The organism is Pseudomonas fluorescens (assembly GCF_902497775.2).
Lineage (GTDB): Bacteria > Pseudomonadota > Gammaproteobacteria > Pseudomonadales > Pseudomonadaceae > Aquipseudomonas > Aquipseudomonas putida_F.
In genome coordinates this window covers 5316629-5429235 of the sequence record NZ_OZ024668.1, presented here as the reverse complement: position 1 = coordinate 5429235, position 112607 = coordinate 5316629, and the positions used below count along the sequence as shown (strand labels likewise).

114 protein-coding genes (1 of these 114 cut by a window edge) are annotated in these 112607 nt (G+C 60.8%); 47 read left to right on the top strand and 67 right to left on the bottom strand.

Annotation, left to right across the window (positions count from 1 at the left end; translation table 11 throughout):
* The first annotated feature begins 249 nt into the window (after positions 1–249).
* Positions 250–735 carry an acyl-CoA thioesterase gene (locus F8N82_RS24970; protein ID WP_010222782.1) on the top strand — a complete coding sequence of 162 codons (486 nt, stop codon included), beginning with the start codon at positions 250–252 and terminating at the stop codon, positions 733–735.
* On the opposite strand, the gene pdxY is transcribed toward F8N82_RS24970, so the two are convergent.
* On the bottom strand, positions 732–1604 hold the full coding sequence (gene pdxY, locus F8N82_RS24965; protein ID WP_038997953.1) for a pyridoxal kinase PdxY: 873 nt from the start codon (positions 1602–1604) through the stop codon (positions 732–734). The genes F8N82_RS24970 and pdxY overlap by 4 nt on opposite strands.
* A 119-nt stretch (positions 1605–1723) precedes the next feature.
* Here pdxY and F8N82_RS24960 point away from each other — a divergent pair, with 119 nt between their 5' ends.
* Positions 1724–2116 (top strand): DUF3301 domain-containing protein, encoded by a 393-nt coding sequence (locus tag F8N82_RS24960; protein WP_038997952.1) that lies wholly within the window; start codon positions 1724–1726, stop codon positions 2114–2116.
* Here F8N82_RS24960 and F8N82_RS24955 read toward each other — a convergent pair.
* The 3 genes from F8N82_RS24955 to zigA are packed head-to-tail and all read right to left on the bottom strand — an operon-like array spanning position 2113 to position 4943.
* Positions 2113–3084 carry a CobW family GTP-binding protein gene (locus F8N82_RS24955; protein WP_038997951.1) on the bottom strand — a complete coding sequence of 324 codons (972 nt, stop codon included), beginning with the start codon at positions 3082–3084 and terminating at the stop codon, positions 2113–2115. The two genes, F8N82_RS24960 and F8N82_RS24955, sit on opposite strands and share 4 nt — an antisense overlap.
* 42 nt (positions 3085–3126) lie before the next feature.
* Entirely contained in the window at positions 3127–3735 is a 609-nt protein-coding gene (locus F8N82_RS24950) for a DUF1826 domain-containing protein (protein WP_038997950.1), read from the bottom strand.
* Positions 3735–4943, bottom strand: coding sequence for a zinc metallochaperone GTPase ZigA (gene zigA / locus F8N82_RS24945; protein ID WP_038997949.1), 1209 nt, complete (start codon positions 4941–4943; stop codon positions 3735–3737). Before zigA ends, F8N82_RS24950 begins: the two co-directional genes overlap by 1 nt.
* 119 nt (positions 4944–5062) lie before the next feature.
* Here zigA and F8N82_RS24940 point away from each other — a divergent pair, with 119 nt between their 5' ends.
* Positions 5063–5449 (top strand): glutamine synthetase, encoded by a 387-nt coding sequence (locus F8N82_RS24940; protein ID WP_095162518.1) that lies wholly within the window; start codon positions 5063–5065, stop codon positions 5447–5449.
* Between the two features lie 24 nt (positions 5450–5473).
* A complete protein-coding gene (gene folE2 / locus F8N82_RS24935; RefSeq protein ID WP_038997948.1) occupies positions 5474–6361 on the top strand; it encodes a GTP cyclohydrolase FolE2 in 888 nt (295 codons plus the stop codon).
* A 6-nt stretch (positions 6362–6367) separates the two neighbouring features.
* Here folE2 and F8N82_RS24930 read toward each other — a convergent pair whose 3' ends face one another.
* Entirely contained in the window at positions 6368–6895 is a 528-nt protein-coding gene (locus F8N82_RS24930) for a DUF3617 domain-containing protein (RefSeq protein ID WP_038997947.1), read from the bottom strand.
* Between the two features lie 127 nt (positions 6896–7022).
* On the opposite strand from F8N82_RS24930, the gene cls reads away from it, so the two are divergent.
* The gene (gene cls / locus F8N82_RS24925; RefSeq protein WP_038997946.1) at positions 7023–8462 is read left to right on the top strand and encodes a cardiolipin synthase; all 1440 of its coding nucleotides are present in this window, start codon (positions 7023–7025) and stop codon (positions 8460–8462) included.
* Positions 8463–8468: 6 nt separating this feature from the next.
* On the opposite strand, the gene cfaB is transcribed toward cls, so the two are convergent.
* Positions 8469–9653 (bottom strand): C17 cyclopropane fatty acid synthase CfaB, encoded by a 1185-nt coding sequence (gene cfaB / locus F8N82_RS24920; protein WP_038997945.1) that lies wholly within the window; start codon positions 9651–9653, stop codon positions 8469–8471.
* A gap of 209 nt (positions 9654–9862) precedes the next feature.
* Here cfaB and lpdA point away from each other — a divergent pair, with 209 nt between their 5' ends.
* Positions 9863–11263: a dihydrolipoyl dehydrogenase gene (lpdA, locus tag F8N82_RS24915; RefSeq protein ID WP_038997944.1), complete on the top strand. Its 1401-nt coding sequence runs from the start codon at positions 9863–9865 to the stop codon at positions 11261–11263.
* Positions 11264–11365: 102 nt separating this feature from the next.
* On the opposite strand, the gene hcnC is transcribed toward lpdA, so the two are convergent.
* The 6 genes from hcnC to F8N82_RS24885 form a co-directional block, all read right to left on the bottom strand.
* Positions 11366–12622, bottom strand: coding sequence for a cyanide-forming glycine dehydrogenase subunit HcnC (hcnC, locus tag F8N82_RS24910; RefSeq protein ID WP_095162517.1), 1257 nt, complete (start codon positions 12620–12622; stop codon positions 11366–11368).
* A gap of 3 nt (positions 12623–12625) precedes the next feature.
* Entirely contained in the window at positions 12626–14020 is a 1395-nt protein-coding gene (gene hcnB / locus F8N82_RS24905) for a cyanide-forming glycine dehydrogenase subunit HcnB (RefSeq protein WP_038997942.1), read from the bottom strand.
* Positions 14017–14331: a cyanide-forming glycine dehydrogenase subunit HcnA gene (hcnA, locus tag F8N82_RS24900; RefSeq protein WP_038997941.1), complete on the bottom strand. Its 315-nt coding sequence runs from the start codon at positions 14329–14331 to the stop codon at positions 14017–14019. The genes hcnB and hcnA overlap by 4 nt, the downstream gene beginning before the upstream one ends.
* Before the next feature lie 485 nt (positions 14332–14816).
* Positions 14817–16826 carry an FUSC family protein gene (locus tag F8N82_RS24895; protein WP_038997940.1) on the bottom strand — a complete coding sequence of 670 codons (2010 nt, stop codon included), beginning with the start codon at positions 16824–16826 and terminating at the stop codon, positions 14817–14819.
* On the bottom strand, positions 16826–17737 hold the full coding sequence (locus F8N82_RS24890) for an efflux RND transporter periplasmic adaptor subunit (protein ID WP_038997939.1): 912 nt from the start codon (positions 17735–17737) through the stop codon (positions 16826–16828). The genes F8N82_RS24895 and F8N82_RS24890 overlap by 1 nt, the downstream gene beginning before the upstream one ends.
* Before the next feature lie 10 nt (positions 17738–17747).
* Positions 17748–17936, bottom strand: coding sequence for a DUF1656 domain-containing protein (locus tag F8N82_RS24885; protein WP_038997937.1), 189 nt, complete (start codon positions 17934–17936; stop codon positions 17748–17750).
* Positions 17937–18045: 109 nt separating this feature from the next.
* Between F8N82_RS24885 and F8N82_RS24880 the strand changes: the two genes are divergently transcribed.
* Entirely contained in the window at positions 18046–18849 is an 804-nt protein-coding gene (locus F8N82_RS24880) for an AraC family transcriptional regulator (RefSeq protein WP_038997936.1), read from the top strand.
* A gap of 266 nt (positions 18850–19115) precedes the next feature.
* Here F8N82_RS24880 and glmS read toward each other — a convergent pair whose 3' ends face one another.
* The 21 genes from glmS to rpmH all read right to left on the bottom strand — a co-directional run bounded on the left by glmS (position 19116) and on the right by rpmH (position 39347).
* Positions 19116–20951 carry a glutamine--fructose-6-phosphate transaminase (isomerizing) gene (gene glmS / locus F8N82_RS24875; RefSeq protein WP_038997921.1) on the bottom strand — a complete coding sequence of 612 codons (1836 nt, stop codon included), beginning with the start codon at positions 20949–20951 and terminating at the stop codon, positions 19116–19118.
* A complete protein-coding gene (locus F8N82_RS24870; RefSeq protein ID WP_038997920.1) occupies positions 20951–21730 on the bottom strand; it encodes a DeoR/GlpR family DNA-binding transcription regulator in 780 nt (259 codons plus the stop codon). Before F8N82_RS24870 ends, glmS begins: the two co-directional genes overlap by 1 nt.
* A 188-nt stretch (positions 21731–21918) precedes the next feature.
* Complete coding sequence (glmU, locus tag F8N82_RS24865; RefSeq protein WP_038997918.1) at positions 21919–23286, bottom strand: bifunctional UDP-N-acetylglucosamine diphosphorylase/glucosamine-1-phosphate N-acetyltransferase GlmU; 1368 nt, start codon at positions 23284–23286, stop codon at positions 21919–21921.
* Positions 23287–23409: 123 nt separating this feature from the next.
* Positions 23410–23829 carry a F0F1 ATP synthase subunit epsilon gene (locus F8N82_RS24860; protein ID WP_038997917.1) on the bottom strand — a complete coding sequence of 140 codons (420 nt, stop codon included), beginning with the start codon at positions 23827–23829 and terminating at the stop codon, positions 23410–23412.
* A 44-nt stretch (positions 23830–23873) separates the two neighbouring features.
* Positions 23874–25250, bottom strand: a complete 1377-nt coding sequence (atpD, locus tag F8N82_RS24855; RefSeq protein ID WP_038997916.1) for a F0F1 ATP synthase subunit beta — start codon at positions 25248–25250, stop codon at positions 23874–23876.
* Positions 25251–25277: 27 nt separating this feature from the next.
* Positions 25278–26138: a F0F1 ATP synthase subunit gamma gene (atpG, locus tag F8N82_RS24850; protein ID WP_038997915.1), complete on the bottom strand. Its 861-nt coding sequence runs from the start codon at positions 26136–26138 to the stop codon at positions 25278–25280.
* A gap of 50 nt (positions 26139–26188) precedes the next feature.
* Positions 26189–27733 (bottom strand): F0F1 ATP synthase subunit alpha, encoded by a 1545-nt coding sequence (gene atpA / locus F8N82_RS24845; protein WP_038997914.1) that lies wholly within the window; start codon positions 27731–27733, stop codon positions 26189–26191.
* 21 nt (positions 27734–27754) lie between these two features.
* Complete coding sequence (locus tag F8N82_RS24840) at positions 27755–28291, bottom strand: F0F1 ATP synthase subunit delta (protein ID WP_038997913.1); 537 nt, start codon at positions 28289–28291, stop codon at positions 27755–27757.
* Positions 28292–28303: 12 nt separating this feature from the next.
* On the bottom strand, positions 28304–28774 hold the full coding sequence (locus F8N82_RS24835) for a F0F1 ATP synthase subunit B (protein ID WP_010222733.1): 471 nt from the start codon (positions 28772–28774) through the stop codon (positions 28304–28306).
* 57 nt (positions 28775–28831) lie between these two features.
* Positions 28832–29089: a F0F1 ATP synthase subunit C gene (atpE, locus tag F8N82_RS24830; RefSeq protein ID WP_003097235.1), complete on the bottom strand. Its 258-nt coding sequence runs from the start codon at positions 29087–29089 to the stop codon at positions 28832–28834.
* Between the two features lie 143 nt (positions 29090–29232).
* On the bottom strand, positions 29233–30102 hold the full coding sequence (atpB, locus tag F8N82_RS24825; RefSeq protein ID WP_010222723.1) for a F0F1 ATP synthase subunit A: 870 nt from the start codon (positions 30100–30102) through the stop codon (positions 29233–29235).
* A gap of 16 nt (positions 30103–30118) precedes the next feature.
* Complete coding sequence (locus tag F8N82_RS24820) at positions 30119–30526, bottom strand: F0F1 ATP synthase subunit I (protein WP_010222722.1); 408 nt, start codon at positions 30524–30526, stop codon at positions 30119–30121.
* A gap of 149 nt (positions 30527–30675) precedes the next feature.
* Positions 30676–31548, bottom strand: coding sequence for a ParB/RepB/Spo0J family partition protein (locus tag F8N82_RS24815; RefSeq protein ID WP_038997906.1), 873 nt, complete (start codon positions 31546–31548; stop codon positions 30676–30678).
* Positions 31549–31557: 9 nt separating this feature from the next.
* A complete protein-coding gene (locus tag F8N82_RS24810) occupies positions 31558–32349 on the bottom strand; it encodes a ParA family protein (protein WP_010222720.1) in 792 nt (263 codons plus the stop codon).
* Positions 32350–32367: 18 nt separating this feature from the next.
* Positions 32368–33012 (bottom strand): 16S rRNA (guanine(527)-N(7))-methyltransferase RsmG, encoded by a 645-nt coding sequence (gene rsmG, locus F8N82_RS24805; protein WP_038997905.1) that lies wholly within the window; start codon positions 33010–33012, stop codon positions 32368–32370.
* Positions 33009–34901: a tRNA uridine-5-carboxymethylaminomethyl(34) synthesis enzyme MnmG gene (mnmG, locus tag F8N82_RS24800; protein ID WP_038997903.1), complete on the bottom strand. Its 1893-nt coding sequence runs from the start codon at positions 34899–34901 to the stop codon at positions 33009–33011. Before mnmG ends, rsmG begins: the two co-directional genes overlap by 4 nt.
* Positions 34902–35417: 516 nt before the next feature.
* Positions 35418–36788, bottom strand: coding sequence for a tRNA uridine-5-carboxymethylaminomethyl(34) synthesis GTPase MnmE (mnmE, locus tag F8N82_RS24795; protein WP_038997901.1), 1371 nt, complete (start codon positions 36786–36788; stop codon positions 35418–35420).
* An 83-nt stretch (positions 36789–36871) separates the two neighbouring features.
* Positions 36872–38554, bottom strand: a complete 1683-nt coding sequence (gene yidC / locus F8N82_RS24790) for a membrane protein insertase YidC (RefSeq protein WP_038997899.1) — start codon at positions 38552–38554, stop codon at positions 36872–36874.
* A 2-nt stretch (positions 38555–38556) separates the two neighbouring features.
* Positions 38557–38802, bottom strand: a complete 246-nt coding sequence (yidD, locus tag F8N82_RS24785) for a membrane protein insertion efficiency factor YidD (RefSeq protein ID WP_080764817.1) — start codon at positions 38800–38802, stop codon at positions 38557–38559.
* Positions 38795–39199 carry a ribonuclease P protein component gene (rnpA, locus tag F8N82_RS24780; protein WP_010222710.1) on the bottom strand — a complete coding sequence of 135 codons (405 nt, stop codon included), beginning with the start codon at positions 39197–39199 and terminating at the stop codon, positions 38795–38797. Before rnpA ends, yidD begins: the two co-directional genes overlap by 8 nt.
* Positions 39200–39212: 13 nt before the next feature.
* A complete protein-coding gene (rpmH, locus tag F8N82_RS24775) occupies positions 39213–39347 on the bottom strand; it encodes a 50S ribosomal protein L34 (protein WP_002551315.1) in 135 nt (44 codons plus the stop codon).
* Between the two features lie 592 nt (positions 39348–39939).
* Here rpmH and dnaA point away from each other — a divergent pair.
* Genes dnaA through gyrB form a run of 4 tightly spaced genes read left to right on the top strand, consistent with a single transcriptional unit; the run spans position 39940 to position 46146 of the window.
* Positions 39940–41457, top strand: a complete 1518-nt coding sequence (dnaA, locus tag F8N82_RS24770; protein ID WP_038997898.1) for a chromosomal replication initiator protein DnaA — start codon at positions 39940–39942, stop codon at positions 41455–41457.
* A 40-nt stretch (positions 41458–41497) separates the two neighbouring features.
* Positions 41498–42601 (top strand): DNA polymerase III subunit beta, encoded by a 1104-nt coding sequence (gene dnaN, locus F8N82_RS24765; RefSeq protein WP_038997897.1) that lies wholly within the window; start codon positions 41498–41500, stop codon positions 42599–42601.
* Positions 42602–42620: 19 nt separating this feature from the next.
* The gene (gene recF, locus F8N82_RS24760) at positions 42621–43724 is read left to right on the top strand and encodes a DNA replication/repair protein RecF (protein WP_010222707.1); all 1104 of its coding nucleotides are present in this window, start codon (positions 42621–42623) and stop codon (positions 43722–43724) included.
* A 4-nt stretch (positions 43725–43728) separates the two neighbouring features.
* A complete protein-coding gene (gene gyrB, locus F8N82_RS24755) occupies positions 43729–46146 on the top strand; it encodes a DNA topoisomerase (ATP-hydrolyzing) subunit B (RefSeq protein WP_038997895.1) in 2418 nt (805 codons plus the stop codon).
* Between the two features lie 66 nt (positions 46147–46212).
* On the opposite strand, the gene F8N82_RS24750 is transcribed toward gyrB, so the two are convergent.
* Positions 46213–47526, bottom strand: coding sequence for a sigma-54 interaction domain-containing protein (locus F8N82_RS24750; protein WP_038997894.1), 1314 nt, complete (start codon positions 47524–47526; stop codon positions 46213–46215).
* A gap of 239 nt (positions 47527–47765) precedes the next feature.
* Between F8N82_RS24750 and F8N82_RS24745 the strand changes: the two genes are divergently transcribed.
* From F8N82_RS24745 to F8N82_RS24735, 3 genes are read left to right on the top strand one after another with little or no spacing between them, the layout of a single operon-like run.
* Positions 47766–48650: an MBL fold metallo-hydrolase gene (locus tag F8N82_RS24745; RefSeq protein ID WP_038997892.1), complete on the top strand. Its 885-nt coding sequence runs from the start codon at positions 47766–47768 to the stop codon at positions 48648–48650.
* A 36-nt stretch (positions 48651–48686) separates the two neighbouring features.
* Positions 48687–49964, top strand: coding sequence for an NAD(P)/FAD-dependent oxidoreductase (locus F8N82_RS24740; protein WP_038997891.1), 1278 nt, complete (start codon positions 48687–48689; stop codon positions 49962–49964).
* On the top strand, positions 49961–50779 hold the full coding sequence (locus F8N82_RS24735) for a sulfite exporter TauE/SafE family protein (RefSeq protein ID WP_038997890.1): 819 nt from the start codon (positions 49961–49963) through the stop codon (positions 50777–50779). The genes F8N82_RS24740 and F8N82_RS24735 overlap by 4 nt, the downstream gene beginning before the upstream one ends.
* A gap of 4 nt (positions 50780–50783) precedes the next feature.
* On the opposite strand, the gene F8N82_RS24730 is transcribed toward F8N82_RS24735, so the two are convergent.
* A complete protein-coding gene (locus F8N82_RS24730; protein ID WP_038997889.1) occupies positions 50784–51671 on the bottom strand; it encodes a LysR family transcriptional regulator in 888 nt (295 codons plus the stop codon).
* Between the two features lie 137 nt (positions 51672–51808).
* Here F8N82_RS24730 and F8N82_RS24725 point away from each other — a divergent pair, with 137 nt between their 5' ends.
* The gene (locus F8N82_RS24725) at positions 51809–53458 is read left to right on the top strand and encodes a GMC family oxidoreductase (protein ID WP_038997888.1); all 1650 of its coding nucleotides are present in this window, start codon (positions 51809–51811) and stop codon (positions 53456–53458) included.
* A gap of 101 nt (positions 53459–53559) precedes the next feature.
* Positions 53560–55182: an MFS transporter gene (locus F8N82_RS24720; protein ID WP_038997887.1), complete on the top strand. Its 1623-nt coding sequence runs from the start codon at positions 53560–53562 to the stop codon at positions 55180–55182.
* A 173-nt stretch (positions 55183–55355) separates the two neighbouring features.
* Here the strand turns inward: F8N82_RS24720 and F8N82_RS24715 are convergent, their stop codons facing one another.
* The 4 genes from F8N82_RS24715 to glyQ form a co-directional block, all read right to left on the bottom strand.
* Entirely contained in the window at positions 55356–56126 is a 771-nt protein-coding gene (locus tag F8N82_RS24715; RefSeq protein ID WP_038997886.1) for a lysophospholipid acyltransferase family protein, read from the bottom strand.
* A 61-nt stretch (positions 56127–56187) separates the two neighbouring features.
* Positions 56188–56721 carry a D-glycero-beta-D-manno-heptose 1,7-bisphosphate 7-phosphatase gene (gene gmhB, locus F8N82_RS24710; protein ID WP_038997885.1) on the bottom strand — a complete coding sequence of 178 codons (534 nt, stop codon included), beginning with the start codon at positions 56719–56721 and terminating at the stop codon, positions 56188–56190.
* Positions 56722–56724: 3 nt separating this feature from the next.
* Positions 56725–58779: a glycine--tRNA ligase subunit beta gene (gene glyS, locus F8N82_RS24705; RefSeq protein ID WP_150776975.1), complete on the bottom strand. Its 2055-nt coding sequence runs from the start codon at positions 58777–58779 to the stop codon at positions 56725–56727.
* Positions 58776–59723 (bottom strand): glycine--tRNA ligase subunit alpha, encoded by a 948-nt coding sequence (gene glyQ, locus F8N82_RS24700; RefSeq protein WP_038997882.1) that lies wholly within the window; start codon positions 59721–59723, stop codon positions 58776–58778. Before glyQ ends, glyS begins: the two co-directional genes overlap by 4 nt.
* An 82-nt stretch (positions 59724–59805) precedes the next feature.
* On the opposite strand from glyQ, the gene F8N82_RS24695 reads away from it, so the two are divergent.
* Together F8N82_RS24695 and F8N82_RS24690 are read left to right on the top strand one after the other, a co-directional pair.
* Positions 59806–60357 carry a DNA-3-methyladenine glycosylase I gene (locus F8N82_RS24695; RefSeq protein ID WP_038997881.1) on the top strand — a complete coding sequence of 184 codons (552 nt, stop codon included), beginning with the start codon at positions 59806–59808 and terminating at the stop codon, positions 60355–60357.
* Positions 60358–60396: 39 nt separating this feature from the next.
* On the top strand, positions 60397–61284 hold the full coding sequence (locus F8N82_RS24690) for a lysophospholipid acyltransferase (RefSeq protein ID WP_038997880.1): 888 nt from the start codon (positions 60397–60399) through the stop codon (positions 61282–61284).
* Positions 61285–61361: 77 nt separating this feature from the next.
* Here the strand turns inward: F8N82_RS24690 and F8N82_RS24685 are convergent, their stop codons facing one another.
* The 5 genes from F8N82_RS24685 to def are packed head-to-tail and all read right to left on the bottom strand — an operon-like array spanning position 61362 to position 65882.
* Positions 61362–61673, bottom strand: coding sequence for a tetratricopeptide repeat protein (locus F8N82_RS24685; RefSeq protein WP_038997879.1), 312 nt, complete (start codon positions 61671–61673; stop codon positions 61362–61364).
* 12 nt (positions 61674–61685) lie between these two features.
* The gene (gene trkA / locus F8N82_RS24680) at positions 61686–63059 is read right to left on the bottom strand and encodes a Trk system potassium transporter TrkA (protein ID WP_038997877.1); all 1374 of its coding nucleotides are present in this window, start codon (positions 63057–63059) and stop codon (positions 61686–61688) included.
* A gap of 19 nt (positions 63060–63078) precedes the next feature.
* Entirely contained in the window at positions 63079–64389 is a 1311-nt protein-coding gene (gene rsmB / locus F8N82_RS24675) for a 16S rRNA (cytosine(967)-C(5))-methyltransferase RsmB (protein WP_038997874.1), read from the bottom strand.
* A complete protein-coding gene (gene fmt, locus F8N82_RS24670; RefSeq protein ID WP_038997873.1) occupies positions 64386–65318 on the bottom strand; it encodes a methionyl-tRNA formyltransferase in 933 nt (310 codons plus the stop codon). The genes rsmB and fmt overlap by 4 nt, the downstream gene beginning before the upstream one ends.
* Before the next feature lie 57 nt (positions 65319–65375).
* Positions 65376–65882 (bottom strand): peptide deformylase, encoded by a 507-nt coding sequence (def, locus tag F8N82_RS24665; RefSeq protein WP_038605133.1) that lies wholly within the window; start codon positions 65880–65882, stop codon positions 65376–65378.
* Positions 65883–66123: 241 nt separating this feature from the next.
* Between def and dprA the strand changes: the two genes are divergently transcribed.
* Together dprA and F8N82_RS24655 are read left to right on the top strand one after the other, a co-directional pair.
* Positions 66124–67224 carry a DNA-processing protein DprA gene (dprA, locus tag F8N82_RS24660; RefSeq protein WP_038997872.1) on the top strand — a complete coding sequence of 367 codons (1101 nt, stop codon included), beginning with the start codon at positions 66124–66126 and terminating at the stop codon, positions 67222–67224.
* Between the two features lie 37 nt (positions 67225–67261).
* The gene (locus tag F8N82_RS24655) at positions 67262–67819 is read left to right on the top strand and encodes an L-threonylcarbamoyladenylate synthase (protein ID WP_038997871.1); all 558 of its coding nucleotides are present in this window, start codon (positions 67262–67264) and stop codon (positions 67817–67819) included.
* 70 nt (positions 67820–67889) lie between these two features.
* On the opposite strand, the gene F8N82_RS24650 is transcribed toward F8N82_RS24655, so the two are convergent.
* Positions 67890–68867, bottom strand: coding sequence for an NADPH:quinone reductase (locus F8N82_RS24650; protein ID WP_038997870.1), 978 nt, complete (start codon positions 68865–68867; stop codon positions 67890–67892).
* Between the two features lie 130 nt (positions 68868–68997).
* On the opposite strand from F8N82_RS24650, the gene hemF reads away from it, so the two are divergent.
* Positions 68998–69918, top strand: coding sequence for an oxygen-dependent coproporphyrinogen oxidase (gene hemF, locus F8N82_RS24645; RefSeq protein WP_038997869.1), 921 nt, complete (start codon positions 68998–69000; stop codon positions 69916–69918).
* Between the two features lie 54 nt (positions 69919–69972).
* The gene (aroE, locus tag F8N82_RS24640; protein WP_038997868.1) at positions 69973–70797 is read left to right on the top strand and encodes a shikimate dehydrogenase; all 825 of its coding nucleotides are present in this window, start codon (positions 69973–69975) and stop codon (positions 70795–70797) included.
* Here aroE and F8N82_RS24635 read toward each other — a convergent pair.
* Complete coding sequence (locus F8N82_RS24635) at positions 70794–72365, bottom strand: SulP family inorganic anion transporter (protein ID WP_038997867.1); 1572 nt, start codon at positions 72363–72365, stop codon at positions 70794–70796. The two genes, aroE and F8N82_RS24635, sit on opposite strands and share 4 nt — an antisense overlap.
* A gap of 66 nt (positions 72366–72431) precedes the next feature.
* A complete protein-coding gene (locus tag F8N82_RS24630) occupies positions 72432–73049 on the bottom strand; it encodes an NAD(P)-dependent oxidoreductase (protein ID WP_038997866.1) in 618 nt (205 codons plus the stop codon).
* A gap of 77 nt (positions 73050–73126) precedes the next feature.
* On the opposite strand from F8N82_RS24630, the gene F8N82_RS24625 reads away from it, so the two are divergent.
* Entirely contained in the window at positions 73127–73456 is a 330-nt protein-coding gene (locus F8N82_RS24625; protein WP_038997865.1) for a DOPA 4,5-dioxygenase family protein, read from the top strand.
* Between the two features lie 90 nt (positions 73457–73546).
* Here F8N82_RS24625 and trpA read toward each other — a convergent pair whose 3' ends face one another.
* Complete coding sequence (trpA, locus tag F8N82_RS24620) at positions 73547–74359, bottom strand: tryptophan synthase subunit alpha (RefSeq protein WP_038997864.1); 813 nt, start codon at positions 74357–74359, stop codon at positions 73547–73549.
* Positions 74356–75573 (bottom strand): tryptophan synthase subunit beta, encoded by a 1218-nt coding sequence (trpB, locus tag F8N82_RS24615; RefSeq protein WP_038997863.1) that lies wholly within the window; start codon positions 75571–75573, stop codon positions 74356–74358. The genes trpA and trpB overlap by 4 nt, the downstream gene beginning before the upstream one ends.
* A 109-nt stretch (positions 75574–75682) precedes the next feature.
* On the opposite strand from trpB, the gene F8N82_RS24610 reads away from it, so the two are divergent.
* Positions 75683–76579 carry a LysR family transcriptional regulator gene (locus F8N82_RS24610; protein ID WP_038997862.1) on the top strand — a complete coding sequence of 299 codons (897 nt, stop codon included), beginning with the start codon at positions 75683–75685 and terminating at the stop codon, positions 76577–76579.
* Here the strand turns inward: F8N82_RS24610 and F8N82_RS24605 are convergent.
* The gene (locus tag F8N82_RS24605) at positions 76576–76902 is read right to left on the bottom strand and encodes a DUF883 family protein (protein WP_038997861.1); all 327 of its coding nucleotides are present in this window, start codon (positions 76900–76902) and stop codon (positions 76576–76578) included. The two genes, F8N82_RS24610 and F8N82_RS24605, sit on opposite strands and share 4 nt — an antisense overlap.
* A gap of 153 nt (positions 76903–77055) precedes the next feature.
* Between F8N82_RS24605 and F8N82_RS24600 the strand changes: the two genes are divergently transcribed.
* Positions 77056–77271, top strand: a complete 216-nt coding sequence (locus tag F8N82_RS24600) for a dodecin (protein WP_010222667.1) — start codon at positions 77056–77058, stop codon at positions 77269–77271.
* Between the two features lie 104 nt (positions 77272–77375).
* Positions 77376–77600, top strand: a complete 225-nt coding sequence (locus tag F8N82_RS24595; protein WP_038997860.1) for a DUF1161 domain-containing protein — start codon at positions 77376–77378, stop codon at positions 77598–77600.
* A gap of 103 nt (positions 77601–77703) precedes the next feature.
* Here the strand turns inward: F8N82_RS24595 and F8N82_RS24590 are convergent, their stop codons facing one another.
* Positions 77704–78708, bottom strand: coding sequence for an LLM class flavin-dependent oxidoreductase (locus F8N82_RS24590; protein WP_038997859.1), 1005 nt, complete (start codon positions 78706–78708; stop codon positions 77704–77706).
* A 185-nt stretch (positions 78709–78893) separates the two neighbouring features.
* Between F8N82_RS24590 and F8N82_RS24585 the strand changes: the two genes are divergently transcribed.
* Together F8N82_RS24585 and F8N82_RS24580 are read left to right on the top strand one after the other, a co-directional pair.
* Entirely contained in the window at positions 78894–79319 is a 426-nt protein-coding gene (locus F8N82_RS24585; RefSeq protein ID WP_038997858.1) for an OsmC family protein, read from the top strand.
* Positions 79320–79393: 74 nt separating this feature from the next.
* Positions 79394–79627 (top strand): DUF1161 domain-containing protein, encoded by a 234-nt coding sequence (locus F8N82_RS24580; RefSeq protein ID WP_038997857.1) that lies wholly within the window; start codon positions 79394–79396, stop codon positions 79625–79627.
* Positions 79628–79630: 3 nt separating this feature from the next.
* On the opposite strand, the gene F8N82_RS24575 is transcribed toward F8N82_RS24580, so the two are convergent.
* Both F8N82_RS24575 and F8N82_RS24570 read right to left on the bottom strand, forming a co-directional pair.
* On the bottom strand, positions 79631–80044 hold the full coding sequence (locus tag F8N82_RS24575; protein ID WP_038997856.1) for a lipoprotein: 414 nt from the start codon (positions 80042–80044) through the stop codon (positions 79631–79633).
* 53 nt (positions 80045–80097) lie between these two features.
* A complete protein-coding gene (locus F8N82_RS24570; RefSeq protein ID WP_038997855.1) occupies positions 80098–80511 on the bottom strand; it encodes a hypothetical protein in 414 nt (137 codons plus the stop codon).
* 85 nt (positions 80512–80596) lie between these two features.
* Between F8N82_RS24570 and F8N82_RS24565 the strand changes: the two genes are divergently transcribed.
* Positions 80597–81685, top strand: a complete 1089-nt coding sequence (locus tag F8N82_RS24565; protein WP_038997854.1) for an aminopeptidase — start codon at positions 80597–80599, stop codon at positions 81683–81685.
* Positions 81686–81696: 11 nt separating this feature from the next.
* On the opposite strand, the gene F8N82_RS24560 is transcribed toward F8N82_RS24565, so the two are convergent.
* Positions 81697–82347: an HAD family hydrolase gene (locus F8N82_RS24560; protein ID WP_038997853.1), complete on the bottom strand. Its 651-nt coding sequence runs from the start codon at positions 82345–82347 to the stop codon at positions 81697–81699.
* Between the two features lie 29 nt (positions 82348–82376).
* Entirely contained in the window at positions 82377–82925 is a 549-nt protein-coding gene (locus F8N82_RS24555) for a gamma carbonic anhydrase family protein (RefSeq protein ID WP_038997852.1), read from the bottom strand.
* Positions 82926–83016: 91 nt separating this feature from the next.
* Here F8N82_RS24555 and prlC point away from each other — a divergent pair, with 91 nt between their 5' ends.
* The 6 genes from prlC to F8N82_RS24525 all read left to right on the top strand — a co-directional run bounded on the left by prlC (position 83017) and on the right by F8N82_RS24525 (position 91274).
* Positions 83017–85068: an oligopeptidase A gene (gene prlC, locus F8N82_RS24550; RefSeq protein ID WP_038997851.1), complete on the top strand. Its 2052-nt coding sequence runs from the start codon at positions 83017–83019 to the stop codon at positions 85066–85068.
* The gene (locus tag F8N82_RS24545) at positions 85065–85349 is read left to right on the top strand and encodes a YheV family putative zinc ribbon protein (protein ID WP_038997850.1); all 285 of its coding nucleotides are present in this window, start codon (positions 85065–85067) and stop codon (positions 85347–85349) included. The genes prlC and F8N82_RS24545 overlap by 4 nt, the downstream gene beginning before the upstream one ends.
* Before the next feature lie 116 nt (positions 85350–85465).
* A complete protein-coding gene (locus F8N82_RS24540; protein WP_052251602.1) occupies positions 85466–87439 on the top strand; it encodes a M3 family metallopeptidase in 1974 nt (657 codons plus the stop codon).
* A gap of 92 nt (positions 87440–87531) precedes the next feature.
* Positions 87532–88593, top strand: a complete 1062-nt coding sequence (locus tag F8N82_RS24535; RefSeq protein ID WP_038997849.1) for a PA0069 family radical SAM protein — start codon at positions 87532–87534, stop codon at positions 88591–88593.
* A gap of 245 nt (positions 88594–88838) precedes the next feature.
* The gene (locus F8N82_RS24530) at positions 88839–89558 is read left to right on the top strand and encodes a carbonic anhydrase (RefSeq protein ID WP_038997848.1); all 720 of its coding nucleotides are present in this window, start codon (positions 88839–88841) and stop codon (positions 89556–89558) included.
* Positions 89559–89720: 162 nt separating this feature from the next.
* Positions 89721–91274, top strand: coding sequence for a SulP family inorganic anion transporter (locus F8N82_RS24525; RefSeq protein ID WP_162195916.1), 1554 nt, complete (start codon positions 89721–89723; stop codon positions 91272–91274).
* Positions 91275–91276: 2 nt separating this feature from the next.
* Here the strand turns inward: F8N82_RS24525 and F8N82_RS24520 are convergent, their stop codons facing one another.
* On the bottom strand, positions 91277–92359 hold the full coding sequence (locus tag F8N82_RS24520) for a hypothetical protein (protein ID WP_038999666.1): 1083 nt from the start codon (positions 92357–92359) through the stop codon (positions 91277–91279).
* A gap of 114 nt (positions 92360–92473) precedes the next feature.
* Positions 92474–93118, bottom strand: a complete 645-nt coding sequence (locus F8N82_RS24515) for a hypothetical protein (protein ID WP_038997845.1) — start codon at positions 93116–93118, stop codon at positions 92474–92476.
* Between the two features lie 368 nt (positions 93119–93486).
* Between F8N82_RS24515 and coxB the strand changes: the two genes are divergently transcribed.
* From coxB to F8N82_RS24495, 4 genes are read left to right on the top strand one after another with little or no spacing between them, the layout of a single operon-like run.
* On the top strand, positions 93487–94614 hold the full coding sequence (gene coxB / locus F8N82_RS24510; protein ID WP_038997844.1) for a cytochrome c oxidase subunit II: 1128 nt from the start codon (positions 93487–93489) through the stop codon (positions 94612–94614).
* 52 nt (positions 94615–94666) lie between these two features.
* On the top strand, positions 94667–96256 hold the full coding sequence (gene ctaD / locus F8N82_RS24505; RefSeq protein WP_038997843.1) for a cytochrome c oxidase subunit I: 1590 nt from the start codon (positions 94667–94669) through the stop codon (positions 96254–96256).
* Between the two features lie 24 nt (positions 96257–96280).
* Positions 96281–96850: a cytochrome c oxidase assembly protein gene (locus tag F8N82_RS24500; RefSeq protein WP_038997842.1), complete on the top strand. Its 570-nt coding sequence runs from the start codon at positions 96281–96283 to the stop codon at positions 96848–96850.
* Positions 96851–96863: 13 nt separating this feature from the next.
* Positions 96864–97751 carry a cytochrome c oxidase subunit 3 gene (locus tag F8N82_RS24495; RefSeq protein ID WP_038997841.1) on the top strand — a complete coding sequence of 296 codons (888 nt, stop codon included), beginning with the start codon at positions 96864–96866 and terminating at the stop codon, positions 97749–97751.
* A gap of 6 nt (positions 97752–97757) precedes the next feature.
* Here the strand turns inward: F8N82_RS24495 and F8N82_RS24490 are convergent, their stop codons facing one another.
* On the bottom strand, positions 97758–97961 hold the full coding sequence (locus tag F8N82_RS24490; protein WP_010222642.1) for a twin transmembrane helix small protein: 204 nt from the start codon (positions 97959–97961) through the stop codon (positions 97758–97760).
* A 63-nt stretch (positions 97962–98024) separates the two neighbouring features.
* On the opposite strand from F8N82_RS24490, the gene F8N82_RS24485 reads away from it, so the two are divergent.
* From F8N82_RS24485 to F8N82_RS24465, 5 genes are read left to right on the top strand one after another with little or no spacing between them, the layout of a single operon-like run.
* Complete coding sequence (locus F8N82_RS24485) at positions 98025–98765, top strand: SURF1 family protein (RefSeq protein WP_038997840.1); 741 nt, start codon at positions 98025–98027, stop codon at positions 98763–98765.
* Positions 98731–99324, top strand: coding sequence for a hypothetical protein (locus F8N82_RS24480; RefSeq protein WP_038997838.1), 594 nt, complete (start codon positions 98731–98733; stop codon positions 99322–99324). The genes F8N82_RS24485 and F8N82_RS24480 overlap by 35 nt, the downstream gene beginning before the upstream one ends.
* 9 nt (positions 99325–99333) lie before the next feature.
* The gene (locus tag F8N82_RS24475) at positions 99334–100416 is read left to right on the top strand and encodes a COX15/CtaA family protein (protein ID WP_038997837.1); all 1083 of its coding nucleotides are present in this window, start codon (positions 99334–99336) and stop codon (positions 100414–100416) included.
* Complete coding sequence (gene cyoE / locus F8N82_RS24470) at positions 100401–101300, top strand: heme o synthase (protein WP_038997835.1); 900 nt, start codon at positions 100401–100403, stop codon at positions 101298–101300. Before F8N82_RS24475 ends, cyoE begins: the two co-directional genes overlap by 16 nt.
* Positions 101297–101929 carry an SCO family protein gene (locus F8N82_RS24465; protein WP_038997833.1) on the top strand — a complete coding sequence of 211 codons (633 nt, stop codon included), beginning with the start codon at positions 101297–101299 and terminating at the stop codon, positions 101927–101929. Before cyoE ends, F8N82_RS24465 begins: the two co-directional genes overlap by 4 nt.
* 70 nt (positions 101930–101999) lie before the next feature.
* On the opposite strand, the gene F8N82_RS24460 is transcribed toward F8N82_RS24465, so the two are convergent.
* The 3 genes from F8N82_RS24460 to F8N82_RS24450 all read right to left on the bottom strand — a co-directional run bounded on the left by F8N82_RS24460 (position 102000) and on the right by F8N82_RS24450 (position 104511).
* Positions 102000–102770, bottom strand: a complete 771-nt coding sequence (locus F8N82_RS24460) for a MetQ/NlpA family ABC transporter substrate-binding protein (RefSeq protein WP_038997832.1) — start codon at positions 102768–102770, stop codon at positions 102000–102002.
* 62 nt (positions 102771–102832) lie between these two features.
* Positions 102833–103504 (bottom strand): methionine ABC transporter permease, encoded by a 672-nt coding sequence (locus F8N82_RS24455; protein WP_010222633.1) that lies wholly within the window; start codon positions 103502–103504, stop codon positions 102833–102835.
* Entirely contained in the window at positions 103504–104511 is a 1008-nt protein-coding gene (locus F8N82_RS24450; protein ID WP_038997831.1) for a methionine ABC transporter ATP-binding protein, read from the bottom strand. The genes F8N82_RS24455 and F8N82_RS24450 overlap by 1 nt, the downstream gene beginning before the upstream one ends.
* Before the next feature lie 231 nt (positions 104512–104742).
* Between F8N82_RS24450 and katE the strand changes: the two genes are divergently transcribed.
* The gene (gene katE, locus F8N82_RS24445) at positions 104743–106881 is read left to right on the top strand and encodes a catalase HPII (RefSeq protein WP_150777008.1); all 2139 of its coding nucleotides are present in this window, start codon (positions 104743–104745) and stop codon (positions 106879–106881) included.
* A 36-nt stretch (positions 106882–106917) separates the two neighbouring features.
* On the opposite strand, the gene F8N82_RS24440 is transcribed toward katE, so the two are convergent.
* From F8N82_RS24440 to zur, 4 genes are all read right to left on the bottom strand, one after another.
* A complete protein-coding gene (locus tag F8N82_RS24440; protein WP_038997828.1) occupies positions 106918–107631 on the bottom strand; it encodes a PA5502 family lipoprotein in 714 nt (237 codons plus the stop codon).
* A gap of 132 nt (positions 107632–107763) precedes the next feature.
* Positions 107764–108546: a zinc ABC transporter permease subunit ZnuB gene (gene znuB / locus F8N82_RS24435; protein ID WP_038997827.1), complete on the bottom strand. Its 783-nt coding sequence runs from the start codon at positions 108544–108546 to the stop codon at positions 107764–107766.
* Complete coding sequence (znuC, locus tag F8N82_RS24430; RefSeq protein WP_038997826.1) at positions 108539–109318, bottom strand: zinc ABC transporter ATP-binding protein ZnuC; 780 nt, start codon at positions 109316–109318, stop codon at positions 108539–108541. Before znuC ends, znuB begins: the two co-directional genes overlap by 8 nt.
* Complete coding sequence (gene zur, locus F8N82_RS24425; protein ID WP_038997824.1) at positions 109318–109800, bottom strand: zinc uptake transcriptional repressor Zur; 483 nt, start codon at positions 109798–109800, stop codon at positions 109318–109320. The genes znuC and zur overlap by 1 nt, the downstream gene beginning before the upstream one ends.
* 66 nt (positions 109801–109866) lie before the next feature.
* Here zur and F8N82_RS24420 point away from each other — a divergent pair, with 66 nt between their 5' ends.
* Positions 109867–110784, top strand: coding sequence for a zinc ABC transporter substrate-binding protein (locus tag F8N82_RS24420; protein WP_038999665.1), 918 nt, complete (start codon positions 109867–109869; stop codon positions 110782–110784).
* A gap of 14 nt (positions 110785–110798) precedes the next feature.
* Here the strand turns inward: F8N82_RS24420 and F8N82_RS24415 are convergent, their stop codons facing one another.
* Together F8N82_RS24415 and F8N82_RS24410 are read right to left on the bottom strand one after the other, a co-directional pair.
* A complete protein-coding gene (locus F8N82_RS24415) occupies positions 110799–111749 on the bottom strand; it encodes a homoserine kinase (RefSeq protein WP_038997823.1) in 951 nt (316 codons plus the stop codon).
* Between the two features lie 64 nt (positions 111750–111813).
* The gene (locus tag F8N82_RS24410; protein ID WP_038997822.1) at positions 111814–112101 is read right to left on the bottom strand and encodes a DUF2782 domain-containing protein; all 288 of its coding nucleotides are present in this window, start codon (positions 112099–112101) and stop codon (positions 111814–111816) included.
* 74 nt (positions 112102–112175) lie between these two features.
* Here F8N82_RS24410 and polA point away from each other — a divergent pair, with 74 nt between their 5' ends.
* Positions 112176–112607 carry the 5' portion of a DNA polymerase I gene (gene polA / locus F8N82_RS24405; protein WP_038997821.1) on the top strand. Its footprint extends 2331 nt past the window's final position, so the window shows 432 of its 2763 coding nt (coding positions 1–432); its start codon is at positions 112176–112178; the stop codon falls past the right edge of the window.

Here is a 112607-nt window from a genome sequence, read left to right as displayed (position 1 = left end):
ACATAGCGTTTTAAATGTAGGAAGCCCACCTTGCATGGGCCTTCTCAGGTTAACACCGCCGCTTGTCGCTCATAGCCGGTGCAATATGAAGAAACAGATCGACCAAAGCATCGCCGTAAATGGCACAAACAGCGTGACGGCAAGGCCGCTGTCAGCGTCCCGTCTACTTAGATGGGAATCGTATTGGGGGAAAGAAGCGTGAATAGCAATCGCCACCCCGCCTCAGCGCAACCTTACCGTGAGCACACTATGGAACCTGGAAACGCCCAGCTGTCGATGACCGTCCTGATGACCCCGGACATGGCCAACTTTTCTGGCAACGTCCACGGCGGCACCCTGCTCAAATACCTCGACGAAGTAGCCTATGCCTGCGCCAGCCGCTATGCCGGTCGTTATGTGGTGACCCTGTCGGTCGACCAGGTGGTCTTTCGCGAGCCGGTGCATGTCGGCGAGCTGGTGACCTTCCTCGCCTCGGTCAACTACACCGGCAACACCTCGATGGAAGTCGGCATCAAGGTGGTCACCGAAAACATTCGCGAACGCTCGGTGCGCCACAGCAATAGCTGCTTCTTCACCATGGTCGCCGTCGACGATGACCGCAAGCCGGTGGCGGTGCCGCCGCGCCAGCCTGAAACCAGCGAGGAAAAGCGCCGTTTCCTGCAAGGCAAACAGCGCCGCCTGATCCGTCAGGAGCTGGAAAAGCGCTACCAGGAGCTCAAGGGCGACGCCCTTTAACAGGCCAGAGGCTGCGCTGCAAAGCGCAGCCGCGGGTGCACGATGCGGTCTTGGGCCCGCACCAGCTCCAGCTCGTAGCTGGCGCAGGCCTGGGTTTCCAGCAGCACTTCGTGTACTGCCGCAGCGGTGAATTCAAACGCCGCCACCCAGTCATCGCCCAGTAGCAAGCGCGCCAGGAACAAGCCTGAAGTCAGGTCGCCAACGCCTACCGGCTGACGAGCGAATGCCAGCAGCGGGCGGCGGATATGCCAGTTGCCTTCGGCAGTCACCAGCAGCATTTCAAAGTCTTCGGCGCCACGCCCAGGATAAGCCAGGTGCTTGACCAGCACCGCTTTCGGGCCCCGTGCCAGCAGGCTGCGGGCCATATCGACACAGTCTTGCAGCGACTCGGCACGGCGCCCGCAGAAGCTGTCCAGCTCCAGCTGGTTGGGGCACAGCACATCCGCGCTGGTCAGCGCTTCTTCGACTAGAAACTCGCTGACCTCGGCCGGGACGATACAACCCTTCTCGGGATGGCCCATCACCGGATCGCACAGGTACAAGGCACGCGGGTTGGCCGCCTTGATCCGGGCCACGCCGCTGAGGATCGCCCGCCCCTGTTCGGCACTGCCCAGGTAGCCAGACAACACCGCATCGCAATTGCCCAGCTCACCGATCGTCGCAATCCCTTCTACCAACGCAGGTATTTGCGCTGGAGCAAGCACTTCTCCGGTCCACTGGCCATACTGAGTATGGTTGGAGAACTGCACGGTATTGAGCGGCCAGACCTTCACCCCGACCCGCTGCATGGGAAACACTGCGGCGCTATTGCCGGCATGGCCGAAAACCACGTGGGACTGGATGGCGAGCAGATGCGGAGTACGTTTCATGCAGGTCTTCCGAAAGCGTAGGAATGATAAACAAGGCGCGCAGTATGGCGCTAAATGCCACCTGTACGACAGACCGGGGAGGCAGTTAAGCTGGGCATACTTCGTTGGAGCATATGTAAATGTTGACCCTGGGAAATCTCTGCGTGCTGATGCTGCTGGCCACGGCAGGCGCTTGGTTGTGGCATAACCACGGCTTGCGTGAAAAGGCTCTGGAACGGGTCAAGCAGCACTGCGCCAAGCTCGACCTGGAACTGCTCGATGGCAATGTCGCGCTCAAGCGCATCGGTTTTGTTCGCGATGCCAACGGCCACAAACGCCTGGCCCGGGTGTATAACTTCGAATTCACCGTGACGGGCGAACAGCGCCACCCCGGCACCGTCACCCAGTTCGGCGCCCACACCATGCAGATCGAACTGGCGCCCTACCCGTTCGAAATCAAGACGCCGCAACACCATGACAACGTCGTCGAAATGAACCAGTGGCGCCAGGATCACAACCGCTGGCGCAACTAGACGCGGCAGGCCAGCATGGCCTGTTTTAGCGGTTCAGGGTCCTGCGGCTCGGCGAAGATCAGCTCCAGCCGCGAGTCGCGACGCCATTCACTGCTGCTCCACAGTAATGAAGGCTGCCCAGCCAGGGCGTTAAGCGACTGCCAGCCGCCCGGGCTGTGGATAACTGCCTTGGCCCGGCGCCAGCCCAGCCCCTTCAGAAAAAGCTCCAGCCGGGCTTGATCAAACACCTGACTCGGGTGCCAGCGCCACCCTATGCTCCAACCTTCCGCCGCCTGCTGAGTGCTGCAAATCGGCTGCTGAGGAGTTGTCCACAGGCTGCTGACAACCCCGTAATCATTGGCCATCGCAAGTTTATCCACAGCGCAGGGAAGTACTGTTGAAGCACTTTCCACAGGCACATTGGACAAGGGGAGTTGCCCGAAATCGGTCCAGTACAGGCGAGAATTCGCCAGCCGAGAAGTTATCCACAAGCGCTGTTGCGCGTTCAACCCGGCAGATTTGTTCAGCACCAACAGCCCGGCGCTGGCCAGTGTCGATTGCTGTGCTTCAGGCAGGGCAACACCTGCAGCCAGTTGCTCGGCATCCAGCACCAGCACCGCCGGTTGGACCGCCAACACGCCCTGCCAAGGCGGCAAACGCAGTTGCTCCAGCAACTGCAATGGATGGCCCAACCCGGACGGTTCGATGAACAGCCGATGTGGCCTGGCCTTGCGCAGCAGACGACCCAGGCCAACCTGGAACGGCATGCCGTTGACGCAACACAGGCAACCACCGGCCACTTCACCCAGGGCAATCCCATCGTCATCGCTAGCCAGCAGCGCTGCATCCAGGCCGATCTGGCCGAACTCGTTGATCAGCACCGCCCAACGCTCATCGGCGGGCCGCTGCGCCAGCAACTGGCGAATCAGGCTGGTCTTGCCGGCACCGAGCGGGCCGGCAATCATGTAGGTAGGAATGTTCTGCAACATGAGACGGAGAGTGCCTGAAATTTTCACCACTATGCCGTTATATCAGGCCATCCAGTCAAGGCTCAGGATCAGACGACGCTCGCCGTTCGCCAGTGCCGGCGAGCGATGGACCAGTCCGGCGCCCTGATTGCCGAGCCATTTTTCGCCCTTGAGCAAGGCCACCTCACCCATAGCCAGCTGGCGGATTGCACTGGCGTGCGGTTGCTCCCGGGCGAGCTGCGAGCGGTCGATTGCGCCTTCTTCCAGCCATTCACTGCCCGGGCCGGCGTAAGTGCTCAACAAACGCAGGGGGACGTGATCGACATGAAACCGCGGGCACATAGCGTTACCCAGTGCCTGCAGACGCAGGCCAACACGCCGGGCATCGAGCAGGCAAGCATAGGCGGCCACCAGCCAGGCAACGTCGGTAGCAAACGCCACGTGGCCTTCCAGGTCGGCATAACCGCCCAGCAAGCCACTCAGATCCGGTAGCTGTTGCTGCTCATCCAGCTCGATAACCTGGCTCTCACCCAACGGTTGGTTCAGCGACAACACCAACTGGGCAAAATCGTCGATCTGCACCGGCAGGCGCCGCTGCCACACCGCGAGGTTGACGCCATCCTGCAACGCCTCGGTAAGTACCTGAGGGGTTTCGCCGAAAGCCTGGCGCATCACGCCGCGTCCTCATCGAACCAGGGGCCAAACGGGTCGGGCAGGTGCCGCCAGCTGTTAGCGCCCGCGGCCATTTCTGCATCATTGAGCAGGCAAGCCGAGAGTTCGGCATCCAGCCGGGCGAAGTCGATGTTCTGCCCGATAAACACCAGCTCCTGGCGGCAATCGCCACATTCGGCGCTCCAGTTCTTGAAGATGGCTGCGCTGCTCTGTTCATCCTGTGGCCAGTGCTCGCGTGGCACAAAGCGCCACCAGTGCCCGGCAAAGCCATGGCGCATCATGCCGCCGGCCTGCGACCAACTGCCGGCATCCTGGTGCTTGCTGGCCAGCCAGAAGAACCCTTTGGAACGCAGCAGCCGGCCGTTGTCCCAGGGCTTGTGGATAAAGTCGAAAAAGCGCTGCGGATGCAGGGGTCGACGCGCTTGCCAGGTGGTCGCGGCAATCCCGTATTCCTCGGTTTCCGGCACGTGCTCCCCACGCAATTCCTGCAACCAGCCGGGCGCCTGGGCGGCGCGCTCGAAGTCGAACAGGCCGGTATTGAGGATCTGCTGCAGAGGTACCTGACCCATGACCATCGGTACGATTTGCGCCTGGCCGTTAAGGCTGCGCAGGATCGCGCAGAGTTCTTCGCGCTCGGCACTGCTGATCAGGTCGATCTTGCTCAGCAGAATCACATCGGCGAACTCCACCTGTTCGATCAGCAGGTCACTGATCGAACGCTCATCTTCGTCACCAAGGGTTTCGCCGCGGCTGGCCAGGCTTTCGGCGGCCTGATAATCAGGCAGAAAGTTCAAGCCATCGACCACGGTGACCATGGTGTCCAGGCGCGCCTGATCGGCCAGGCTGCGGCCTTGTTCATCACGAAAGGTAAAGGTCTCGGCGACCGGCAGCGGCTCGGAGATGCCGGTGGATTCAATCAGCAGGTAATCGAAACGCCCCTCGCGGGCCAAGCGTGCGACCTCTTCGAGCAGGTCCTCACGCAAGGTGCAGCAGATGCAGCCGTTGCTCATCTCCACCAGTTTCTCTTCAGCGCGGTTGAGGCTGACGTTGCGCTGGACCTCACTGGCATCAATGTTGATTTCACTCATATCGTTGACGATGACCGCGACCCGCAGGTTGTCGCGATTTTTCAGCACGTGATTGAGCAGCGTGCTTTTGCCGGCACCCAAAAAGCCGGAGAGCACGGTGACGGGAAGACGGTTGGGCATGGGGGCAATCCTCATCGGGGCGAGTGCATTCGAACGATGCATTGCGCAATGTTATATTATAACAATACAATCTCGCCAACCCACTTCGCTCAGAACATGACCAAAGGCCGACCTCAAAGATGAAATCGCGTTGCTTGTTTGCCTTCGCTACGTTGCTGCTGTGTGAGTGCGCCGGCGCGAACGGTGCGCCCCTGAGCAACGGCCTGGCGCTCTGCTCCCGCAGCGCAACCCTGCTTGCCTGTAGCGATGCGCAAGGCAATTACTACAGCGTGCAAACCCAGGGCAGCACGACCTATCTGCGCGGCTTTGAAATGGAAGGTCGCAGGCTGTGGGCGCAAACCAACAGCCGCTATGGTCAGCTGACCTTCTACACAGGCGTGGCGAGCAACGGCGAAACCTGGGTCGGTTACAGCCGGCGTGTGGGCTGGACCACCTTGAACAGTGTGTCCAGCTCCACTGGGCAGCGTTTCAATCTGCGCTGCAATCGCCTGAGCGGCTGCCAATAGTCTTCCTTGAAAAGTGAACCACTGATGAGCGCTTTCACCCTTCCTGACATTGCTGCCCAAGCCACCAACTCCCAGTTGCCATTGGATTGGGTAGGCATGTGTGACATTGCCCTGCCGCTACAGATCGACGGGCAGATTTTGTGTGCAAGGGCCGACGCCGGTGTCAGCCTTGATGACGGCGCATCCCGGGGCATTCACATGTCACGCTTGTATTTGGCGCTGGAAGCGCTGGAACACCAAGGGCTGAGTCCTGCGTTAGTGCATAGCGTCCTGGAGCATTTTCTCAACAGTCACGTCGGCCTTTCCGCCAGCGCCTTCTTGACCCTGCGATTCGAACTGATGCTAAAACGCCCTGCCCTGATCAGTCCGTTGGCAGGTTGGAAAGCCTACCCGGTGACCTTGAACGCGCAGATAAAAGACGGAGTGTTCCACGTGGAACTATTTGTCGATGTGGAGTATTCCTCCACCTGTCCCTGCTCAGCAGCCTTGGCCCGGCAGCTGATTCAGCAGCAATTCATTACCGACTTTGGCAATCGCAGCTTGAGCCATGAAGCTGTCTTGAGTTGGCTGGGCAGTGCCCAGGGTATTGTCGCCACGCCTCACAGTCAGCGCAGTGTGGCAAAGCTGCAGGTTCGTCTGCGTCCAGGTGTTGACGAACTGCCGATAGCAGCGCTGATCAACCAGGCCGAAAAATCCTTGGGCACTGCGGTGCAAACTGCGGTGAAGCGCGCTGATGAACAGGCTTTTGCCTTGGCCAATGGGCAAAATCTGATGTTCTGTGAGGATGCCGCGCGACGCTTGAATATGGCCTTGAAGAACCTGCCTTGGCTCGGCGGTTTCAACCTGCGCGTGGAACATGCCGAAAGCTTGCATGCCCACGACGCAGTCGCCCATAGCCAATGGCGGTGGTGAGGCGCGTCAGGTTCGCGGTTTGACCGTACCGCAATCATTGCCCAGCCACACCGCACGGGTGTTCATGCTGCCCTGCTGCTGTACACCGGAGGCATTGAAGGTGCCGTTGACCTTGGTCAGAAACTCGCGGTCGCTGAGGAAGGTGGCTTCACCGTTGCCTTGGGCTTTCGGGCAACTGAAGGTGAACTTCCAGACATTGCCGTTACGCTCGGTAATCTTCTGGCCACACCCGGACTTGGGATCCTGCAGCGGGATGTCGTTGGTTTTCACCTGCTCAGGCGTCAGGCAGGAACGTACCCCCTGACCGGCCACGCTGATACCCTGCTTGGCCAGGCCACCCTCAATCATTGCCCGTTGTTCCGGCGGCAGGTTTTTCAGCTGGCCGAGCATGAAGCCCATATCCGGAAGCGGCTTGCCATCGACCTGCATGTTGCTGGTGGTCAACTCCCACAGGCCAGGTTGCAACATCTGCGCTTGCACCAACGGGCTTGCCAGACCCAGCATCAGTGCCAGCAGCGGCAGACGATTTTTCATGTAATGACTCCTCGAAACTCCAGCCCCAAGCTGGAACACAGCTTAGACGTCAATTTGTGCTTTCGGTTGCAAGTGCTGGCATGAACATGCTCTGTTAGGGGCAGAGCCTTCGGACAGCAGGATGCGTATGGATTACCACAGCCCCTACTTCTTCGGTTACCTCATTGGTGTGATTCACCTGCTGGGTGCAATCGCCGCCTTGCACGCGGTGTTCACCGTGCGCACGGCCCAGGGGGCAATTGCCTGGGCATTGTCGTTGCTGTTCATCCCCTACTTCACCCTCATCCCTTACCTGGTGTTCGGCAGTCGCACCTTCGATGCGTACATCCAGGCGCGGCGCCAGGCCAACCGCGAGATGCACGTGGCCATGGCCGATCTCAACTGGCGGCCCTGGGTCGAAGAAGCTCTGGCTGCACGTAACTCGGAATCCTATGGTGCACTGCGGGCGATGCCCAAGCTGGGGCGCATGCCGTGCCTGGCCAACAACCAGGTGCGCTTGCTGATCGACGGCAAGGCCACCTTCGATGCGATCTTCCGCGCCATCGCCAGCGCACGCGACACGGTGCTGGTGCAGTTCTTCATCATTCATGACGATGACCTGGGCCGGCAACTGCAAACCCTGCTGCTGAAAAAAGCCGCTGAAGGCGTGAAGGTCTACGTGCTCTATGACAGAGTCGGCAGTCACGCCCTACCTTCGGCCTACAGCCAGAAGCTGCGCGAAGGCGGCGTCAACATCCGCGCCTTCGCCACTCGCCGTGGCTGGTTCAACCGCTTCCAGGTCAACTTCCGCAACCACCGCAAAATCGTCGTGGTCGATGGCCTGTTGGGGTTTCTTGGCGGGCATAACGTTGGCGATGAGTACCTGGGCGGCAATCCCAAACTGTCGCCTTGGCGCGATACGCACGTCCAGGTCAGCGGACCGGTGCTGGCCTGCCTGCAGGAGTCGTTCGCTGAAGACTGGTTCTGGGCGTCGAGAAAACTGCCGCCGTTGATCCTGCCAGACACCTACCCGGAAGACGGCGTACTCTGCCAGGTACTGGCCAGCGGACCGGCCGACCCGCAGGAAACCTGTTCGCTGTTCTTCGTCGAAGCCATCCACTCGGCACGTGAACGCCTGTGGATTACCAGCCCCTACTTCATCCCCGACGAAGCCGTGTTCGCAGCCCTGCGCCTGGCGGTATTGCGCGGGGTGGATGTGCGCATCCTGATTCCTTCACGCCCGGACCATCGCATCGTCTACGCCGCCTCCAGCCTGTTTGCCTTCGAGGCGGTACGCGCCGGGGTGCGGATGTTTCGTTTCGAGCCGGGGTTCCTGCATCAGAAGGTAGTACTGATCGATAACGAGATCAGCGCCATCGGCAGCGCCAACCTCGACAACCGTTCGTTCCGCCTCAACTTCGAGATCATGCTGCTGACCGTCGACCGCGAATTTGCCGATCAGGTCGAAGCGATGCTCAGTCATGACTTCGACCGGGCGCGGGAAATCACCACCGAAGACACCCGCGATACGCATCGCCTGCAGCAGCTGGGGATGCGTATCGCCCGGCTGATTTCGCCGATTCTGTAAACGGTCTTAGCGGTAGAAGTCTTCGCGGGTCAGCGGCAGGTCATGGCTACCATCGGCGAAAGGCTTCACCGCCAGGATCTGGTGCAGGTTGATCCAGCCCTTGGCAAAGGCATAGGAGCAGCCGGCCAGGTACAAGCGCCAGATGCGCAGGGCCTTCTCCGGCACCAGCGTGCCTGCCTTGTCCAATTGCGCTTCGAGACGGTTGCTCCAGTGCTCGAGGGTGCGCGCGTAATGCAGGCGCAGGCTTTCGACGTCGACGATTTCCAGGCCCGCTTCACTGATCCGCGCACTGATCATCGACAGGTGCGGCAGCTCGCCATGGGGGAACACGTAGCGCTCGATGAAACTGCCCGCACCCCGCCCGACGGGTCGCCCGTCGGTATGTTTGGCGGTAATACCGTGGTTCATCACCAGGCCACCTTCGCGTACCGCCCCGAACAGGCGCTGGCAATATAGCGCCAGGTTGGCGTGGCCGACGTGCTCGAACATACCGACACTCACGACCTTGTCAAAGCGGCCGTCCTGGGGCAGGTCACGGTAATCGAGAATCTGCAGCTCCACCTGCCCTTGCAGGCCATCGGCCTTGATCCGTTCACGGCCCAACTTGAGCTGCTCTTTACTCAGAGTGATGCCGAACACCTTCGCGCCGAACTCTCTGGCCGCATAGCGCGCCAGCCCGCCCCAACCACAACCGACATCGAGCAGGTAGTCACCCTTCTTCAGGCGCAACTTGCGGCACAGGTGCTCGAACTTGTTCTGCTGGGCTTGCTCGAGGGTATTGGTCGGCGATTTGAAATAGGCGCAGGAGTAAGCCATGTCGCTATCCAGCCACAGCTGGTAGAAGGCGTTGGACAGGTCGTAATGGTAGGAGATCGCTGCCGCGTCGGTCGCCTTGTCATGCTCGGTACGCAGCGGCTGATCGTCTTCTTCATCCTTGAGCAAGGCCACGCTGAGCTCATCACAGACGCGGATCACCTCGCTGATGGAGCCCTCCAGTTCCAGCTTGCCTTCGACGAACGCCGCACCCAGTTCATCCAGGCTTGGATGGGTCAACTGAGTGATCAGCTGCGGGTCCTTGACCAGGATGGTCACCTGCGGCTTGGGCCCCAGGTCGAACGCATGCCCATCCCAGAGCTTCAACCGCAGTGGCAGTCGCAGGCTTTGCAGAACAGGTGGAAGTTGCGCAAGCATGAAATGAGCCTCCTTTTTTCATCGGACGTCTGCCAAAAAGGGTAGTTCATCTACGGAAAGTTTCAGCTAATGCAGACCATAGTCTGAGCCTATCTCCCCCGTTCCAGACCTCGCGACGCCCGCTGGAAGCGGCGATTCATTGTATACAATCAAGTGTTTTGCAGATTAGTCTTGGCGCCATTGTCGATTCTTCATCCTGGAGTACAACAATGAAAACCTATGATGTAGTGATCATCGGCGGTGGGCCCGGCGGCTACAACGCAGCTATTCGTGCCGGCCAACTTGGCTTGAGCGTGGCCTGCGTTGAAGGCCGCTCGACCCTCGGCGGCACCTGCCTGAACGTTGGTTGCATGCCGTCCAAGGCCTTGCTGCATGCCTCCGAGCTTTACGAGGCGGCGGTTGGCAGCGAGTTCGCCAGCCTCGGCATTGAAGTCGAACCCACCCTCAACCTTGCGCAGATGATGAAGCAGAAGGATGAGAGCGTCAGCGGCCTGACCAAGGGCATCGAGTTCCTGTTTCGCAAGAACAAGGTCGACTGGATCAAGGGTTGGGGCAAACTAGATGGCCTCGGCCGGGTCAAGGTCACCGACGACCAGGGCACCGTTACTGAGCTGCAAGCCAAGGACATTGTCATCGCTACCGGCTCCGAGCCGACCCCGCTGCCAGGCGTGACCATCGACAACCAACGCATCATCGACTCCACCGGCGCCCTGGCCCTGAGTGAAGTACCCAAGCACCTGGTGGTGATCGGTGCCGGGGTCATCGGCCTGGAGCTGGGCTCGGTGTGGCGCCGCCTGGGCAGCCAGGTGACCGTGGTCGAGTACCTTGATCGCATCTGCCCCGGTACTGATGAAGAAGCGGCGAAAACCCTGCAACGCTCCCTGGCCAAGCAAGGCATGAAGTTCAAGCTGGGCAGCAAGGTCACCCAGGCCAGCGCCTCGGCGCAAGGGGTGAGCCTGAGCCTGGAGCCTGCCGCAGGCGGCAGCGCCGAAACCCTCGAAGCCGACTACGTACTGGTCGCCATTGGCCGGCGTCCGTACACCGAGGGCCTTGGCCTGGAGAGCGTCGGCCTTGAGACCGACAAGCGCGGCATGCTCGCCAACCAGCACCACCGCACCAACGTGCCGGGGGTCTGGGTGATTGGCGATGTCACTTCTGGGGCGATGCTCGCGCACAAAGCCGAGGACGAAGCCGTCTCCTGCATCGAGCAGATTGCCGGCAAGGCCCACGAGGTCAATTACAACCTGATCCCGGCCGTCATCTACACCCGTCCGGAGCTGGCCAGCGTCGGCAAGACCGAAGAGCAGCTCAAGGCCGAAGGCCGCGAATACAAGGTCGGCAAGTTCCCCTTCAGCGCCAACAGCCGGGCCAAGATCAACCACGAGACCGAAGGCTTCGCCAAGGTCCTGGCGGACGCCCGTACCGACGAAGTGCTGGGCGTGCATTTGGTTGGCCCGAGCGTCAGCGAGATGATCGGCGAATACTGCGTGGCCATGGAGTTCAGCGCCTCGGCCGAAGACATCGCCCTCACCTGCCACCCACACCCGACCCGCTCCGAAGCCCTGCGCCAGGCAGCGATGAACGTTGACGGCAAAGCCATGCAGATCTGATCAATCAGCCTGTGGCGCCCGTCGCCAGGGGTCAGGCAATGCTTGAGTTTGGTGGAACAGATGAAAACCGGCCTTCAGTGCTGAAGGCCGGTTTATCCACAATCAGGCCAGGGCCGCCTGCTTGTTTTCCACAGCCAGCAAGTCAAAACGCTCGGCCAGGAACGGGGTGATATCCAGTGGCAGGGTTTCCTGATGCACAACCTTGTCGATCAGCACCCCAGTGATGGCCGAGGTGAGGATGCCGGTGCGAAAGTGTCCACAGGCATTCAGGTAACCGCTGACTTCGGGTACCGGTCCCAGAATCGGCAACTCGTCCGGCGAACCCGGACGCAAGCCGGCCCAGGTGCGCTTGAGGTTGATCTGCGCCAGCTCCGGCACACAGCGCACCGCGCCCTGAACCAGGCCGTTGATTTCCGGGAAGGTGTTGCTGACGTCGAAGCCTTTGTCTTCGGTGGTGCTGCCGATCAGGATTTCGCCGTTGTCCTTCTGCGCCATGTAGCAGTCGCTGGTGGTCAGGCAGCCTTGCAGCAGCTTGGGCATGCGCTCGGTAAGGATGATCTGGCCTTTGACCGGCTTGACCGGAATCCGCAGGCCAGTGGCCCATTCGCTCAGGTCTGCGGCCCAGGCGCCAGCGGCGTTGATCAGGGTATCGCAGTGGAAGGTGCCCTCCTCTGCGGTTTGCACACCGCTGACCCGCGAGCCCTGGTGCAGCACACCGGTGATGTTGGTGTTGTGGAACAGGTCGACGCCATTCTGGCGCGCCGCTTCCATGTACGAATCGGCCAGGCGGAACGGGCTGACCTGGTGATCGCAAAGGAACTCCAGGGCGCCATGGGCCTGATGGCTGACCGCAGGTTCTGCCTGGCGCAGAGCATCGCGGTCGAGCCAGCGCACCTGGTCGGCCAGGTGCGGAATCTGCGCGACGATGTGTTCGGCGTAGAGGCGGTCTTCATCGTCGTAGATCACGTACTTGAGGCCCGTGCGTTCGAACTTGAAGTCCATTCCGTGGCGTTCGATCAGCTCGCGGTGCAGCTGTGGATAAAGTGCATTGGACTGCAAGGCAAAGTCGAAAAACGACTGCGGCAGGATGTGCGGCGTGCTCGAATCCACCGCCACTGCCGCGCCATGGGCCTCGCGCTTGTGCTTGGCCGACATCATGCGAAAGAAGATCACCCCGCAGCCCAGCCCCACGGATTCACCGATTGCCCACAGGCCGCCCGCCGAAGCGCGGGTGGCGTTGCCCGGGCGCTTGGCATCGATCAGGGCGATCTTCAGGTTCTTGCGTTTGGACAGCTGGTAGGCGCAGGAGGCACCGATCACACCGCCACCGGCGATGACCACATCATAGGTTCTGTTCATGCTTCAGGCTTCCGTGCCGAGTTGCTGGAATGCAGAGAATGGAATCGGGTCGATCGGGAAACGCGGGCGCAGCCAACCGACATCGGCGCGTCCGGTGGCTTCGCGCAGGCGGTCGCTGCAATAGCCGACACACATGCGCCCCTGACAATCGCCCATGCTCACCCGGGTGCGCATCTTCAGCCCGGCCATGTCTTCGACGCCCTGCTCCAGGGCGCGATCGATATCGCTGCGAGTGACGTGCTCGCAACGGCAGATCACCGTGTCCGGCTGCGGCAGGTCGATTTGCTTGGTACCGCGGTGGGTGTAGCGCTCTACCCCGGCGCGAAAACGCTTGATCGCCGCCAGCTGGCCGAGGTATTTCTCGCGCAATTCGATGGCCTGTTCGGCGTTTAGTACTTCACGCTGGAGCAGGATCGAAACGGCGGCGATTCGCCCGGTGAGCATCGCTGCCTCACCCCCGCGGATGCCGCCCATGTCGCCGGCCAGATGGATATGGGGCTGGCTGCTTTGCTGCCAGACGTTGCATTCCGCGCGCAGGTAGCCGTCTTCGTTGAAGCCGTGGTCCAGGCCCAGTTGCTGGCTGAGTTGCGTACGCGGGATAAACCCGTAGCCCACCGCCAAAGTTTGCGCCGATTCGCGCTGGGCGCGGGAAAGGTCCGGTTGCCAGTCTTCACCGTAGGGTGCCACCGTCACTTCAGCCAGCTCGCCCTCACCCTTGGCCTCGACAACGCCCCAGCCGTAGTACATGGGGATGCCATTGAGCTTCATGTAGCCGAGCATGCTCAGGCCATCGAGAAACAGCTGCGGCTTGTTCATCAGCGCCAGGCTTTCGCGGGCAATCTTGCTGAACGGGCACGCTTCATACACACCGGCAACTTTCGCCCCGGCCGCGTGCAGCTGGCAGGCCACCAGCGGCAGCAATGGCCCGGTACCGGCGATTACGGTACTGCCCAGGGGTTTGACCACGCCACTCTTGATCTGCAGTTGCAGCCCGCCAAGCAGCATCACGCCTGGCAAGGTCCAACCGGCAAAAGGCACGTTGCGCTCGTGGCAACCGGCCGACAGCAGCAGGTGGGAATAGTCGATTTCGTGCAGGGTTTCTTCGGCATCGAGCACCATCAGGCGCTGCTCGTCGCCACCGACCACGCGGCTGTTCAGGCGCAGGTCGATATGATCGCCGCAGGCAGCAAAATCCTTGTGCAGTTTCTTCAGCGCCTTGCTGTAGCGGGCGCCCAGGTACCCCAGGTCGACACCGCTGCGTAGCGGCCCGCGAAACACCACGCCACCCGGGCGCGAGGCTTCATCGAATAACAGGCTGGAGACACCGTGGTTGGCCAGCTCGATTGCTGCCGCCATACCCGCTGAACCACCCCCGACAATCACTGGACGCAAGCTCATGGTGCCTCCTGCCCGGCAAAACGATTGGTCCCGGTTTCAACCTGCATACCCGGCTGCACCACGGTCTGGCAGGCGCGGCGCTTGGGCCGGCCATTGATCGATACCAGGCAGCAATGGCACACGCCCATGCCGCAGAAGGCGCCGGTCAGTTGATCATGGTCGTTGCGCGCCACCTGGCGCAGGCCCACGGCGTTGAGCACGCTGAGCACGGTTTCACCGGCGGCGACAGCGACTGCCTGGCCGTTGAGTTCGATGGTCATGTCCGCCCGCGACAGGGGCTGGATATCAAGCTTTCGCTCCAGAGTCTGCATAGCTTTTCGTCCGTGAAAAAGAAACGTGGACTGCGCACACTATGCCAAGCGCGCGCCTGGACTATTGATCCAGGCCAGCTAATGGGTCTGCTTGCCGGACAAACCGACAAAAACACAAAACCCCCGAAAGTCGGGGGTTCTGGTGAATTTAGAGAATTAAAGCTGTCGCACCCAAGATGACCCAAGGTTAAGACGATTTGAATGCACAAGGGAGGAGCACGTTGTGTCTGTTCGAACCGCGATAAGCTTCTGTAGCAGAGTACTTCCGTGATCGTTTTGGATTACAGGAAGAGGCGCTGGTCAGTCTGTTTTTTTACTAGTGTTCGAAGTCGATTGCGCAAGGGGCTTCTTCTCGGTCTGACCTTTGTCGTGAATGTGCTCCTCTCTGAAGCGTTGGTGCCATCGTTCCAATGCTTCTGCACCATCTGATGCATGGCTAAGCGAGCTCAGGAGTATGAGAGCAAGCAGAATTGAGCTAACCAGTTTCATAAGGACCTCACTTTTTTACTTTGAACGTGTCCGTACTGTTCCAACAACCAAGCCAAATCATCGAAGATCGCAGCGAAATACATCGCGCCTAGTCGGCGCAATGAATTTGCGGTTCGGTGTGATTGACGGATCATGTGGGGGTAGCTTTGCGGGTAGCGAGCGAGGCGGTTCAGACCAGCTCCGATGAGCTGCGTGATCGGGGCTTGAGGGTCAAGATGCTTCAGGTCGGCATGCACCCGTCTCAGTTCACGCGCTAGTTGCAGTGACAACCTGCCCAGGTATTCGTCTTGCTGTTGGTTATCGAGTGTTCCTGGTGCCAGTGCGGCCAACGAGGCGAGCCGGTGTTGCTGGCGTACCTGCCATGAGTGATCACTAACGGCGGCACCCTGTCGAAGCAATATCAGAGTCTCGCGATGAAGCGCTCCAACTAGCCTATTGAAATTCCTGTCATTTCGTTTGGGCAGTAGCTGGTACGCAAGCAGACAGATACCCAAAGCGATGATCCATGAGGCTGACTGGTTCGCGAAGTCGTTGAAGTCATAGGCGGGTACGAGAGTGGTAGAAACCAATGTGTTGAAGGCGATCAGAAAAGCTACCCCTTGAAAGGCGCGGGAAGGCAATGTAGTCGCGTGAATGCCGAACGACCAGAAAAGGCTCAGGCTGACCAGGAGCAGTGGCAGACCATTGATCTGCGGCAGGATGAGGAACTTGCAAGCGAGCGCTGCGGGAATCGCATACAGCGTCCCACGTAGAAAGCTTTCGGTCCCTTTTTCTGGGGTGGGTATTGCAGCGATCAGTGTGCAGTAGGGCCCCAGAACTGCCAGCAGAGTAGGGCCCTGGTCCCAGCCACTTATGTACCAGACAGCACCTGCCAGCAAAGTTGCCAGCAGGGCTCTGATCCCATTGCGCAGGCCGTCTGCGTAATTGCGATGAAAGCGAAATGGGCGATGAACATGAGCAGTTTCTTTCTCTAGGGAAGAGAAGCCTTCCAGTGCCAAAGCGAACTCTTCCAACTGCTCGTCCAAGCGCCTGAACGCAAGGAGGGTACGTTGCTCTGGATGACTGGCATGGAGAGTTGAAGCTATTTTGCTCGCTAGCTCGTCACGAATGTTTCGAACTCGGACCTTGGCCTCTGACAGGCTCAGAGAGCGCTCGCTTAATGCCGTGCTTACCGAAGCAAGCTGATGACCGGTTGCTGAAACTGCTTCTGTTGATTCCAGTACGGACAAGTCGGCAGGCAACTCATGTTCCAGCAGTGCCGATTGCAGGTAAGCCGAGCCAGACCTGATGGCTTTCAAATTGTCACTGATGACCCAAGATTCGCCTCGACCCAGGCCGAGGAGATCGTCCACCTTGTTGATCTCTGCCGCGAGGACAAGACGTTTGCGATGCGCCTGCTCATCTGCAGGTTGGGCGTATTTCCCTGCAATCAACGCTGCGGCCTTGACACATAAGCTGATCACTGTGTCGCGTATGCGAGCCTCGACTTTCTTGCGACTGAAGAGAACGGTAACCAGAGTCAGACTAATAGCCCCGACCACCACCGCAGTGGCACGGGAGACAATGTGTTCAAAGCTGATCTGAGGTTCGACGATGGCTGGCCCCAACGCCAGGCAAACGGTGTAGCCGGCCACTACGGCGGTTGTTGCGTAGTAATGCCGGACCACAGACATAGCGGCTACACATAGCCCAAGCCATATCCCAATGCCCAATATCAACAGGATCATTTGTTGGGCGAAACAAGCCACCAGAACGAATGCGGCTACTGCACCCACCAGTGTGCCGGCGATACGATGCAGACCTTTGCCAACCACAGCTCCCTGGACGGGATTGACCAGCAGGAGCACAGTAGAGGCCGCAGAGAATGGGGAGTCCAGATGCAGGTAGAGACCTACGGATAATGCCAGGGCTGCTGCCATGCAACTGCGTAAGACATACAGGCTTGTAGAAGGAGTGAAGGGCAACGGCAATACGCCAAACCGTTTACCTATAGCTGCGGCGCCCATTACAGAAACTCCTGGAGCCAATGAGTCAGACGCCGATGGTTTCGTGCATCAGGCTGGTCCACCTCAATGCTTGCTGTCATGCCTGCTACAAGCTCCACGCCCTCCGGGATGTGGTCAATTTCAATGCGCACCGGCAATCTCTGGGCCAGTCGAATCCAGCTGAACGTCGGGCTCACCTGAGGTAAACCGTTCTCCGCCCGGACTTCATTGGTATCGGAGATTCCCCGTCCTATGCTCGACACATGACCGGAGAGCAGTGGCGAGAAGCCCATGAGCTTGACCTTGGCATTGGCTCCGAGAGGGATGTTTGTGAGTTTGGTCTCCTCGAAATAACCGGTGACCCAGAAACTCTTGCTGTCGACAACGAACATGTTGGTACCACCTGCAACGGCATAATCACCGGGTTGCAAACGCAGTTGGGTGACGTAGCCATCTACGGGCGCAAAGATCTTGGTACGTTGTAGTTCTAGTTGGGCATGTGCCAACTGGGTCTGTGCAGCGTTCAGCCGAGCTTTGGCGATTGCACTGGAGCGTACAGCGTTATCGATCTCTTCCTTGGGCACTACACCTACAAGCAGCCTCCGGCGGCGTAGCTCTTCGTTGCGCTGCTGGAACACTTCCTTGAATTCGGCCAGCTCGGCGGCTTTTTGATCGGCTGCCAGGACATAACTTCGAGCATCGATGCTGTACATCAGATCACCTTTCTTCACCCACTGGTTATCACCGACCCAAACCCTCTCGATGCTGCCCGATACCTCGGGAGCGATTCGGATGACCTGAGCACTAATGCGGCCATCTCGGGTCCATGGTGCCAGTACATAAGTATTCCAAAGTGATAGGCAGAAATAGAGTGAAAAGGCACCAATAACCAGGGTGGCCAGGAACTTGAACAATCTCACTACGTAATTCATCGACGCCTCTTCAGAGTTTGATGACCAGCAAAGAAAGCAAGGACACCGAAAGGAAGAATCGGAGCAGGTTTGGATGCCACATCAGGTCCAACCAACGTCGCGTCATCCTTTCCAAGATGAGATAGAGCACCGTTGCTACCAGCAGGTAGATGAACAGTGGAGGGAAGTACACGTTGGCAATGGAGAACTCGCTGAGCATGGATCGCACCTGTTGCTGGCCAAGTCAGTGCATCGTAGGAAAAGCAGCTTGATTCCGATATGGACTATTAAGACAATAAATAATCAAATTCAGACAGAGGTGGCACTTTATGGCTACGACCGCTTTCCCTCTAGATCTTCATGATCCTGATTCACTTGTGCAGCCGGCCGTGGCCTTGATGATCGAGTCTCAACAAAACGACACTGAGGTACCTGTCCACCAGCATCGGAAGGGCCAACTGATCGTGGCATTGAAGGGGGGAAACGTGTGCACCATCGAAGATGGCTTATGGATGGTGCCGCCAGGCTTTGGTGTATGGGTTCCAAGTGGAACGGTTCATAGCAACCGCGTTACGGCCAACGGCAAGATCTGCTTGCTGTTCATAGAGCCTGGCATCGCTCAGCTTCCGGAGCATTGCTGCACCCTGGCATTGAGCCCACTCATCCTGGAGTTGGTTTTGTATCTGGCAGGCTGCCCTAGAGATTATCCAGCCGATGGCCAAATTGCACGGCTTGCTGGGGTGCTACTTGAGCTCCTGGAACAAGCACCTGCTGAGCGATTTTATCTACCGCTTCCGAAGAGCCCGCAAGTGCGGCAGATTGCTAGCGTCTTGGCTGAGGCCCCTGCTAGTCGGGTGACAGTGGCCGAATGGGCAGACAGGGTTGCCATGAGTGAGCGGACACTTGCGCGGCTGATCAAAAGCGAGACGGGCCTTACCTTCGGACATTGGCGTAAGCAGTGGCAGATTATCGTTGCTTTGCAGCACTTGGTCGAGGGCGCATCGGTGCAGAGTACCGCCGAAGCGTTGGGTTATGAGTCTGTCAGTTCGTTCATCAGCATGTTTCGCAAGACGCTTGGAAACTCACCAGCTCGCTACGTTCGTGAAGCGATCGTGAGTCAAAAACTGAGATAACATAAAAGGCTAAAGCAGCGTGACGGTGACATGGCCGGCTACGTGCCATGCAGGTTACGTCTGACGTACGAAACGAGCGATTCATCGGGCTGAATTTGCAAAGGCGTGGACGAGAGTCGAACCAGGGTTGCGGCAGGCGCAACAGGAGATAGGAAGAGCTCGTCGAAGAAGGGAGCCAGTGGCGGCTCCCTTCCTCAGCGACAGTTTTTATTGCGGAGCGACAGTTTTAATTCTCAGAAACTATCCGGGCTCAACCGCAGCAATCGTTATTCAACAGTCACCGATTTCGCCAGGTTACGCGGCTGGTCGACGTCGGTGCCCTTGAGCACTGCTACGTAGTACGACAGCAGTTGCAGCGGGATGGTGTAGAGGATCGGCGCCAGGGCATCGATGATATGCGGCACGGCGATTACGTGGGTGCCTTCGCCATTGCTCATGCCAGCTTGCTCGTCGGCGAAGACGATCAGCTCACCGCCGCGGGCGCGCACTTCCTGCAGGTTGGACTTGAGCTTTTCCAGCAGCTCGTTGTTCGGCGCCACAGTGACCACTGGCATGTCGCTGTCGACCAGCGCCAGCGGGCCGTGCTTGAGCTCGCCGGCCGGGTAGGCTTCGGCGTGGATGTAGGAGATCTCTTTGAGTTTCAGCGCACCTTCCATGGCCACCGGGAACTGTGCACCGCGACCCAGGAACAGGGTGTGGTGCTTGTCGGCGAACAGCTCGGCTGTCTTCTCGACGATCGAGTCCATGGCCAGGGCTTCACCCAGACGGGTTGGCAGGCGGCGCAGTTCTTCGACCAGCTCGGCTTCGACACCGGCGGCCAGGGTACCGCGCACCTGGCCCAGGGACAGGGTCAGCAGCATCAGCGAGACCAGCTGGGTGGTGAAGGCCTTGGTCGAGGCCACGCCGATTTCCGGGCCGGCCTGGGTCAGCAGGGTCAGGTCCGACTCGCGCACCAGCGAGCTGATGCCCACGTTGCAGATCGCCAGGCTGCCGAGGAAGCCTAGCTCCTTGGCGTTGCGCAGGGCTGCCAGGGTGTCGGCGGTTTCACCCGACTGCGAGATCGAGACGAACAGGGTGTCGGGCTGCACCACTACCTTGCGGTAGCGGAACTCGCTGGCGACTTCGACCTGGCAAGGGATACCGGCCAGGCTTTCCAGCCAGTAACGGGCAACCATACCAGCGTGGTAGCTGGTGCCGCAGGCAACAATCTGCACATTGCGCACCTTGGCGAACAGCTCGGCAGCTTGCGGGCCGAAGGCCTGGACCATGACGTGGTCCTTGCCCAGGCGGCCTTCCAGGGTACGTTGCACCACGGTTGGCTGCTCGTGGATTTCCTTGAGCATGAAATGACGGTAGGCGCCCTTGTCAGCGGCTTCGGCACCTTCGTGGTATTGCACGGTTTCGCGCAGAACCTGAGTACCGGCGACGTCCCAGATGCTGACCTGGTCGCGGCGGATTTCGGCGATGTCGCCCTCTTCCAGGTACATGAAGCGGTCGGTGACCTGGCGCAGCGCCAACTGGTCGGAGGCCAGGAAGTTCTCGCCGTGGCCCAGGCCGATCACCAGCGGGCTGCCGCTGCGGGCGGCCAGCAAGCGGTCAGGCTGCTTGGCGCTGATCACGGCCAGACCATAGGCACCGTGCAGTTGCTTGACGGTGGCCTTGAGGGCATCGGCCAGGTCCGGCAGGGATTTGAGGGTGTGTGCCAGCAGGTGAACGATCACCTCGGTGTCGGTTTGCGAACTGAATACGTAGCCCAGGCCCTTGAGCTTTTCGCGCAGCTCTTCGTGGTTCTCGATAATGCCGTTGTGCACCACCGCCAGTTCATGGCCGGAGAAATGCGGGTGGGCATTGTGCTCGGTTGGCGCCCCGTGGGTAGCCCAGCGAGTGTGGGCAATACCCAGGTTGCCGGCCAGCGGCTCAGCGGCAACAGCGGCTTCCAGCTCGCTGACCTTGCCGATACGGCGGCGGCGCTCAAGGTTGCCCTGCTGGGTGAAGACGGCCAGACCTGCGCTGTCATAGCCGCGGTACTCGAGACGCTTGAGGCCTTCGATCAGAATGGTTGTGATGTTACGTTCGGCGACGGCACCAACGATTCCACACATTAGTCATGCTCCTGGGTGATAGCGGCGCAAATCACGTTGATGCCGCGGTCTTCAATTTGTACGCGTGCCTCATGGGGCAAGCGCTCATCAGTAATAAGGGTGTTGACGCTGCCCCAAGGCAGCTCAAGGTTGGGGATCTTGCGCCCGACCTTGTCGGACTCGACCATGACGATCACTTCCCGGGCGACTTCAGCCATCACCCGGCTCAGGCCCAGTAGTTCGTTGAACGTGGTGGTGCCGCGCGCCAGGTCGATGCCATCGGCGCCAATGAACAGTTGGTCGAAGTCGTATGAGCGTAGTACCTGCTCGGCCACCTGGCCCTGGAACGATTCCGAATGCGGGTCCCAGGTGCCGCCGGTCATCAACAGCACCGGCTCGTGTTCCAGCTCGCTGAGAGCGCGGGCCACATTCAACGAGTTGGTCATGACCACCAGACCGGGTTGATGACCCAGCTCCGGGATCATCGCCGCGGTGGTACTGCCACTGTCGATGATGATGCGTGCGTGTTCGCGGATACGCCCCACAGCAGCCTTGGCGATGGCCTGCTTATAGAGGGAGACTGGCTGGCCCTGATCGGTGAACAGCTCCTGCGGCAGGGTCACTGCGCCACCATAGCGGCGCAACAGCAGGCCGTTGGCTTCGAGGGCAGCCAGATCCTTGCGAATGGTCACTTCGGAAGTTTCGAAACGCTTGGCCAGGGCGTCGACGCTCACCTCGCCCTGCTCATTGAGCAAAGCCAGGATGTTATGGCGTCGTTGGGGGGTGTTACGTTTCGACATGGCGTCTTTAAGTTTCGATTCGAAAGATAATGATGCCAATCAAAACCTATAGCGGCCGGTGCGTCAAGAACGCCGGGAAAAAATTCTCGCTGTGAATAACTTGCTCGACCGGAATGTTTTTATCCACAGAATGAAAAAGGCCGACTTATGCACAAACTCGTCGGCCTTTTCTATCAGCTGTGGGTAACTCAGCTTTTCTTGATTTTCTCCGGCCGCTTCCAGCCATCGATGTTGCGCTGACGCGCACGACCGACCGCCAACTGTGCCGCTTCGACGTTCTGGGTAATGGTAGAACCCGCTGCCGTAGTGGCACCGTCGAGGATATCCACAGGCGCGACCAGGGAGTTGTTCGAGCCGATGAACACGTCTGCGCCAAGTACCGTCTTGAACTTGTTGGCGCCATCGTAGTTACAGGTGATGGTACCGGCACCGATGTTGGTGCGCGCACCGACTTCGGCATCGCCCAGGTAGGTCAGGTGACCGGCCTTGGCGCCTTCACCCAGATGGGCGTTCTTCAGCTCGACAAAGTTACCCACATGGGCGCGAGCGTCGAGCACACTGCCTGGGCGCAGACGAGCAAACGGGCCGGCATCGCTGCCTTCGCCCATGATCGCGCCTTCCAGGTGGCTGTTAGCCTTGACCACCACGCCTTTGCGCAAGGTGCTGTTCTTGATCACGCAGTTCGGACCGATGACCACGTCGTCTTCGATGACAACGCGACCTTCGAGGATCACGTTGATATCGATGAGCACATCGCGACCAACGGTCACCTCACCGCGTACATCGAAACGCGCCGGGTCACGCAGGGTCACGCCCTGGGCCATCAGGCGGCGGCCTTCACGCAGTTGGTAGTGACGCTCAAGCTCGGCCAGCTGACGACGGTCGTTGGCGCCCTGCACTTCCATCGGGTCCAGCGGCTGCTCGGTAGCGACCACCAGGCCATCGGCTACAGCCATGGCGATCACATCGGTGAGGTAGTACTCGCCCTGGGCGTTATTGTTCGACAGCCTGCCCAGCCAGTCAGCCAGGCGCGCGCCCGGGACGGCGAGAATGCCGGTATTGCCTTCGTTGATAGCTTTCTGTGCGTCGCTGGCATCCTTGTGCTCGACGATCGCCGTCACCTGGCCCTGGGCATCACGGACGATGCGGCCGTAGCCGGTCGGATCATCCAGGGTCACGGTCAGCAGGCCAAGCTGCTGCGGGGTAACCTTGGCGAGCAGGCGCTTGAGGGTGTCGACTTCGATCAGCGGGACATCGCCGTAGAGGATCAGTACGGTTTCGGCGCTTAGTGCCGGCAGGGCCTGGGCGACGGCGTGGCCGGTACCCAGTTGCTTGTCCTGCAGGACGAAATTCAGGTCATCGGCGGCCAGTCGTTCGCGTACCAGTTGCGCACCGTGCCCGATCACCACATGAATACCCTGCGGCTGCAGCTGGCGAGCGCTGTGGATAACATGGCCAAGCATGGAGTCGCCGGCGACCGGATGCAGCACCTTGGGCAGCGCCGAGCGCATGCGGGTACCTTGGCCTGCGGCGAGAATAACGATATCGAGAGACATTGACTGGCTACCAATCCTGGGTGGTCAGCGATGTGACCAGAAGAAGAATTTCGGAAAAAGAAAAAGGGTAGCCGAGGCTACCCTTTAACTCAATCGCAATGGAAGTGATCGGCGAGCGCCAGATTACTTGCCTTTGCGCATTTGCTGGACGGTACGCAGCTGGGCTGCGGCCTCGGCCAGACGTGCGGCGGCGGCGCCGTAGTCGAAATCCGCGCCTTTCAGATTCAGGGCGTTCTCGGCAGCCTTGAGGGCTTCCTGAGCCTGAGCCTCGTCCAGGTCTGCAGCACGTTGCACAGTATCGGCAAGCACCTTGACCATGTTCGGCTGGACCTCGAGGAAACCACCAGAGATGTAGAACACCTCTTGGGCGCCACCCTGCTTGGTCAGCGTGATCGGACCTGGCTTCAGATTAGTGATCAGCGGGGCGTGGCCTGGAGCGATACCAAGATCACCCAGGTTGCCGTGCGCAATCACCATCTCGACCAGACCGGAGAAAATTTCCCCTTCCGCGCTGACGATATCGCAATGGACTGTCATAGCCATCTGCTTGCCTCAACCTGATTAGCGCCCCTTGCGGGGCGCCGGGATTACAGTTTCTTGGCTTTCTCGACAGCTTCTTCGATGCCGCCGACCATGTAGAACGCTTGTTCTGGCAGGTGGTCGTAGTCACCTTTGAGGATGCCGCTGAAGCCTGCAATGGTGTCTTTCAGGGAAACGTATTTGCCTGGAGAACCGGTGAAGACTTCGGCCACGAAGAACGGCTGGGACAGGAAGCGCTGGATCTTACGAGCGCGCGATACCAGCTGCTTGTCGGTTTCGGACAGCTCGTCCATACCCAGAATGGCGATGATGTCCTTCAGCTCTTTGTAGCGCTGCAGAACATACTGAACGCCACGAGCGGTGTCGTAGTGCTCGTTGCCGATCACGTTCGGGTCCAGCTGGCGCGAAGTCGAGTCCAGTGGATCGACCGCTGGGTAGATACCCAGGGAGGCGATGTCACGGGACAGTACGACGGTGGCGTCCAAGTGGGCGAAGGTGGTCGCTGGCGACGGGTCGGTCAGGTCGTCCGCAGGTACGTATACGGCCTGGATCGAGGTGATCGAACCTTCCTTGGTCGAAGTGATACGCTCTTGCAGAACGCCCATCTCTTCAGCCAGGGTCGGCTGGTAACCTACTGCCGAAGGCATACGGCCCAGCAGTGCGGATACTTCGGTACCGGCCAGGGTGTAACGATAGATGTTGTCGACAAACAGCAGAACGTCGTTACCTTCGTCACGGAACTTCTCAGCCATGGTCAGGCCGGTCAGCGCTACGCGCAGACGGTTTCCTGGTGGCTCGTTCATCTGGCCGTATACCAGAGCAACCTTGTCCAGTACGTTGGAATCCTTCATCTCGTGGTAGAAGTCGTTACCCTCACGAGTACGCTCACCCACACCGGCGAACACGGAATAACCGCTATGCTCGATGGCGATGTTACGGATCAGTTCCATCATGTTTACGGTTTTGCCTACACCGGCACCACCGAACAGACCAACTTTACCACCCTTGGCGAACGGGCAAACCAGGTCGATAACCTTGATGCCGGTTTCCAGCAGGTCGTTGCCGCCTGCCTGGTCAGCGAACGAAGGAGCGTCGCGGTGAATACCCCAGCGCTCTTCTTCACCGATTGGACCGGCTTCGTCGATTGGGTTACCCAGGACGTCCATGATCCGGCCCAGGGTCGCTTTACCGACCGGTACGGAGATGGCTGCGCCGGTGTCTGCAACGTCCAGACCGCGCTTCAAGCCTTCGGTCGAGCCCATCGCAATGGTACGAACCACGCCGTCGCCCAGCTGCTGCTGAACTTCCAGGGTGGTTTCCGCGCCTACTACTTTCAGCGCGTTGTAAACACTCGGAACGCTGTCACGTGGGAATTCCACGTCGATGACGGCGCCGATGATTTGAACGATACGTCCGCTACTCATAGCTGGATCCTCTGAATATTTGAACCGTTAAACCGCGGCAGCGCCGCCGACGATTTCCGAGATCTCTTGGGTGATCGCAGCCTGACGCGCCTTGTTGTAGATCAGCTGCAATTCGCTGATCAGGTCACCGGCGTTGTCGGTGGCGTTCTTCATCGCGATCATCCGGGCAGCTTGTTCAGCTGCGTTGTTCTCGACCACCGCCTGGTAGACCTGCGACTCCACGTAACGCACCATCAGGCCGTCCAGCAGCTCTTTGGCGTCAGGTTCGTAGAGGTAGTCCCAGTGGTGCTTGAGTTCTTGATCCGGGGTTGCAACCAACGGAATCAACTGCTCGACCGTTGGGGCTTGCGTCATGGTATTGACGAACTTGTTCGATACCACGGACAGACGGTCGATACGACCATCCAGGTAAGCGTCCAGCATGACCTTGACGCTGCCGATCAGATCATTGATCGACGGCTCTTCGCCCAGGTGGCTGATCGCGGCAACGACGTTACCGCCGAAGCTGCGGAAAAACGCCGCACCCTTGCTGCCAACCACGCAAAGATCGATCTCGATACCTTGCTCGCGGTTGACCGCCATGTCCTTGACCAGGGCCTTGAACAGGTTGGTGTTCAAGCCACCGCACAAACCACGGTCACTGCTCACGACGACATAACCGACGCGCTTTACTTCGCGTTCAATCATGAAGGGGTGGCGGTATTCCGGGTTGGCGTTGGCCAGATGACCGATAACCTGGCGGATACGCTCCGCGTAAGGACGGCTAGCAGCCATGCGCATTTGTGCCTTGCGCATTTTACTGACCGCCACTTTTTCCATGGCGCTGGTAATTTTTTGCGTGCTTTTGATGCTCGCAATCTTACTGCGAATCTCTTTTGCGCCTGCCATGTAACACCTATCAGGTTAGCAAGCGGGGGCCGCAAAGCCCCCGCTGCGGCTTACCAGGTTTGGGTGGCCTTGAACTTCTCGATACCGGCTTTGATGCCAGCGTCGATTTCGTCGTTGAAGTCACCCTTCACGTTGATCTTCGCCATCAGTTCGGCGTGATCACGGTTGAAGTAAGCGATCAGCGCTTGTTCGAAGCTACCGATCTTGGCGATTTCAACGTCGGTCAGGAACCCACGCTCAGCGGCATACAGCGACAGCGCCATGTCCGCGATGGACATTGGAGCGTATTGCTTCTGCTTCATCAGCTCGGTAACACGTTGACCGTGCTCGAGTTGCTTACGGGTGGCTTCGTCCAGGTCAGAAGCGAACTGGGCGAATGCCGCCAGTTCACGGTACTGAGCCAGAGCGGTACGGATACCACCGGAGAGCTTCTTGATGATCTTGGTCTGAGCGGCACCACCCACACGGGATACCGAAACACCGGCGTTCACTGCAGGGCGGATGCCCGAGTTGAACATGGCCGATTCCAGGAAGATCTGACCGTCGGTGATGGAAATCACGTTGGTCGGAACGAACGCGGAAACGTCGCCAGCCTGGGTTTCGATGATCGGCAGTGCGGTCAGGGAACCGGTTTTGCCAGTTACAGCACCGTTGGTGAACTTCTCGACGTACTCTTCGGAAACGCGCGATGCACGCTCCAGCAGACGGGAGTGGAGATAGAACACGTCGCCTGGGTACGCTTCACGTCCTGGTGGACGGCGCAGCAGCAGGGAGATCTGACGGTAGGCAACGGCCTGCTTGGACAGGTCATCGTATACGATCAGCGCGTCTTCACCGCGGTCACGGAAGAACTCGCCCATGGTGCAACCGGCGTATGGCGCCAGGAATTGCAGTGCGGCGGATTCCGAAGCACTGGCAACCACCACGATGGTGTTGGCCAGGGCGCCGTTTTCTTCCAGCTTGCGAACGATGTTGGCAACGGTGGAACGCTTCTGGCCGACAGCAACATAAACACAGAAAATACCGGAGTCTTTCTGGTTGATGATGGCGTCGATCGCCATGGCGGTCTTACCGATCTGACGGTCACCGATGATCAGCTCGCGCTGGCCACGGCCGACCGGGATCATGGCGTCGACAGATTTATAGCCAGTCTGTACAGGCTGGTCTACCGACTTACGCCAGATCACGCCCGGAGCAACTTTCTCGACCGCGTCGGTCTCGGTGTTGCCCAGTGGGCCTTTGCCGTCGATTGGGTTACCCAGTGCGTCGACTACGCGACCCAGCAGTTCCTTACCAACTGGAACTTCGAGGATGCGGCCGGTGCACTTGGCGCTCATGCCTTCAGCGAGGGTGTCGTAGGCGCCCAGTACTACCGCACCAACGGAGTCTTGCTCCAGGTTGAGGGCCATACCGAACACGCCACCTGGAAACTCGATCATTTCGCCGTACATTACGTCGGCCAGACCGTGAATCCGCACGATACCGTCAGAAACGCTGACGACAGTACCCTCGTTGCGGGCTTGGGAGGTCACGTCGAGTTTCTCGATGCGACCCTTGATGATTTCACTAATTTCGGAAGGATTGAGTTGCTGCATTGCTCTGCTGCCCCTTCAAACTCAAGATTTCAATGCTTCGGCCAGTTTCGCGATTTTGCCGCGAACCGAGCCATCGATTACCAGGTCGCCGGCGCGGATCACGACACCACCGATAAGGGAGGCGTCCTCCGTCGCATGCAGGCGCACTTCCCGGCTGAGCCGTGCACTGAGAACCTTGGCGAGTTTGTCTTGCTGTTCTTGGTTCAACGCAAAAGCACTGGTGACTTCCACGTCCACGGATTTCTCTTGTTCAGCCTTGTACAGGTCGAACAAAGCCGAAATCTCCGGCAAAAGCAGGAGACGGTCGTTTTCCGCGGCAACATGAATGAAATTCTGTGCCTGTGCATCGAACTTGTCACCGCACACGTCAATAAACGCGGCGGCCTTTTCTGCGCTCGTCAGTCGCGGGGCCTTGAGCAGGCGCTGCATCGTGTCGTCTTCCGACACTGCAGCAGCCAGGCCGAGCATGGCTGACCAATTGGCCAGTTGCTGATGGGCCTGGGCGTGCTCAAAGGCCGCCTTAGCGTAAGGTCGGGCCAACGTGGTCAGTTCTGCCATGATCGCCCTCGCTTAAATTTCAGCGGCCAGTTTATTAACCAGCTCCGCATGCGCGTTTTGATCGATTGTGGCGCCAAGGATTTTTTCAGCACCGCCGACAGCCAGCAGACCCACTTGGGCACGCAGGGCGTCTTTGACACCGTTAATTTCCTGTTCGATCTCGGCTTGAGCCTGAGCCTTCACACGGTCAGCTTCGACGCGGGCCTGATCACGGGCTTCCTCGACGATCTGAGCACCGCGCTTCTTGGCTTGCTCAATGATTTCGGCTGCCTGAGCTTTCGCTTCGCGCAGTTGCTGACCCGCTTTATCTTGGGCCAACTCCAGGTCGCGAGCTGCTCGGTTGGCAGCGTCCAGTCCATCCGCGATCTTCTTCTGACGTTCTTGCAATGCCGCGATGACCGGAGGCCACACGAACTTCATGCAGAACAGCACAAAAATGAAGAACGCAACGGACTGACCAATCAGGGTTGCATTAATGTTCACGCCAACACCTCGCTCGTTCTTTGTCCATCACACCAAACCACTCGAGAATTCGAGTGATTAGCCGGCGATTTGACCAACGAAGGGATTAGCGAAGGTGAAGAACAGAGCGATACCAACACCGATCATGGTTACGGCGTCGAGCAGACCGGCAACGATGAACATTTTAACTTGCAGCATTGGAACCATCTCTGGCTGACGAGCAGCGCCTTCCAGGAACTTGCCGCCCAGCAGGCCGAAACCAATGGCGGTACCCAGAGCACCCAGGCCGATCAGCAGAGCAACAGCGATAGCGGTAAGACCAACTACAGTTTCCATCTTTCCTCCCGACTTTTACGTCGTATTGGTTAGGTTTTTTAGTTTGAAGCGGTAAAACAAAATCGTTTGGTACAGCTGCCCTTGCGGACTTTTTCGACCCTTCCCGGTACTGGCGAAAGGGTCATCAGACACGCCAGGCGGTCTTAATGGTTATCTTCGTGAGCCATCGACAGGTAGACGATGGTAAGCATCATGAAGATGAACGCTTGCAGGGTGATGATCAGGATGTGGAACACAGCCCACGCCCATTGCAGCACCACGCCCAGGCCGCTGAGCCAGAGCAGGCCGCTGCCGAACATCACGGCAATCAGGATGAACACCAGCTCGCCGGCGTACATGTTGCCGAACAGACGCAGGGCCAGCGAGATTGGCTTGGCAATCAGGGTGACGAATTCGAGCAGGAAGTTGACCGGAATCAGCAGGATCTGAACGAAGATGTTCTTGCTGCCGAACGGGTGCAGGGTCAGTTCGCCGAGGAAGCCGCCGATGCCCTTGACCTTGATGCTGTAGAAAATGATCAGGGCGAACACGCTGAAGGCCATGGCCAGGGTCGCGTTCGGGTCGGTGGTCGAGACCGCGCGGAACGGAATGTGCGGATCACCGGAGATCAGGATGGCCAGCTGAGGAATCCAGTCGACCGGGATCAGGTCGATGGCGTTCATCAGGAAGACCCAGACGAAAATGGTCAGCGCCAGTGGGGCGATCACCGGGCTGCGGCCGTGGAAGCTGTCCTTGACGCTGCCGTCAACGAACTCTACCAGCACTTCTACGAAGTTCTGCAGGCCGCCAGGCTGGCCGGAAGTTGCCTTCTTGGCTGCCATGCGGAACAGGAATACGAAAAGCAGACCCAGTGCGACCGACCAACCCAGGGTGTCCAGGTGGAAAGCCCAGAAGCCCATTGCCTTGGCTTCTGCTGCGGAATGGGCAAAGCCCCAACCGCCGTCTGGTAGTTGACCGAAGGTCAGGTTCTGCAAGTGGTGCTGGATATAGCCCGAAGCGGTTTCTGCTGCCATGGTTGCCTCAAACGCCCTAAGGTCTCGAAAGTCTTATATTCATCAGCAGGGGCGCGAACCAGCTGACCAACTGGGTCAGCAGAAAGACACCGAAGACTGCTAACGGCGCCAATGGCTTCACTCCTGCGAACGTCAATGCGAAAAGCACTGCCGTCAAAATCAATTTGCCTGCCTCGCCAGCGTAAAACGACTTGACGATGGCCTGCGCTGCCCTGGCTCCCGTGTAACGAAAAGCCTTCCAGGCGAAATACACATTCGGCAGCCAGGCAATCAGCCCTCCGCAGAGTGCCGAATATCCACTGACCGCCCCGTGCCACTGCCACAACGCCAAAGTTGCCAGCAGAAACACGACACATTGAGCCAACAGTACCGGAAAAACCGCCCAGCGATGGAAAGGCAAGCGGTTTGGCGTGCGGGTTTCCATCACAACTGCTCCTCGAAAGTCGACCAACCAGTCAGCTATGACTTGGCATAATTTGTGCCGACAAAATGCGCGCAGAGTATAGGGGCGGTTTAACCCCTATTCAACTGCCGGGTAGTGATTTCCGACTGCGCGCTACAAAAGGAATTGTTTCAGCGGATGTGAGCAAGGACACCTTGCAACTCATCTAGTGAGTTGTAACGGATAACTAACTGGCCCTTGCCCTTGTTGCCGTGGCGAATCTGTACGGCCGAGCCCAGACGCTCTGCCAGACGCTGTTCAAGGCGGGTGATGTCCGGGTCTGGCTTGGCAGGTTCCGCAGCCTCGGGTTTGCCATTGAGCCACTGGCGTACCAGTGCCTCGGTCTGGCGCACAGTCAGGCCACGTGCGACAACGTGACGCGCCCCGTCGACCTGCTGTTCATCCGGCAATCCGAGCAGTGCCCGGGCATGACCCATCTCCAGGTCGCCGTGGGACAACATGGTCTTGATCACTTCCGGCAACGAGATCAGGCGCAGCAGGTTGGCCACGGTTACCCGCGACTTGCCCACAGCGTCGGCGACCTGTTGCTGGGTCAGCTGGAATTCCTGCTGCAGACGCTGCAGGGCGATGGCCTCTTCCACCGGGTTGAGGTCTTCGCGCTGGATGTTCTCGATCAGGGCCATGGCGATGGCCGCTTCATCGGGCACATCGCGGACCATGGCCGGGATCGTCTCCATACCGGCCTGCTGGCTGGCGCGCCAGCGGCGTTCACCGGCGATGATCTCGAATTTGTTGTCGGCGATCGGGCGCACCACGATCGGCTGCATCACGCCCTGGCTCTTGATCGAGTGGGCGAGTTCTTCCAGTGCCTGCGGGTCCATGTCCCGGCGCGGCTGGTACTTGCCGCGCTGGATCAGGTCGAGCGGCAGGTGTTGCAGTTCCTTTTGGTCGACCTGGACAGCCTGCTCTTCGAGCGCGCTGACGGTCGGACCACTGAGCAGTGCATCCAACCCACGTCCGAGACCCCGTTTCTTAACGGCCATGCGGATTCCTTAAGTTGTCTGTGCAGTGCGGGTTTGACGACGTTGGCGACGAACCAGTTCCCCGGCCAGGGCCAGGTACGCCAGGGCGCCACGCGATTGCTTGTCGTAGGCCAGGGCCGGCATGCCGAAGCTCGGGGCCTCGGCCAGGCGGATGTTGCGTGGAATCACGGTGTCGTACAGCTGGTCGCCGAAGTGTTCCTTGAGCTGTGCGGAAACATCGTTGATCAGGCTCAGGCGCGGGTCGTACATGGTTCGCAGCAGGCCTTCGACCTTGAGCTGCGGGTTCAACCGCTCGCCAATCCGCTTGATGTTATCCACAAGGTCGCTCAAGCCTTCCAGGGCAAAGTATTCACATTGCATCGGAATAATCACGCCATCGGCGGCGACCAGGGCGTTGAGGGTCAGCATCGACAGCGACGGCGGACAGTCGATCAGGATGTAGTCGTAATTCTCGCGGATCGGCGCCAGCGCGGTGCGCAGGCGGCTCTCCTTCATCTGCATTTCCAGCAGAACCACTTCGGCGGCGGTCAGGTCGCGGTTGGCCGGCAGCAGCTGATAGCCGCCGTGCTCGGAGAAGTGCATGGCCTGGGCCAGGTCGCATTCGCCGATCAACAGGTCATAGACCGAATGTTCCAGGACGTGTTTATCCACACCGCTACCCATGGTGGCGTTGCCCTGTGGATCGAGATCGATCAGCAGCACGCGGCGCTTGGTTGCCACCAGCGATGCTGCGAGATTGATACAGGTGGTGGTTTTGCCCACACCACCTTTCTGGTTCGCAATTGCGAATACCTTAGCCATTCTTGCTTGTGTTCCCAGTCATGCCGTGCGGCGCAGTATCAGCAGATGGCGTTGGCCTTGGCAACCCGGAACGGTCAAGGCCTGCTCGCTATCCACTCTGAAATCTGCCGGCAATGCTACCAGCTCATCGGCAGGATGCAGCCCTTTCATTGCCAGCCACTGCGTCTGGGCGTCACCGAGGTGGCGCGTCCAGTTGGTGAAGTTCTCCATGCTGCTGAAAGCACGGGAAACAATTCCGGTGAAAGGCAGCTCCGGTTGGAACTCCTCGACCCGCTTGTGGATAACTGTGAGGTTATCCAGTTTGAGTTCCAGCTTTACCTGAGTCAGGAAGCGGGTTTTCTTGCCGTTGCTGTCGAGCACCGTGACTTGCTTGTCCGGATGCAGGATAGCCAAAGGAATGCCCGGCATGCCACCGCCGCTGCCGACATCCAGCCAGCGCTCGCTGTGGATAAACGGCATGACGCTGAGGCTGTCGAGCAGGTGGCGGGAAACCATCTCGTCCGGATTGCGCACGGCGGTCAGGTTATAGGCCTTGTTCCACTTGATCAGCAAGGCCAGGTAGGCCAGCAGTTGTGCGTGCTGGGCCTCGCTCAGCTCGACACCGAGCTGGCGGGCGCCTGTGGACAACTCTTCGGCGTGTTGAGGGGTGACCTGAGAACTCAAGCGCTTTGCTCCAACTCGCGGCCTGCGCCGCGTTTTTTCAGATGAATCAGCAACAGGGAAATCGCCGCCGGGGTCACGCCGGGGATACGCGAAGCCTGGCCCAGAGTCTCGGGCCGGGTCTGGCCGAGTTTGCTCTGGATTTCCTTGGACAGCCCGGAAATACCGCTGTAGTCGATATCGTCGGGCAGGCGGGTGTCTTCGCTGGCGCGCAGCCGGGCGATTTCTTCCTGTTGCCGGTCGATGTAACCGGCGTATTTGGTCTTGATTTCAACCTGCTCGGCCACTTGCGGGTCGATTTCGGATCCGCCGGTCACTTCCATCAGCCCGGTGTAATCGATTTCCGGGCGGGTCAACAGGTTGAGCAAGTTGTATTCATGGCTCAACGGCGTACCGAATTTTTCGGCAATGGCCTGACCTTGCGCGGTGTCCGGGCGGACCCAGGTAGATTTCAGACGCTGCTCTTCCAGGGCAATGCCTTCGCGCTTGGCGCTGAATGCGGCCCAGCGCGCGTCATCGACCAGACCCAGCTCGCGACCTTTTTCGGTCAGGCGCAGGTCGGCGTTGTCTTCACGCAGGATCAGACGGTACTCGGCCCGCGAGGTGAACATGCGGTACGGCTCCTGGGTACCCAGGGTAATCAGGTCGTCGACCAGCACGCCGATGTACGCCTCATCGCGACGCGGGCACCAGCTTTCACGGCCCTGTGCACGCAGCGCGGCGTTGGTCCCGGCGAGCAAACCCTGGGCACCGGCTTCTTCGTAGCCGGTGGTGCCGTTGATCTGGCCGGCAAAGAACAGGCCGCCAATCACCTTGGTTTCCAGGCTGTACTTGAGGTCACGCGGATCGAAGTAGTCGTACTCGATGGCGTAACCCGGACGCACGATGTGGGCGTTTTCCATGCCGCGGATCGAACGCACGATCTGCAGCTGCACATCGAACGGCAAGGATGTGGATATCCCGTTCGGGTACAGCTCGTGGGTGTTCAGGCCTTCCGGCTCGATGAACACCTGGTGACTCTCCTTGTCGGCAAAGCGGTGGATCTTGTCTTCGATCGACGGGCAATAGCGCGGGCCGATGCCTTCGATCACCCCGGAGTACATCGGCGAACGATCGAGGTTCGAGGCAATGATCTCGTGGGTGCGGGCGTTGGTGTGGGTAATCCAGCAACTGACCTGACGCGGGTGCTGTTCCTTGGAGCCCATGAACGACATCACCGGGATCGGCGTGTCGCCGGGTTGCTCGGTCATTACCGAGAAATCCACCGAGCGACCGTCGATGCGTGGTGGCGTACCGGTTTTCAGGCGGCCAACACGCAGCGGCAGTTCACGCAGGCGGCGAGCCAGGGCAATCGACGGTGGATCGCCGGCGCGGCCACCGGAGTAATTCTGCAAACCGATGTGGATAAGTCCGCCGAGGAAAGTCCCGGTGGTCAGTACCACGGAGTCGGCGAGAAAACGCAGACCCATTTGTGTAACCACACCGCGTACCTGGTCCTGCTCGACGATCAGGTCGTCGCACGACTGCTGGAATATCCACAGGTTGGGCTGGTTCTCAAGAATCTCGCGCACTACCGATTTGTAGATGGCGCGGTCGGCCTGGGCGCGAGTAGCGCGCACCGCGGGGCCTTTGCGGTTGTTCAACACACGGAACTGGATACCGCTCTTGTCAGTGGCCAGTGCCATGGCACCGCCGAGCGCATCGATTTCCTTGACCAAGTGGCTCTTGCCGATGCCGCCGATGGCCGGGTTGCAACTCATATGACCGAGGGTTTCCACGTTGTGGGTCAGCAACAGGGTTTTGACACCCATGCGTGCAGACGCAAGCGCAGCCTCGGTACCGGCATGGCCGCCGCCGATGACGATCACTTCAAAACGGGAAGGGAAATCCACCACGCACCTCGTGCCTGTTTCGGGAATAGATAGGGATAACGCACAAGTATAGGGACTTACCCCCCTCTAAAGGAACCTTTTGCACAAAATTTAACCAGGCTGTGGATGAATGGCGTGTAATAGAAATTAAAAGAGAGAAATTTATTAAAGCTTTGTTTTTATGTTTATTCTTAGTCAGGCACCTTTCTGTGGATAAGATTCTACAGGCCTTTGTTTACCTTATGTACAGAGATTCAAAACCCTGTGGTCTACCGGGGATGAGCGTTCTGGATAAGCGCTTTAAGCCTGTGGATTAAATGGCCAGTTACCCACAGGCAGAGTTATCTCCAGCCTTGAAGGCCAGTTATCAACGGAGCTGAGGGTGGGTTTTCCACAGGGCTTATTTCAGAGAAATGTGGATAGACGCGCAGGAATCAGCGCAGCACGAGCACTGCGGCTGTACTGACCAGGAGAGGGGATGGGAGAAACGGTTGCTGCAGTCGGGTCCGTTGCAGACCCGACTGTGGATAAGGACGCTTACTTGCCGATGCAGAAGCTGGAGAAGATCCGCCCAAGCAAATCATCGGAGCTGAATGCCCCGGTAATCTCGCCCAGGGCTTGTTGAGCCTGGCGCAGATCCTCTGCCAGCAGTTCACCGGCACCGGCTAGGGTCAGTTGGGCACGACCGTGCTCCAGGTGTGAACTGGCCTGGCGTAGTGCCTCCAGATGGCGCCTGCGGGCGCTGAAGCTGCTTTCGGCAGTCTGTTCATAACCCATGCAGGCCTTCAGGTGTTCACGCAGCAGCTCAAGGCCCATGTCGCTGTCCTTGGCACTGAGGGTAATGGTGACGTGGCCATCTTCACTTTGTTCCATGGCAATGGCTTCCCCGCTCAGGTCCGCCTTGTTACGAATCAGCGTGACCTTGGCCGGGTCCGGACGCAAATCGAGGAATTCTGGCCACAGGGCAAACGGATCACTGGCTTCCGGCGCCGTGGAATCCACCACCAACAACACCCGATCGGCTTCATTGATGGCCTTTAGGGCACGCTCCACGCCAATCTTTTCCACATGATCGTCGGTATCACGCAAGCCGGCCGTGTCGACGACGTGCAGCGGCATGCCATCGATGTGGATATGTTCGCGCAGGATGTCCCGAGTGGTGCCGGCGATATCGGTGACAATCGCCGCCTCGCGGCCAGCCAGTACGTTAAGCAGGCTCGACTTGCCGGCATTCGGCCGGCCGGCAATCACCACGGTCATGCCATCCCGCAGCAAGGCGCCTTGCCCTGCTTCGCGTTGCACTGTGGATAAATTATTGCGCACGTCATCGAGCATGTTCAGCACGTGACCGTCGGCGAGAAAGTCGATTTCTTCTTCGGGGAAGTCGATCGCCGCTTCCACATAGATACGCAGGCTGATCAATTTCTCGGTGAGGTTATCCACACGACGGGAAAATTCACCCTGCAGTGAGCGCAAGGCGTTACGCGCAGCTTGTGCAGAACTGGCTTCGATCAGGTCGGCGATTGCTTCGGCCTGGGCCAGGTCGAGCTTGTCGTTGAGGAATGCACGCTCGCTGAACTCACCCGGGCGCGCCAGGCGGCAACCCAGTTGTACACAGCGCTGCAGAAGCATATCGAGCACCACCGGGCCACCGTGGCCTTGCAGCTCCAGCACGTCTTCACCGGTGAATGAGTTGGGTCCGGGGAAAAACAGCGCAATGCCTTCATCCAGCACCAGGCCATCTTCTGCGCGGAACGGGCCGTAATGGGCGTGTCGCGGCGTTAGCGTTTTTCCACAGATGGCCAGCCCGGCTTGTTCGGCCAGAGGACCGGATAGCCGCACGATTCCCACGCCCCCACGTCCCTGGGCGGTGGCAATGGCGGCAATGGTTTCACGCACAGTGTTCATGCTCGAAGGCCTCACGACAAAAACGACAGATAGCAAAACGCCCCACGAGGGGGCGTTTATCCACAGGTTAGCTGGCTAACCCGTCAAGCAGCGGCTTTCTTGGTAGCCTTTTCGATGCTGCGGGTGATGTACCACTGCTGTGCGATCGACAGGCAGTTGTTCACAACCCAGTACAGCACCAGACCTGCAGGGAACCACAGGAAGAAGAAGGTGAAGATGATTGGCATCAGCTTCATCACCTTGGCCTGCATCGGATCCGGCGGAGTCGGGTTCAGCTGCTGCTGGATGAACATGGTCGCTCCCATGATGATCGGCAGGATGAAGAACGGATCCTTGATCGACAGGTCAGTGATCCAGAACATCCACGGCGCCTGACGCATCTCGACGCTTTCCAGCAGAACCCAGTACAGCGAGAGGAAGACCGGCATCTGCACCAGGATCGGCAGGCAGCCGCCCAGCGGGTTGATCTTCTCTTTCTTGTACAGCTCCATCATGGCCTGCGACATTTTCTGCCGGTCATCGCCATGCTGTTCTTTCAGGATTGCCAGTTTTGGTGCAACGGCACGCATGCGCGCCATGGAACGGTAGCTGGCGGCCGACAGCGGGAAGAACAGCGCCTTGATCAGCATGGTCAGGACGATGATCGACCAGCCCCAGTTGCCGAGCAGGCTGTGGATATGTTGCAGCAGCCAGAAGATTGGCTGGGCAATGAACCACAGAATGCCGTAATCGACGGTCAGTTCCAGACCTGGGGACAACTCTTTGAGTTTGTCCTGGATCTTTGGACCGGCATACAGCACGGTGCTGGTTTCGCCTTTGCCGCCGGCAGCAACGTTCAATGCCGGGCCGGTGAAACCGATGATGTAGTTGCCCTGGCTGTCCTTACGGGTCTGAACGATGTTGTTGTCAGACTTGTTTGGAATCCAGGCAGTTACAAAGTAGTGCTGCAGCCAGGCTACCCAGCCGCCGGAAACATTTTCTTTCAGATTTCCCTTGTCGATGTCTTTCATCGACACCTTTTTGTAGGGCTCCGAACTTGTCCACAGGGCTGCACCGAGATAAGTCGCGGTACCGGTTGCGGTGCTCGAGGAAGGATCCGAGCTGGCGTCACGCTTGAGTTGCGCGAACAGGTTACCGGTCCAAGGCTGGGCGCTCTGGTTGTCGATCAGGTAGCTGACGGTCAGGTCGTACTCACCGCGCTTGAAGCTGAAGCGCTTGATGTAGTTGACGCCGGCATCGCTGAACTTCAGGTCGACGACCAGTTGGTCCTGACCATCGGCCAGTTGATAACTTTTCTGATCAGCGGCATACAGCGGCCGGCCGGACGAACGTGCATCCGGGCCATTGACGCCAGTCAGACCGCTCTGTGCCAGGTAAGTACGCTCACCACCGTTGTCGAACAACTGGAACGGAATGTCCGGATGGTCCTGACGGCGTGGGTACTTGGGCAGCATCAGCTGGGCGATGTCACCACCGTTTGGATCGATAGCCAGATCGAGGACATCAGTCTTGACCCGAATCAGGTCCTTGCTGACCACGACCGGGGCAAGTTCTGCTGGGCTGGATTCAGCGTTGGCGCTCGGTACATCGGCGCTGGCGCCAGTGTTACCGGCCTGCGCGGTGTCCGGCAAGGCCGGGGCAACGTTGCTGGCAGCAGTATTCTGAGTCGGCAGGGCAGCCTGGCCATAGTCTTGGTTCCAGTTAAGGACCATGACGTAGGACACGATTGCCAGGGCGACGATCAGGATCGTGCGTTTAATATCCATGATTACTCGGCTATCGAAGAAGTACGGGAAGAGGAGGCAGGTGGAACCGGGTCAAAACCACCGGCATTCCACGGATGACAACGCCCCAGGCGACGAACGGTAAGCCACCCGCCGCGTAAAAGGCCATGTGTTTCGATGGCTTCGTACGCATAGCAGGAGCAACTGGGGTAGAAACGACAGTGACTGGCCATCAGAGGACTAATGGCATAACGGTAAAACTGGATCGGAACGAGCGCCAGTTTACGCATCTTGACTGTCTACCCCCACAGAGTCGGTGTTAACCACTGGAGCGGGCCGACTGCGTGCAAGGCGCTTCCAGAGCTTGCCAAAATGTTGGTGCAATTCTGGGTTTTCAATCTCGCCCAACCCTTTGCGCGCGACGATCACGATATCCCAACCGGCAAGCGAATGCTGGTTCAGGCGAAACGAATCGCGCATCAGGCGTTTCAGGCGATTGCGTTGAACGGAGAGCTTGACGCTCTTTTTCCCGATCACAAGCCCCAGGCGGGGATGATCAAGACCGTTCTCGCGAGCAAGGATCAGCAGGCATTTCCCTGGAACCTTGCCGGTTGGGGAGTCGAAGACCGCTTTGAAGTGTCGGGGAATAAGCAGACGCTTTTCCCGACTGAAGTCCTGACTCACCACCAGTGCCGAAAAATCAAACTGCCAGGCGCTTACGGCCTTTGGCACGGCGACGCGACAGAACGGCACGACCGTTCTTGGTGGCCATACGGGCACGGAAACCGTGAGTGCGAGCGCGCTTGATGGTGCTTGGTTGGAAAGTACGTTTCATGGCGTGTTACCTGGTTCGTCGACAACGGGCCGGAATGGCCCCCGTTTTAAGAGACCGGCGATTCTAGAGAAAGCAGGGCCGTAGGTCAATTTCCAACCAGCTTTTCCTTATGGACGGAAAATCGGCTCCGTTTGGGGGATCACCCGGGGCGAGCTGACAGGTCGCGAGTAACGGATCACTTAAACATAGAAAAAAAGAGAGGACTTATTTAAAGCTTTTTAGTGAATCTTATAAAGCTTATGTGGAGGATTTCTGTGGATAACAAGCTACAGCCCTTTAAATACCTTATGTACAGAGGAAAGAAACCTTGTCGAGAAGAGGTGCTCTTGCTGTGCTGTAGCTTCGGAAAAGCTGTGGATCAAATGGCATGTTATCCACAGGCGGGTTATCAACAGATTTCGACCCCCAGTTGTGCAAAGACCTCAGGTGCGGTTATCCACAGGGCTTATTCACATGCCCAGAACGACATTTTGGTCAGTAAACTGCTGATTTATCGCCATCCTTGACGCACCTGCATGTGGATAACTGCGCTGGCGCTGGGTACAATGGGCGCTTGTTTTTGCCTCACCGGCTTTCAACTCAGGGGATATCCGTGTCAGTGGAACTTTGGCAGCAGTGCGTGGAGCTTCTGCGCGATGAACTGCCTGCCCAGCAATTCAACACCTGGATCCGTCCGCTACAGGTCGAAGCCGAAGGCGACGAGTTGCGCGTCTATGCGCCCAACCGTTTCGTTCTCGACTGGGTCAATGAAAAGTACCTGAGCCGTCTGCTCGAGCTGCTGGGTGAACACGGCAACGGTATTGCGCCTGCCCTTTCCTTATTAATAGGCAGCAGACGCAGTTCGGCACCGCGTGCCGCACCCAATGCACCGCTCGCTGCGGCCGTTGCCGCATCCCAGGCCCAGGCTGCACAAACTGCGGTGGTCAGCGAACCTGTAGCCGCACCTGTCGCAGCCCAGGTACCGGTGGCCGAAGTCGAGGAAGCGCCTTCGCGTGACAGCTTCGATTCCATGGGCGAGGCCAATGCCGCCCCGGCGCCGAGCGGTCGCACCGAACAACGCACGGTGCAGGTCGAGGGTGCGCTCAAGCACACCAGCTACCTGAACCGCACCTTTACCTTCGAAAACTTCGTCGAAGGTAAGTCCAACCAGCTGGCCCGCGCTGCGGCCTGGCAGGTTGCCGACAACCCCAAGCATGGCTACAACCCGCTGTTCCTGTACGGCGGTGTGGGCCTGGGTAAAACTCACCTAATGCACGCTGTGGGTAACCACCTGCTCAAGAAGAACCCGAATGCCAAGGTGGTGTACCTGCACTCCGAGCGCTTCGTCGCCGACATGGTCAAGGCGCTGCAACTCAATGCCATCAACGAGTTCAAGCGCTTCTACCGTTCGGTCGACGCGTTGCTGATCGATGACATTCAGTTCTTTGCCCGCAAAGAGCGTTCCCAGGAAGAGTTTTTCCACACCTTCAACGCCCTGCTCGAAGGCGGCCAGCAGGTCATTCTGACCAGCGACCGTTATCCGAAGGAAATCGAAGGCCTGGAAGAGCGCCTGAAGTCGCGTTTCGGCTGGGGCCTGACCGTTGCGGTAGAGCCGCCGGAGCTCGAGACCCGGGTAGCGATCCTGATGAAGAAGGCCGATCAGGCCAAGGTCGACCTGCCGCACGATGCTGCTTTCTTTATCGCCCAGCGTATTCGCTCGAACGTGCGTGAACTCGAAGGCGCCCTGAAGCGGGTCATTGCTCACTCGCACTTCATGGGCCGTGACATCACCATCGAGCTGATTCGCGAATCGCTCAAGGATCTTCTGGCACTGCAGGACAAACTGGTGAGTGTGGATAACATCCAGCGCACCGTTGCCGAGTACTACAAGATCAAGATCTCCGATCTGTTGTCCAAACGTCGTTCGCGTTCGGTAGCCCGTCCGCGGCAGGTCGCCATGGCCTTGTCCAAAGAGCTGACCAACCACAGCCTGCCGGAGATCGGCGACGTTTTCGGCGGCCGCGATCACACCACCGTGTTGCATGCGTGCCGCAAGATCAACGAACTCAAGGAATCCGACGCGGATATCCGCGAGGACTACAAGAACCTGCTGCGGACTCTGACGACTTGATGAACGTCAGCGCAGCTTATTAAAGGCAAGGGACTAGACCATGCATTTCACCATTCAACGCGAAGCCCTGTTGAAACCCCTGCAACTGGTCGCAGGCGTCGTCGAGCGCCGCCAGACCTTGCCGGTACTGTCCAACGTCCTGCTGGTGGTACAGGGTCAGCAATTGTCGCTGACCGGTACTGACCTGGAAGTAGAGCTGGTTGGCCGTGTGCAATTGGAAGAGCCGGCCGAGCCTGGCGAAATCACCGTGCCTGCGCGCAAGCTGATGGACATCTGTAAAAGCCTGCCCAACGACGTGCTGATCGACATCAAACTCGATGAGCAGAAGCTCGTGGTCAAGGCCGGGCGTAGCCGCTTCACCCTGTCGACCCTGCCAGCCAATGACTTCCCGACTGTGGAAGAAGGCCCAGGCTCGCTGACCTGCAACCTTGAGCAAAGCCGCCTGCGTCGCCTGATCGAACGCACTAGCTTCGCTATGGCCCAGCAGGATGTGCGCTACTACCTCAACGGCATGCTGCTGGAAGTGTCCACCGATACCCTGCGCGCCGTCGCTACCGATGGTCACCGTCTGGCCATGTGCTCGATGCGTGCCGATATCGGCCAGGCTGATCGCCACCAGGTCATCGTGCCACGCAAAGGTATCCTCGAACTGGCGCGCCTGCTCACCGAACCGGATGGCATGGTCAGCATCGTTCTGGGCCAGCACCACATCCGCGCCACCACCGGTGAGTTCACCTTCACTTCGAAGCTGGTCGATGGCAAGTTCCCGGACTACGAGCGCGTGTTGCCCAAGGGCGGCGACAAGCTGGTGGTCGGCGATCGCCAGGCACTGCGCGAAGCCTTCAGCCGTACCGCGATTCTGTCCAACGAGAAGTACCGCGGCATCCGCCTGCAACTGGCTAATGCCCAGTTGAAGATTCAGGCCAACAACCCTGAGCAGGAAGAAGCGGAAGAAGAGATCAGCGTCGAGTACAACGGTAGCTCGCTGGAAATCGGCTTTAACGTCAGCTACTTGCTCGACGTACTGGGTGTCATGACCACTGAGCAGGTTCGTCTGATCCTGTCGGACTCCAACAGCAGCGCTCTGCTGCAGGAAGCTGACAACGACGACTCCGCTTACGTTGTCATGCCGATGCGTCTGTAATTTGTCCAGCAGACTCTAGATGTCCCTCAGTCGCGTTTCTGTCACCGCGGTGCGTAACCTGCACCCGGTGACCTTCTCTCCCTCCCCCCGCATCAATATCCTGTACGGCGCCAACGGCAGCGGTAAAACCAGCGTGCTGGAAGCCGTTCATCTGTTGGGTCTGGCCCGTTCCTTTCGCAGCACTCGCCTGACACCGGTCATTCAGTACGAGCAACTGGCTTGTACCGTATTCGGCCAGGTCGAATTAAGCGAAGGTGGTTCGAGCAATTTGGGGATTTCGCGGGATCGGCAAGGTGAGTTCACCATCCGTATCGATGGGCAGAACGCCCGTAGTGCTGCGCAGCTGGCAGAGATTCTGCCTCTGCAACTGATCAACCCGGACAGTTTTCGCCTACTCGAAGGTGCACCGAAAATACGCCGGCAGTTCCTCGATTGGGGGGTGTTCCACGTGGAACCCCGCTTCATGGCCACATGGCAACGCCTGCAGAAGGCTTTGCGGCAGCGGAACTCATGGTTGCGGCATGGTACACTTGACGCTGTTTCGCAAGCGGCCTGGGACCGGGAACTGTGCCTGGCCAGCGCGGAAATAGATGAATACCGTCGCAACTACATCAAGGCCTTAAAGCCCGTCTTTGAGCAAACCCTGAGCGATTTGGTCGAGCTCGAAGGGCTGACCCTGAGCTATTACCGTGGCTGGGACAAGGATCGCGAACTCAGTGAAGTGCTCGCCTCCTCCCTGCAACGTGATCAGCACATGGGCCATACCCAGGCCGGCCCACAACGTGCGGACCTGCGCCTGAGACTCGGCGCCCATAACGCGGCTGACATTTTGTCTCGCGGCCAGCAAAAGCTGGTGGTCTGTGCATTACGTATCGCCCAAGGCCATTTGGTTAGCCAGGCGCGTCGCGGCCAATGTATTTATCTGGTGGATGACTTGCCGTCGGAACTCGACGACCAGCATCGCCGCGCACTTTGTCGCTTGTTGGAAGACTTACGCTGCCAGGTGTTTATCACCTGTGTAGATCAAGAATTATTGAGGGAAGGCTGGCAGACGGAAACGCCAGTTGCTTTGTTCCACGTGGAACAGGGCCGTATCACCCAGACCCACGACCATCGGGAGTGAAGGCATGAGCGAAAATCAAACGTACGACTCCTCCAGCATCAAGGTGCTGAAAGGGCTAGATGCCGTGCGCAAGCGTCCCGGTATGTACATTGGCGACACCGATGATGGTAGCGGCCTGCACCACATGGTGTTCGAGGTGGTCGATAACTCGATCGACGAGGCACTCGCCGGCCACTGCGATGACATCACCGTAATTATTCACCCGGACGAATCCATCAGTGTTCGCGACAACGGTCGCGGCATTCCGGTCGACGTGCATAAAGAGGAAGGCGTATCCGCTGCCGAGGTCATCATGACCGTCCTCCACGCCGGCGGTAAGTTCGACGACAACTCCTACAAAGTATCCGGCGGTCTGCACGGTGTCGGTGTGTCGGTGGTTAACGCCCTTTCCGAGCAGTTGATCCTCACCGTTCGCCGCAGTGGCAAGATCTGGGAACAGACTTACGTCCACGGTGTTCCACAAGCGCCGATGAAAATCGTTGGCGAAAGTGAGACCACCGGTACCCATATCCATTTCAAGCCGTCGGCTGAAACCTTCAAGAACATCCACTTCAGCTGGGACATCCTGGCCAAGCGGATTCGTGAACTGTCCTTCCTCAACTCCGGCGTCGGCATCCTGCTGAAGGATGAGCGCTCGGGCAAAGAAGAACACTTCAAGTACGAAGGCGGCCTGCGTGCCTTCGTCGAGTACCTGAACACCAACAAGACCCCGGTCAACCAGGTGTTCCACTTCAGTGTTCAGCGTGAAGACGGCGTGGGTGTGGAAATCGCCCTGCAGTGGAACGACAGCTTCAACGAGAACCTGTTGTGCTTCACCAACAACATTCCGCAGCGCGACGGTGGTACTCACCTGGTCGGTTTCCGTTCGGCGTTGACCCGTAACCTGAACAACTACATCGAGCAGGAAGGCCTGGCCAAGAAGAACAAGGTTTCGACCACTGGCGACGACGCCCGTGAAGGTCTGACCGCGATCATCTCGGTGAAGGTACCGGATCCGAAGTTCAGCTCGCAGACCAAAGACAAGCTGGTGTCCTCGGAAGTGAAAACTGCCGTGGAACAGGAGATGGGCAAGTACTTCTCCGACTTCCTGCTGGAGAACCCGAACGAAGCCAAGGCAGTTGTCGGCAAGATGATCGATGCTGCGCGTGCCCGTGAAGCTGCTCGTAAAGCGCGGGAAATGACTCGTCGCAAAGGTGCGCTGGATATCGCCGGCCTGCCGGGCAAACTGGCGGACTGCCAAGAGAAAGACCCTGCTCTTTCCGAACTGTACCTGGTGGAGGGTGACTCCGCGGGTGGCTCGGCCAAGCAAGGCCGTAACCGCAAGACCCAGGCGATCCTGCCGCTCAAGGGCAAGATCCTCAACGTCGAGAAAGCACGCTTCGACAAGATGATCTCGTCCCAGGAAGTGGGCACGCTGATCACTGCGCTGGGCTGTGGTATCGGCCGCGAAGAGTACAACATCGACAAGCTGCGCTATCACAACATCATCATCATGACCGATGCTGACGTCGACGGTTCGCACATCCGTACCTTGCTGCTGACCTTCTTCTTCCGTCAGCTGCCGGAGCTGGTCGAGCGTGGCTACATCTATATCGCTCAGCCGCCGCTGTACAAGGTCAAGAAAGGCAAGCAAGAGCAGTACATCAAAGACGACGACGCCATGGAAGAGTACATGACCCAGTCGGCTCTGGAAGATGCCAGCCTGCACCTGGACGAATCCGCACCACCTGTTTCCGGCGTCGAGCTGGAGCGTCTGGTCAACGAATTCCGTACCGTGATGAAGACCCTCAAGCGTCTGTCGCGCCTGTACCCGCAGGAGCTGACCGAGCACTTCGTCTACCTGCCGGCGGTATCGCTGGAGCAGCTGGGTGACCATGCTGCCATGCAGGAATGGCTGGGCAAGTTCGAAGAGCGTCTGCGTACCAGCGAGAAGTCCGGCCTGCTGTACAAGGCCAGCCTGCGCGAAGACAAAGAGCGTAACGTCTGGCTGCCGGAAGTGGAAATCACCTCCCACGGCCTGGCCAGCTATGTCACCTTCAACCGTGACTTCTTCGGCAGCAACGACTATCGCACTGTCACCGCCCTCGGTGCACAGCTGAGCACCTTGCTGGGTGAAGGCGCCTACGTGCAGCGTGGCGAGCGCAAGAAAGCCATCACCGAGTTCAAAGAAGCACTGGACTGGCTGATGACCGAAAGTACCAAGCGCCACACCATCCAGCGATACAAAGGTCTGGGTGAGATGAACCCGGATCAGCTGTGGGAAACCACCATGGACCCAACCGTGCGCCGCATGCTCAAGGTGACCATCGAAGACGCGATCGCTGCCGATCAGATCTTCAACACCCTGATGGGCGACGCCGTTGAGCCACGTCGTGAGTTCATCGAGAGCAATGCCCTGGCAGTGTCCAACCTGGACTTCTGATCAGGCACTCCCGCTACAAACACAAACCCCGGCCAAAAGCCGGGGTTTGTTGTTTCTGCGCTGGGCTCAGAGGCCCAGTTCGCGCAAGCGTCGGTACAAGGTGCGTTCACTCATCCCCAGGTGACGCGCCAGCTCGCTGCGCGATCCATTGAAGCTGTCCAGGGCCTGGGCCAGTTGCCCGAGATTATCCCTGGAGCGGCGGTTCATGGTTTGCGTCGGCTCCAGTACCGATCCAAGTTCTGCGGGCAGATGCTCGGCACGAATCAGTCCATCGTCGGCAAACAGCCGCGCCCGTTCGAGGATATTGCGCAGTTCGCGAATGTTGCCAGGATAGGTGTACAAGCTCAGCCGATCCATCGCGTGGGGGTCGACCTTGGGTGCCGACGAGCCCGCCATCCGTTGCAACAAACTCTCGATCAACAACGGCAAATCAACGACCCGCTCGCGCAATGCAGGCAAGCGGATCGGGAAGCCGCTGATGCGGTAGTACAGGTCTTCGCGGAAGGTTCCTGCCGCGGCCATTTCCTTTAGTGGTTTATGGGTCGCCGAGACCAGCCGGAAATCCGAGTGAACCGTACGCAGGCTGCCAACTGGACGGAAGCTGCCGGATTCGATCAGGCGCAGCAGTTTGACCTGCATCGCCAACGGTACTTCGCCGATTTCATCGAGGAACAAGGTGCCGCCATGGGCCGCTTCCGCCAGGCCGATCTTGCGCTGGTGGGCGCCGGTAAAGGCGCCCTTCTCGTAGCCAAACAATTCGCTCTCGAGCAATGACTCGGTTAGGCCGGTGCAATCGACCACCACCAGCGGGCCGTTTGCCCTTGGACTGCCCAGGTGCAGGGCGCGGGCAAACAATTCCTTGCCGGTACCGGATTCGCCCTGAAGCAGCACCGGTATTTGCGCAGGTGCCGCGCGCTGCAGGCTTGCCAATGCGTCCTGGAATGCCGGTGAGCGCCCTACCAAGCCGTGTTGTTGGGGCTGAGCCGAGGCGACGGTGATGCTGGTCAAGCGCTCGACGAAAGCCACCACCTCACCTCGTTCGTCGAGGATCGGGCGCAACTCGACATCCACATGTTCCGGCCCGCGAGGAGTGTGGTGTACATGCAAGACACGCTCGGGCATACGGCTGTCCCAGGCCTTGCGCATCGGGCAGTGTTCGCCGGCCTGGTCGCAAGGGACGGCGTAGTGGTGAGATACCCGGTGGCACTTCGCACCAATGGGCGGCTGGCCGTCGATGCCGAACTGGCGCCGGTAGGCAGCGTTGGCGGCGAGGATGTTGTAGTCAGTATCGAGCACGATGGTCGGCTGGGCGTCGTGTTCGAGGTAGGACACCAAGGCCTGTACGGCAGGATGAGGAGCAACAGCGGAAGAAAAGGACATGGCGATACCTGGGCAAGCTCGGGCAAAGCTTAACTGAAGCTGCCAGGGACTGCCAAAAACTGCCAGGTGCTGCCATGTCACTGCCAACTATGCTGACAGTCTGGCAGCGGTTTTCCCTACGCAGCCTGCAATCATTGGGAAACAGCCTACCTGTTCGGTGGCACATATCTTGATGACAGCCTGTCCATTGCCAGCAAGGCTTGATAGCTGGCACCTGTGATGAATTCGGAGCGTAGTAGATGATCATCGGCGGCAACTTGTATGTGGAGGCACTCTTCGACAGTGTGACCTCGACCATCAGCTATCTGCTGATGGACCGGAGCAGCGGCGACTGTGCCTTGATCGACAGTGTGCTGGATTATGATCCGAAGTCCGGGCGCACCAGCAATGCTTCGGCAGACAAGCTGATTGGCCGGGTGAGCGAACTGGGCGGCAAGGTTCAGTGGATTCTGGAAACCCACGTGCACGCCGATCACCTGTCTGCGGCGGCTTACCTCAAGCAGGCCCTGGGTGGCCAGATTGCCATTGGCAGCCAGATCACCCAGGTGCAGAAAGTCTTCGGTGCACTGTTCAATGCCGATGGCGGCTTCGCCCGCGATGGCAGCCAGTTCGATGTGCTGTTCGACGATGAGCAGCCCTTCAGCATCGGCAACCTGCAGGCGCGTGCCTTGCATACACCTGGACACACGCCGGCGTGCATGACCTATGTAGTGGAGGTTGCCGGGCAAAGCATTGCCTTTGTCGGTGACACCTTGTTCATGCCCGATTACGGTACCGCCCGTTGCGACTTCCCCGGCGCCAGCGCACGCACCCTGTACCGCTCGATCCAGCGCATCCTCGCCCTGCCCGTCGAGACGCGCCTGTTCATGTGCCACGACTACCTGCCGGGCGGCCGCGAACTGCGTTACATGACCACGGTGGCCGAACAGCGCGCCAGCAATATCCATATCCGTGAAGGCATCAGCGAAGACAGCTTCGTCACCATGCGCGAAGCCCGCGACGCCACCCTGGAGATGCCGGTACTGATCCTGCCTTCGGTGCAGATCAACATGCGCAGCGGCCAACTGCCCGAACCTGAAGACAACGGAGTGCGCTACCTGAAGATCCCGCTCAACGTGCTCTGAGCTTCACCCCAGAATTATTATTAGAAGGACCCTGCCATGCATGCTCAACCCTCCCCTGCCGAGGTGCCGAAAGGCGACCACCATAAAGTGCTGATTGTCGGCGCCGGTGCCGCCGGTATAGCCGCCGCTTCCAGCTTGATCTGCCGCGACCCTTCGCTGGATGTTGCGATCATCGACCCTGCCGATGTGCACTACTACCAACCGGGTTGGACCATGGTCGGCGCCGGTATCTTCCAGGCGCCTTCGACGGCACGCACTATGGCCTCGACCATCCCCGGTGGCGTGCAGTGGATCAAGGCGCGGGTCGAGACGTTTGACCCGCAGGCACAAACGGTCACCCTCAATGACGGGCGGCTGCTCAGTTACGAACAGTTGGTAGTCTGCCCAGGGCTCAAGCTCGATTGGGACGCTATCGAAGGCCTGAGCGAAACCCTTGGGCGCAATGGCGTGACCTCCAACTACCGTTACGAGCTGGCGCCCTACACCTGGCAACTGGTGCAGAACCTGCGCGAAGGCCGAGCGCTGTTCACCCAGCCGCCGATGCCGATCAAGTGTGCCGGCGCGCCGCAAAAGGCCTTGTACCTGTCTTGTGATCACTGGTTGCGCAACGGCCGCTTGGGCAGCATTCAGGCGCAGTTCTTCAATGCCGGTGGCGTGCTGTTTGGGGTGCCCGACTATGTGCCGGCGTTGATGGAGTACATCGACAAATATGCGGTGGACCTGCAATACGCCCATCGCCTGGTGGCTGTCGATGGCCCGGGCAAGCGGGCAACTTTCGTGCGCACTCTGCCCGATGGCAGCAGCGAAACCCAGGTTCAGCCGTTCGACATGCTGCATGTGGTTCCGCCCCAGGTTGCTCCCGATTTCATCCGCAGCAGCCCGCTGGCTGACCAGGCCGGCTGGATTGATGTCGACCCGGCCACCTTGCGCCACAAACGCTACAGCAACATCCACGCCCTGGGCGACGGTATCAATACCAGTAATGCCAAGACCGCAGCGGCTGCGCGCAAGCAAGCGCCGGTGGTGGCCAACAATGTGCTGGTGGCCCTGGGTCGCCTGCCCAACCTCGCCCACTATGATGGTTACGGCTCCTGTCCGTTGACCGTCGAGCGCGGCAAGATCGTGCTCGCCGAATTTACCTATGGCGGCAAGCTGGCGCCGAGCTTTCCGCGCTGGCTGCTCGACGGCCGCCGCCCAACGCGCCTGGCCTGGTTGCTGAAGGCGCAGATCCTGCCGCCGTTGTACTGGCGCTGCATGCTCAAGGGCCGCGAGTGGCTGGCCAAACCGCGGGTTGTCGCCGAGGGCCTGCGGTGATCGAGCATCAATTTCTTGCGGCAGGTTTGGGCGCGATCATTGGTGCGGTGCTGGCGCTGACCGGCGCTGGTGGCGGCATTCTTGCCGTGCCCATGCTGGTCTTCGGTTTGGGTTTGTCGATGGTCGAGGCGGCGCCGGTCGGCTTGCTGGCCGTCGGCATGGCGGCGGCGGTAGGGGCCTTGTTGGGGTTGCGCCAAGGCCTGGTGCGTTATCGCGCGGCGCTGTTTGTGGCGTTGATCGGCATCGCCATTGCCCCCTTCGGCTTGATGCTTGCCCATCGCTTGCCGAACGGGCCATTGGCCCTGACCTTCGCCTTGGTGCTGATTTATGCCTGTGCACGCATGCTGCTCAAGGCGCACCGCGAGCTCCGTGGCCAGCCGCCTCTGGGTCAGCGCAGGGTAATGCCCTGCGTGCTCAATCCCTTGCAGGGGCGCTTGCGCTGGACCCTGCCCTGCGCCCGCGCCCTGGCCTTTACTGGCGCGCTGTCCGGTTTGCTTTCGGGCTTGCTGGGGGTTGGTGGCGGTTTCGTGATCATCCCGGCGCTGAGTCGCTACACCAACCTGGACATGAAGAGCACCGTTGCCACTTCGTTGGCAGTGATCGCCCTGGTGTCCACCGGCAGTGTGGTCAGCGCTACGGTCGGCGGCGTCATGCATTGGACAGTGGGCGCCCCCTTTGCTGGCGGCGCGGTGCTCGGCCTGCTGCTGGCGCGTCAGCTCGCCAGCAAACTGGCTGGACCACGTCTGCAGCAGATGTTCGCGACTGTGGGGATCTGCGCGGCCTTGCTGCTGGCGGTCAAAACCCTGGGCAGCTGATGCCCTACTCCGCCAGCAAGACGTCTTGCTCCTGCGCGCACAGGGCCAGGAGAAAATCCCAGACCACGCGCAGACGCACCGACTTGTGCAGCTCACGGCGGGTACAGATCCAGTAGCTGCGCTGGATCGTCTCGTTGGGCAGCACCCGCACCAGCGCCGGATCGTGGCGGGCCATGTAGTTGGGCAACACGGCGATGCCCAGGCCGGCGCGAGCGGCCTGTTGCTGGGCGATCACGCTGGTGCTGCGAAACGCGACGTTGGGCGCGCGGCAGAAACTGTTCAAAAACAGCAGTTCCTGGCTGAACAGCAGGTCGTCGACGTAGCCGATCCAGCTGTGCTTGGCCAGGTCTTCGCGGTGATTGAGCGCTGGCGCCTGGGCCAGGTACTCGGGGCTGGCATACAGCGCCAGGCGGTAGTCGGTGAGCTTGCGGGTGATCAACAGGTCGGCGTTCGGCCGCTCCAGGTGGATGCTGATTTCCGCTTCGCGGTTGAGGATGCTGACAAAGCGCGGTACCGCTACCAACTCCACCTCAAGGCCCGGGTAGCGCTCGAACAGGCTACCCATGCGCGGAGTGAAGAACATGATGCCGATGCCTTCGGTCACCCCCAGGCGAATCTTGCCCAGCGGGGTGATGGCTTGGGTGATCTCTTCCTGAGCCAGCAGCGCGACGTTTTCCATCGCCTCGGCGTGCTTGAGCAGGGCCTGCCCGGAGGGCGTCAGCTCGTAGCCCTGGGCGTGCTGAACGAACAATGCCGTACCCAGGCTCTGCTCGATATTGTCGATATGCCGGGCCACGGTGCTGTGGGTAGTGTTCAGGCGTTTGGCCGCGGTCAGAAGCCGGCCGCTGCGCTGCAACTCGAGAAAAAACCGCAGATCATTCCAGTCGAACATGCTTTTCCTTGTGAATCAGTTGTTCACGGACGTTGTGTTAAAACGCACAGCACTTGAGTGAAATCTAACGTTTTCATCCCGAAATTAATCAATAACATGGGCTGGGACAAGAATAATAATCAGGCGCGAGGTTGCCCATGCCATCAGCCGATCCTGTCTACGACTATGTGGTGGTTGGTGCCGGCCCTGCCGGATGCCTTCTGGCCAATCGTTTATCTGCCGACCCAGGCTGCCGGGTGCTGTTGCTCGAAGCGGGTGGGCGCGACAACTATCCCTGGATTCATATTCCGGTGGGTTACCTTTATTGCATCGGTAATCCGCGCACTGACTGGTGCTTCAAGACCGAAGCGCAACCCGGCCTCAATGGCCGTGCCCTGGGTTATCCACGGGGCAAGGTGCTCGGTGGCTGTTCTTCGATCAACGGCATGATCTACATGCGTGGCCAGGCGGGCGACTACGACCGCTGGGCCGAGCAAGGCAATGCCGGTTGGGCCTGGAAGGATGTGCTGCCACTGTTCAAGGCCAGCGAAAATCACTTTGGCGGCGCCAGCGAAGCCCATGGCAATCAAGGCGAGTGGCGAGTTGAACAGCAACGCTATTCCTGGCCAATCCTCGATGCCTTCCGCGAAGCGGCGGCGCAGAGCGGTATTGCCAGCGTTGCTGACTTCAACACTGGGGATAACCAGGGCTGTGGATACTTTCAGGTCAACCAGCGCTCCGGCATTCGCTGGAACTCGGCCAAGGCTTTTTTGCGCCCGATCCTCAAACGTCCCAACCTGACTGTGCTGACCGATGTGCTGGTTGATCAGGTGTTGCTGGAAGAAGGCCGTGCTTCGAAGGTACGTGCCCGCTGGCAAGGCAATTGGCAGCACTTCGGTGCACGCCGGGAGATCATCCTGTGTGCTGGCTCCGTGGGGTCGCCCGGGATCCTCCAGCGTTCCGGCATTGGCCCGCGCGGCTTGCTCGAAAGCCTCGGGATAACTGTTCGTCACGAGCTGCCAGGCGTGGGTGGCAATCTGCAGGACCATCTGCAATTACGCCTGATCTACCAGGTTACCCAGGCGCGAACCCTCAACCAGGTTGCCAACAGCCCCTGGGGCAAGCTCGGTATGGGCCTGCGTTACTTGTACGATCGCAGCGGTCCGCTGGCGATGGCGCCGAGTCAGTTGGGGGCGTTTGTCCGTTCCGGCCCGGAGCAGGCTTCGGCCAACCTGCAGTACCACGTGCAGCCCTTGTCGCTGGAGCGCTTCGGCGAGCCGCTGCACCGCTTCCCGGCTTTTACCGCTTCGGTGTGCAACCTGCGCCCGGCCAGCCGCGGGCGTATCGATATCCGCTCGGCCAACCCGGACGACGCGCCGCTGATCGATCCCAACTACCTGAGCGATCCCGAAGACCTGCGTGTTGCCGCCCAGGCTATTCGCCTGACCCGCAAGATCGTTCAGGCGCCTGCCCTGGCGGCCTTCAGCCCACGCGAATACCTGCCGGGCCCGGATCTGCAAAGCGAAGAGCAACTGCATGAAGCCGCCGGGCAGATCGGCACCACCATTTTCCACCCGGTGGGCACCTGCCGCATGGGCAACGGACCGCTGGATGTAGTCGACGACCAGTTGCGCGTGCATGGCGTGCCAGGGCTGCGGATTGCCGACGCTTCGATCATGCCGCAAATCGTCTCCGGCAATACCTGCTCCCCTACCCTGATGATTGCCGAGAAGGCGGCGCAACTGATTGTTCAGGGAAGGTTATCCACACCCCGAATCGACGAGAAAACCGCAGTACCGACGCCCTGATGCAGGGTGCGTAGCAACAACGACGCCGGACGCAGTCTGCCGGCGTCGACAGTGGAACAACAAGAATAATCACTGGGGCCTGCAGGCCGAGGACAGCAACGATGTCGGATTACATTCAAGAGCAGGGCGCTGCAACGGCGAGCAACAGTCGCCGGGAAGAACGCAAGATCATTTTCGCGTCATCCCTCGGGACAGTTTTCGAGTGGTATGACTTTTTTCTTTATGGGGCGCTGGCGGCAGTCATCAGCAAGCAGTTTTTTGCCGGGGTGAACGACACCACCGCCTTTATCTTCGCCTTGATGGCTTTTGCCGCAGGTTTCTTGGTGCGGCCTTTCGGCGCGCTGGTGTTCGGCCGTTTGGGCGACATGATCGGGCGCAAGTACACCTTCCTGGTGACCATTGTGCTGATGGGCCTGTCGACCTTTGCCGTTGGCCTGTTACCCACCTATGCCAGCATCGGCATCGCCGCACCGATCATCCTGGTGGTGTTGCGCATGTTGCAGGGCCTGGCACTGGGCGGTGAGTACGGTGGCGCAGCCACTTACGTTGCCGAGCATGCGCCACCCGGCAAACGCGGTTTTCACACAGGGTTCATCCAGTCCACCGCCACCCTCGGCCTGCTGCTGTCGTTGTTGGTGGTACTTGGTAGCCGCTATGTCAGCGGCGACCAGTTCGAGGTCTGGGGCTGGCGCCTGCCGTTCCTGCTGTCGATCGTGCTGTTGGGGATCTCTACCTGGATTCGCATGAGCATGCACGAGTCGCCAGCCTTCGTGAAAATGAAGGCCCAGGGCAAGACCAGTAAAGCGCCGATCCGCGAATCGTTCGGCTCCTGGCCCAACCTCAAGGTGGTGCTCACTGCCCTGTTCAGTATCAACGCCGGCCAGGCAGTGACCTTCTACACCGCGCAGTTCTACGTGCTGTTCTTCCTTACCCAGATGCTCAAGATGGACCCGGCCCAGGCCAATACCCTGCTGATCATCAGCGTGGTGATTGGCGCGCCGTTCTTTGTGTTCTTTGGTTGGCTGTCGGACCGGGTCGGGCGCAAGCCGATCCTGATGCTCGGCTTGCTGTTGGCCACTGTGCTGTATTTCCCGCTGTTCAAGGCCCTGAGCCACTACGCGAACCCGCAGATCGATGCCGCCAGCCGTCAGGCGCCGATCGTGGTGATGGCCGATCCACAAGGCTGCACCTTCCAGTTCGACCCGGTGGGCAAAGCGCGATTTGACAGCCCGTGCGACAAGGTCAAAACCTTCCTGGTCAAACAGGGCCTGCCTTACAGCTCGGCTGAAGCGGGCGCTGGCGCCGAAGTTGTGGTGAGCATTGGCGAGCAGAAGATCAATGGCTTCGACGAAGCGGCCATGCGCGCTGCCATCGACAAGGCGGGCTACCCGGCCAAGGCGGATCCTGCCAGCGTCAACCAGCCAATGGTGGTGCTGCTGATCGTGGCCATGATCCTGATCGCGACCATGACCTACGGCCCGCTGGCGGCGGTGATGGTCGAGCTGTTCCCGACCCGCATCCGCTACACCTCGATGTCGCTGCCCTATCACATCGGCAACGGCTGGTTCGGCGGCTTCCTGCCCACCGTGTCCTTTGCCCTGGTGGTGTATACCGGCGACATCTTCTACGGGCTCTGGTATCCGGTGCTGATCACCGGTGTCAGCCTGGTGGTGGGGCTGTTCTGCCTTAAAGAAACCCTAGATGTGGACATCGACAAGGTGTGAGGATTCGCAGGCACAAAAAAACCGGCGTAAGCGCCGGTTTTTTTATGCCGTGAAAAAACTTATGCACGATTTTCTGAAAACAGTCATACAGAGAAATAAGTAGCTAAATTAATCACTTAGCGATTTTTTCGCTGAGAAATCCAAATACTGTACACAAGTTATCCACAGATCGGTCAGGCCACGCCTTGGGCCGTATTTGGTGCTGCTGCGGGCAATGATCCAAGCTCGCGTTGGGTCTGTTCGTTCCACGCCGCAGCACGGTCGTTGAGCTCGGCAATGGCCCTTGGGCCGCTACCTTCGGCAAACATCGGGGCGCCAATCACTACCTCAATGGTGCCAGCGCGTTTACCCCAGCCCTGCTTGGGCCAGTACTTGCCGGCGTTGTGGGCGATTGGCAGTACTGGCAGGTCTGCGTTGACCGCCAACGCGGCCCCGCTACGCGAGAACTTGCCGATCTGGCCAAACGGCACGCGGGTGCCCTCGGGGAAGATCAGCACCCAGACGTTCTCCTTGAGCAGCTTGTCGCCCTTGCTGGCAACTTGCTTCAAGGCTGCCTTGGGGTTGTCGCGGTCGATGGCAATCGGCCGCAGCATGGCCATGGCCCAGCCGAAAAACGGTACGTACAACAGTTCACGTTTGAGCACCTGGCTCAAGGGCGAGAAATAGGCGGAAAGGAAAAAGGTTTCCCACGTGCTTTGGTGGTTGGAGAGGATCACGCAAGGCTGCTTGGGGATGTTTTCAGCCCCGGTAACCTTGACCTTGATGTTGAGAAAAACCCGTACCAACACCAGCGCAAAGCGGCACCAGTAGACGTTGATAAAGCGGTAGCGAGCGCTGAAAGGCAAAAAAGGCGCGATAAAAAAGCTCAGGGTGCACCACAGCAAGGAGCTGGTACCCAGCAGCAGGTAAAAAAGAAAAATTCTGATCGCCTGCAAGATCGACATAGCGGCATGTACCGTTGCGGGCTTGCCCGCCTAGTAAAAGTGCGCCTGTTGTGCAGACGCGCTATTTGTGGATAAGTTCTCTGGCGATGGCTGCCAGATCATCGAAAATCAGCGTGTTCTCCGGAATTCCCTTGCTCAGGGTCTTCTCGCCTTTTCCGGTTTTTACCAGAATCGGTTGAGCATCGACGGCCAAAGCGGCTTCCAGGTCACCCTTACTATCACCGACAAACCACACGCCGGCCAGATTCGCATCGTAGTGGGCGGCAATAGTGGTGAGCATTCCCGGCTTGGGTTTGCGGCAGGCGCAGCCCTCATCGGGCCCATGAGGGCAATAGACGATCAGCCCGACCTCACCACCCTGCTCGGCCACCAGCCTGCGCAATTGCGCATGCATGGCCTCGAGGGTAGCCAGGTCGTAGTAGCCACGAGCAATGCCGGACTGGTTGGTGGCAACTGCCACCGTCCAGCCGGCCTTGCTCAACTGCGCAATCGCTTCGATCGAACCGGGGATCGGAATCCACTCGTCCAGCGACTTAATGTAGGCGTCGGAGTCCTGATTGATCACCCCGTCCCGATCGAGAATCAGCAGCTTCAAGACTTACCCCAGCAACGAAATGTCGGCCACACCCAGGAACAGACCGCGCAGGCGGCTGAGCAGGGCGTAACGGTTGGCACGGACATTGGCGTCGTCGGCATTGACCATCACCGCCTCGAAGAAGGCGTCGACCGGTTCACGCAGGGCGGCCAGGCGTGCCAGCGACTCGCTGTACTGGCGCGCAGCAGCCATTGGCTGTACGGCCTGGTCGGCTTGCTGGATCGCCGAGTACAGGGAGAACTCGTTGGCGTTGTCGAAGTACTTTGGCTCGACCGTGGTGGCGACAGCGCCTTCGGCCTTGCTCAGCAGGTTCGACACGCGCTTGTTCACCGCGGCCAGGGCTGCGGCTTCCGGCAACTGGCGGAAGGCCTGGACGGCCTGCACGCGCTGGTCGAAGTCCAGAGCCGAACCTGGCTTGAGGGCACGTACCGACAAGTAGGTGGCAACGTCGATACCTTCGTCTTCGTAACGGGCACGCAGACGATCGAAGACGAATTCCAGAACCTGCTCGGCGAGGCCTGCGGCCTTGACCTTGGCACCGAACTGGCTGACAGCGAAGTTGACCGCTTCGTTCAGGTCCAGGTCCAACTGCTTCTCGATCAGGATGCGCAGTACGCCCAGCGCTGCACGACGCAGGGCATAGGGGTCTTTGCTCCCGGTCGGGAGCATGCCGATACCGAAGATGCCGACCAGGGTGTCGAGCTTGTCGGCGATGGCCACGGCCGCACCGGTCAGGGTCGACGGCAGTTCAGCGCCAGCACCGCGCGGCATGTACTGCTCGTTCAGGGCCAGGGCGACGTGTTGCGGCTCGCCGTCGTTGAGGGCGTAGTAGTAACCGGCAACACCCTGCATTTCAGGGAATTCACCGACCATCTCGGTGGCCAGGTCGCACTTCGACAGCAGACCGGCACGCGCCGCGCGCTGGGCGTCGCCGCCGATGCGCTGGGCGATGAAGGCGGCCAGTTTGGCAACCCGCTCGGCCTTGTCGAAAACACTGCCCAACTGAGCCTGGAATACTACGTTCTGCAGGCGCTCGTTGAAGCTTTCCAGCGGTTGCTTCTTGTCTTGCTTGAAGAAGAACTCGGCGTCGGTCAGGCGCGGGCGCACGACCTTCTCGTTGCCTTCGACGATCTGCTTCGGATCGCGGCTTTCGACGTTGGCCACGGTAATGAAGCGCGGCAGCAACTTGCCGTCGGCATCCAGCAGGCAGAAGTACTTCTGGTTGTCCTGCATGGTGGTGATCAGGGCTTCTTGCGGCACTTCGAGGAAGCGTTCTTCGAACGAGCACACCAGCGGCACCGGCCATTCAACCAGGGCGGTCACTTCGTCGAGCAGGGCTGGCGGCACGATGGCGCTGCCTTCCTGCTGCAGGGCGAGCTCGGCGGTACGCTTGCTGATCAGCTCGCGGCGCTCGGCAAAATCGGCCAGGACGTAGGCCTTGCGCAGGTCTTCCTGGTAGTTGGCCGGGGCGCTGATGCGCACGTTTTCCGGGTGGTGGAAGCGGTGCCCACGGGACTCGCGACCGGCTTTCTGCGCCAGCAGGGTGCAGTCGACCACGTCGTCACCGAGCAGCATGACCAGCCACTGGGTTGGACGCACGAACTCTTCCTTGCGGGCACCCCAGCGCATGCGCTTGGGAATCGGCAGGTCGTTGAGCGAGTCTTCGACGATGGTTGGCAGCAGGCTGGCGGTAGCCTTGCCCGGAATGTGCTGGGAGAAGCGCAGTTTGGCGCCGCTCTGGTCGATATCCGACAGCTCTACACCGCACTTCTTGGCAAAGCCCAGGGCGGCCTGGGTCGGGTTGCCGTCAGCGTCGAAGGCGGCCTGGCGTGGCGGGCCGTCGAGGTTGACGCTGCGGTCTGGCTGCTGGGTATCGAGGTTGCGGATCAGCACCGCCAGGCGACGCGGCGCGGCGAACACCTGCTTGTCGGTGTAGTTCAGGCCAGCGGCCTGCAGGCCTTTTTCGATACCGGCGAGGAAGGCGTCACCGAGGCTGCTCAGGGCCTTGGGTGGCAGTTCTTCGGTGCCCAGTTCAACCAGGAAATCTTGAGCACTCATTGTGCAGCCTCCAGCTTAGCCAACACTTCATCACGCAATTCAGGGGACGCCATCGGGAAGCCCAGCTTGGCGCGGGCTTGCAGGTAGCTCTGGGCCACGGCCCGGGCCAGGGTCCGTACGCGCAGGATGTAACGCTGACGCTCGGTCACCGAGATGGCGCGGCGGGCATCGAGCAGGTTGAAGGTGTGCGAGGCCTTGAGAACCATTTCATAGGTCGGCAGTGGCAGCTCGAGCTCGATCAGGCGATTGGCTTCGCTTTCGTAGAAGTCGAACAGTTCGAACAGCTTCTCGACGTTGGCGTGCTCGAAGTTGTAGGTCGACTGCTCCACTTCGTTCTGGTGGAACACGTCGCCGTAGGTCACCTTGCCGAACGGGCCGTCGGTCCAGATCAGGTCGTAGACCGAATCCACGCCCTGCAGGTACATGGCCAGACGTTCCAGGCCGTAGGTGATTTCACCGGTGACCGGCAAGCATTCGATGCCGCCCACTTGCTGGAAGTAGGTGAATTGGGTGACTTCCATGCCGTTGAGCCAGATTTCCCAACCCAGACCCCAGGCGCCGAGGGTCGGCGATTCCCAGTTGTCTTCGACGAAACGGATGTCGTGCACCAGCGGGTCGAGGCCGATGGCTTTCAGCGAGCCCAGGTACAGTTCCTGGAAGTTCGCCGGGTTCGGCTTGAGGACCACCTGGAACTGATAGTAGTGCTGCAGGCGGTTCGGGTTTTCGCCATAACGGCCATCCGCGGGACGGCGGCTAGGCTGCACATAGGCGGCGTTCCAGGTTTCCGGGCCGATGGCGCGCAGGAACGTGGCAGTATGGAAAGTGCCGGCGCCTACTTCCATATCGTAGGGCTGAAGCACCACACAACCTTGCTCGGCCCAGTAGTTCTGCAGGGCGAGGATCAAGTCTTGGAAGGTACGCACGGCTGGCGTAGGCTGGCTCACGAAATTCACCTGTTTCTAGGGCTGCGAATATAAAGAGCGGGAGTATAACCCGATTCGCGCAGGCCTCTACCCTTGGAGCCTTATGCCACGTTGCTTTTGGTGTACCGACGATCCGCTTTACCAGGCTTACCACGATCAGGAATGGGGCATGCCGCAGCGCGATCCGCGCCTGCTGTTCGAGATGCTGTTGCTCGAAGGCTTCCAGGCGGGGCTGTCGTGGATCACCGTGCTGAAAAAGCGCGAACGCTACCGCCAGGTAATGTTCGGCTTCGATCCGCAGCGCCTGTCACTGATGAGCGATGAAGAAATCGAAGAGCGCATGCTCGACCCGGGCATCATCCGCAACCGCCTCAAGCTCAATGCCGCACGGCGCAATGCCCGGGCCTGGCTGGCGCTGGAACACCCTGTCGAATGGCTCTGGTCGTTCGTCGGCGGCGCACCGAAAATCAATCATTTCGTCCAGCGTAGCGAGGTGCCGGCAGTCACCGACGAGGCCAAGGCAATGAGCAAGGCACTGCAGAAAGCCGGCTTCACCTTTGTCGGTCCGACCATCTGTTACGCCTTCATGCAGGCCACCGGCATGGTCATGGACCACACCACCGATTGTGATCGCTACGCCGCTCTGCTGCGCTGAGGGTTACAATGGCCGGCTTGCAAAAAGAGGAACCAGCCTGTGGATAAATTCAAGGGCGCCTTGATGGTCGGGGCGTTGCGGTTGTTTGCCAAGCTCCCCTGGGGCGCGGTACAGCGGGTCGGCGCGGCCATCGGCTGGATCATGTGGAAGGTGCCGAACAGTTCGCGCAACGTGGTGCGTATCAATCTGGCCAAATGCTTCCCGGAAATGGACCCGGTTGCCCGTGAGCAACTGGTGGGCCGGACCCTGATGGATATCGGCAAATCCTTTACCGAAAGCGCCTGTGCCTGGATCTGGCCGGCCCAGCGCTCGCTCGACCTGGTGCGCGAGGTCGAAGGCCTGGAAGTGCTTGAGGCGGCCCTCGCGTCGGGCAAGGGCGTGGTCGGCATCACCAGCCACCTGGGCAACTGGGAAGTGCTCAACCACTTCTACTGCAGCCAGTGCAAACCGATCATTTTCTACCGTCCGCCCAAGCTCAAGGCGGTCGATGACCTGCTGCGCGAACAGCGCGTGCAACTGGGCAACCGCGTCGCGGCGTCGACCAAGGAAGGCATCCTGAGCATCATCAAGGAAGTGCGCAAGGGCGGTCAGGTGGGGATTCCGGCCGACCCGGAGCCGGCCGAATCGGCGGGGATCTTCGTGCCGTTCTTTGCCACCAAGGCGCTGACCAGCAAGTTCGTGCCGAACATGCTCGCCGGCGGCAAGGCGGTCGGGGTGTTCCTGCATGCCCTGCGCCTGCCGGACGGTTCGGGCTTCAAGGTGATCCTGGAAGCGGCGCCCGAGGCGATGTACAGCGAAGACACCGAAACTTCGGCTGCGGCCATGAGCCAGGTGGTCGAGCGTTATGTGCGGGCGTATCCGAGCCAGTACATGTGGAGCATGAAGCGCTTCAAGAAGCGCCCGACGGGCGAGCCGCGCTGGTATTGAGGGCCTCATCGCGGGGCAAGCCCGCTCCTACACAATTATCCACAATCCCTGTAGGAGCGGGCTTGCCCCGCGATGGCTTAGCCAGCCTTATCGAGCTTCTTGAGAAACACCGTCATCTCTTTCTCGGCCTGCTTGTCGCCATGTGCGCGAGCCGCTTCCAGCCCCTGCTCCCAGGCCTTGCGCGCACCTGCCAGGTCACCCTCAAGCTGATGCGCCTTGCCCAGCAGCTTCCACGCCGCCGAGTACTTCGGGTCGTGCTCGACGCAGCGCTGCAAGTGCACGGCCGCCTCGGCGCCATTGCCCTCATCGAGCCAGGCCTTGCCCAGGCCAAAGCGCAACAGGGCGTTATCCACACCCTTGGCCAGCATCTTTTCCAGTGATTCGCGCATTCCAGGTCCCTCTTAGAAGAAGCTCAACCCTACATGGAACAGCTTCTCGACGTCACGGATGTACTTTTTATCCACAACGAAGAGGATCACGTGGTCGCCCGCTTCAATCACCGTGTCGTCATGGGCGATCAGCACTTCTTCGTCGCGGATGATCGCGCCGATGGTGGTGCCCGGTGGCAAGGCGATGTCTTCGATGGCCTTGCCGATCACCTTGCTCGACTTCGAGTCGCCGTGGGCAATCGCTTCGATGGCCTCGGCCGCACCGCGGCGCAGCGAGTGCACGCTGACGATATCGCCACGGCGCACGTGGGCCAGCAAGGTGCCGATGGTGGCCAACTGCGGGCTGATGGCGATGTCGATTTCGCCGCCCTGGACCAAGTCGACGTAGGCCGGGTTGTTGATGATGGTCATCACCTTGCGCGCGCCCAGGCGCTTGGCCAGCAGCGAGGACATGATGTTGGCTTCGTCATCGTTGGTCAGGGCCAGGAAGATGTCGGCTTCGGCGATGTTCTCTTCGAGCATCAGGTCGCGGTCCGAGGCACTGCCCTGCAGCACGACGGTGCTTTCCAGGGTGTCGGACAGGTGCCGGCAACGGGCCGGGTTCATCTCGATGATTTTCACCTGGTAGCGGCTTTCGATGGCCTCGGCCAGGCGCTCGCCGATCTGCCCGCCGCCGGCGATAACCACACGCTTGTTGGTTTCGTCGATGCGCCGCAGCTCGCCCATCACCGCACGGATGTGCGCCTTGGCGGCGATGAAGAACACTTCGTCGTCGGCTTCGATGACCGTGTCGCCTTGCGGCAGGATCGGCCGGTCACGGCGGAAGATGGCGGCCACGCGGGTGTCGACATTGGGCATGTGCGCACGGATCTGGCGCAGTTGCTGGCCCACCAGCGGCCCGCCGTAGTAGGCCTTGACCGCCACCAGCTGGGCCTTGCCTTCGGCGAAGTCGATCACCTGCAGGGCGCCGGGGTGTTCGATCAGGCGCTTGATGTAGTGGGTAACCACCTGCTCGGGGCTGATCAGCACGTCGACCGGGATGGCCTCGTTGTCGAACAGCCCGGCGCGCGTCAGGTAAGCCGACTCGCGCACCCGGGCGATTTTGGTCGGGGTGTGGAACAGGGTATGGGCAACCTGGCAGGCGACCATGTTGGTCTCATCACTGTTGGTCACCGCCACCAGCATATCGGCATCGTCGGCACCGGCCTGGCGCAGCACGGTCGGGAACGAGGCGCGGCCTTGCACAGTGCGGATGTCCAGGCGGTCGCCGAGGTCGCGCAGGCGGTCGCCATCGGTGTCGACCACGGTGATATCGTTGGCTTCGCTGGCCAGGTGTTCAGCCAGCGTACCGCCGACCTGCCCTGCGCCGAGGATGATGATCTTCATCCGCTGTTCCCTTCTGTTGTTATCCGCGCGCGGCGGCGATTTTGATCAGCTTGGCATAGTAGAAGCCGTCGTGTCCGCCTTCCTGGGCCAGCAACTGGCGGCCATGGGGTTGGCGGATACCGGCCTGGGTCGCCAGGTCCAGCTCGCGGGCGCCGGGGGTGCGGGCGAGGAAAGCCTCGATCACCTCGGTGTTTTCCGTCGGCAGGGTCGAACAGGTGGCGTAAAGCAGGATGCCGCCGACCTCGAGGGTTGGCCACAAGGCGTCGAGCAGTTCGCCTTGCAGGTTGGCCAGGGCAGCAATGTCGTCGGCCTGGCGGGTCAGCTTGATGTCCGGATGGCGGCGAATCACACCAGTGGCCGAGCACGGCGCATCGAGCAGGATGCGCTCGAACGTCTTGCCGTCCCACCAACTGGCGGTGTCGCGGGCGTCGCAGGCGATCAACTGGGCGTCGAGGCCCAGGCGGTCGAGGTTCTCGCGCACGCGGGTCAGGCGCTTGGCTTCCAGGTCGATGGCGACCACTGCGTCGAGCCCGGCTTGGGCTTCCAGCAGGTGGCAGGTCTTGCCGCCCGGGGCGCAGCAGGCGTCGAGCACGCGCTGGCCGGGGGCCAGGTCGAGCAGGTCGGCAGCCAGTTGCGCAGCTTCGTCCTGGACGCTGATCCAACCCTGGTCGAAACCGGGCAGGCCGCGCACATCGCAGGCTTCGGCGAGCAGGATGCCGTCGCCGCTGAATTGGCAGGGCGCGGCTTCAAGGCCGGCTTCACGCAGCAGTTCGAGGTAGGCATCGCGGCTGTGATGGCGGCGGTTGACCCGCAGGATCATCGGCGGGTGGGCGTTGTTGGCGGCGCAGATGGCTTCCCATTGCTCGGGCCAAAAGGCCTTGAGTGACTTTTGCAGCCAGCGTGGGTGCGCGGTGCGCACGACCGGGTCGCGCTCAAGCTCGGCGAAGATCTCGCTGCTTTCCCGTTGCGCACGGCGCAGCACGGCGTTGAGCAAGCCCTTGGCCCAGGGCTTTTTCAGCTTGTCGGCGCAGCCTACGGTTTCACCGATGGCGGCGTGAGCGGGGATACGCGTATAGAGCAGTTGGTAGAGGCCGACCAGCAGCAGTGCCTCGACGTCGGCATCGGCAGCCTTGAACGGCTTTTGCAACAGGCGTTCGGCCAGGGCCGACAGGCGTGGCTGCCAGCGGGCGGTGCCGAAGGCCAGGTCCTGGGTCAGGCCGCGGTCACGGACTTCGACCTTGTCCAGCTGGCTTGGCAGCGAGCTGTTCAGCGACGCCTTGCCACTGAGTACTGCCGCCAGGGCGCGGGCGGCTGCCAGACGTGGGTTCATTGGCCAAGCACCGTGCCGGTGGCGAATTTCTCGCGGCGGCTATTGAACAGGTCGCTGAAGTTCAGCGCCTTGCCGCCCGGCAGTTGCAGGCGGGTCAGGCACAGCGCCTGCTCACCGCAAGCGACGATCAGGCCGTCCTTGCTGGCAGAAAGGATTTCACCTGGGGTGCCGGAGCCTGTGGATAAACTTGCGGCGAGGACCTTCAGGGCTTCGCCGTTGAGGGTGCTGTGGCAGATCGGCCATGGGTTGAAGGCGCGAATCAGGCGCTCCAGCTCAACCGCCGGGCGGCTCCAGTCCAGGCGCGCTTCGTCCTTGTTCAGCTTGTGGGCATAAGTGGCCAGGCTGTCGTCCTGCACTTCACCCTGCAAGGTGCCAGCGGCGAGACCGGCAACGGCCTCAAGCACGGCTGGCGGGCCCATTTCGGCCAGGCGGTCGTGCAAGGTGCCGCCGGTTTCGCTGGCACTGATCGGGGTGCTGACTTTGAGCAGCATCGGCCCGGTATCCAGGCCCGCTTCCATGCGCATCACGGTAACGCCGCTTTCGCTGTCTCCGGCCTCGACCGCACGCTGGATCGGCGCAGCGCCACGCCAGCGTGGCAGCAGCGAGGCATGGCTGTTGATGCAGCCCAGGCGCGGAATATCCAGCACCGCCTGCGGCAGGATCAGGCCATAGGCGACCACCACCATCAGGTCCGGCTTGAGCGCCGCCAGTTCCGCTTGTGCCTCGGCGTTGCGCAGGGTCGGTGGCTGCAGGACCTGGATGCCGTTATCCACAGCCAACTGCTTGACGGCGCTGGGCATCAGTTTTTGCCCACGACCGGCCGGCCGGTCCGGCTGGGTGTAGACCGCCACCACGTCATAAGGGCTGTCGATCAGGGCCTTTAGGTGTTCGGCGGCAAACTCTGGGGTGCCTGCGAAGACAATGCGCATGGAGTTCTCGCTTAAAAAGAAAAAGGCTTGCCGGAGCAAGCCTTTGGAAAGAGGAGATCAAGCTTGCTGGCGATGCTGCTTTTCCAGCTTTTTCTTGATCCGGTCGCGTTTGAGCGTCGACAGGTAGTCAACGAACAGCTTGCCGTTGAGGTGGTCGCATTCGTGCTGGATGCACACCGCCAGCAGGCCTTCGGCGATCAGCTCGTAGGGTTTGCCGTCGCGGTCCAGTGCCTTGACCTTGACCCGCACCGGGCGGTCGACGTTCTCGTAGAAACCGGGCACCGACAGGCAGCCTTCCTGGTACTGATCCATTTCGTCGGTCAGCATCTCGAGTTCGGGGTTGATGAACACCCGTGGCTCGCTGCGGTCTTCGCTCAGGTCCATGACCACGATGCGCTTGTGCACGTTGATCTGGGTGGCGGCGAGGCCGATGCCAGGGGCTTCGTACATGGTTTCAAACATGTCATCGATCAACTGGCGAACGCCGTCGTCGACTTCGGTCACCGGTTTGGCGATGGTACGAAGGCGCGGGTCCGGGAATTCGAGGATGTTCAGAATGGCCATAAGCGTATGAGCTGCACTGTGCGATGAATTACAAACATGAGTACACATAATAAAGGGATTCGGCGCATTCGGCACCTGGCAAAGGTCAGCTAAGGTTTCAGGGTGCTTTTCCACCCGTGACGGCGAGCCCGAGGGAATGCCCTCGAGGGAAATCCTTCAACCGGTTGTCAAAGTATTATCAACAGAGTTATCCACAGCTTTTTCACGGCTGGCCCAAGCTATCCGATCAAGGATGATCGTCATGTCGCAACCCTTATCGCCGGCGTGTTCACCCGCCGAACTCGAAGCGCGATTGCGTCTTCATTTACTGCCGTCCCTGGGGCCGCGGCGTTTTCACACATTGATCCAGGCCTTCGGCAATGCATCGGCAGCGCTCAGTGCGCCAGCCACGGCCTGGCGTACGCTGGGTGTGCCGGCGGAGAGTAGCGATGCCCGGCGCAGCCTTGAAGTACGTGACGGCGCGGTAGCGGCGATGCGCTGGCTAGAGGCCCGCGACCAGCATTTACTGATGTGGGACGACCCCTGCTACCCAGGCTTGCTGGCCGAACTGGGGGACGCCCCGCCACTGCTGTTTATCGCCGGCAACCCGGCCATTCTGGAAAAACCGCAGTTGGCGATCGTCGGTAGCCGAAGGGCGGCAAGGCCGGCGCTCGATACCGCTGCGGCCTTCTCGCGCAGCCTCGCCCGGGGTGGTTTTGTCATTACCAGCGGCCTGGCCCTGGGCGTCGATGGTGCTGCGCATCAGGCTGCCCTGGATGCTGGCGGGCAAACCATCGGTGTGCTGGGCACCGGGCTGCAAAAACTTTATCCACAGCGGCACAGGGCGCTGGCGGCGGCGATGATCGAGCAAGGTAGCGCGGTGGTTTCCGAATTTCCGCTGGATGCCGGGCCTGTGGCGGGTAATTTCCCCCGGCGTAACCGGATCATCAGCGGTCTGTCGCTGGGGGTACTGGTGGTCGAGGCGAGTCTTGCCAGTGGCTCGCTGATTACTGCGCGTTTGGCTGCGGAACAAGGCCGGGAGGTGTATGCCATCCCGGGTTCGATTCATCATCCGGGGTCCAAGGGCTGTCACCAGTTGATCCGTGACGGCGCCTTGCTGGTGGAAACTGTCGAGCAGATCGTCGAAACCCTGCAGGGCTGGCAGCGTTTGCCACCGTTGCAGGTTGACGCCATTCCCGGTCATGAACTGGTCGACCTGTTGCTGGCCGCCCCGCAAACCACCGAGGGCCTGGCCAGCAGCAGCGGCTGGTCATTACCCCGGGTGCTGGCGGCGCTGACCGAATTGGAGCTTGCCGGAAGGGTCTGTAATGAAGCCGGGCGTTGGTTTGCCCGGCCCGGCTAAGTACACTGCTCATCTGCCTTTATGCGGAGTGAAAGCAATGGTGAGCAGTTGGCGTGTGCAACAAGCCGCGCGTGAAATCCGGGCCGGTGCGGTGATTGCCTACCCGACCGAGGCGGTCTGGGGCCTGGGCTGTGACCCATGGAACGAAGAAGCGGTGGATCGCCTGCTGGCGATCAAGTCGCGTTCGGTCGACAAGGGGCTGATCCTGATCGCCGATAATATCCACCAGTTCGACTTCCTTTTCGAGGATTTCCCCGAAACCTGGCTGGACCGCATGGCTGCGACCTGGCCGGGGCCGAACACCTGGCTGGTGCCGCACCAGAACCTGCTGCCGGAGTGGATTACCGGGGTGCATGACACCGTGGCCCTACGCGTCAGTGATCACCCGGTGGTGCGGGATTTGTGCGCACTGGTCGGGCCGCTGATTTCCACCTCGGCCAACCCTCAAGGCCGTCCGGCTGCCAAGACCCGTTTGCGCGTCGAGCAGTACTTCCGTGGGCAGCTGGACCTGGTGCTCGGAGGCGCCCTGGGCGGGCGGCGTAACCCGAGTGTGATTCGTGACCTGGCCAGCGGTGAGGTTGTGCGGGCCGGTTGAAGGCCAATCGTGGGGCAAGCCCGCTCCTACAGTAGGAGCGGGCTTGCCCGGCGATCAATTCACTCCGATTTCAAGGCAGCAACACCGTCGACCCCACCGTCCTGCGCGCCGACAGCTCGCTCTGTGCCTTGGCCGCCTCGCTCAGTGGATAACGCTGGTGGATATCCACAGCCAGCTTGCCGCTGGCAATCATCGCAAACAGGTCGTCGGCCATGGCCTGGGTGTTCTCGGCATTATTGGCATAGCTGGCCAGGGTTGGCCGGGTGACATACAACGAGCCCTTCTGCGCCAGGATCCCCAGGTTCACCCCGCTCACCGCCCCGGAGGCGTTGCCGAAGCTGACCATCAGCCCGCGCGGGGCCAGGCAGTTCAGTGAGGTCAGCCAGGTGTCCTGGCCAACGCCGTCGTACACCACTGGGCATTTCTTTCCGTCGGTCAGCTCCAGCACCCGCTGAGCCACGTCTTCACGGCTGTAATCGATGGTCGCCCAGGCGCCCAGGGCCTTGGCCCGCTCGGCCTTCTCGGCGGAGCTGACAGTACCGATCAACCGGGCCCCCAAGGCCTTGGCCCATTGGCAAGCCAGCGAGCCGACACCCCCGGCGGCGGCGTGGAACAAGATGGTCTCGCCTGGTTGTACCGCGTAAGTCTGCTTGAGCAGGTACTGCACGGTCAGGCCCTTGAGCATCACTGCCGCCGCCTGCTCGAAGCTGATGCTGTCGGGGAGTTTGACCAGGTTGGCTTCAGGCAGCACATGCACTTCACTGTAGGCGCCCAGCGGGCCGCCGGCATAGGCGACGCGGTCGCCGACCTTGAGCCGGGTAACCTGCTCGCCCACCACCTCGACCACCCCGGCGCCTTCGGTGCCCAGGCCCGAGGGCAACGACGGTGGCGCATAGAGGCCGCTGCGAAAGTAGGTATCGATGAAATTCAGGCCGATCGCCTGATTACGTACGCGGACCTGCTGCGGGCCGGGCGCTGCCGGCTCAAAGTCGACCAGGGTAAGGACTTCGGGGCCGCCATGCTGGCTGAACTGGATACGCTTGGCCATCTGCACTCTCCTGAAGGTACCGGGAAACCCCTATCGGACGCCTTTGCTTGATCGCCGTCAACTGCGGCCCGCCTGCCGCCGGTGGTATGCTACGCGCCGAATTTGCCTTAGCCCGCTTCCAGGTGACCTGATGACTAGCCGCACCGAGGCCGTGAAAGCCTACCTGCTCGACCTGCAAGACCGTATCTGCACCGCCCTCGAAAACGAAGACGGCGGCGCTCGCTTTGTCGAGGACGCCTGGTCGCGCGAAGCCGGTGGCGGCGGGCGTACCCGGGTGATCGGCGACGGCAAGGTCATCGAGAAAGGCGGGGTGAACTTCTCCCACGTATTCGGCAGTGGTTTGCCACCGTCGGCCAGTGCTCACCGGCCGGAGTTGGCCGGTCGCGGCTTCGAAGCCCTGGGCGTGTCGCTGGTAATCCATCCGCACAACCCGCATGTACCGACTTCCCACGCCAACGTACGGTTTTTCATCGCTGAAAAAGAAGGTGAAGAAGCGGTCTGGTGGTTTGGTGGCGGTTTCGACCTGACCCCCTACTACGGCAACGAAGAAGACTGTGTGCACTGGCACCAGGTCGCCGAGCGCGCTTGCGCGCCGTTCGGTGCCGACGTCTATCCGCGCTACAAGGCCTGGTGCGACCGCTATTTCCACCTCAAGCACCGTGGCGAGCCGCGGGGCATTGGCGGCCTGTTCTTCGATGACCTGAACGAATGGGACTTCGACACCTGCTTCGCCTTCATCCGCGCCATCGGCGACGCCTATGTCGAGGCTTACCTGCCGATCGTCCAGCGCCGCAAGGCGCAGCCGTATACCGCCGAGCAACGTGAGTTCCAGGAATACCGACGCGGGCGCTATGTCGAATTCAACCTGGTCTACGACCGTGGCACGCTGTTCGGCCTGCAATCGGGCGGGCGTACCGAATCGATCCTCATGTCGCTGCCACCGCAGGTGCGTTGGGGGTACGATTGGAAGGCCGCGCCAGGCAGCGAAGAAGCGCGCCTGACCGAGTATTTCCTGCAGGACCGTGACTGGCTTGGTGAAGCCAGTCACTGAGTCGCTGTGGATAACTTTCCGGCCCTGCCCGACCTTGACCCAGGAACCGCCTGAATGGACCAGTATGTTGTATTCGGCAACCCGATCGGCCACAGCAAATCGCCGCTGATCCATCGCCTGTTCGCCGATCAGACCGGCCAGCAGTTGGAGTACAGCACGCTGCTGGCGCCGCTGGATGATTTCAGCATGTGTGCCCAGGGCTTTTTCAAGCAGGGCCTGGGCGCCAACGTCACCGTGCCATTCAAGGAAGAGGCCTATCGCCTGGTCGATAGCCTGACGCCACGGGCCAAGCGTGCCGGAGCGGTCAACACCCTGAGCAAGCTCGCTGACGGCAGCCTGCAGGGCGATAACACCGATGGCGCCGGCCTGGTTCGCGACCTGACGGTCAATGCCGGCGTGCAACTGAGCGGCAAGCGCATCCTGCTGCTCGGCGCCGGCGGCGCGGTGCGCGGGGTATTGGAGCCATTACTGGCGCACAACCCGGCTTCGTTGGTGATCGCCAACCGCACGGTGGAAAAAGCCGAACAACTGGCCCGTGAGTTCGCCAACCTGGGGCCGGTGGCCGCCAGTGGTTTCGACTGGCTGCAAGAGCCGGTCGACCTGATCATCAACGCCACGTCGGCGAGCCTTGCCGGCGAGCTGCCGCCGATCTCCGCCAGCCTGATCGAGCCAGGCAAGACCGTGTGCTACGACATGATGTATGGCAAGGAGCCGACGCCGTTTTGCCGCTGGGCCACCGAGCACAAGGCCGCCAAGGTTCTGGACGGCCTGGGCATGCTCGCCGAGCAGGCCGCCGAGGCGTTCTTCATCTGGCGTGGCGTACGCCCCGATACCGCCCCGGTGCTGGACGAACTGCGTCGCCAGCTGGCGCGCGGCTAATCTTCGAAGCGGATCGGGCAGTACGCTGCCCCTTCCAGCTTGTGCAACTCTTCGATTACCTGCGGGCGCGCCCGTTGCAGCGTCAGACTGCCGCCGGCACGGCCCAGCCGCCGTGCTTCACGGTGGAGCATGTCGACCCCGGAGTAATCGATGAAGTTGATCTGCCGTGCATCGATCACCACGCGCGGCCCCTGGCAGCGCTGCAGGCGCACCTGCAGGTAGTGGCTGGCGCCGAAGAAGATCGACCCCCCTACCCGCAGCACGTCGGCATCGCCATCGCGGGACTGCTGCACCCGTGGCCGCGAGGTGCGTTTGAGGTAGAAGAACAGCGACGCGAGGACTCCTGCGTAGATCGCCGTTTGCAGTTCGAGTAACAGTGTTGCCGCAGCCGTCAGGGCCATCACCAGGAATTCCGCACGGCTGACCCGGAACAGCGCACGGATCGCCCGATGATCGACCAGGCCCCAGCAGATCAGCAGGATGCTGCCGGCCATGGACGGGATCGGGATATGCGCGATCAATCCCGCCCCTGCCACTGCAAACAAAGTTACCCACAGGGCGGAGAACACCCCGGCCAAGGGTGAGCGGGCGCCGGCGTCATAGCTGAGCCCGGAGCGGGTGAAGGAACCGGACGACAGGTAGCCGGAGAACAATCCCCCGACCATGTTCGACAGCCCCTGGGCGCGAATTTCCTGATTAGCATCGATGAGCTGTTCGGAGCGCGATGACAGCGAGCGGGCAATCGACAGGCTGGTGACTAGCCCGAGCATGCCGACGGCCACGGCGCTGGGCAGCAAACGCAGGATCAGCTCCAGGTCCAGCAGTGGCAGAGGGCTCAACGGTGGCAGTTGGCCAATGAAGCCGGGCACCAACTGTACCTGACCAAAAACGTCTGGGAGCAGCCAGACCAGCAAGCTGGCCAGCGCAAGGGTTATCAACAGGCCAGGCCAGCGCGGGCGCAGTATCTTTAGCGCGACTCCCAGCAGCACGGTACCCAGGCCGAGCGACAATGAAGGCCAATCCACTTCCGGGGCATGCTCCAGCAGGTTTTGCAGGGTTTTCAACGCGGTGGCCTGGCTGGGCAAGTCGATACCCAGCAGGTTGGGTAGTTGCCCGAGCGCAATCACTACTGCGGCGCCCAAGGTGAAGCCCAGCACCACCGATTGCGACACGAAATTGACCAGCGCGCCAAAGCGCAGCAGCCCCAGCAACCACTGAAACACCCCGGCGAGGAAGGTCAGCAGCAGGATCAGCGTGATGTAGTCACCGCTGCCCGCGACTGCCAGCGGGCTGACGCTGGCATACAGGACAATCGAGATCGCCGCCGTCGGCCCACAGATCAGGTGCCAGGACGAGCCCCACAGGCAGGCGATCATTACCGGCACGATTGCCGCGTACAGCCCGTACTCGGCCGGCAGCCCGGCAATCAGGGCATAGGCGATCGATTGCGGCAGGGCCAGGATCGCCCCGCTCAGGCCCACCAGCAGATCGCGGCGCACACTGGCTCGGGTCTGGTGTGGCAGCCAGGTGAGAAACGGCAGCAGTCGGCGGCGGTCGGGCCAGGCCATGAAGGGTCTCTATCGCAGGTGGAAGCTGTTCAGGGTGCGATGTCGCGCGCTTGGGTGCAAGCCGCGTCAGAAGACAAAGTTCACATGTTCGCCGTGGTGCAGCTTCAGCTCCAGCGCATCGACCATGGCGGCTGCCACCCGGGCCAGGCGTTGCAGCGGTTCTGCCAGGCCCGGCTCTAGGGTGCCGTGGGTCTGGTGAAAGTGCTCGATGCCCAGGCCGGCAACTTGTTGCGGGGTGTTGACCAAGGTCCAGTGCAGCGGGCTGCGTTGCAACAGGTCGACGATCTGGTCGGCGCAGGCCCGTTGTTGCTCGCTGTGCCCCTGGCTCTGATCCAGCACGCTGAAATCGCCCACCAGCAACAGCCGGCGTATAGTGGTGCGGGACATGCCGGCGATCAGCGCCTGGCTCATGCGCAGTTGCGCGGCAAAGTCATCGGGCGCCAGCGCAGGCAGCAGGCAGACCACCGCCGAGCCCCCGGCCACGCTTTGTTCGGCCTGATCCGGGCTGTCCAGGCCGCCGGCTTTGAAGTGCAAACCGGGGCGTGGCGCCAGGGTATTGAGGTCGTCGACCACGGCGATCACCTCATGCTGGCGCTTGAGCAATTCGGCCATCAGGGCGCTGCCCAGGCTGCTCAAACCTCCGAGCAGGACCAGTTTGAATACTGGGGTTTCGGCATTTTTCACCAAATCACTCCATCGGCGGTGGGTGATCGTTTGACCCGCGCAGGCAGGCGCAGGTTCGTTGTAATTCAGGAGTTTTCATGCAAAGGATCAAGGGCTATCACGCTCATATCTACTATGACGCTAGCACCATGGAGCAGGCCCGGCAGCTGTGTGAAGAAGCCGCTCGGCTGTTTCCGGTTACCATGGGGCGCATGCATCAGAAGCCGATCGGGCCGCATCCGGACTGGAGCTGCCAACTGGCCTTCGGGCCTGAGGTGGTGGGCGTGGTGTTGCCTTGGCTGGCGTTGTATCGCCATGGCTTGGTGGTGTTTCTGCATCCGCTGACCGGCGATGACCTGGCTGATCATCGCGATCATGCGATCTGGATGGGGGCGGTGCGGCCGCTGGACCTGACGATTTTCAAATAGTTTGCGGCATACGGGTAGGAGCGCGCTTGCCCGGCGATTGCGATCTTTCTGATGAACCGCATTCGCGGGGCAAGCCCGCTCCCACAGGTTTCAGGCCTTGCGCGCACCGCGCACACCCTGGGCCAGCGCCGAGCACAGCTCGAGCACATCCCCCACGGCCTGCTCGGCAGTGGCCGCATTGGCAATCTTGTCCACCAGCGCCGAACCGACCACCACACCCTCCGACAGCTTGGCGATCGCCGCTGCCTGCTCTGGCGTGCGGATACCGAAGCCGACGCTGATCGGCAGGTCGGTGTGCCGGCGCAGGCGCTCGATGGCGCTGCTGACGTGTTCGGTGGTCGCCGAGCCGGCACCGGTCACACCGGCAACCGATACGTAGTAGACGAAGCCCGAGCTGCGCTCCAGCACGCGCGGCAGACGCGCGTCGTCGGTGGTCGGGGTGGTCAGGCGGATGAAGTCGATACCTGCGGCCTGGGCCGGGGTGGCCAGTTCGGCATCGTGCTCCGGTGGCAAGTCGACGATGATCAGGCCATCCACGCCCACGGCCTTGGCCTCGGCCACGAAGGCCTCGACGCCAAAGCGGTGGATCGGGTTGTAGTAACCCATCAGCACGATCGGCGTGGTCTGGTTGTCGACGCGGAACTCGCGAACCATCTGCAGGGTTTTCGCCAGGGTCTGACCGGCGTCCAGGGCACGCAGGGTGGCGAGCTGGATCGCCACGCCGTCGGCCATCGGGTCGGTGAACGGCATGCCCAGCTCGATGACGTCGGCGCCAGCAGCCGGCAGGCCTTTGAGGATCTGCAGCGAAGCGTCGTAGCCAGGGTCGCCTGCGGTGATGAAGGTAACCAGGGCAGAGCGGCCTTCGGCCTTCAGCTCGGCGAAGCGTTGTTCAAGACGGCTCATGCCTGTTTCTCCTGGGCGGCCATATGGCTCATCACGGTTTGCATGTCTTTGTCGCCGCGCCCGGACAGGCACACCACCATCAGGTGATCCTTGGGCAGGGTGGGCGCGCGTTTGATCGCTTCGGCCAGGGCGTGGGAGGTTTCCAGGGCCGGAATGATGCCTTCCAGGCGGCAGGTGGTGTGGAACGCGGCCAGGGCTTCGTCGTCGGTGATGCTGACGTACTCGACGCGCTTCACTTCGTGCAACCAGGCGTGCTCAGGGCCGATGCCGGGGTAGTCGAGGCCGGCGGAAATCGAGTGGGCGTCGGTGATCTGGCCGTCGGCATCCTGCAGCAGGTAGGTGCGGTTGCCGTGCAGTACGCCCGGTACGCCGCCGTTGAGGCTGGCGGCATGCTTGTCGGTGTCGACGCCATGGCCACCGGCTTCGACGCCGATGATCTGCACGCTGGCGTCGTCGAGGAAGTCGTGGAACAGGCCCATGGCATTGGAGCCGCCGCCGACGCAGGCGATCAGGCTGTCGGGCAGGCGCCCTTCCTTGGCCTGCAACTGCTCGCGAGTCTCTTTGCCGATGATCGACTGGAAGTCGCGGACCATCGCCGGGTACGGGTGCGGGCCAGCCACGGTACCGATCAGGTAGAAGGTGTCGTCGACGTTGGTGACCCAGTCGCGCAGGGCCTCGTTCATCGCGTCCTTGAGAGTGCCGGTACCGGCGGTTACCGGAACGATTTCGGCGCCCAGCAGCTTCATGCGGAACACGTTGGCTTGCTGGCGCTCGATGTCGGTGGCGCCCATGTAGATCACGCAAGGCAGGCCGAAACGCGCGGCGACGGTAGCGGTGGCCACCCCGTGCATGCCGGCGCCGGTTTCGGCGATCAGGCGTTTTTTGCCCATGCGCTTGGCCAGCAGCACCTGGCCGATGCAGTTGTTCACCTTGTGCGCGCCGGTGTGGTTGAGCTCTTCACGCTTGAAGAAGATCTTCGCGCCGCCGCAGTGTTCGGTCAGGCGTTCGGCGAAGTACAGCGGGTTTGGGCGGCCGATGTAGTCGCGCTGAAAGTACGCCAGTTGCTCGAGAAACTCCGGGTCGGCCTTGGCCGCTTCGTATTCGCGGGCAAGGTCGAGCACCAGCGGCATCAGGGTTTCTGCCACGTAGCGGCCGCCGAATGCGCCAAACAGGCCATTGGCATCGGGGCCGGCGCGGAAGTTGGTCTGGGTCATGGGTCGCTCCAGGGCGGTAGTGAATTCGGGAATGGCTTTACTCTAACCACGACACGCGCCGCTGAAAACCGATAAGATTGCGACAGCCTGTCAGGAAAACTCACACGTTATGCGCCAGGACCTGCCTCCCCTCAATGCCCTTCGGGCCTTTGAAGCCACTGCCCGGCTTAACAGCGTCAGCCAGGCGGCCGAGCAGCTGCACGTTACCCATGGTGCGGTGAGCCGGCAATTGAAGGTGCTGGAAGAACACCTGGGGGTGGCGCTGTTCGTCAAGGAAGGGCGCGGCCTTAAACTCACAGATGCCGGGGTGCGCCTACGCGATGCCAGCAGTGATGCCTTCGAGCGCTTGCGCGGCGTGTGTGCAGAAATCAGCCAGAGCGGCGCCGATGCGCCGTTCGTCCTCGGTTGCTCCGGCAGCCTGCTGGCGCGCTGGTTCATTCCGCGGCTGGGGCGGCTGAAGGCGGAGTTGCCGGAGCTGCGCCTGCACCTGTCAGCCGGCGAAGGCGACCTCGATCCGCGCCGCCCGGGGCTGGACGCACTGTTGGTGTTTGCCGAACCGCCGTGGCCGGCGGACATGACGGTGCATGTGCTGGCCCAGGAGCGCATAGGTCCGGTGCTCAGCCCGCACTTCCCCGGGTTCAACCGCTTGCAACAGGCGCCGGCAGAGGCGCTGCTGGCTGAAACCCTGCTGCAGACCACTTCTCGCCCGCAAGCCTGGCCAAGTTGGGCTACGCAGCAAGGGATTGACCCGCAGGCGCTGCGTTACGGGCAGGATTTCGAGCATCTGTATTACTTGCTGGAGGCAGCAGTGGCGGGCCTGGGCATTGCGATTGCCCCACAGCCTTTGGTGGCTGATGACTTGCGCGCTGGGCGCCTGGCGGCCCCTTGGGGGTTTTGTGAAACACAGGCGGCGTTGGCCCTGTGGGTGCCGCGACGCGCCGCAGACGGGCGCGCCGAGCAATTGGCCGGCTGGTTGCGCGCCGAGCTGGCGCGCCAGGCCGCTTAGTTACCGCGTCTGCACATCAGGTACGCGGCCAGCAGGCCGAGGGCGCCAACGGCGACACCAGCGGTGGTCCACGGGTGCTCCTGGGCGTAATCGCGCGTGGCCAGGCCGGTCTCACGGGTCTTGGTTTTCACTTCTTCGTAGGCATCGCTGAGCAGGCTGCGCGAATGGCGCAGGGCATTCTCGGCGTTGCCCTTGAGTGTCTTCAAGGTTTTGCGCGACTCATCCGAGGCATCGTCCTTGAGGCTTTCCAGTGACTTGAGCAGGCTTTCGATTTCCGCTTCCATGCTTTGCAGCGAAGCTTTACGCAGCGAGGTATTGGCCATGGTGACTCTCCTTCGAGGTTGAGTGGAGCTGTGTAGGTTCCGACTACGGGGTGTTGGGAAAGTGCAGTCGAACTTTTAGCGGTGTTTACCCCTCGCAGGTAAAACAGCCCGGCGCTGCTAGGCTCTATCTGACATTCAAAAAGGAGATTGCCCATGTCTGATCACCACACCTACAAGAAAATCGAACTCGTCGGCTCGTCGCCCACTTCCATTGAAGAGGCGATCAACAACGCCCTGGCCGAGGCAGGCAAGAGCATCAAGCATCTTGAATGGTTCGAGGTGGTCGACACCCGTGGCCATATCAAGGACAACAAGGCCGCACATTTTCAGGTCACGCTCAAAGTGGGCTTCCGCATCGTCAACAGCTGAAGCGGCGACACTGGCTTGTGCGGGTCAATTGCGTTACACAGTCCTGAGGCGCCCGGCCTTCCTGGCGCCCTTCTCTATTTTGATCTGAACAAGGAAAGCGATCGATGAAGAAGTTGGTAGTGGCGATAGGTTTGATGACGCTGGCCGGTACCGCGTTGGCGGCCGGCAAGCCGTGTGAAGAGCTCAAGAGCGAAATAGCAGCCAAGCTCGATGCCAAAGGCGTCAGCGGCTACTCGCTGGAGATCGTCGACAAAGGTGCTGCCGCAAGCGGCAAGGTCGTGGGTAGCTGCGAAGGCGGCACCAAGGAAATTGTCTACAAGCGCGGCTGATCGATATTGAATCCTTCGCGGGGCAAGTCGGGTCGCCATCGCCGCTCCTACCTCATTGTGGGAGCGGCGATGCGGCGACCCGACTTGCCCCGCGATAGGGCCCTCAGCTGGCCAACACCGTTTGCGCCAGCAGCTCATAAGACCGGATCCGGTCGGCATGCTCATACAGATCGCAGGTGAAGATCAGCTCATCCGCCTCGGTCTGCTCCAGCAGCACTTCAAGCTTGGCGCGGATTTTCTCTGGGCTGCCGACCATCGCCAGGCCAAGGAAACTGCCCACCGCCTCTCGCTCATGAGGCAGCCACAGGCCGTCCATGGTATCTACCGGCGGACGTTGCACCAGGCTTTGCCCGCGCATCAGGGCGAGGATACGCTGATACACCGAGGTGGCCAGGTAATCGGCCTGTTCATCCGTCTCGGCCGCCACCAGAGGTACGCCAAGCATCACGTAGGGTTTGTCGAGCACCGCCGAAGGCTGGAAGTGGTTGCGGTACACGCGAATTGCTTCGTGCATGTAACGCGGGGCGAAATGCGAGGCAAAGGCGTAGGGCAAGCCACGCATGCCGGCCAGCTGTGCGCTGAATAGGCTCGAACCCAGAAGCCAGATCGGTACTTCAGTACCGTAGCCCGGCACGGCAATGACCTTCTGCTCTGGCGTGCGTGGGCCCAGGTAGCGCATCAGTTCTTCGACATCCTCGGGGAAATCATCGGCACTACCGGAGCGTTCGCGGCGCAGGGCGCGGGCGGTCATCTGGTCGGAGCCTGGGGCGCGGCCCAGGCCCAGGTCGATACGCCCGGGATACAGGCTGGCGAGCGTGCCGAACTGTTCGGCGATCACCAGTGGCGCATGGTTGGGCAGCATGACACCGCCGGCGCCAACGCGAATGGTCGATGTCCCCCCGGCCAGGTAGCTGAGCAGCACCGAGGTTGCCGAACTGGCAATGCCATCCATGTTGTGGTGCTCGGCCACCCAGAAGCGGTTGTAGCCAAATTTCTCGACGTGTTGCGCCAGGTCCAGCGAATTGCGCAAGGATTGCGCCGGGCCGCTGTCGGCGCGTACGGGCACCAGGTCGAGGGTGGAAATCTTGATATCCGCAAGTCGCTTCATGGGCGTTTGAGCCTCCTGGGCAGTCGATTGGCCGAAATAACCCAACGGCCTTTCTAGCTCTGTATGGGCACATCTGCAGGAATCAATGCCAGGGTTTGCAATCCGTCTGAACTTGCCGGTGTCAGGGGTCTCTGAATTTAAGGCAAGGTGCGACATCACGCGCCCCAGGCAGCTCAGGAGGCTTTATGAAAAAGACAGCATCGGCTATCTGGCAAGGTGGCTTGAAGGATGGCAAGGGCCTGCTTTCTACTGAAAGTGGCGCTCTTAAACAGAACCCCTATGGTTTCAACACCCGCTTCGAAGGCCAGCCGGGCACAAACCCGGAAGAATTGATCGGTGCGGCGCATGCCGGCTGTTTCTCCATGGCCCTGTCGATGATGCTCGGTGACGCCGGCTTGACCGCCGAACGCATTGATACCATCGCCGAAGTGACCCTCGACAAACTGTCTGATGGTTTTGCCATTACCGCGGTGAACCTGATCCTCAGGGCCAAGGTGCCAGGGGCCAGCGAAGCGCAGTTTCTTGAGATCGCCAACAAGGCCAAGGCCGGTTGCCCGGTGTCGAAAGTGCTCAATGCGAAAATCAGCCTGGATGCGACGCTGCTGAGTTAAGGCAGAACCGGGGCGCGCTTCTTGTGGTCAAATGAGGGTCGGTAGAACGTCTGCCGCCACAAGGAGCTGTCCCCATGATCCGTGTTGCAATCGCTGTGCTGGCTTCGCTGCTGGCAACGTCTGCGCTCGCCGCGACGAAAAACTGTGAAGAGCTCAAGGCCGAGATCGAAGCCAAGATCCAGGCCAACAACGTGAGTTCCTACACCCTGGAAATCGTCAGCAACGACGAAGTCAAAGACCAGAATATGGTGGTCGGCAGTTGTGAAAACGGCACCAAGAAGATCATTTACCAGAAGAATGATCGCTAGGCCTCAGGGTGTGCAGAATGTGTCGTTCGCCTCTTCCGCCACCACCTTGCGCTGGGCGTCGTAGAGATAGGCGCTGGGCTGCATGGCGGGAGCCCGCGCTTCAAGGCGATAGCGTTGGCCGGCTTTGAAGCCGTCGTATTTGACCGTCAGGTAGCAGGTGCGCTCGGTTGGGTCGGTAGTGAAACCACCGGAATAGATTTCGTAGTCGAAACGCACCACCAGCTCGTGGGCCCCGGGCGTGACCTGGAAAAAGCGGCCATCGGTCAGGCGCTTGCCATCCAGGCGCTCAGCCATTACCAGCTTCCCTGGCGTGATGGTGTAAAGGTCGACCCAGGCCTGCTTGTTATCCACAGGTGGCAGGGGGCTGGCGCAAGCTCCCAGGGTACTGATTGCGAGCAGCATCACAGGCTGGCGCATGGCGAACTCCGGCGTGCGGGTTACAAAGCATAAGCATAGCGCCATTCACGCTTTTAGGTACGCTGGCAACCCGCTGGCAGGCCTTTGCCGACCACTTTGCGCTGCTCGTCGTAGAGCTTGGCCCAAGGCCGGAAGCCGATGCTGCCGGCCTCAAGCTGGTAACGCTGGCCGGCACTGAAATCCTTGAACTTCACATTCAACTGGCAATCGCGCCACAGCGGCTCGTCGACCGGGCCGATGTTGCTGGGATTGACCGGAAACAGGTAGCGCACAGTCAGCTCATGGCTACCGGGCTGTACTTCGAAATAGCGTTTGTCGGCCCAGGCGCGCTCATCTACTTCCACGGCGTGGAGCGTATCGTCCTGGCCGGGCGCGAGGTCGATCCAGGCCTGGTTGGGGTCGGGGGCGGGCAGGCCGGCGCAGCCGGACAGAAGCACAACAGCGCTGACGACGAGCAGTGTACGCATGGCAAAACTCCAGCCGGGCAGGATAGTCTTGAAGCTGATGAGTACTTGAGCGGATGACGGGACACGAATGCTTCGACTATTTCTTTTGTTGCGCTCAAGTCATGGGGCACTCGACCATTTTTTTCGCTACTTGGTTCCCTTGTTGGCCATTGGACTGCTGAACGGTTGCGCCAGTGTCAGTTACTACGGGCAACTGGCCAGTGGCCAATGGCAGTTGCTCAAGGCCCGTCAGCCGGTCGCTGAACTGGTGGCCGATCCGGCCACCGACAGTAAACTGCGTCAGCATTTGTTGCATGCCGGGCAGGCTCGGGCCTTCGCCAGTGCGCAATTGAAGCTGCCAGACAACCGCAGTTACCGAGTGTATGCCGACATCGGCAGGCCCTATGTGGTCTGGAATGTGTTCGCCACGCCGGAATTTTCACTTGAACCGCAAACCCACTGCTTCCCCATAGCCGGTTGCGTCGCCTACCGTGGCTATTACAGTCAGGGCGCCGCGCGCGGGGCCGCGGCATTGCAAAAGCAGCAAGGGCTGGATGTGTATGTCGGCGGCGTCGAGGCCTATTCGACCCTGGGCTGGTTCGACGATCCGATCATCAACTCCATGCTCGGTTGGGGCGACGAGCGCCTGGCCACGGTGATCTTCCATGAGCTGGCCCATCAGCGCGTCTATGTGCAGGACGACACTGCGTTCAACGAGTCCTTCGCCACCTTTGTCGAGCAGGAAGGTACTCGCCAATGGCGCACGGCACGCGGTCTGCCAGCGCTGGCCGAGGATGGCAGCCGACAGCGCGATCAGTTCGTCGGCCTGGTGCTGGCCAGCCGAGAACGACTCAAGAGCTTGTACGCGGCGCCGCTGACCGAGCCCGCCAAGCGCGCAGGCAAGCAGGCCGAGTTTGAACGTTTGCGCCGCGAGTATCGGGCCATGCGCGATAGCCAATGGGGCGGCGTCGGGCGCTATGACGCCTGGATCAATGCACCGATGAACAATGCCAAGTTGCTGCCCTTTGGTTTGTACGACCAGTGGGTACCGGCGTTTGCCCAGCTGTTTGCCGAGGTGGGGGGCGATTGGCAGGTGTTTTATCAGCGAGTAGAAGCGTTGGGGCAGCTGCCCCTTGAGCAGCGTCAGCAGGCGCTGAAAAGCTTCGCGGGGCAAGCCCGCTCCCACAGTAGTTGACTGTGCGGGCTTCAGCCGCGCTGAAACGCCTGATGCAGTTCAGCCAAGGTCGCAAAGTGATAAGCCGGCTGCTCCGCCGTCAGCTCTTCATGGCTGCCAAAGCCATAACCCACAGCGACCGCCTCCAGGCCGTTGCTGCGCGCGCCGATCAGGTCGTGCTTGCGATCGCCGATCATCAGGGTCTGCGCCGGGTCGAGGGCTTCTTCGCTCAGCAGGTGGCGGATCAGCTCGACCTTGTTGGTGCGGGTGCCATCCAGCTCGCTGCCGTAGATCACCTTGAAGTGCTTGGCAAAATCGAAATGGCGGGCGATCTCGCGGGCAAATTCCCAGGGTTTGGAGGTGGCGATGTACAGGGTACGCCCCTGCCCTTGCAGGCTTTCGAGCATTTCGCTGACACCATCGAACACCTGGTTTTCATACAGGCCGGTGACCTTGAAGCGCTCACGATATAAATTCACCGCGTCCCAGGCCTTGGCCTCATCGAAGTCATAGAACTGCATGAATGCCTGCAGCAGCGGCGGGCCGATGAAGTGTTCCAGGCGCGTCAGGTCCGGCTCGTCGATGCCGAGTTTGGCCAATGCATACTGGATCGAGCGAGTAATGCCTTCGCGTGGGTCGGTCAGGGTACCGTCGAGGTCGAAGAGGATGTTTTGCTGGTGCATGGCAGTCTCGAATAGGGCTGGGGACAGGTTTACTCGGGCAGTTGGTAGCCTTCGGCCAGGTGCTGATCCTTGAGTTTGACGTAGTTGCCGGCGCTGTAGGGGAAGAACGCGCGCTCCTTTTCGGTTAGGGCGCGGGCCTGCTTGACCGGGCTGCCGACGTAGAGAAAGCCGCTTTCCAGGCGCTTGCCCGGCGGTACCAGGCTGCCGGCGCCGATGATCACTTCGTCTTCGACGATGGCGCCGTCCATGATGGTGCTACCCATGCCGACCAGGATGCGGTTGCCCAGGGTGCAGCCATGGAGCATGACTTTGTGACCAATGGTTACCTCATCGCCGATCAACAGCGGGAAGCCTTCCGGATTGAACGGCCCGGCGTGGGTGATGTGCAGCACGCTGCCGTCCTGCACGCTGGTGCGCGCACCGATGCGGATACGGTGCATATCGCCGCGGATCACCGTCAATGGCCACACCGAGCTGTCAGCGCCGATCTCGACATCGCCCAGCACCACGGCACTGCGGTCGACAAAGGCGCGTTCGCCAAGCCTGGGAGTGTGATGCTGGAAGCTGCGGATGGCCATGATAGGAATTCTCTTTGGTATGGATAGGGCTGCGGTCGGCGTCGATTGTAATTAAGATGGGGAAGTGTTTCTTCTGCCAAGGTGTTTAACCGTGAGTGCGAACAACCCGCTTCTGCAGTCTTATGACTTGCCGCCGTTCTCGGCGATCCGTGCCGAGCATGTGCAGCCGGCGATTGAACAGATCCTGGCCGACAACCGTAAAGCCATTGCCGACATCCTCAAGGCCCAGGGCCAGAACCCAAGCTGGGCCGGCCTGATCCTGGCCATGGACGAACTCAACGACCGCCTGGGCGCCGCCTGGAGCCCGGTCAGCCACCTCAACGCCGTGTGCAACAGCGCCGAACTGCGTGAAGCCTATGAGTCTTGCCTGCCAGCGTTGAGCGCCTACGCCACCGAGATGGGCCAGAACCGCGAGCTGTTCCAGGCCTATGAAGCGTTGATCGCCAGCCCCGAAGCTGCCGGCTTCGATGTGGCGCAAAAGACTATTCTCGAACACGCCCTGCGTGACTTCCGCCTGTCGGGTATCGATCTGCCGGCCGATCAGCAGCAGCGTTATGCCGAAGTTCAGAGCAAGCTCAGCGAACTGGGCAGCCGCTTCTCCAACCAGTTGCTGGACGCCACCCAGGCCTGGACCAAGCACGTCAGCGACGAAGCGGCGCTTGCCGGCCTGACCGACTCGGCCAAGGCGCAGATGGCTGCCGCAGCTCAGGCCAAAGGCCTCGACGGTTGGCTGATCAGCCTGGAATTCCCCAGCTACTACGCGGTGATGACCTACGCCGAAGACCGTGCGCTGCGCGAAGAAATCTACGCCGCCTACTGCACCCGCGCTTCCGATCAGGGCCCCAATGCCGGCCAGTTCGACAACGGTCCGGTGATGCGCGAGATCCTCGACCTGCGTCAGGAACTGGCTCAGCTTTTGGGCTACAAGAACTTCGCCGAGCTGAGCCTGGCCACCAAGATGGCCGAGTCCAGCGACCAGGTGCTGAGCTTCCTGCGTGACCTGGCCAAACGCAGCAAGCCGTTTGCCGCCCAGGACCTGGCCCAGCTCAAGGCCTATGCCGCCGAGCAGGGTTGCCCGGACCTGCAAAGCTGGGACAGCGGCTTCTACGGTGAAAAACTTCGTGAACAGCGCTACAGCGTTTCCCAGGAAACCCTGCGCGCCTACTTCCCGATCGACAAGGTGCTGACCGGCCTGTTCAGCATCGTCCAGCGCCTGTACGGCATCGAGATTGCCGAGCTCAAGGGCTTCGACAGCTGGCACCCGGACGTTCGCCTGTTCGAAATCAAGGAGAACGGCCAGCACGTCGGGCGTTTCTTCTTCGACCTCTATGCCCGCGCCAACAAGCGCGGCGGTGCCTGGATGGACGGCGCTCGCGACCGTCGCCTGACCGCTGACGGCCAGTTGCAGAGCCCGGTGGCCAACCTGGTGTGCAACTTCACCCCGGCCGCCCCTGGCAAGCCGGCGCTGCTGACCCACGATGAAGTCACCACCCTGTTCCACGAGTTCGGCCATGGCCTGCATCACCTGCTGACTCGCATCCAGCATGCCGGTGTATCCGGAATCAACGGTGTGGCCTGGGATGCAGTCGAGCTGCCGAGCCAGTTCATGGAAAACTGGTGCTGGGAGCCGGAAGGCCTGGCGCTGATTTCCGGTCACTATGAAACCGGCGCGCCTTTGCCGCAGGACCTACTTGAGAAGATGCTGGCGGCGAAGAACTTCCAGTCCGGGCTGATGATGGTCCGCCAGTTGGAATTCTCGCTGTTCGACTTCGAACTGCATGCTAGCCATGGCGATGGCCGTAGCGTGCTGCAAGTGCTCGAAGGTGTGCGCGACGAGGTTTCGGTCATGCGCCCACCGGCGTACAACCGCTTCCCCAACAGCTTTGCGCATATTTTCGCCGGCGGCTACGCGGCCGGTTACTACAGCTACAAGTGGGCTGAAGTACTGTCGGCCGACGCTTTCTCGCGCTTTGAAGAAGAAGGCGTGCTCAATGCCGACACCGGTCGCGCGTTCCGCGAAGCGATCCTGGCCCGTGGTGGTTCCCAGGAGCCGATGCGGCTGTTCGTCGACTTCCGTGGCCGCGAGCCGTCAATCGATGCACTCTTGCGCCACAGTGGCCTGAGTGAGGAAGTGGCGGCATGAGTGATGGGCCTGTGGTAACCAAAAAACGCTTTATCGCCGGGGCAGTCTGCCCGGCGTGCAGCGAGCCGGACAAGCTGATGATGTGGAGCGAAGACAGCGTTCCGCACCGTGAGTGCGTGGCCTGCGGGTTCTCCGACACCCTTAACGAGCAAGGGCTGTCAGTGCCCAAGGAGCTGGGTACCCGGGTCAACAAGGTCGAGGTGAAACCAGCCGAGGCCAAGGTGCAGACAGTGCAGTTCTTTCCTAACCCGAAGTTGAAGAAACCGACTGAAAAAGACTGACGTGGCGCCTCCCGATAGCCATTTCGGGAGGCGATCTGCGGTAGTTATCTAGATCCGCACGAGTTCGTCCTGGCGGTAGGTTGGCGGTCATGTCCAACCACCGTCAGGAGCGACTCATGTCCCGCCCTAACCCGCTGTTGCAACCCTTCGACCTGTTTCCTTACGCCAGTGTGCGTGTCGAGGACCTTCAACCTGCGATACAGCAGATCGTCGAGGATAATCGCTCGGCACTGGCGCAGATCATCGGGCGCGAAGCCGTTTTTCCAACCTGGAATGGCCTGGTACTGGCTGTTGAGGCACTCGACAAGCGCCTGGAAGATGTCTTCTATGCCTTGGTGCCGTTGGCATTCATTGATGATGAGTGGGGTGCTGCAGTCGATGCTTGTGAGTCAGAGCAAGTCGCCTACCGCGCAGAAAAACATCAGAACACTGCACTACTTGAGGCTTACCAGCAGCTGGATACAAGCGACTTCACCGATGAACAGCAAGCGGTACTGAGCCGTATCCTGCGCGACTTTAAACTTGAGGGGGCGAGTCTTGCGGTTTCCGATAGGCCGCAATTTGCCGATCAGGTCGCGACTATCACACGCCTTGAAGCGAAGTTTCGGAACAATCTCCATGCTGCTTCCAAGCAATGGACCAAGCACATCACCGTTATGTCGGAGTTGGCCGGTGTGCCGGCTGCCGACCTGCAGACCATGCGCGATGCAGCTCAAGCGAATAATCTCGACGGCTGGTTGTTAACGCTTGGTTTTGAGCCTGCCGATGACATGACCCTGCGTTTTGCGCAGAACCGTGAACTGCGCAAAGAGGTATACCTGGCCTACGTGACGCGAGCATCCGATCAGGTTGCGGGGCAAAGTCAGATCGACAATCAGCCGGTACTGCAGGCATTACTGCGCCTGCGTCACGAAAAGGCCCAGTTGTTGGGCTTTACCGATTTTATTGAACTGAGTTTGCAAACCAAGGCTGCGCAGTCGAGCGCAGAGGTCGAAGCGTTCCTGAACACCCAGATTGCTCGCGGCACGCCAAGACTCCAGCGCGAGGCCAATGAACTTAGGGCATTCGCCAATAGCCAGGGCTGTGACGATCTACAGCCGTGGGACTACTCGTTTTATGCGCAAAAGATGCGCGAGGCTGATAGCGCCGATGCCGACCAGGTCCTGAGCGAATACTTTTCCTTCGACTCGGTCGTGCGTGGGCTGACGGGTTTGGCCGAGCGGCTGTATGGCATTACGATCAGCAACGTTGATGCGCAAACCTGGGACTCGCAGGTACAGCTGCTGCAAGTCGCTGAAGCTGGCGTCGTGCTCGGTCATATCTACCTGGATGTCTACGCCCGTCCCGGCAAGCCGAACTATCCTTGGGCGCTTGCCATTCGTAATCGCCACGTCGATGCCAAGGGCAATCTGTCGCTACCCGTCGCGGCGTTGTTCGGCGCCTATGATTCGGGTAAATCACAAATGGGGCACCGGGACCTGTGCAAGTTGTTCCATGAGTTCCATCATTGCCTCCAGCAGGTGCTCATGACCAACAGCAACAGGCGCTTGAACAGCATTGGCGAGTTGGGCCCCGATCTGTCGGAGTTTGTCGCCAAACTGCTGGAACAGTGGTGTTGGTCGGCAGAGTGCATGCAGTCTGTTTCAAAGCATCGAGTCAGTAAATTGCCTGCTATGTCTGCTGATATTCAGCAGTGGCTGGCGGCGCGAGAAACCCAGCGGGGACTGGAAATTGCGGAGGAATTGAAGCGGTCGCTGCTCGATTTCGAATTGCACCGAAGTTACGCCGAAGATCGCAGCATCCAGCAAGTGGTTGAGACGGTCTATGCGCGAACCCAGGTGTTGCCGCTGGCCAGCAATGACCGCTTTGCCAATGGTTTTGATTACATGGTCACCGGGTACGAAGCGGGCTACTACTGCTATTTGTGGGCAGAGGCGCGTGCCATTGAAGTGTTTGCCCAATTCAAGGCCAATGGCCTGTTCAACCCGCAGCTGGGGCAGGCAATGCGCCAGGAGTTGCTGGCCCCGGGAGCGTCGCGTTCGATGTCCGCGTCCCTGCAGGCTTTTTTTGATCGCGTAGCGAGTGCTTGAATCGTCGTTGAGCGGTGTGGTTGCTCAACGGTAGTGGCAAGATAAAGGTACCCCGTGTACTGTATATAAAAACAGTATTCGGGGTTGTTTACATGTTTACTCCTTCAGCTCCCCTGCGGGGTCGCGGCACGACCAGCAACCCGCACAACCGCTTCGCCCCCAATCGCTCGGTGGCCGAGGATGACGGCTGGTACCAGGAAGTGCCTCTGACCCAGGGCACCGAAGTACGTATCGAAACCGCCAAGACCATCATCACCCGCAACAACTCGCCCGACCTGCCCTTCGATCGCTCGATCAACCCCTATCGCGGCTGTGAACATGGTTGCATCTACTGTTATGCACGGCCCAGCCACGCCTACTGGGACCTGTCGCCGGGGCTGGACTTCGAAACCAAGCTGATCGCCAAGACCAATGCCGCTGCGGTGCTTGAACAACAATTGAGCAAGGCGGGGTATGTTTGTGCGCCGATCAACCTGGGTTCCAACACCGATCCTTACCAGCCCATCGAACGTGAGCAAAAGCTGACCCGGCGCCTGTTGGAGGTACTGCTGCGCTATCGTCACCCGGTCACCATCGTTACCAAGGGCTCGCTGATACTGCGCGATCTGGACCTGCTCGCTGAGCTTGCGCAGCAACGTCTGGTCAGCGTGATGATCAGCCTGACCACCCTCGATGACGAACTCAAGCGCACCCTGGAGCCGCGTGCGGCGGCACCCAAGGCGCGGCTGCGGGCAATCCGGGTACTGACCGAGGCAGGCATACCGGTCGGCGTACTGTGCTCGCCGATGATCCCGATGATCAACGACAGCGAACTGGAGCACCTGCTGGAGGCGGCCAAGGCCAATGGCGCGCTGACCGCCGCCTACATGATGCTGCGCCTGCCGCTGGAAGTGGCGCCGCTGTTCGAGCAATGGCTGCAGGACCATTACCCACAACGGGCCAATCATGTGTTGAGCCTGATCCGTCAGAGCCGCGGCGGTGAGTTGTACGACAGTCGTTTTGGCGCACGCATGCGCGGTGAAGGGGTATTCGCCGAATTGCTGGCACAGCGCTTCAGCAAGGCGATCCGGCGCTTGGGGCTGAACCGGCGCGAGGGTTATGCGCTTGATTGCAGCGCGTTTTGCCCCCCTGGCGGACAGATGTCGCTACTCTGATTGCAATGATGGGTATTGGCCATTGATGTTTTTTTGATACTATTCAGGCAACTCTTTGAATCTCTGGAACGCCCGTACTAGAGCCTCGCAATTCAGTTTGAGTTAAGTTTCGCCGAGTAGCGTAGGAATTCAGCCAACAACTGATGTGATTGTTGGTGCGCGTATTTCATCCAACTGTCATACGCCGTTTGAATCATCAACCCGGTAAAATGGACTTAACCTAAAACCGTCAAAGAGGATGAATCATGCCCGTCAAGGACCCATCCAAGGCCGCCCCGGAAACCCCAGCCGAGAGCGCCGATGCCGCCCTGAAGCATATCGTCGACGGCTTTCTGCGGTTCCATCACGACGTTTTTCCCGAGCAGCAGGAGCTGTTCAAAAAACTCGCCACCGCGCAAAAGCCCCGTGCGATGTTCATCACCTGTGCCGACTCGCGCATCGTGCCCGAGTTGATCACCCAAAGCTCCCCTGGCGACCTGTTCGTGACCCGCAACGTCGGTAACGTCGTGCCTCCTTACGGGCAGATGAATGGCGGCGTGTCCACCGCCATCGAATACGCCGTGCTGGCCCTGGGGGTACATCACATCATCGTCTGCGGTCACTCCGATTGCGGTGCCATGCGCGCGGTACTCAACCCCCAGAGCCTGGAGAAAATGCCGACGGTAAAGGCCTGGCTGCGCCATGCCGAGGTCGCCCGCACGGTGGTCGAAGACAACTGCTCCTGTGGCAGCGAGCATGAAAGCATGCAGGTGCTGACCAAGGAAAACGTCATCGCCCAGTTGCACCACTTGCGCACCCACCCATCGGTGGCCTCGCGCCTGGCGGCTGGCCAGTTGTATATCCACGGCTGGATCTACGACATCGAAACCAGCCAGATCGAAGCCTACGACGCGGCAAGCGACAGCTTCCTGCCTCTTGCCGCAGGCCAGCCGATCCCTTGCGCAACACCGAGAGGCCGCTACTAAGCGTCCCCGACACCCCCGCGAAAAGCTGATTGACGGCTGCACCTGCCCGGTGCGGCCTGGTCATCGGCTGCCTTGAATTTCCCTGACTGCCGTGCCGGCGCCCGCTGGCGGTGTGTACCTGCGCGCGTGTCGGGGTGTGTGCCAGCGGCCATTGGAATGGCCATGAAATGTGAGAGAAGGAGTTACAGGGTGAACAAGACACAAGTGAAAGCGGCATTGCCGCGCGAATTACTGGCCTCGGTAGTGGTATTTCTGGTCGCCCTGCCCTTGTGCATGGGGATTGCCATCGCTTCCGGCATGCCGCCAGCCAAGGGCCTGATTACCGGGATCATTGGCGGTATCGTCGTCGGTTGGCTGGCGGGTTCGCCATTGCAGGTCAGCGGTCCGGCAGCCGGCCTGGCAGTGCTGGTGTTCGAACTGGTGCGCCAGCATGGCGTGGCGATGCTCGGCCCGATCCTGCTGCTGGCCGGTCTGCTGCAGTTGCTAGCTGGGCGTTTGCGCCTGGGCTGCTGGTTCCGGGTCACGGCGCCGGCGGTGGTGTACGGCATGCTCGCCGGTATTGGCGTGCTGATCGTCTTGTCCCAGGTGCATGTGATGTTCGACAGCGCCCCGCAACCTTCGGGGCTGGCCAACCTGCTGGGCTTTCCGGCAACCCTGAGCCAGGCGTTGCCGCTGGAAAGCCCGGGCAGCGGCTGGCAGGCCGGTGCGCTTGGGCTTGGCACCATCGTCATTATGTGGGGTTGGGAGCGCTTGCGCCCGCAGCCGCTGCGTTTCGTGCCGGGTGCCCTGCTTGGTGTGGCGTTGATGACTGCAATCAGCATCTGGCTGGCATTGCCGGTGAATCGCGTTGAAGTGCCGGCTAACCTCAGCGAGGCCATCGACTGGCTGCGCCCGGCTGACCTGCTCAACCTCGCCGATCCCAATCTGCTGGTCGCCGCCTTTGCCCTGGCCTTTATTGCCAGCGCCGAAACCTTGCTCTCTGCCGCCGCTGTCGATCGCATGCACAACGGCCAGCGCTCGGATTTTGACCGGGAACTGTCGGCCCAGGGCCTGGGCAACATGCTTTGCGGCGTGCTTGGCGCGTTGCCGATGACCGGGGTCATCGTGCGCAGCTCGGCCAACGTCCAGGCCGGCGCGCAGACGCGCCTGTCGGCGATCCTGCACGGGGTCTGGTTGCTGGCCTTCGTGGTGGTGCTCAGCAGCGTGCTGCAGCAGATACCGGTGGCAAGCCTGGCTGGTGTGCTGGTCTATACCGGGATCAAGCTGGTCGATTTCAAGGCCTTTCGCGGGTTGGGACGCTATGGCCGGATGCCGATGTTCACCTATGCGGCGACGGCGTTGGCAATCATCTTCACCGACCTGCTCACCGGGGTGCTGCTCGGTTTTGCCCTGACTCTGCTGAAGCTGGCGCTCAAGGCCGCACGCCTGAAAATCAGCGTGGTCAGCCTTGATCAGCCGGGTCATCTGGAGCTGCGCCTCAGTGGCGCGGCGACCTTTCTCAAAGTGCCCGCGCTGGCCCAGGTACTTGAGGGTATTGCGCCCGGGACCACCTTGCATGTGCCGCTGGCCCGGCTCAGCTACATCGACCATTCCTGCCTGGAGCTGCTTGAGGATTGGGGGAGGGCCAACCAGGCCAGTGGCTCAAGGCTGCGGATAGAGCAGCATGGCCTAAAGCGCCGGATCGAAGGGCGCTTACGCAATGCGGCGGGCGTCTGACATCAGTCGACCACTTCTATCGCTTTCGGCGCACCCGGCCATGTGCCTACAAGGTTGATGGTGCGGGTGCCGGTAGGCCATTCAACAGCCGGAAGGTTCCACGGGATTTCCTGCTTGGTGTTCTGACCAAGACTGATGAATTCGATAAAAAGTGTCATCTGGGTTGCGGACACTGGAATATCGTTGAAGCTGGCGGAAGTCCCTCCGACTATAGTCGCGGTTCGCTCACCAGGGCCTTTTGGCGTCTTGAATAACAGCTTGATCTTGGCTGTATAGGTGGTGAACGACGACGCTTTACTGTCGATATGCAGATTCAAGGCACCGATCCTGCGCGTCCAGTGAGGGATCAGCACGTTGCCCCCAGCGAACGATGCGAAGGTGTAGGCCACGGGGAGCGGTTCGCTGGCTACCGCCCCGCTTTCTGCTGGCAGGGTATGGGAGTCGGTATCTTCGGTGTTGTTCTCAATGAGGTAGCTGGCCTCACCCTTTGCGATAGGGTCCGATTCGCCAAGCAGCTTGTTCAGGCCACTGACACTGCCCGCGATGGAAAATTTGGCATTCTTCTTTTTCGAACCGACATTGACTCCGCTTTTCGCATAAATCACGCCCGTCACCACACCAAAACCTTCGGATATACCAGCTTCGGTGGCCGCACTTGTTCGCTTGGCATATGCCAGGAGTTGTTCGTATTGGTCTTGAATGACGGTGGAGTCTTTCAGAACATGTTCTCCGCTCAGTGCGAACTCCGAGGTAATGCTGTTTTGATCTTTAAAGGTCCATTCGAGAGACGCGTTTGCCGCAATCTGAGTGCTTGTAGCGGGGTCCAGGACTTGGCCTTTCACAATGGTCTTGGTTTCCTGCCGAGACACTCCCTTTGAGGCCGTCTTCCACATCCGGCTTTGCTCGCTCTTGATTACTTCAATCCCGGGCAGGGTTTGTAACACCAGTTTGAAATCGCCCGACGCCGGGTCGACGATACCGACGGCGCCGGGCTGGATGTGCGGGTTGAGTGCCCAGTTACCCCAATGTTTTGGCCAATCGCGGCGCAGCAGATCGGTGTAAATACGGTTCCATTTGATCGTCATTGTCATCGTCCTTTCATTGGATTGGGGCCGCCCATAGGGCGGCCAGATGACAATAACGATCAGCTAGGAGCGGCAGCAGGCGGACGCTTTTCCTTGCAGGGGCTGGGTTGTGCTTCAGGACGTCGCCAGAGCGAGGTCGACGTTCAGTTGCCGCGACAGGCACGGCCAACGCCTCCAGGCGGCGCCGGTGTCCGGGCTGCTGAGCTTGTCGCGATACTGCTCGACCGACTCCAGGGCAAAGCTCTGGTCATTGAGCATCTCGTCCACCGAGTGGTGCACCACTTCATCCAGCTGGTTGGCGAACTCTTCGCCGATCAACTGGTGGGCGATCAGGTTGGCCACGGTGGTGTCCAGTGGGATCAGCGGCTGATTGAAGTGCTTGATGTACAAGTCGTTAACTTCTTCCACCAGGCGATGGGCCAGGTAGGCCTCATCCAGCAGGCAGCCCAGGCCCAGGTGGGTATCGGTGATGGCGGGTGGTTGCAGGAAGTACTGTTCGGCGATTTTCAGCACCGGTTTGATCTGCGACTCGATGCCGGCTTCGCGGGCAACGTCATTGGCCGCTTCCAGCAGTTCGGGGACTTGGTCGATATAGGCACCGACAAAGCGGGCCAGGGCGCCTTGGGCATCGGCCTCAGGCAGATGGATCGAAGGGTGCAGGTGGGGTAGCTGGTTTTCCAGTTGAGTTTTTAGTTGGCCGGTTTCGGTCTCATGTTGACGGGCACGGGTGATCTGCTCGCGCAAAGCGGCGATGTTCATGACAACTCCAGGGTAAAGGCGTGACAAACGGAAGACATAAGGTAGCTCGGTTCTGAAAATGCCTAAGACGCATTTGGCATAACCATTAACAACTTAATATTCGTCGATTATATCGAAATGCCATCATTGCGCCCCAGGCCAGGTAATTCGCGGCTTTGCGCGCAAACGTTCAACTTCTGCCGATGTTTTCCCCGTGCGCATTGCGGGGCCGGGGTCGCTGTCTATACTCCGGTTTGAAAGTGATTCGCTGATGAGGCCCGACTGCAGTTCGCAGGGGCTCGGTCGTCGAAGTTCGCAGTCTTGGCCGCCGTACCCTTAGCCGTAGGTCCACGCCTCCGGGATAACAAGAACGATAAGGGGAACCCGCAATGATGCGACATCCACATGTCTGGATGGGCCTCCTGTTGTGGTCGGTATTCGGTCAGGCGCACGCCGCCTGGACCGTGAACATGGCGCCAGGGGCGACTGAAGTCAGCAACGCAGTGTTCGACCTGCACATGACCATCTTCTGGATCTGCGTGATCATCGGCCTGGTGGTCTTTGGCGCAATGTTCTGGTCGATGATCATCCACCGTCGTTCCACCGGCCAGCAGCCTGCACATTTTCACGAACACACCTGGGTCGAGATCATGTGGACGGTGGTGCCGTTTCTGATCCTGGTGGCCATGGCCATCCCGGCGACCAAGACCCTGATCGATATCTACGACGCCAGTGAATCGGACGTCGACATCCAGGTCACCGGCTACCAGTGGAAGTGGCACTACAAATACCTGGGCCAGGATGTCGAGTTCTTCAGCAACCTGGCCACTCCCGCCGATCAGATCCACAACAAAGCGCCCAAGGACGAGCACTACCTGCTCGAAGTCGATCAGCCGCTGGTGTTGCCCGTGGGGGCCAAGGTGCGCTTCTTGGTCACTGCCGCCGACGTTATCCACTCCTGGTGGGTGCCGGCCTTTGCAGTCAAGCGTGACGCCATCCCCGGCTTCGTCAACGAAGCCTGGACCCGGGTCGAGAAGCCTGGCATCTACCGCGGCCAATGCACCGAACTGTGCGGCAAGGACCACGGCTTCATGCCGGTGGTGGTCGAGGTCAAGTCCAAGGCCGACTACGACACCTGGCTCGGCGAGCGCAAGGCCGAGGCAGCCAAGCTCAAGGAACTGACCAGCAAGGAATGGACCCTGCAGGAGCTGGTCGAGCGTGGCGACAAGGTCTACCACACCACCTGCGTAGCCTGTCACCAGGCCGAAGGCCAGGGCCTGCCGCCGATGTTCCCGGCGCTCAAGGGCTCGAAAATCGCCACCGGGCCGAAGGAAGACCACCTGAGCATCGTCTTCCACGGCAAGCCGGGCACGGCCATGGCCGCTTTCGGCAAGCAGCTCTCGGAAGTCGATATCGCCGCCGTGGTGACCTACGAACGCAACGCCTGGGGCAACAACAAGGGCGACATGGTCACGCCAAAAGACGTGCTGGCGATCAAACAGGCAGAAAGCAAATGAGCCGGGTTGATGCGTATCCGCGCCCTAGCCACCGGACTGCAGGAGACAGGACATGAGCGCAGTGATCGACGACCACAGCCACGGTCATGAGCACGCCCACGGGCCGGCCAAGGGCCTGATGCGCTGGGTGCTGACTACCAACCACAAAGACATCGGCACCCTGTACCTGTGGTTCAGTTTCATGATGTTCCTGCTCGGCGGCTCGTTTGCCATGGTCATCCGCGCCGAGCTGTTCCAGCCCGGACTGCAGATCGTCCAGCCGGAATTCTTCAACCAGATGACCACCATGCACGGCCTGGTGATGGTCTTCGGTGCGGTGATGCCGGCTTTCGTCGGCCTGGCCAACTGGATGATTCCGCTGATGATCGGCGCGCCGGACATGGCCCTGCCACGGATGAACAACTTCAGCTTCTGGCTGCTGCCGGCGGCCTTCCTGCTGCTGGTGTCGACCCTGTTCATGCCCGGCGGCGGGCCGAACTTCGGCTGGACCTTCTACGCTCCGCTCTCCACCACCTACGCGCCGGAGAGCGTGACCTTCTTCATCTTCGCCATCCACCTGATGGGCATCAGCTCGATCATGGGCGCGATCAACGTCATTGCTACCATCCTCAACCTGCGTGCCCCGGGCATGACGTTGATGAAAATGCCGCTGTTCGTCTGGACCTGGCTGATCACCGCCTTCCTGCTGATCGCGGTGATGCCGGTACTGGCGGGCGTGGTGACCATGATGTTGATGGACATCCACTTCGGCACCAGCTTCTTCAGCGCCGCCGGCGGCGGTGACCCGGTGCTGTTCCAGCATGTGTTCTGGTTCTTCGGCCACCCCGAGGTGTACATCATGATCCTGCCGGCCTTCGGTGCGGTCAGTTCGATCATCCCGGCGTTCTCGCGCAAGCCGCTGTTCGGTTACACCTCGATGGTCTACGCCACCGGGGCGATCGCCTTCCTGTCGTTTATCGTCTGGGCCCACCACATGTTCGTGGTCGGCATTCCGGTGGTCGGCGAGTTGTTCTTCATGTACGCCACCATGCTGATCGCGGTGCCCACCGGGGTGAAGGTGTTCAACTGGGTGAGCACCATGTGGGAGGGCTCGCTGACCTTCGAGACGCCGATGCTGTTTGCTATCGCCTTCGTCATCCTCTTCACCATCGGCGGCTTCTCCGGGTTGATGCTGGCGATTGCCCCGGCGGACTTCCAGTACCACGACACCTACTTCGTGGTGGCCCACTTCCATTACGTGCTGGTGCCTGGGGCGATCTTCGGCATCTTTGCCTCGGCTTATTACTGGCTGCCGAAGTGGACCGGGCACATGTACGACGAAACCCTGGGCAAGCTGCACTTCTGGCTGTCGTTCATCGGCATGAACATGGCTTTCTTCCCCATGCACTTCGTTGGCCTGGCCGGCATGCCGCGCAGGATCCCGGACTACAACCTGCAGTTCGCCGACTTCAACATGATCTCGTCGATCGGCGCCTTCACCTTCGGTGCCACGCAGATTTTCTTCCTGTTCATCGTCATCAAGTGCATTCGCGGCGGCGCCCCGGCGCCGGCCAAACCCTGGGATGGCGCCGAAGGGCTGGAATGGTCGGTGCCGTCGCCAGCGCCCTATCACACCTTCCAGACGCCACCGGAAGTGAAATGAACGGCTTCGGCCGGAGGATGCAGCATGAGTGAAGGGACCTCGCTCAAACGCCTGGTATGGCGGCTGATGCTGCTGACCGTGGTGATGTTCGCCTTTGGCTTTGCCCTGGTGCCGATCTATGACGTGATGTGCAAAGCCTTCGGCATCAACGGCAAGACCGGTGGGCAGTATGAAGGCACTCAGGTCAGTGACCTGAATCGCACGGTCAAGGTGCAGTTCATGTCGACCAATGCCAGTGACATGGTCTGGGACTTCTACTCCACCGCCGACCAGATCGACGTCAACCCGGGGGCGGTCAACCAGATGGTGTTCATCGCCCGCAACCCGACGGACAAGCCTATGAGCGCCCAGGCCATTCCCAGCATTACCCCGGCCGAGGCGGCGGCGTATTTTCACAAGACCGAATGCTTCTGCTTTACCCAGCAGGTGCTGCAGCCAGGTGAACGCATCGAAATGCCGGTGCGTTTCATCGTCGACCGCGACCTGCCCAAGGATGTGAAACACCTGACGCTGGCTTACACGCTGTTCGATATCACCGCTCGCCACCCGCCAGTCGCACACCTGGCGGACCCGGTTGCACAGGGCGCCCGATAAGGAGAACACCACGATGGCTTCCCATGAGCACTATTACGTACCGGCGCAAAGCAAGTGGCCGATCATCGCCACGGTCGGCATGTTCATCACCGTGTTCGGCCTGGGCACCTGGTTCAACGACTTAAAGGCCGGGCGCCCGGAATCCCATGGGCCGTGGATCTTTTTCTTCGGCGCCCTGTGCCTGGCCTACATGCTGTTCGGCTGGTTTGGCGCGGTGGTCAAGGAAAGCCGTGCCGGGCTCTACAGCCCGCAGCTGGACCGCTCGTTTCGCTGGGGCATGTCGTGGTTCATCTTCTCCGAGGTGATGTTCTTCATCGCCTTCTTCGGTGCGCTGTTCTATGTGCGCAATCTGGCCGGGCCCTGGCTCGGTGGGGATGGCGCCAAGGGCGTGGCGCACATGCTATGGCCGAACTTCGAGTTTTCCTGGCCGTTGCTGCACACGCCAGACCCGAAACTGTTTCCGCCGCCCAAGGACATCATCGACCCCTGGCACCTGCCGCTGATCAACACCATTTTGCTGGTCAGCTCCAGTGTCACGATCACCATCGCCCACCATGCCTTGCGCAAGAATCACCGCGGCCCGCTCAAGGCCTGGCTGGCGCTGACTATTCTGCTCGGCCTGGCCTTCCTGGTGCTGCAAGCCTACGAGTATCACGAGGCCTATACCGAACTGGGGCTGACCCTGGGGTCGGGCATTTATGGCGCAACTTTCTTCATGCTCACAGGGTTCCACGGTGCCCATGTGACCATGGGCACGCTGATTCTGATCGTGATGCTGGTGCGCATCCTGCGCGGGCACTTCAACGCCGATAAACACTTCGGTTTCGAAGCGGCCAGCTGGTACTGGCACTTCGTCGATGTGGTCTGGGTGGGGCTGTTTATCTTCGTTTACGTGCTGTAGCCGGGCTCAGAACGGCGCGTGGGAAACCAACTGGCCGCTGTAGAAACCCCAGGTCACCAGGGCCAGGGTCAAGGCGGCCAGGGTGACGCGAACAGTCAGGGCTTTAAGCAGGCGAGTCGACTGTCCGTCGTCCTTGACCAGAAAGAACAGGCCGCTGAACAGGCTGGCGATGGTCGCCAACAGCATCAGGACAATCGCGGCTTTAAGCATGGCGAAACTCCGGGGGGATGCAGTGATGAGTACAAGTATAGCGACTGACCTTTCGAGGGCCCGGTGAAGCGCTTTCGCCCCGGCATCGCGCCGACCCTGGTAGTGCTGTTGCTGCTGCCGGGGTTGATTGCGCTGGGCTGCTGGCAGCTCGGGCGTGCCGAACAGAAACGCCAGTTGCTGCAGGTCTACGCCGAGCGCAGTGGCAGCGACGCGGTGGGCAGTGCGCAGTTGCTGCAGATTGAGGATCCGGCCTATCGCCGGGTGCACCTGTACGGCCAGTTTGATGCTCAGCACAGCCTGTTGCTGGATAACCGCATGCGCGACGGCCAGGTTGGCGTCGAGCTGCTGCAACCCTTTTTCGACCAGGCCAGCGGCCTGTGGCTGTTGATCAATCGCGGCTGGCTGCCCTGGCCGGACCGTCGCATCCCCGTGCAGTTCAGCACGCCTGAGCAACCCTTGAGCCTGGATGCTGCGGTGTATGTCGCCCCTGGCGCCACCTTTCAACTGCATGCCGACCCGCAAGGCGGCAGTTGGCCGCGGCTGCTGACCGCCATCGACGCCGGCGCGCTGTGGCCGCAGCTGGGCCGCGAAGGTTTTGCCCACGAATTGCGCCTGGAACCGGGCCTGGCCAGTTACCGGCTGGATTGGCCGGTAGTCGCCCTGGGCCCGGAAAAACACCTGGGTTACGCCGTGCAGTGGTTTGCCCTGGCGTTGGCCCTGGTGCTGCTCTACCTCTACTTCGGCTGGCATAACAACAAGGAGAAACAGCATGGGAGCCGTCACAAGTCCACTCAACATGTCTGAAGGCAAGGCACCGCGCAGCCGTACGCGCGGGCGCCTGCAACTGCTGCTGATCCTGCTGGTGGTCCTCGGCCCGATGATCCTCGCCACCAGCATGTACAAACTCAAGTTCTGGGTGCCCGACAGCCGTAGCTACCACGGGGAAATGATCGGCACCGGCCAGACCCGTGGCGACCTTGGCGTGAGTGCGGACGAAGGGCGCTGGCAACTGCTGGTGAGTACGCCCAAGGATTGCGGGCTGGATTGCCAGCAACTGGTGTACCTGGCCCGGCAGATCCAGATCGGCCTGGGCCGCGATGCCAGCCGCGCCAGCCATGCCCTGGCCGCCGCCCAGCCACTGGCGGCCGACTATCAGGCCAAGCTGGATCGCGAGTACCCGCAACTGCAGCGCTACCCTCTGGACCTGTCGCGCTACGGCGCGGTCAGCCAGGGCAAACAGGATGCCCAGCTGTGGATCATCGACCCGCACGGCAACCTGGTACTGCGCTACGACGCCAGGATCAAGGGCAAGGACTTGCTCAATGACCTGCGCCACCTGCTGAAACTGTCCAATATCGGGTAGGACATCGCTATGGCCAGACCAGGATTTCGCCTCGCCGTCTTCGCCACCCTGCTGGCACTGGTTGTCGTCTTGCTCGGTGCCTATACCCGTTTGACCCATGCCGGCCTGGGTTGCCCGGACTGGCCGGGGTGCTATGGCTTTATCAGCGTGCCCAAGACCGAAGCGCAATTGGCCCACGCCGAGCGGCACTTCCCCGACACGCCGGTGGAGGCGCACAAGGGCCGCAACGAAATGGTCCACCGCTACTTTGCCGGTACCCTGGCGCTGGTGATCACCCTGCTGGCCTTGCAGGCCTGGCGCCGCCATGGCCGTGACGGCCAGCCGTATCGCCTGCCGCTGCTGTTGCTCGGCGTGGTGTTCGCCCAGGCGGCCTTTGGCATGTGGACGGTGACCCTCAAACTGTGGCCGCAGGTGGTTACTGCACATCTATTAGGCGGCTTTGCCACCTTGAGCCTGTTGTTCCTGCTTAGTCTGCGCCTGTCACGCGCCTTTGCGCCCTTGCCCAAGCTGCCGTTGAGCGTGCGCCGGGTGGCGGCGCTGGGTTTGCTGGTGGTGATCGGCCAGATCGCCTTGGGCGGCTGGGTCAGCGCCAACTACGCGGCAGTAGCCTGTATCGACCTGCCAACCTGCCATGGCCAGTGGTGGCCGCAGGCGGACTTCGCCAACGGCTTTCACCTGACCCAGCACATCGGCCCCAATTACCTGGGCGGCCAGCTCGACAGCGATGCGCGTACGGCGATTCATATGAGCCACCGTCTGGGCGCCTTGCTGGTGACCGCCGTCATGCTGATCCTGAGCTGGAAACTGCATCGCCAAGGCTTGAGCAGGCTGGCGGGGTTGGTGCTGGTGGCACTGGCCGTGCAGGTGAGCCTGGGCATCAGCAATGTGGTGTTCCATCTGCCACTGGCCGTTGCTGTAGCCCACAACGCCGGTGGCGCCATGCTGTTGCTGAGCATGGTGCTGGTCAATTACCGCATTCGCCTGGTTGCCCAGGCCAAAGCCCGTCGGGTCAGCCAGGGCTGGCGCCTGACCCCGCTGACGAGTGGCGGAGTCGTTCATTATCTGGGAGATAATTCATGGCGACGCTTCTGAGCGAGCGCAGGCTGCAAGCAGGCTGGCGGGACTACCTCGAGCTGACCAAGCCCAAAGTGGTGGTACTGATGCTGATCACCTCGCTGGTCGGCATGTTCCTCGCCACCCGCGCCGGGGTGCCGTGGACCATTCTGCTGTTCGGCAACCTGGGCATTGCCTGTTGCGCCGGTGGTGCTGCGGTGGTCAATCATGTGCTCGACCGGCGCATCGACGCACTGATGGCGCGTACCCATAAACGGCCAATGGCCGAAGGCCGGGTGGCGCCAGCGGCGGCACTGACCTTTGCCCTGCTGCTGGCGACCCTGGGCATGGCCTTGTTGCTGGTGTTCACCAACGCCCTGACAGCCTGGCTGACCCTGGCCTCGCTGCTCGGTTACGCGGTGATCTACACCGGCTTTCTCAAGCGCGCCACGCCGCAGAACATCGTCATCGGCGGCTTGGCCGGCGCCGCGCCGCCACTGCTGGGCTGGGTGGCGATCAGCGGGCATATCAGTGCCGAGCCATTGCTGCTGGTGCTGATCATCTTCGCCTGGACGCCGCCGCACTTCTGGGCGCTGGCCATTCACCGCAAGGAAGAGTACGCCAAGGCTGATATTCCGATGCTGCCGGTAACCCACGGCGAGCACTACACCAAGGTGCATATCCTGCTGTACACCCTGGTGTTGTTGGCAGTCAGCCTGCTGCCCTACGCCATCCACATGAGCGGCCCGCTGTACCTGGCCTGCGCCCTGGCCCTGGGCGGGCGCTTCCTGCAGTGGGCCTGGGTGTTGTACCGTGGCAGTCGGCCGCACGCGGCGATCAAGACCTTCAAGTACTCTATCTGGTACCTGTTGCTGCTGTTCATCGCGCTGCTTGTTGACCACTACCTACTGTTGAACCTATGACTCGAACCCAGAAAACCGTCTTTATTCTCGTTGCCCTGGTCGCCGTGATCCTCGGGCTTACCGTCAACAAGGTGCTCAATGGCCGCAGCGAAGGCAACCCGACCGAGCTGATCGATGCCGGCATCATCCTGCTGCCGCAGAGCCGCACGGTACCTGCCGTGGAGATGACCGACGAGCAAGGCCAGCCAGTGCTGATGGATGAGCTTAAGGGCAAGTGGTCGCTGCTGTTCTTCGGCTACACCTTCTGCCCGGACATCTGCCCGACCACCCTCGCCCAGCTGCGCCAGGTAAAAAGCGAGCTGCCCAAGGAGGCGGTAGAGCGCTTGCAGGTGGTGTTGGTCAGTGTCGACCCGAACCGCGACACCCCGGCACAGCTGAAGCAGTACCTGGGCTATTTCGACAAGGATTTTCGCGGGGTGACCGGCTCGCTGGAGAACATCCAGAAGCTGGCCAATGCCGTGAGCATTCCGTTCATTCCGGCCGATACCAGCAAGCCGAACTACACGGTCGATCACAGCGGCAACCTGGCGCTGCTGGGGCCGGATGGCAAGCAGCGCGGGTTTATCCGGGCGCCATTCAACAACCAGAAGCTGGTTGCTCAATTGCCTGGGCTGGTTAAGCGCGACTGAAAGCATCGCGGGGCAAGCCCGCTCCCACAAAACCTGTGGGAGCGGGCTTGCCCCGCGATAGGTCTTTGAATCAGAACGCCGGCTTGACCGCGCCCTTGTACTTCTCTTCGATGAACTTCTTCACTTCCGGCGTGTGCAGGGCTGCAACCAGCTTCTTCACAGCGTCGGCGTCCTTGTTGTCTTCGCGGGTCACCAGGATGTTCACGTAAGGCGAATCGCTGCCTTCGATGACCAGCGCGTCCTTCTCAGGGTTGAGCTTGGCTTCCAGCGCGTAGTTGGTGTTGATCAGCGCCAGGTCGACCTGGGTCAGCACGCGTGGGATAGTCGCCGCTTCCAGTTCACGGAATTTCAGGTTCTTGCTGTTCTCGGCGATGTCTTTGACGGTCGAGAGGATGTTGGTGTTGTCCTTGAGCTTGATCACACCGGCCTTGTCCAGCAGCAGCAAGGCACGACCGCCGTTGGTGGCGTCGTTGGGGATGACCACGGTGGCAGTCGACGGCAGCTCGTCGAGTTTCTTGTACTTGCTCGAGTAGGCGCCCAGCGGCTCCAGGTGCACACCGGCAACGCTCACCAGCTGGGTGCCCTTGGCCTTGTTGAACTCATCCAGGTACGGCTGGTGCTGGAAGAAGTTGGCGTCCAGGCGCTTCTCGGCCACCTGTACGTTCGGCTGGATGTAGTCGGTGAACACCTTCACCTTCAGGTCCACGCCTTCTTTGGCCAGGGCCGGTTTGACGAACTCGAGGATCTCGGCGTGCGGCACCGGGGTGGCGGCAACAGTCAGGGTCTCGGCCTGGGCCGAGAAGGCCGCGACAGCGGCGACAACAGCAAGCAGCTTTTTCATCAAATCACTCCTTGTGAGGGCCGATCCGGCCCCCGGTGCGTCGGCAGTGCCGACCCATGGGGTTACTTACGGGAAAAATGCACAACCAGTTTGTCGCCCACGCTCTGCAGGACTTGAACCAGTACCAGCAGCAGGACCACGGTGACTACCATCACATCGGTCTGGAAACGTTGGTAACCGAAGCGGATCGCCAGGTCACCCAGGCCGCCAGCGCCCACCACACCGGCCATCGCGGTGTACGACACCAGGGTAATGGCGGTCACGGTGATGGCCGCGAAGATGCCCGGACGGGCCTCGGGCAGCAAGGCGTTGATGATGATCTGGCGGGTGGTGGCGCCCATCGACTGGGTGGCTTCGATGATGCCGCGGTCGACTTCACGCAGCGCGGTTTCCACCAGGCGTGCGAAGAATGGCGTAGCCCCCACCACCAACGGTGGAATGGCGCCGGCGACACCCAGCGAGGTGCCGGTGATCAGCACGGTGAACGGAATCATCACGATCAGCAGGATGATGAACGGCAGCGAGCGCAGGATGTTCACCACCAGCGACAGCAGCGCGTATACGCCCTTCTGTTCGAACAGCTGGCGCGGGCCGCAGAGAAACAGCAGTACGCCCAGCGGCAGGCCGAGCAGCACGGTGAAGAACAGCGACCCGAACAGCATGATCATGGTGTCGATGGTGGCCAGCCAGATTTCGGCCCAGTCGACATTGGCAAAGAAACTCAAGGCGTCCATCAACGCAGTACCTCCATATGAACATCAGCTGCAGTGAAGCGGGCAAACGCCGCTTCCATGTCGCCGCCTGTGACGGCCAGGGTCAGCTGCCCATACGGGGTGTCCTTGATGCGATCAATGCGCCCAGCCAGGATGCTGTAATCCACACCGGTTTCCCGGGCGACGGTGCCCAGCAGCGGCGCGTAGGTCGAGTCGCCCTGGAAGGTCAGGCGCACGATGCGCCCTGGCACGTGGGCGAAGTCGTCGCGCTGTTCGTTTTCGTCGACCTGCTCGTCTTCCTGGACGAAGCGCTTGGTGGTCGGGTGCTGCGGGTGCAGGAACACATCGGCCACCGGGCCTTGCTCGACGATCTGCCCGGCATCCATGACTGCCACACGGTCACAGACCCGGCGGATCACGTCCATTTCATGGGTGATCAGCACGATGGTCAGCTTCAGTTCGCGGTTGATCTCGGCCAGCAACTGCAACACCGAGGCGGTGGTCTGCGGGTCGAGGGCGCTGGTGGCTTCGTCACACAGCAGGATCTTCGGCTTGGTGGCCAGGGCGCGGGCGATGCCGACGCGCTGCTTCTGGCCGCCGGAGAGTTGGGCCGGGTATTTCTTCGCGTGATCGGACAGGCCGACGCGGGCCAGCAGCTCATTGACGCGGATGTCGATTTCCTTGCGCGACAGTGCGCCGGCCAGGGTCAGCGGCAAGGCCACGTTGTCGGCGACAGTCTTGGAGGCCAGCAGGTTGAAGTGTTGGAAGATCATCCCGACTTGTTGGCGGAATCGGCGAAGATCATTGGCGTTGAACGCAGTAACGTCTTCGCCGTCGACGATGATCTTGCCGCCGCTTGGCGCTTCCAGACGGTTGATCAGGCGCAGCAGGGTACTTTTACCGGCGCCGGAATGGCCGATCAGCCCGAACACCTGGCCGTCTTCGACGATCAGGTTGGTCGGGTGCAGTGCGGGGATATCCCTACCGGCAACGCGGTAGGTCTTATGGACATTTTGAAACTCGATCACGTAGCGAACCTTGTGGGGCGCATGGGAATGGGGTCAGCGGTTAGCCGGGCGCGCATTTTAGCCTGTTCGTATAGAGGTTCTTAGCATTTATTTCGCAATTGACCAATGCTACTGGAATAACGCGATCAGTGGTCAATCCGAAGGAACGCCTGCAGGGGCCATCAGTCACTACTGGATAGGGCCCACCGTGGGGTCGAACCGTAGGATCGATTGACTGAGGAGAGCACACCGATGCCCAGCAAGAAGAACCCGCCCAAGGAAAGCCAACTGGCCGGTACCCAGACCCCGGACCGGGCCAACACCAACGCCAAGTTGCAAAGCCTGGAAGCCTTTCGTAGTGACGCCACTGGCCAGGCGCTGCGCACCAATCAGGGGGTCAGGGTTGCCGACAACCAGAACACCCTGAAAGCCGGTGACCGCGGCCCGTCGCTGCTGGAGGATTTCATCATGCGTGAAAAGATCACGCATTTTGACCATGAGCGCATTCCCGAGCGCATCGTTCATGCTCGCGGTACCGGCGCCCATGGCTACTTCCAAACCTACGAATCCCATGCCGCGCTGACCAAGGCTGGTTTCTTGCAGGACCCGGAGAAGATCACCCCGGTGTTCGTGCGTTTTTCCACCGTCCAGGGCCCGCGTGGCTCGGGCGATACCGTGCGCGATGTGCGCGGCTTTGCCGCGAAGTTTTTCACCGATGAAGGCAACTTCGACCTGGTGGGCAACAACATGCCGGTGTTCTTCATTCAGGATGCCATCAAGTTTCCCGACTTCGTGCATGCAGTGAAGCCTGAGCCGCACAACGAAATTCCCACCGGCGGCTCGGCCCACGACACCTTCTGGGACTTTGTCTCCCTGGTGCCGGAATCGGCGCACATGGTGATCTGGGCGATGTCCGACCGCGCCATCCCGAAAAGCTTGCGGACCATGCAGGGCTTTGGTGTGCACACCTTTCGCCTGATCAATGCCCAGGGCAAGTCGAGCTTCGTCAAATTCCACTGGAAGCCCAAGGCGGGCGTGTGTTCGCTGCTGTGGGACGAAGCGCAGAAGTTGGCCGGTAAAGATACCGACTACCATCGCCGCGACCTCTGGGAAGCGATTGAAACCGGCAATTACCCGGAATGGGAGTTCGGTGTGCAGATCGTCGCCGAAGAAGACGAGCACAAGTTCGACTTCGACCTGCTCGACCCGACCAAGATCATCCCCGAAGAGCTGGTGCCGGTTACGCCGCTGGGCAAAATGGTGCTCAACCGCAACCCAGACAACTTCTTTGCCGAAACCGAGCAGGTCGCCTTCTGCCCTGGGCACATCGTCCCCGGCATCGACTTTTCCAACGACCCGCTGCTACAGGGTCGGTTGTTTTCCTACACCGACACCCAGATCAGCCGACTCGGCGGGCCGAACTTCCACGAGATCCCGATCAACCGTCCGCTGGCGCCCAACCACAATGGCCAACGCGATGCGCTGCACCGCACCACTGTGGACAAGGGCCGCGCCTCGTACGAGCCCAACTCGATCGATGGCGGCTGGCCCAAGGAAACCGCGCCGGCAGCCAGCGATGGCGGTTTCGAGTCGTATCCTGAGCGTATCGAAGCGCACAAGGTGCGCCAGCGCAGCCCGTCGTTCGCCGACCACTTCTCCCAGGCACGGTTGTTCTTCCAGAGCATGAGCCCGACCGAGCAGGAGCACATCATCAGTGCCTACAGTTTTGAGCTGGGCAAGGTTGAGCGGGAGTTCATCCGCGCCCGCGAAGTGAACGAAATCCTCGCCAACATCGACCTTACGCTGGCGGCGCGGGTGGCAGCCAACCTTGGCCTGCCTGCACCGAAGAAAGGCACAGTGGATGTGCCTCAACCAAGCCTCAAGGAGTCCCCGGCGTTGAGCCAGATGAACCTGCTGGGCGAAGGCATCAAGGGCCGTAAAGTAGCAGTGCTGGTGGCCGATGGCGTGGATGGCGCCGGTGTCGATAGCCTGGTCAAGGCGCTGGAAGCCGAGAGTGCGCAGATCAAAATTCTCGGCCCGACCTCGGCACCGGTGAAAACCGCCCAAGGCAAGGCGCTGGCAGTGGATGCGTCGATGGAAGGCATGCCTTCGGTGATCTTCGATGCGGCCTGGGTGCCGGGCGGCAAGGCTTCGCTCCAGGCTCTGGCCGGTGATGGGGTCGCGGTGCATTTCCTGCTCGAAGCCTACAAGCACCTCAAGCCCATTGGCCTGGCCAGCGAGGCGCAAACCGTGCTCGACAAACTGGGGCTCAAGGCCGATAGCGGCTTGCTGCTGGGCAATGATGACAAAGCCTATAAGGCCTTCATCAGTGCAATCAGCAAGCATCGGGTGTGGGAGCGTGAGACTGCGGCGAAAGCCATTCCGGCGTGATGCACAAATCGGGTGCCCACCAGGGCACCCTTTTCGTTAAGGGCGGCGCGGGACCAGTACGGCCTGGGCAGGCTGGTTGCGATGAATCTCGTGGCTTTGCTGCAAGGCAAAGTCTTTGTCGAGTTTTTTCACCCGTTTGCCCAGCAGGGTTTGCAGCCAGGGTGCGTCTTGCTTGCGCGGCACCTGGAACACCACATCGCACTGATAATTGACCACGTCGCTGGCGATGTCATCCAGTTGCTTGCGCATTTCGCGAATGTTGGTGGTTTTCAAGGCGACGACGGTGCTCGGCGCGGTCGGGTCGATCAGTTTGGCGGCCGGGCGGGCTTCGGCGGCTTTCAGCGCAGCTTCGGCTTTATCGAGCTCGGCCTTGCGGGCCTGGGCGATAGCGCCGTTGACGCCGCCGGTCAGCGCCGGTGCCTTGGGCATCAGCGCGCGGGCGCGGGCCAAGGCGGTGGCCGCCGCATTCACATCACCCTTTTGCAGGACGATCTGGCTGCGTTGCAGATAGGCTTCGGCCAGCTGACGCTGGTATTGCTCGATCCGGCTGTCATTCGGCGCCTGGCTTTGCAGGGTGGCGAGTTGATCTTCGGCAGTGGCCAGCTCGCTGCTGGCGATGCTTTGCTCCAGCTGCTGCCAGGCATCAGGCTGGGCAGGCACGGCGGCGTTGTCGGCCGGGGTGCTGGAGCACGCGGCGAGGATCAGTGAAAACGCGGCAAGGAGCAGATAACGGGAGGCGAACGGCTTCATTCCTGCGACTCTCTATTTGCGCAAAAAGCGAGCAAGTCTACACCCAGTCCGTAGACTCGAAAATAACTCTTCAGGACCCTGCGCGTTTTTAAATGTCGCAGGGTGCAACCGCCGAGGCTGCACCCCACGACTTCAGCGCCGGGGCAGTGCCAGGCTCAGCAAGAATAGCACTGCGGCGCAGACCACGATGGACGGCCCGGCCGGGGTGTCCTTGAACCACGACAGCGCCAGGCCGCCACAAACCGCAGTAACCCCCAGCAGGCTGGCGCCCAGGGCCATCTGTTCCGGCGAGCGGGCGTGACGTTGCGCCGCAGCGGCGGGAATGATCAGCAAGGAAGTGATCAGCAGCACGCCGACGATCTTCATCGCCACGGCGATCACCACTGCAATCAGCAGCATCAGCGCCAGGCGCAGCGCGGCGACCGGCAAGCCTTCGACCATGGCCAGCTCTTCATGCACGGTGACCGCCAGCAGCGGCCGCCACAGCACCACCAACAACAGCAATACCGCAGCGCTGCCGCCGAGAATCCAGGCCAGATCCCCCGGGCTGATCGCCAGCAGGTCGCCGAACAGGTAGGCCATCAGGTCGATGCGTACATCGTGCATGAAGCTCAGCACCACCAGGCCCAGGGAAAGCGTGCTGGGCGCAAGAATCCCTAGCAGAGTGTCGGAGGCCAGTGGCTGACGCTGTTGCAGGGTCACCAGCAAGATCGCCAGCAACAGGCAGCCGACGGTGACCGCCAGGGCCGGGCTGACATCCAGCACGAAGCCCAGGGCGACGCCGAGCAGCGCGGCGTGGGACAGGGTGTCGCCAAAATAGGCCATGCGCCGCCAGACCACGAAGGACCCCAGCGGGCCTGCGACCAGCGCCAGGGCCAAGCCTGCGAGCAGGGCGTAAAGCAGAAAATCAGCCATGCTTGCAGTGATCTCCATGAACGTGGCCGCCTTTGGCCGGGGCGACCACCGAGCCGTGCAGGTCGTGGGCGTGGTCGTGGTGGTGGTGATAGATCGCCAGGCTCGGCGCGTTGCTGCCAAACAGCTCAACGAAAGCCGGGTCGCCGCTGACCTGTTCCGGGTGGCCGGAACAGCAGACGTGGCGGTTGAGGCAGACCACCTGATCGGTGGTGCTCATGACCAGGTGCAGGTCGTGGGAAACCATCAGCACGCCGCAGCCGTGGCGGTCGCGCAGGCGGGTGATCAGGCTGTACAGCTCGGACTGGCCGGCGACGTCGACGCCCTGTACCGGCTCATCGAGTACCAGCAGCTCGGGCTCGCGCAACAGTGCGCGGGCCAGCAGCACGCGCTGCATCTCACCGCCGGAAATACCCTGGATCGGGCTGTCGATCACCTGTTCGGCGCCGACTTCCTTGAGTGCCGACAAGGCCGCCGCACGATCAACACCGGGCACCAGGCGCAAAAAACGCAGCACTGAAAGCGGCAAGGTGGCATCGACCTGAAGCTTTTGCGGCATGTAGCCGATGCGCAGCCGTGGTTTGCGCCAGACCGTGCCGGTATGCGGCTTGAGCAGGCCGAGCACGGCGCGCACCAGGGTGGTCTTGCCGGCGCCGTTGGGGCCGATCAGGGTGACGATCTGCCCGGGCTCCACGGCCAGGTCGATGCTGTCGAGTACTGCTTGGCCGGCAAAGCTCACGCCCACCTGCTCAAGGCGAATCAGCGCATTGCTCATCAGGCGCTCCGGCAGTTGCTGCACAGGCCGACGACTTCGACCGTCTGTGCTTCGACGCTGAACCCGACTTCTTTGGCGCTGGCGACAATGGCGTCGCTGATGCTGCTCTGCTCAAGCTCGATGGCCACGTGGCATTCGCGGCAGATCAGGAACTGGCCCTGGTGCGCGTGCTCGGGGTGGCTGCAGCCAATGAAGGCGTTGAGCGAGGCAATGCGGTGCACCAGGCTGTTTTCCAGGAGGAAATCCAGCGCCCGGTATACGGTGGGCGGCGCCGCCCGGCGGCCGTCCTGCTCGCTCAACACGGCGAGGATGTCGTAGGCGCCCAGCGGCTTGTGGCTCTGCCACACCAGCTCCAGCACGCGGCGGCGCAAGGCGGTCAGGCGCACACCCTGGCGTGCGCACAGCGCATCGGCCTCGGCCAGGGCGCTGTGCACGCAATGGGAGTGGTCGTGGGGGCGGTTGGCCAGCGGGGTTTTAGGCATGAGCGGCGACGGTTCTGATTAGAGACGTTATTATGTTACCTGTTTCAGCCCCTGTGAGTGGTCATCGTGTCCCGAATTTTTGCCCTTTTTGTCGCTTTTATCGCCACTCTGGTGATGTTCCAGGCACAGGCCGAAGTGCGTGTGCTGACCAGTATCAAACCCCTGCAACAGATTGCTGCAGCGGTTCAGGACGGCCTCGGCACGCCTGAAGTGCTACTGCCGCCAGGCGCCTCGCCACACCATTATGCCCTGCGCCCTTCCGACGTACGGCGGGTAGGCGATGTCGAGCTGTTGTACTGGATCGGCCCGGACATGGAAGGCTTCCTGCCGCGGGTACTCAAGACCCGCCGCAAGCCGAGTGTCGCGGTGCAGGACCTGCCGGGCCTGCAACTTCGCCACTTTGGCGCAGATAGCCACTCCCACGACGAAGAGGGCGACGATCATGACCATGATCACCGCCCGGGCAGCCTCGATGCCCACCTCTGGCTGTCGTCGGTCAACGCTCGGGTGATTGCGGCGAAGATGGCCGCTGACCTCAGCGCTGCCGACCCGGCCAATGCCGCACGTTACCAGGGCAACCTCAAGGCCTTTGGCGAACGTCTGGATGCGCTGGATGGGCGTCTTAAAAAGCGCCTGGCTGGTGTTAGTGGCAAGCCGTTCTTCGTCTTCCATGAAGCGTTTGACTATTTTGAATCGACTTACGGCCTGAAGCACACCGGGGTGTTCAGTGTGGCTGCAGAAGTGCAGCCGGGCGCCCAGCACGTGGCGGCGATGCGCAAGCGCCTACAGGAAGTGGGCAAGACCTGTGTGTTCAGCGAGCCGCCACTGCGCCCACGCTTGGCCGAGACGCTGACGGCGGGGCTGCCGGTGACCCTGGCGGAGCTGGACGCCTTGGGCGGTACAGTGCCGGCCAGTGCTCAGGGGTATGAGCAGTTGCTGGAGAAGCTGGGGAATGATCTGGCGGGGTGTCTGGAGAAGTTGTGACGCCCCGCGATGTTTCAAAGCGCAAACGGCAAGGCAATCTCCACTTGCTGGCGCGCCGCCAGGCGAACTTCAAAGTCAGCCGGATCGTGAATCAGCACGTCCATCCCGGCAAACGATTCGGCGGCAATCAGGCGCGATAGCCAGAAGCGCACGCAGGCAATGCGCAGCATCACCGGCCACAGGTGCGACTCGGCCGAGGTGAACGGTCGCAGCGCCGCATACGCCCCCAGCAACGCCCGCGCCCGCGGACCATCGATGACCCCGGCGTCGTCGCAGCACCAGTCGTTCAGGGTGATCGCCAGGTCGTAGAGCATTGGCCCCGAGCAGGCGTTGTAGAAGTCGATCAGGCCGGTCAGGTGGGTGCCTTCGAACAGCACGTTGTCGCGGAACAGGTCGGCATGCAGGTTGGCCCGGGGCAGCGCCATGATCTGTGCCTTGTGCTCGATCACCTCGTCCAGGCACGCCTGCAGCAGCTGGCGCTGTTTGGCGTTCAGGCGCGGCATCAGCTCGGCGCCGGTTTCCAGCATCCAGTCCAGGCCGCGATCGGTCTTGCGCTCCAGGACCTTGTCGCGGGTGGCCAGGTGCAAGTGCCCGAGCAGTTCGCCAACCTGTACGCAATGTTGGTTGTTGGCGGTCTTGATGTGCTTTCCCGGCAGCCGTGGCTGCAGTAGCGCAGGCTTGCCGGCCAGTTCACGCAGGGCCACGCCGTCGTTGCTACGCAGGGCGTAGGGCACCGGCAGGTCGGCCTCATGCAGCACGTCAAGCAGTTCGATGAAGAACGGCAGGTCCTGAATTGGCCCGCGTTCGACCAGCGTCAGCACATATTCGCCCTGTTCCAGACTGACAAAGAAGTTGCTGTTCTCGGTGCCGGCGGCAATGCCCTGGAAGTCCCGCAGGCGGCCCAGGCCGTACGGCGCCAAAAAGGTTTCCAGCTCAGGCCGGGTCAGGGGGGTGAAGACTGACATGATCAAAAATTGCCCATACGGGCACTTCAGCAGGGAAGTGCCAGGTTGATGTAAAGGGTACGGCTTACCACTCGAAGATTTTCCACGATGGGATCAGCATGTCCGGTTGGTCGGAGCGGATGAAATTGCCCTCCGAACCATCAGCGCGTACCAGGAAGTAAGGTTTTCCGCCTTTCGGGGTCACCTTGATTGCATACAGGAAGCCATTTTGCCGGTATTCCTGGATGGTTTTGTCGCCTTCCGTGCGAATGGTTACATCCGGATCAGCCGTTGGCGCGTCATCCGCTGCCAGGGCGACGACCGGAGTGACTGCCAACAGGCTGAGCAGCAACAGGCGATTTAGTGTACGCATGATAACCTTGTCCCTTTGTCGTCAATGTTCCGGACATTCTAGCGCCGGGCCCGTCGAAAAGGTTGATTCTGCACATGAGCCAAGCTCCCCTCGTCCTGGTGGACGGTTCCTCGTACCTGTACCGCGCCTTCCACGCGCTGCCACCATTGACTACTTCCAAGGGCCTGCCGACCGGCGCGGTCAAGGGCGTGCTGAACATGCTCAAGAGCCTGCGCAAGCAGTATCCGGACAGCCTGTTCGCGGTGGTATTCGACGCCAAGGGCGGTACCTTCCGCGACGAAATGTATGCGCAGTACAAGGCCAACCGGCCAAGCATGCCCGATGACCTGCGCGTGCAGATCGAGCCGCTGCACGCCAGCGTGCGTGCCCTGGGCTACCCGCTGCTGTGCGTCGAAGGCGTGGAAGCCGACGACGTGATCGGCACCCTGGCGCGCAGCAGCGCCGCAGCCGGGCGCCCGGTGATCATCTCCACCGGCGACAAAGACATGGCCCAGCTGGTCGACGGC

Coding starts and splice junctions, on each gene's coding strand:
- gyrB (WP_038997895.1), top strand. CDS start 43,729: ATGAGCGAAAATCAAACGTACGACTCCTCCAGCATCAAGGTGCTGAAA.
- F8N82_RS24715 (WP_038997886.1), bottom strand. CDS start 56,126: ATGTCGATCTTGCAGGCGATCAGAATTTTTCTTTTTTACCTGCTGCTG.
- F8N82_RS24695 (WP_038997881.1), top strand. CDS start 59,806: ATGCCACGTTGCTTTTGGTGTACCGACGATCCGCTTTACCAGGCTTAC.
- atpA (WP_038997914.1), bottom strand. CDS start 27,733: ATGCAGCAACTCAATCCTTCCGAAATTAGTGAAATCATCAAGGGTCGC.
- lpdA (WP_038997944.1), top strand. CDS start 9,863: ATGAAAACCTATGATGTAGTGATCATCGGCGGTGGGCCCGGCGGCTAC.
- F8N82_RS24820 (WP_010222722.1), bottom strand. CDS start 30,526: ATGGAAACCCGCACGCCAAACCGCTTGCCTTTCCATCGCTGGGCGGTT.
- def (WP_038605133.1), bottom strand. CDS start 65,882: ATGGCCATTCTGAACATCCTCGAATTCCCGGACCCGCGCCTTCGTACC.
- trpB (WP_038997863.1), bottom strand. CDS start 75,573: ATGACCCAGACCAACTTCCGCGCCGGCCCCGATGCCAATGGCCTGTTT.
- F8N82_RS24930 (WP_038997947.1), bottom strand. CDS start 6,895: ATGAAAAATCGTCTGCCGCTGCTGGCACTGATGCTGGGTCTGGCAAGC.
- F8N82_RS24535 (WP_038997849.1), top strand. CDS start 87,532: ATGTTTACTCCTTCAGCTCCCCTGCGGGGTCGCGGCACGACCAGCAAC.
- F8N82_RS24415 (WP_038997823.1), bottom strand. CDS start 111,749: ATGTCAGTCTTCACCCCCCTGACCCGGCCTGAGCTGGAAACCTTTTTG.
- F8N82_RS24525 (WP_162195916.1), top strand. CDS start 89,721: ATGAAATGTGAGAGAAGGAGTTACAGGGTGAACAAGACACAAGTGAAA.
- F8N82_RS24500 (WP_038997842.1), top strand. CDS start 96,281: ATGAGTGAAGGGACCTCGCTCAAACGCCTGGTATGGCGGCTGATGCTG.
- cls (WP_038997946.1), top strand. CDS start 7,023: ATGGATTACCACAGCCCCTACTTCTTCGGTTACCTCATTGGTGTGATT.
- F8N82_RS24575 (WP_038997856.1), bottom strand. CDS start 80,044: ATGCGCCAGCCTGTGATGCTGCTCGCAATCAGTACCCTGGGAGCTTGC.
- F8N82_RS24970 (WP_010222782.1), top strand. CDS start 250: ATGGAACCTGGAAACGCCCAGCTGTCGATGACCGTCCTGATGACCCCG.
- F8N82_RS24950 (WP_038997950.1), bottom strand. CDS start 3,735: ATGCGCCAGGCTTTCGGCGAAACCCCTCAGGTACTTACCGAGGCGTTG.
- F8N82_RS24495 (WP_038997841.1), top strand. CDS start 96,864: ATGGCTTCCCATGAGCACTATTACGTACCGGCGCAAAGCAAGTGGCCG.
- F8N82_RS24860 (WP_038997917.1), bottom strand. CDS start 23,829: ATGGCTATGACAGTCCATTGCGATATCGTCAGCGCGGAAGGGGAAATT.
- F8N82_RS24515 (WP_038997845.1), bottom strand. CDS start 93,118: ATGAACATCGCCGCTTTGCGCGAGCAGATCACCCGTGCCCGTCAACAT.
- atpG (WP_038997915.1), bottom strand. CDS start 26,138: ATGGCAGGCGCAAAAGAGATTCGCAGTAAGATTGCGAGCATCAAAAGC.
- yidC (WP_038997899.1), bottom strand. CDS start 38,554: ATGGATATTAAACGCACGATCCTGATCGTCGCCCTGGCAATCGTGTCC.
- F8N82_RS24720 (WP_038997887.1), top strand. CDS start 53,560: ATGTCGGATTACATTCAAGAGCAGGGCGCTGCAACGGCGAGCAACAGT.
- F8N82_RS24730 (WP_038997889.1), bottom strand. CDS start 51,671: ATGTTCGACTGGAATGATCTGCGGTTTTTTCTCGAGTTGCAGCGCAGC.
- F8N82_RS24955 (WP_038997951.1), bottom strand. CDS start 3,084: ATGTTGCAGAACATTCCTACCTACATGATTGCCGGCCCGCTCGGTGCC.
- atpE (WP_003097235.1), bottom strand. CDS start 29,089: ATGGAAACTGTAGTTGGTCTTACCGCTATCGCTGTTGCTCTGCTGATC.
- F8N82_RS24460 (WP_038997832.1), bottom strand. CDS start 102,770: ATGAAAAAGCTGCTTGCTGTTGTCGCCGCTGTCGCGGCCTTCTCGGCC.
- F8N82_RS24410 (WP_038997822.1), bottom strand. CDS start 112,101: ATGCGTACACTAAATCGCCTGTTGCTGCTCAGCCTGTTGGCAGTCACT.
- F8N82_RS24530 (WP_038997848.1), top strand. CDS start 88,839: ATGCCCGTCAAGGACCCATCCAAGGCCGCCCCGGAAACCCCAGCCGAG.
- F8N82_RS24440 (WP_038997828.1), bottom strand. CDS start 107,631: ATGAAGCCGTTCGCCTCCCGTTATCTGCTCCTTGCCGCGTTTTCACTG.
- F8N82_RS24840 (WP_038997913.1), bottom strand. CDS start 28,291: ATGGCAGAACTGACCACGTTGGCCCGACCTTACGCTAAGGCGGCCTTT.
- glyS (WP_150776975.1), bottom strand. CDS start 58,779: ATGAGTGCTCAAGATTTCCTGGTTGAACTGGGCACCGAAGAACTGCCA.
- F8N82_RS24595 (WP_038997860.1), top strand. CDS start 77,376: ATGAAGAAGTTGGTAGTGGCGATAGGTTTGATGACGCTGGCCGGTACC.
- F8N82_RS24600 (WP_010222667.1), top strand. CDS start 77,056: ATGTCTGATCACCACACCTACAAGAAAATCGAACTCGTCGGCTCGTCG.
- F8N82_RS24655 (WP_038997871.1), top strand. CDS start 67,262: ATGGTGAGCAGTTGGCGTGTGCAACAAGCCGCGCGTGAAATCCGGGCC.
- katE (WP_150777008.1), top strand. CDS start 104,743: ATGCCCAGCAAGAAGAACCCGCCCAAGGAAAGCCAACTGGCCGGTACC.
- recF (WP_010222707.1), top strand. CDS start 42,621: ATGTCCCTCAGTCGCGTTTCTGTCACCGCGGTGCGTAACCTGCACCCG.
- hcnA (WP_038997941.1), bottom strand. CDS start 14,331: ATGCAGACTCTGGAGCGAAAGCTTGATATCCAGCCCCTGTCGCGGGCG.
- dnaN (WP_038997897.1), top strand. CDS start 41,498: ATGCATTTCACCATTCAACGCGAAGCCCTGTTGAAACCCCTGCAACTG.
- folE2 (WP_038997948.1), top strand. CDS start 5,474: ATGAGCGCTTTCACCCTTCCTGACATTGCTGCCCAAGCCACCAACTCC.
- F8N82_RS24540 (WP_052251602.1), top strand. CDS start 85,466: ATGTCCCGCCCTAACCCGCTGTTGCAACCCTTCGACCTGTTTCCTTAC.
- F8N82_RS24580 (WP_038997857.1), top strand. CDS start 79,394: ATGATCCGTGTTGCAATCGCTGTGCTGGCTTCGCTGCTGGCAACGTCT.
- dprA (WP_038997872.1), top strand. CDS start 66,124: ATGTCGCAACCCTTATCGCCGGCGTGTTCACCCGCCGAACTCGAAGCG.
- F8N82_RS24725 (WP_038997888.1), top strand. CDS start 51,809: ATGCCATCAGCCGATCCTGTCTACGACTATGTGGTGGTTGGTGCCGGC.
- trkA (WP_038997877.1), bottom strand. CDS start 63,059: ATGAAGATCATCATCCTCGGCGCAGGGCAGGTCGGCGGTACGCTGGCT.
- trpA (WP_038997864.1), bottom strand. CDS start 74,359: ATGAGCCGTCTTGAACAACGCTTCGCCGAGCTGAAGGCCGAAGGCCGC.
- F8N82_RS24590 (WP_038997859.1), bottom strand. CDS start 78,708: ATGAAGCGACTTGCGGATATCAAGATTTCCACCCTCGACCTGGTGCCC.
- coxB (WP_038997844.1), top strand. CDS start 93,487: ATGATGCGACATCCACATGTCTGGATGGGCCTCCTGTTGTGGTCGGTA.
- F8N82_RS24740 (WP_038997891.1), top strand. CDS start 48,687: ATGCATGCTCAACCCTCCCCTGCCGAGGTGCCGAAAGGCGACCACCAT.
- rpmH (WP_002551315.1), bottom strand. CDS start 39,347: ATGAAACGTACTTTCCAACCAAGCACCATCAAGCGCGCTCGCACTCAC.
- F8N82_RS24750 (WP_038997894.1), bottom strand. CDS start 47,526: ATGTCCTTTTCTTCCGCTGTTGCTCCTCATCCTGCCGTACAGGCCTTG.
- hcnC (WP_095162517.1), bottom strand. CDS start 12,622: ATGAACAGAACCTATGATGTGGTCATCGCCGGTGGCGGTGTGATCGGT.
- F8N82_RS24610 (WP_038997862.1), top strand. CDS start 75,683: ATGCGCCAGGACCTGCCTCCCCTCAATGCCCTTCGGGCCTTTGAAGCC.
- F8N82_RS24890 (WP_038997939.1), bottom strand. CDS start 17,737: ATGAATTACGTAGTGAGATTGTTCAAGTTCCTGGCCACCCTGGTTATT.
- F8N82_RS24585 (WP_038997858.1), top strand. CDS start 78,894: ATGAAAAAGACAGCATCGGCTATCTGGCAAGGTGGCTTGAAGGATGGC.
- F8N82_RS24480 (WP_038997838.1), top strand. CDS start 98,731: ATGGGAGCCGTCACAAGTCCACTCAACATGTCTGAAGGCAAGGCACCG.
- atpD (WP_038997916.1), bottom strand. CDS start 25,250: ATGAGTAGCGGACGTATCGTTCAAATCATCGGCGCCGTCATCGACGTG.
- F8N82_RS24455 (WP_010222633.1), bottom strand. CDS start 103,504: ATGGACGCCTTGAGTTTCTTTGCCAATGTCGACTGGGCCGAAATCTGG.
- pdxY (WP_038997953.1), bottom strand. CDS start 1,604: ATGAAACGTACTCCGCATCTGCTCGCCATCCAGTCCCACGTGGTTTTC.
- F8N82_RS24545 (WP_038997850.1), top strand. CDS start 85,065: ATGAGTGATGGGCCTGTGGTAACCAAAAAACGCTTTATCGCCGGGGCA.
- F8N82_RS24465 (WP_038997833.1), top strand. CDS start 101,297: ATGACTCGAACCCAGAAAACCGTCTTTATTCTCGTTGCCCTGGTCGCC.
- F8N82_RS24475 (WP_038997837.1), top strand. CDS start 99,334: ATGGCCAGACCAGGATTTCGCCTCGCCGTCTTCGCCACCCTGCTGGCA.
- cfaB (WP_038997945.1), bottom strand. CDS start 9,653: ATGCTTGCGCAACTTCCACCTGTTCTGCAAAGCCTGCGACTGCCACTG.
- F8N82_RS24490 (WP_010222642.1), bottom strand. CDS start 97,961: ATGCTTAAAGCCGCGATTGTCCTGATGCTGTTGGCGACCATCGCCAGC.
- znuB (WP_038997827.1), bottom strand. CDS start 108,546: ATGGCTGATTTTCTGCTTTACGCCCTGCTCGCAGGCTTGGCCCTGGCG.
- zigA (WP_038997949.1), bottom strand. CDS start 4,943: ATGCCCAACCGTCTTCCCGTCACCGTGCTCTCCGGCTTTTTGGGTGCC.
- znuC (WP_038997826.1), bottom strand. CDS start 109,318: ATGAGCAATGCGCTGATTCGCCTTGAGCAGGTGGGCGTGAGCTTTGCC.
- fmt (WP_038997873.1), bottom strand. CDS start 65,318: ATGCGCATTGTCTTCGCAGGCACCCCAGAGTTTGCCGCCGAACACCTA.
- F8N82_RS24960 (WP_038997952.1), top strand. CDS start 1,724: ATGTTGACCCTGGGAAATCTCTGCGTGCTGATGCTGCTGGCCACGGCA.
- F8N82_RS24870 (WP_038997920.1), bottom strand. CDS start 21,730: ATGTCGAAACGTAACACCCCCCAACGACGCCATAACATCCTGGCTTTG.
- F8N82_RS24810 (WP_010222720.1), bottom strand. CDS start 32,349: ATGGCTAAGGTATTCGCAATTGCGAACCAGAAAGGTGGTGTGGGCAAA.
- cyoE (WP_038997835.1), top strand. CDS start 100,401: ATGGCGACGCTTCTGAGCGAGCGCAGGCTGCAAGCAGGCTGGCGGGAC.
- F8N82_RS24605 (WP_038997861.1), bottom strand. CDS start 76,902: ATGGCCAATACCTCGCTGCGTAAAGCTTCGCTGCAAAGCATGGAAGCG.
- aroE (WP_038997868.1), top strand. CDS start 69,973: ATGGACCAGTATGTTGTATTCGGCAACCCGATCGGCCACAGCAAATCG.
- F8N82_RS24520 (WP_038999666.1), bottom strand. CDS start 92,359: ATGACGATCAAATGGAACCGTATTTACACCGATCTGCTGCGCCGCGAT.
- F8N82_RS24880 (WP_038997936.1), top strand. CDS start 18,046: ATGGCTACGACCGCTTTCCCTCTAGATCTTCATGATCCTGATTCACTT.
- yidD (WP_080764817.1), bottom strand. CDS start 38,802: ATGCGTAAACTGGCGCTCGTTCCGATCCAGTTTTACCGTTATGCCATT.
- ctaD (WP_038997843.1), top strand. CDS start 94,667: ATGAGCGCAGTGATCGACGACCACAGCCACGGTCATGAGCACGCCCAC.
- F8N82_RS24635 (WP_038997867.1), bottom strand. CDS start 72,365: ATGGCCTGGCCCGACCGCCGCCGACTGCTGCCGTTTCTCACCTGGCTG.
- F8N82_RS24570 (WP_038997855.1), bottom strand. CDS start 80,511: ATGCGTACACTGCTCGTCGTCAGCGCTGTTGTGCTTCTGTCCGGCTGC.
- glmU (WP_038997918.1), bottom strand. CDS start 23,286: ATGTCTCTCGATATCGTTATTCTCGCCGCAGGCCAAGGTACCCGCATG.
- F8N82_RS24745 (WP_038997892.1), top strand. CDS start 47,766: ATGATCATCGGCGGCAACTTGTATGTGGAGGCACTCTTCGACAGTGTG.
- mnmE (WP_038997901.1), bottom strand. CDS start 36,788: ATGAACACTGTGCGTGAAACCATTGCCGCCATTGCCACCGCCCAGGGA.
- F8N82_RS24895 (WP_038997940.1), bottom strand. CDS start 16,826: ATGGGCGCCGCAGCTATAGGTAAACGGTTTGGCGTATTGCCGTTGCCC.
- zur (WP_038997824.1), bottom strand. CDS start 109,800: ATGCCTAAAACCCCGCTGGCCAACCGCCCCCACGACCACTCCCATTGC.
- F8N82_RS24555 (WP_038997852.1), bottom strand. CDS start 82,925: ATGGCCATCCGCAGCTTCCAGCATCACACTCCCAGGCTTGGCGAACGC.
- hemF (WP_038997869.1), top strand. CDS start 68,998: ATGACTAGCCGCACCGAGGCCGTGAAAGCCTACCTGCTCGACCTGCAA.
- glmS (WP_038997921.1), bottom strand. CDS start 20,951: ATGTGTGGAATCGTTGGTGCCGTCGCCGAACGTAACATCACAACCATT.
- F8N82_RS24815 (WP_038997906.1), bottom strand. CDS start 31,548: ATGGCCGTTAAGAAACGGGGTCTCGGACGTGGGTTGGATGCACTGCTC.
- F8N82_RS24940 (WP_095162518.1), top strand. CDS start 5,063: ATGAAATCGCGTTGCTTGTTTGCCTTCGCTACGTTGCTGCTGTGTGAG.
- F8N82_RS24650 (WP_038997870.1), bottom strand. CDS start 68,867: ATGGCCAAGCGTATCCAGTTCAGCCAGCATGGCGGCCCCGAAGTCCTT.
- rsmB (WP_038997874.1), bottom strand. CDS start 64,389: ATGAACCCACGTCTGGCAGCCGCCCGCGCCCTGGCGGCAGTACTCAGT.
- F8N82_RS24560 (WP_038997853.1), bottom strand. CDS start 82,347: ATGCACCAGCAAAACATCCTCTTCGACCTCGACGGTACCCTGACCGAC.
- hcnB (WP_038997942.1), bottom strand. CDS start 14,020: ATGAGCTTGCGTCCAGTGATTGTCGGGGGTGGTTCAGCGGGTATGGCG.
- F8N82_RS24685 (WP_038997879.1), bottom strand. CDS start 61,673: ATGCGCGAATCACTGGAAAAGATGCTGGCCAAGGGTGTGGATAACGCC.
- F8N82_RS24885 (WP_038997937.1), bottom strand. CDS start 17,936: ATGCTCAGCGAGTTCTCCATTGCCAACGTGTACTTCCCTCCACTGTTC.
- atpB (WP_010222723.1), bottom strand. CDS start 30,102: ATGGCAGCAGAAACCGCTTCGGGCTATATCCAGCACCACTTGCAGAAC.
- F8N82_RS24625 (WP_038997865.1), top strand. CDS start 73,127: ATGCAAAGGATCAAGGGCTATCACGCTCATATCTACTATGACGCTAGC.